Here is a 110,280-nt window from a genome sequence, read left to right as displayed (position 1 = left end):
GTCACGGGCCGGAGCACGGATTCGGTCACGGTGACGGCCGCGACTTCGGTCACGGACCGGAGCACGGATTCGGTTCGGATTCCGAGCACGGCTTCGGACCGGATGCTGAGCACGGCTGCCGCCACGGCGAAGCAGGTGCCGGGTACCGCGGTCACGGCCGCGGGCACGGACACCCCGGCCACGATGACCGGGGCCACGACGCCCGGGGACACGGCGAGCACGGACACGGTGCCCACGGCCACCGCGGACACGGTCCGCACCGTGCCGCGCGGCTCGCCCAGCACGCCTTCGAGCGCGGCTTCGACGCGGGCTTCACCCGCGGTCGCGACGCCTGACGCCCGCTCCGCCCCGAGCGGAATGGGGTCGAACCACCCTGTTCCGTGCGAGCCACCCCCTTGAGTGCGATCTCAAGGGGGTGGCTCGTACGTAGAGGGGTGGTTCGGCGGCGGGATGGTTGGGTGCTGGGGCAGGGAGCAGGGGTGGGCCGGGGCGACTTCGGAAGTCAGCGCGAAGCGCGACGCACCAGCGGGAGCAGGGCGGCGGTCGCGACGACCGCGGCCGCCACGAGCACCGCCGCGACGAACCCGCCCGTCACCAGCACCGCGGCGATGGTGCCGAACACCGCGATGCCGAGCCCGCCTCCGAGCGCGAAGCCCACCTCCTGGATCGCGCCGACCTGGCCGGCCTGATCCTCGGTCGTCACCTCGAACAGTGCCGTCGCGGCGAGCGTCGCACCGACGCCGAACCCGAGTCCGACGAGCACGAGCGGGACCGCCACGATCGCCGGGTCGAACGCGAGCCAGACGAGCCCGACGGCCTGCAGCACGAGTGCCAGCACTGTCAGCGCGTTCGTCGACAGCCAGCGCAGGGCCAGGGGCGCCACGACGCCGCCGATCGCGATGGCCACCGCCTGCGGGAGCAGTGCGATGCCCGCCTCAGCCGCGCTCTGCCCGCGCGAGTCCTGCAGATGCAGACTCACCAGCAGGACCGATGCCGCTGACGCCCCGCTGCTCACCACGATCCGGATGATCGCGGGGCTGAACCCTGACACCCGGAACAGCCGCATGTCGATGAGCGGATCGCGGAGCCGGCCCTGCCTGCGCACGAAGAACACCAGGGTCAGGGCTGCGATCACCGCCGCGACCAGGGCCGGCACCGGCGCCACGAGTGCCTCGTGCAGCGCGAAGACGAGGGCACCGAGCGCGACGATCGAGGAGAGGATGCTGAGCACATCCCACGACGGCGGCTGCGAGCTGCGCGAGTCGGGCACGAGCCACACGGCCAGCACCCCGGCGATCAACGCGAGCGGAACACTGCCCAGCATCAGCCAGCGCCACCCCGGCCCCTCGGCCAGCAGACCACCGAGCACCGGTCCGAGTGCGCTTCCGGTGCCGAAGGTCGCCGTCCACAGCCCATAGGCGAGCACGCGCTCGCGCGCCTGGAACTTGGCGCCGATCGTCGCGACGACGCCCGCGATGACGAACGCCTCGGCGACGCCCAACAGGGCGCGCACGACGATGAGCACCAGGCCACTGGAAGCGAGCCCGCCGACCGCGTTGAGAACAGCGAACCCGGCCAGGCCGATGAGGACGATGGTCTTTCGCCCGAATGCATCGCCGATCCTCGCCGCCACGATCAGCGTCGCGGCCAACGACAGCGCGTAGACATCGACGAGCCAGAGCCCCTCGGTGTCGGTCAGATCCAACTCGCCGCGGATCGCGGGGAGGGCGGTCGAGACGCTGCTGATCGCGAGGGCGCCGATGAGCACGCCGAGCAGAAGCGGAACCATCGCGAACCAGAGGCGGAGGGATGAGCGGGTGCCGTCGAGAGTGGGGGTGGAAGTCACGGTCTCAGTCTGTAAAGTACAGACAGAAGCCACAAGTACGGTCATTTCTGATACGTACTGACACTTCGGATAGCAAGGGGGCCGTGCCATGCGGGAGAAGACCGAGCGGATCATCCGCGACTGGACCGAAACCTGCGACGCCGAAGTGTCGATCGCGGTGCTCGGCGGGGCCTGGAAGCCCAGCATCCTGACCCTGCTCGGCGAGCACGAGGTCCTCCGCTTCGGCGAGCTCGGACGCCTCCTGGAGAACCCGACCGCGCGCGTGCTCACCCGCCAGCTGCGTGAACTCGAGGAAGACGGCCTCATCACCCGCACCGTGTATCGCGAGGTGCCGCCCAAGGTCGAGTACCGGCTCAGCGAACTCGGCGCGAGCTCCGGGCCGCTGCTGACGGAGCTGACCCGCTGGGGCACGCTCTATGCCGGGCGGCAGCGGGTGAGCGTCGACGAGCAGACCTAGACCGCGCAGACCCGATCCGTCCCGCCCTCAGATCCGACGCGGCCCCGGCCCATCGGTGCCGAGAGCATCCTCGGGGTTCAGCAGACGGCACGCCTTCATCGACAGGCAGCCGCAGCCGATGCATCCGGTGAGCTCGCGCCGCAGGTGCTCGAGCTGCGTGCGGCGGAGGTCGAGCTGCTCCCGCCACAGCTTCGCCACCCGCTGCCAGTCGTGCTGCGACGGCGGCTCGTCCGTCGGCAGGCTCTGGAACACCTCGTGCACGTCGGTGAGCGGGATGCCGAGACGCTTCGCGACCACGATCAGTGAGATCCGCCGCAGCATGTGCCGCCGATAGCGGCGCTGGTTGCCCGCGGTGCGCGTCGACACGATGAGTCCGAGCTGCTCGTAGAAGTGCAGTGCCGTCGCCGGCACACCGCTGCGGCGGACGACCTCGCCGATCGGCAGCAGATCATCGGGTTCCAAAGACATCTGCACCCCCTCTTGACCTCGAGTTTACTCGAGGTATTAGCGTGACGATCGGCCGCCGAGGAACGGCGCCGCCGGGCGGATGACCGCCTGCTCCGACGTCACGAAGGGCACCCCATGACGCACACCCCCGAGCGCACCGCCACCGTAGGGAGCTGGCGCGAACTCCTCGGCAGCCGCTACGCCCCGATCGCCTCGGTCCTTGCAGGCGGCGTGCTGCTCGAGGCGAGCAACGTGTATCTCACCACCAGCCTGCTCCCCACGATCGTCGGCGACATCGGCGGCGCGGAGTTCTACGCGTGGACGATGATGACGTTCCTGCTGGCATCGGTCGTCAGCTCGATGATGGTGAGCCGGGTCCTCACACAACAGGGCGCCGTGCGCGCCTACCTGCTCGCACTCGGCCTGTTCGCCCTCGGCTCGCTGCTGTGCGCCGCGAGCCCGTGGATGTGGGCGCTGCTCTCCGGCCGCGCCGTGCAGGGGCTCGGCGGCGGGCTGCTCGCGGGCCTCGGGTACGCGCTCATCCAGCGCGCGCTTCCCGAGCGGCTCTGGGCTCGAGGAGCGGCACTCGTCTCGGCGATGTGGGGTGTGGGCAACATCGTCGGCCCGGTCGTGGGCGGCGTGTTCGCGCAACTGGACGCCTGGCGGGTGACGTTCGTCGGCCTCGCCGTCGTCTCCGCGCTGATCGGCATCGTCGTAGTGCGTGCGCTGCCGAGGACCGCCCGAGCCCGCTCGAGCGAATCGGTGCCGTGGGGATCCCTCGTGCTCCTCTCCGGCGGCGTCGCCGCGGTCGGCATCGCGAGCGTCGTCCCCAGCGGCCTCGGCACCGGGGTCGCCATCGTGGTCGGCGTCGTCCTGGGCGCATGGTTCCTGCGTCACGAGCGCCGCGGGCGCACCGGCATCCTCCCTCGGGTCACGTTCGCCCCCGGCTCCTCGCTCGGCTGGGTCTACGTCACGGTCGCCGTGCTGGCCTTCGCGATCGGCACCGAGGCGTTCATCCCGCTGTTCGGGCAGGAGATCGGTGGCCTGATGCCGTTCGTCGCCGGGCTGCTCGGTGCCGCTCTGTCCCTCGGCTGGTCGATCACCCAGGTGTTCACAGCCAATGCCACCGGCATCCGCTCCCGCCGCGTGCTCATCACCCTCGGCCCCGTCGTCGTCGCCGTCGGTCTCGCCGCGTACGGCCTGCTCCAGCACGAGGGCCCCTCCCCGCTCGTCATCGCACTGTGGTTCGCCACCCTGTTCCTCGCCGGCGCCGGCATCGGCCTGGGCTTCCCGCACCTGACCGTCGCCGCACTCGGCAGCACGTCGGGCGAAGAGGAAGGCGCCAAGGCGGCCGCGGCCGTGAACACCGTCTTCATCATCGCGAGCGCGTTCAGCTCGGCGATGGCCGGGGTGCTGGTCAACCTCGCGATGCCCGACGTCGTGGATGCCGCCCGCCTGCTGATGCTCGTATTCGCGGGCGTCACCGTTCTCGGCGCGTTCGTCGCGCGCGGCGCGAGCTGGGGCATCGGGCTGTCCCGCGACGACGAGCAGCCAGCCACTCCGGCGTCCGACTGACGGAAGGGAACCTCACCATGGAAACGAAAACCCGGGTCACCTTGATCGGCCTCGGCGAGATGGGCTCCGCGATCGCGAAGGCCCTTCTCGACCGCGGTCACTCCACGACCGTCTGGAACCGCACCGCGAGCAAGGCGGCGCCGCTGGCCGCGATGGGCGCCAACGTCGCCCCGACGGCGGGGGACGCCGTGTCGGCGAGCCGGCTCGTCATCGTCTGCCTGCTCGACAGCGCCGCGGTGGATGCAGTGCTCGCAACACTCGACGCGGCGGTGGAAGGGAAAGTCATCGTGAACGTCACCAGCGGCTCTCCCGCACATGCACGGACCTCTGCGGAGTGGGCGCGCACGCGCGGTGCGACGTACGTGGACGGGGGGATCATGGGAGACCCGTCGAATGTCGGCTCGCCGAGCGTCCTTGTCTCCTTCAGCGGCGATCGCGACGGCTTCGACGCTCACCGCGACGTGTTGGAAGACCTCGGCACCCTCACCTACTACGGCGAGGATGCGGGGCTCGCTGCCGTCGAGTTCCTGGCCCAGGTGGCCGTCGGCTACGAGTTCCTCCTCGGCCTGCTGCACACGTTCGCGCTCGTCCAGGCGGAGGGCGCCGACGTCGCGGGGTTCGCCGACCGCGTGGCCGGGTCGGTCGGCGGCTACGTGCCGCTGGTGACGGCCTTCGGCACCGCCGTCGCGAGCGGGGAGTACGGCCCCGACCTCGGATCGCTCACCGTCCAGGCCGCGCTGATGGACGACCTGATCAGCCACCGCGAGTCCCTCGGCGTCGACACCCTGCGCATGCGCGAGGTCAAGCGTCTGATGGACCGCCGGATCGCGGACGGTCACGGCGACCAGGGGTTCTCGAGCCTGTTCGAACTGCTCGGCCGCGCGTGAGCAAAAGGATGCCGCGGCTCTGACACGACGTCAGGGACGCGGCATCCGGGACGCGTCCGCGTGGTCGACGAGGGCGATCTCCTCGCGGAGGATGCGCTCGCGACCCCAGTCGCCGAGGGGTTCGAGCGCGGCGCTGAGCGCGGCACCCGCGTCGGTCAGCGAGTACTCCACCCGCGGCGGCACCTCGGCATACACCCGCCTGTGGACCAGACCGTCCTGCTCCATCTCGCGAAGATGCTGGGTCAGCATCTTCTCGCTCACCCCGGGCAGGCCCCGACGCAGCTGCGCGAACCGCAGGGTTCCGTGCTCGACCAGCTCCCAGAGGATCAGGCCCTTCCACTTGCCGCTCACCACGTCGAGCGCGGCGTCGATGCCGCAGACGTAGGGTCCGCATCTGACGGTGTCCGACATGATCCGCATTCCACTTACCAAAAGGTAAGTACCACAGTAAATAGTGGGTACTTCCCCGATCCGGGGAACCGTCCCAGTATGAGGGACGTGCTCTCCGAGGAGAAGAGCCGGATGCGAGGAGACGATGGATCAGACGATGGCGACCCCGACGACACGCGCCGGGGCGAAGGAGTGGCTGGGCCTCGCGGTGCTGGCCCTGCCCACCCTGCTGCTGGCGCTCGACATCACCGTGCTGCACCTCGGAGTCCCCCGGTTGAGCGAAGACCTGCGGCCGACGTCGACGCAGCTGCTCTGGATCATCGACATCTACGGATTCATGATCGCCGGGTTCCTGGTCACGATGGGCTCGCTCGGAGACCGCATCGGGCGCAGACGCCTTCTCGTCCTCGGCGCGGCGGCGTTCGGGGTCGCTTCGGCGGCCGCCGCCTTCTCCGCCACTGCCGAGATGCTCATCGCCAGTCGAGCGGTCATGGGCATCGCCGGAGCGACACTCATGCCGTCGACCCTCGCGCTCATCAGCAACATGTTCCGCGACCCGCATCAGCGCGGACTCGCGATCGGCATCTGGGCGACGATGTTCTCCGCGGGGATCGCGCTCGGCCCGATCGTGGGCGGTGCGCTGCTCGAGCGCTTCTGGTGGGGCTCTGTGTTCCTCCTCGGACTCCCTGTCATGCTGCTTCTGCTGATCGCCGCTCCGCTGCTCCTCCCCGAGTACCGCGACCGCACGGCGGGACGCCCCGACCTCGTGAGCGTCGGTCTGATCATCGCCGCCATGCTGACTCTCACGTTCGGGATCAAGGAGTCGGCCGTGCACGGCATCAGTCCACTCGCCACCGCGTCCGGTCTCATCGGCCTGCTGCTCGGCTCCCTCTTCGTCCGACGGCAGGGCCGGCTTGCGGATCCTCTGCTCGACCTGCGACTCTTCGCGAACCCCGCGGTGCGCGCCGGGCTTGTCGCACTCCTGATCAGCACCCTGGCCATCGGCGGCATCTACCTCTTCCTGACGCAGCACCTGCAACTGGTGGCGGGGCATCCACCCCTCGTCAGCGGTCTGCTGCTGCTGCCGGGAGCCGCGGCCCTGATCGTCGCCTCGGTCCTCGCGCCGATCCTCGCTCGCCGCGTCCGCCCGGTACTGATCGTCGCCGTCTCGCTGGCCGTCTCCGCCGCGGGCTTCGTGGTCCTCGCGCGCGCGGCGGTGGAGGCGCACACCGTGCTCGTGCTGGTCGGGTTCGCGATCGCCTACGCCGGGATCGGCCCGGTGACGGCCCTCGCCACCGACCTCGCGGTGGGGTCGGCTCCTCCCGAGCGGGCGGGCTCGGCGTCGGCGCTCAGCGAGACGAGCACCGAGATCGGGGTCTCCCTCGGCATCGCCGTCATGGGCAGCGTCGGAGTGGCGATCTATCGCGCCGGCATCCCCCTGGGATCGGATGCCGAGGGGACCACCGACGCATTTGGGAGCGCGGCCGAGACGCTGGCCGCGGCATTGCAGGCGTCGGACACCCTTCCCGCCGCCCAGGGCGACGCGCTCCGGGCACTCGCCACCGACGCCTTCGCCGCAGGATTCGAGGTCTCGGCCTGGCTGGGGGCTGCACTGCTGATCGCCGCGAGCGCGGTGACGCTCACAGCGCTGCGTCGCGCACGGGTCGAGTGATCAGGCAGACGCCGTGGCCCCGACGCGTCGGAGCAGGTCAAGGAAGACGACGCGCTCCTCGTCGGCCAGCGGAGCGAGGAATTGCTCCTGCGCCCGGTCGACGACGGCATCGAGCCGGGTGAGCTCGCCGCGGCCGGAGGCGGTGAGGGTGACGAGGTTGCGGCGCCGGTCGGACGGATGCGGCGAGCGCGCGACGAACCCGCCCTCTTCGAGAACGTTCAGCGCGACGGAGACATCACTGCGGTCGATCTCGGTCGCGCGCCCGAGATCGGCCTGACTGATCGGACCCCACTCCTCGACCGCCGCGAGGAGCCGGTAGTGGTACGCGCGGGCGCCTGCCTCGGTGAACAGTTCCTGCAGGAGCGCATGGCCGCGCAACTGCGCCCGGCTGACCCACCAGGTCGCTCTGCCTTCGAGTCGTCGCATGACCCGATGTTACTCGTTGGTGCCACCTACGACCTGATATCGTTGGCGGCACCAACGATATGGAGAAGTCATGATCCCCTTCGGTCCTCAACTCATCGGCCAGACGGAGAAAGCACTGAACGCCCTGCTCCAGAGCGTCCTCGTCGGCCGCGACCTCACCGAGCGCGAGTGGGTCGCACTGAGACTCGCCTCGCAGTTCGACGGCCCGGGCGAGCTCGATGGCTTCGTCGCCGAGCGGCTCTACGATCCGGATGCCGACCGCCTGACCGCCGCTCTGCGCGACCGCAGGCTCCTCGCCGACACTGCGCTCACTCCCACGGGCAGCGCCCTGGTCGCCGAGATCGGTCAGGAGATCGCCGCCCTCACCGCACCCCTGTGGCTCGGTATCGAGGAGGAGGATGCCGACGCCGCGACCCGCGTGCTGAACGTCGTCCTCGAACGGAGCCTGACGCTCCTGCGCACGTCGCACGCGTAGCACCTCGGCTTCGGCCCGGTGGCCGTCGGACGTAGGCTGGATCGGTGGCGGATTCCCAGGGACGAGTGTGGACCGGAGTCCTGCGCGTCGGACCGCACCGCGGCGACCACCGCGTGGCGCTCCGGGCCGCGATCAGCGTCGCCGTCCCCCTCCTCGCGCTGTGGATGCTGGGGCGCCTCGACCTGAGCATCTACGCCAGCTTCGGCGCCTTCGCCGCGCTCTACGGCCGGCACGACGTGTTCCGCGACCGCATCCGGATGCAGGCGAGCGCCGGCGGAGTCCTGCTCGCCGCGATGCTCATCGGCACCGCACTCTCGGTGGTGTCCGCTCCCGCCGCCGTCAGCATCCTCGTGCTCGCCGTCATCGCATCGGCCGTCACCCTGCTCGCCTACACGATGCGCTGGCACCCGCCCGGGCCGCTGTTCCCGGTGTTCGCGGTCGGCGCCTGCGCGACCATCCCCGCGACCGCCGCCTCCTTCGGCGACGTGCTCCTGGTCGGCGGTGCGAGCGTGCTGTTCGGGCTCGCCGTCAGCGCGATCATCGGCCTGTTCACGCGTCGCACGCAGGATGCGCCGCCTCTGTCCCGGCAGTCCGTGGGACCGATCGCGTGGGAGATGGCCGCCACCGTGGCCGTCGCTATCGTGGGTGCGGGCTTCGCGGGATTCCTGATCATGGATTCGCACTGGTACTGGGCGGCGGTCGGCGCGGTCGCCGCGGTCAGCGGCCCCCAGCTCAACGCCCGTGTGATCCGCGGCATCCAGCGCCTCGTCGGCACCCTGCTCGGCATCCTCGTCGCGGCGGGGGTGCTCGCGATCGATCTGCCGCCGCTCGCCGTCATCGCGCTCGTCGTGCTGCTGCAGGCCGCGGCCGAGCTGTTCGTCGGCCGCAACTACGGCATCGCGATGGTGTTCATCACCCCGCTCGCGCTGCTCATGGTGCACCTCGCCGCACCCACGCCCGTCGACGTGCTCCTGCAGGACCGGGCGATCGAGACCGTGATCGGCGTCGCCGTCGGCACCGTGGTCGCCGTGGCGTCGGCAGCACTCCGGCGGCGGCAGACGAAGGCCTGACGCGGCATCAGCCCGGACGCGGCGTCAGTGGGCGCGTCAGACCGGCAGCGCGAGGTTGGACGGCGTCACGATGACTCCGCCCGCGAAGGGCAGCCCGACCGTGTTCAGCAGCACCACGATCAGCACGATCGCGGCGACGAGCAGCAGGAGCAGGAAGGCGAAGATCACGGCGACGAGACCGCCGTAGCCGCCCGACGTCGGGACCTCGGGCGCGACCGACGGCTGCGCCCAGTCGTCGGCCACCGCGGCCGGCGCCTCACCCTCGAGGATGCGGGGCGTGGGGCGCACCCGGTCGGAGCGGCGCAGCGTGTCGGGCGGAGGTGGCGGGATCACCACATCCGCATCGGGGATGTCGGCCGACGGCGGCGGCGTGAGCAGCCCCGCAGGGATCGGGATCTCGGGCGGAGGCGGCGGGATGACGGCGTCGGCGGGCGGGATCAGCGCCTCCTCGGGGGCCAGCGCCTCCTCGGGGACCGCCGTCTCCTCGGGGGTGACCGGCTGTTCCGGGGTGCTGCCGCTGCCGTCCGTCATGTCAGCCTCCGACTGCTCCGACGTCGGTCACGCCGACATCCGTCCGATGGAAGTTCTGGAACGACCGCGAGGCCGTCGGTCCGCGCTGCCCCTGGTACCGGTTGCCGTAGGGGCCGGAGCCGTAGGGGTTCTCGGCGGGCGAGGTGAGCCGGAAGAAGCAGAGCTGCCCGATCTTCATCCCGGGCCACAGCTTGATCGGCAGCGTCGCGACGTTCGCGAGCTCCAGCGTCACATGCCCGGTGAACCCGGGGTCGATGAAGCCGGCCGTCGAGTGGGTGATGAGTCCGAGGCGTCCCAGTGACGACTTGCCCTCGAGGCGGGCGGCGATGTCGTCCGGCAGCGTGACCTGCTCGTAGGTGGCACCGAGCGCGAACTCGCCCGGGTGCAGGATGAACGGCTCCTCCGGGTCGACCTCGATCAGACGCGTCAGCTCCGGCTGATCGACCGACGGGTCGATGAACGGATACTTGTGGTTGTCGAACAGCCGGAAGTAGCGGTCCAGGCGCACATCGATGCTCGACGGCTGGACCATCTCCTGCTCGTGCGGTTCGAGGCCGACGCGGCCGGATGCGAGTTCTGCCTTGATGTCGCGATCACTGAGAAGCACGGCACCAGCCTAGTTGCCGATGCGGATCCCCGCCGTGTGGCTTTGGCCATCGCGCGCGGTGCAGGTAGGCTTGCCCACACCTGCTCTCGGGCGGGTTCGGGACTGTAGTTCAATGGTAGAACTTCTGCTTCCCAAGCAGATAGCGCGGGTTCGATTCCCGTCAGTCCCTCCACGCGTGAGAGCTCGGCCTCCCTCCGGTCATCCCGCAGGAGGGACGTCCGACGCCGGGACCCATCGAGCGCCGTGAGCGTGGGAGTCAGGAGCGCAGCGCGACCGCGAAGCCGGTGCGCATCTTACCGATCTCCCAGCCGTCGAGTCTTACGCCGTCGGTTGAGAGCAGCTTCGCCGGCTCGGGAACCGCCTCACTGACGCGGCTGCAGAAGTGCCGCAACTCCTCCACTACCGAAGGCGAGCTCGCGGGCGTCAGCGCACGTTTCGGTCGATCCTCGAAAACACGCGCGAGCGGGTCCGGAAAACCTGCGATCCCGCCATCCTCGAGCTGAACGGATCGCATCTCCACGCCTATCTCATCGGGCCAGCGCAAGCGTGCCACCGGCAACTCGCGGATGTCCTCGAATACGGGCAGAAGCTTCGCGGCGATGATGAGCCCGCGGTACTCGTCGTCGCTCCACTCCGACTCGAGGACGTGCTCGCTGGGAGGATCTTCGAGATAGCTCTTCCAGATCGGGTGCTTCGTCCCCTTCTGCATCTTGTCGAAGTAGGCATAAGAGATCACCCGGAGCGGGTTGGGCCCGAGAAGTCCTGCCAGCTGTTGAAGGTTCGCATTCGCGGGTGTTCCGTAGGCGGGCTTGATCTGGGCTCGTGCCTCGGCGATCGTCTTGTTCTTCCTCCCGCCGGTGGTCCCCTTGGCTTCGACGAGGATGCGCGCCGGCGGGGGTGGCCCCGAGAACGCGGGGCCCAGGTGCGGCTTCATGTAACCGATGAGGTCGGGACGCTTCTCCTTCTCCAGCGTGCCGAACAGACGAAGGACCGCATCCACGTGAACGAGCGCGAGAGCGCCGAGGATGTGCTCGGCCATCACCGAGGCCTGCGTCATGCCGAGCAGGTACCCCATGAAGCCCTTCTCGCTGCTGTCGAGGTGCTCCACCTGAGGCGCCCGCACCCATCGGTCGTTCGACGTGGCCAGGCACGCCGACACGGCAGCAGCGCGCCAGCGGACGTCGAGTGCGCGACGGGTGGGCGAGCCCGTCAGCACCGAGATGTCGCCGACCGTCGCCGCGTGCGCGACCAGCGCTGCCCGCGTCGCGCGGGCAGCGGGGTTCGACCTCGGCCCCTTGGGTGCCCAGGTCGGGACAACCCAGGGAAACCTTGCAGCTTCATACGCGATCTCCGGCACGGCAGCACTCCCTGCATCTGAACCTCGTCCCGGGCGGCAGCCCGTGGTCCGGGCGGAACACCCGTGGCTCCCGGTTCATTTTTCCATCATGGACGAGATGCCCCGGGGCCGCCGACTGCACGTTCGGGCGGGCGTCTTCGGGGTGCCGACATACCCCCACCCCCTATGGGTATAGGCTACACCACGACCCGGACATCCCGGCGCAGCTCCCAGGAGGAACGAACATGTTTACAACCCGACCCCTGTCACCCGCGAAGCGGTGGCTCGGCCTCGTGCTGATAGCCACCGCGCAGTTCGTCGTGATTATGGACACCTCGATCATCGGCGTCGCCCTACCCGACATCCAACGCGCTCTCGGATTCACCCCGGAGTCCCTGTCGTGGGTGTTCAACGCCTACGTGGTCGCTTTCGGCGGACTGCTGCTCTTGGGCGGACGCCTCTCCGACGCGTTCGGCGCCCGCAAGATCTTCGTGCTCGGCTGGATCATCCTCATCGTCGGCTCGATCATGGCCGGGGCCGCCGGTGACATCGGCGTCGAGATCGCCGGCCGCGCCATCCAGGGTGCCGGATCCGCGATGATCGCCCCCGCAGCCCTGACCCTGCTCATGATGCTGTTCGGCGGAACGCCCGACCTCCCCAAGGCGTTCGCCGTCTACGGCGCCGCGGCACCCATCGGCGGCACGGCCGGCGTCTTCCTCGGCGGAGTCCTGACCGAGTACGTGAGCTGGCCGTGGGTGTTCTACGTCACCGTGCCGATCGCGCTGTTCGTACTCGCATTCACTGCGAGCGCCCTCCCCCGCACCGTCCGCAAGGCATCGGGCTCCATCGACATCGGCGGTGCCGTCACGGTGACCCTCGGACTCGCCGCCGTCGTCTACGCCGTCGTCAACGCACCCGAGGTCGGCTGGCTCACCTGGTCCACGCTGGGGATGCTGGCAGCCGGCATCGTTCTGCTGCTCATCTTCTTCCTCATCCAGGCCCGCAGCCGCAACCCTCTACTCCGCCTCGGCCTGCTGCGCGCACCGCTCCTCGGAGCCGCGAACGTCGCCCAGCTGATGCTCGGCGCCGCCTGGGTGTCGATGTGGTTCTTCCTGAACCTGTATCTGCAGCAGGTGCTCGGTGCGAGCGCGTTCGCCGCCGGAGCCGCGCTGCTGCCGATGACCGGACTGGTCGTGCTCGTCATGATCGCACTGGCACCCCGGCTTCAGGAGCGGTTCGGCGCCAAGGCGCTGATCGTCAGCGGACTCCTCCTGCTGGCCGGCGGACTGGCGTGGCTCGCCTTCGTCCGACCGGACGGCACCTACGCCGTCGACGTCCTGCCCGCCTCGCTGCTCGCCGCTCTCGGCATGTCGCTGGCGTTCGTCCCCTCGCTCGGCACCGCCATCAACGCGGCGCCTCCGGCGGAGACCGGCGTCGCCTCAGGACTGGTCAGCACCAGCTACCAGATCGGATCCGCGCTCGGACTGGCCGTGCTCACGGCGATCGTCTACGGCATCGCCGGCCACGACTCGAACACGGCCGAGCTCACCCAGGGGTACTCCGCCGCCTTCATCGGCGCGGCGATCCTCGCCCTGCTGGGAGCGGTCATCACCGCGACCGCCATGAGGAAGCCCCGCGCAGCGGCCTTCGTCTCCGAGGAGTCAATATCGGCCTGATCTACGACTTTCCGACGACGACCAGTGACCCCTGACCGCCGCGGCGATCGTGGATGCTGCCGAGGAGCGCCGAACCGGCCGGGTCCGCGCGACGGATCCGGCCGGTTGAGGAATACCCCTCATGGGTATACCGTTGTCACTAATACCCAGTAGGGGTACCAATCGAGAAGAGGATACGCGATGAGCACGAACGAATTCCAGGTGACCGGGATGACCTGCGGACACTGCGAGATGTCGGTCCGCGAAGAGGTCGCCGAGATTCCGGGCGTCGAAGACATCCAGGTGAGCGCACAGACGGGCCTGCTCGTCGTCTCCGGCTCCGACTCCCTCGATGACGCGCAGATCCTGGCCGCCGTCGCAGAGGCCGGGTACTCGGCGGTGCGAAAGGCATGAACGCCGGGGCGCGGCTCGCCCTCTATGGGGCTGGGGTGGTGGTGGCGTTCGGTGCGGCATTCGGTCTCGCCCAGGTCATCATCCCCCCGAGCGTTGTCAGTGAGTGGACGAAAGGTACGGAGATGGAAGAGCACAGCGCACACGGCGGGGCCGCGACCACCGACGAGGCGGCGAGCGCGGCAGCGGACACCCTCAAGGGACTCTCGCTGAGCCTCGAAGGATACGCACTGTCGCCCGTCGCGGCACCGGCGGGAGTGGACGAGCCCGGCGAGCTGAGCTTCGAGATCCGCGACGCGCACGGCACCCCGGTCACGGAGTACACGACCGCGCACGACAAGGACCTGCACCTGATCGTGGTGCGCTCCGACGGAAGTCGGTTCCGGCACATGCACCCCACACTGGACGAGGCCACGGGCACGTGGTCGCTGCCGTGGGAATGGGATGCCGCCGGCACCTACCGCGTCTTCGCCGACTTCACACCGGCCGGCCCGGACGCACCGTCGCTCACCCTCACGCAGTCCGTGCAGGTCGCCGGCGAGTTCACGCCCGTGACCCCCGCGCCGACGCAGGTCGCCCAGGTCGCCGGCTACACCGTGACACTCGACGGGACACTCGAAGCCGGATCGGCGAGCGACCTGACCTTCACCCTCACGAAGGACGGCACCCCGGTGACCGGCCTGGAACCGTATCTCGGCGCCTTCGGCCACCTGGTCGCGCTGCGCGAGGGCGACCTCGCCTACCTGCACGTGCACGCCGCGGGTGACGAGCCGAAGGCGGGAGAGACCTCCGGTCCGGAGATCGCCTTCGCCGCCGAGGCCCCGACCGCGGGCCGCTACCTCCTGTACCTGGACTTCCAGGTCGACGGCGAGGTGCACACCGCCGAGTTCGTGCTCGATGCCGCAGCCCCCGCCGGGGATGCACCGGCATCCGACGACGATTCACACGACGACGGCCACTGAGCCTCGCACGCCGCCCGGCCACCCGCCGCAGCCGTCCGCAACAGTCAGAGCAGAAAGAGAAGGACATGACCACATCAGCACCCTCGAGCGTGGGGTCCGGCGTCGAGTTGGAGATCGGCGGGATGACCTGCGCCTCCTGCGCGATGCGGATAGAGAAGAAGCTCAATAAGCTCGAGGGTGTCGTGGCGACCGTCAACTACGCGACCGAGAAGGCGAAGGTCACCGTTCCCGACGGCTACGACCCGGCGCTGCTGATCGCCGAGGTCGAGAAGACCGGCTACTCGGCCGCGCTCCCGGCGCCGAAGACGAAGCGCGCCGACGACGGGGCGAACGGTGACGACGAGGATCCGGAGCTGCGCTCTCTGCGCAACCGGCTGATCGGCTCCGTCGTGCTGACGGTGCCCGTGATCGCGATGGCGATGATCCCTGCGCTGCAGTTCATGTACTGGCAGTGGGCGTCCCTCGCCCTGGCCGCGCCCGTGATCGTCTGGGCGGCCTGGCCGTTCCACAAAGCCGCGTGGACGAACCTCCGCCACGGTGCCGCGACCATGGACACGCTCATCTCGATGGGCACCTCGGCTGCGTTCCTGTGGTCGCTGTACGCGCTGTTCTTCGGGACAGCGGGCACACCGGGCATGACGCACCCCTTCGAGTTCGCGCTGGCACCCTCCGACGGAGCGGCCAACATCTACCTCGAGGTGGGCGCCGGGGTGACGATGTTCATCCTCGCCGGGCGCTACTTCGAGAAGCGGTCCAAGAAGCAGGCGGGTGCCGCCCTGCGCGCTCTCCTCGAACTCGGAGCGAAGGAGGTCGCGGTCCTCCGCGGCGGCGTGGAGACGAAGATCCCCGTCGAGGATCTGCAGGTGGGCGACGAGTTCATCGTGCGCCCGGGCGAGAAGATCGCCACCGACGGCATCGTCGTCTCCGGGACCTCCGCTGTGGATGCATCCATGCTCACGGGCGAGGCCGTGCCGGTCGAGGTGGCCGAGGGCGACTCCGTCACCGGCGCCACGACGAACGTCGGCGGTCGACTTGTCGTCCGGGCGACCCGCATCGGCTCGGACACGCAGCTGGCGCAGATGGCGCAGCTCGTCGAAGACGCGCAGACCGGGAAGGCCGAGGTGCAGCGTCTCGCCGACCGCATCTCCGGCGTGTTCGTGCCCATCGTCATCGTGATCGCTGTCGTGACGCTCGGCGGCTGGCTCGGGGCCGGATTCCCGGTGACCGCGGCGTTCACGGCGGCCGTCGCCGTGCTCGTGATCGCCTGCCCGTGCGCGCTCGGTCTCGCCACCCCCACCGCTCTGCTGGTCGGAACCGGACGCGGCGCGCAGATGGGAGTGCTCATCAAGGGCCCGGAGGTTCTGGAATCCACCCGCAAGATCGACACGGTCGTGCTGGACAAGACCGGAACGGTCACCACCGGCCGGATGACCCTCGTCGACGTGTTCGTCGAGGACGGCACCGATCGCGCGGAGCTGCTCCGGCTCGCCGGCACACTGGAGGATGCCTCCGAGCACCCCATCGCGCAGGCCATCGCCAAGGGTGCGACCCAGGAGGTCGGTGCACTGCCGACACCCGAGGACTTCGCGAACATCGAAGGCCAGGGCGTGCAGGGCGTCGTCGACGGTCACGCCGTGCTGGTGGGCCGTGATTCGCTCCTCGCCGAGTGGTCGCAGAAGCTCAGCCGCGAGCTCGCCTCGACCAAGGCGCGCGCCGAGGGCGAGGGCAAGACCGTCGTCGCGGTCGGCTGGGACGGGCAGGCACGAGGCATCCTCGTCGTGGCCGACACCGTCAAGCCGAGCAGCGCCGAGGCGATCGCCCGGTTCAAGGCGATCGGCTTGACCCCCATCCTGCTCACCGGCGACAACGAGGCGGTCGCCCGCCGGATCGCCGCCGAGGTGGGCATCGAAGAGGTCATCGCCGAGGTCCTCCCGAAGGACAAGGTCGATGTCGTCACCCGGCTGCAGCGCGAGGGCAAGACCGTGGCGATGATCGGTGACGGCGTGAACGACGCCCCCGCCCTCGCGCAGGCCGACCTCGGCCTCGCCATGGGCACGGGGGCGGATGTCGCGATCGAAGCATCCGACATCACCCTGGTGCGGGGCGACCTGCGCAGCGCCGTGGACGCGATCCGCCTGTCCCGCAAGACCCTCGGAACGATCAAGACCAACCTGTTCTGGGCCTTCGCCTACAACGTCGCGGCGATCCCCGTCGCGGCGCTCGGGATGCTGAACCCGATGCTCGCCGGTGCGGCGATGGCGCTCTCGAGCGTCTTCGTCGTCGGCAACAGCCTGCGCCTGCGCGGCTTCCAGAGCATCGCCAAGCAGTGACCACCTGAACCCCTCCGAAGAACGAGAGGATGACCCCATGACCGCTCCGTACGCCCACCACCACGCACCCGCGCCTTCCGGGGAGACCCCGGACGCCCCGGATGCGCACGCCGGGCACGAGAACCACGGCGGGCACGAGAACCACGGCGGGCACGAGGGTCACGCTGGGCACGCTGGCCACGGCGGGCACGGCGACCATGTCGGCCAGTTCCGTCGCCTGTTCTGGATCAACCTCGTCATCGCCGTGCCGGTGGTGGCGTTCTCGCCGATGTTCGCGATGATCTTCGGCTACGACGTCCCCGGGTGGGCGCGGTTCATCGCGCCGGTGCTGGGAACGGTCATGTACGTCTGGGGCGGCTGGCCCTTCCTCACCGGCGCCGTCAGCGAGCTCAAGACGCGCCAGCCGGGCATGATGCTACTCATCGGCCTCGCCATCACGGTGGCATTCGTCGCGTCGTGGGGCGCGACGCTCGGGCTCCTCCATCACGAGCTCGAGTTCTGGTGGGAGCTCGCACTGCTCATCGTCATCATGCTGCTCGGCCACTGGATCGAGATGCGGTCGCTCGCGCAGACCACGTCGGCACTCGACTCGCTCGCCGCCCTGCTGCCGGATGAGGCCGAGCGCGTCGAGGGCGACATCGTCGTCACGGTCTCGCCCGCCGATCTCGTCGTCGGAGATGTCGTGGTCGTCCGTCCCGGCGGGAGCATCCCGGCCGACGGCCGCATCATCGACGGCACGGCGGCGATGGACGAGTCCATGGTCACCGGGGAGTCGCGCCCGGTCACCCGCACCTCGGGCGACACCGTCACGGCGGGAACCGTCGCCACCGACTCGGGCCTGCGCGTCGAGATCACGGCCACCGGCGACGACACGGCCCTGGCCGGCATCCAGCGTCTCGTGACCGAGGCGCAGAACTCCTCCTCGCGCGCCCAGCGCATCGCCGACCGCGCCGCCGCGCTGCTGTTCTGGTTCGCCCTGCTCTCGGCCGCCCTCACCGCCGTGGTCTGGACCCTGGTCGGCAACCCGGATGCGGCCGTGGTGCGCAGCATCACCGTCCTCGTCATCGCCTGCCCGCACGCCTTGGGCCTCGCGATCCCGCTGGTCGTGTCGATCGCGACCGAGCGTGCCGCCCGCGGAGGCGTCCTCATCAAGGACCGCCTCGCGCTGGAGAGCATGCGCACGGTCGACGCCGTGCTCTTCGACAAGACCGGCACGCTCACCAAGGGAGCACCGACCGTGACCGCCGTCGAGCCGACCGGCGACATCGACGCCGACCGCCTGCTCACCCTGGCCGCATCCGCCGAGGCCGACAGTGAGCATCCGCTCGCCCGCGCCATCGTGCGCGCCGCCCAGGAGAAGGGCATGTCTCTCGCGAAGGCGTCGGGGTTCACCTCCTCGCCCGCGGTCGGCGTGACGGCGACGGTCGACGGCCGCGAGGTGCGCGTCGGCGGCCCGAAGCTCCTCGACGAGGTCGGCGGGCACGAGATCGCGGCGGCGGACGAGTGGCGGGGCGAGGGCGCCATCATCCTGCACGTGGTGGTCGACGGACAGGTCGTGGGCGGGCTGAAGCTCGCCGACGAGGTGCGCCCCGAATCGCAGCAGGCCGTGGACGCCCTGCACAAGCTCGGCGTCGAGGTCGTCATGATCACCGGCGACGCCCAGGCCGTCGCCGAGTCGGTCGCCGCCGAGCTCGGCATCGACCGCGTCTTCGCCGGCGTGCGGCCCGAAGACAAGTCCGCCAAGGTCAAGGAGCTGCAGGCCGAGGGCAAGAAGGTGGCGATGGTCGGCGACGGCGTCAACGACGCTCCCGCCCTCGCCCAGGCTGACGTGGGCATCGCGATCGGCGCGGGGACGGATGTCGCCATCGCCTCGGCCGGAGTGATCCTCGCGAGCTCCGACCCGAGGTCGGTGGTCTCCGTGATCGAGCTGTCCCGCGCCGCGTACCGCAAGATGAAGCAGAACCTGTGGTGGGCGGCCGGCTATAACCTGCTCTCGGTCCCCCTCGCCGCCGGCGTCCTGGCGCCCATCGGATTCGTCCTGCCCATGTCGGTCGGGGCTATCCTGATGTCCCTGTCGACCGTCGTCGTCGCACTGAACGCGCAGTTGCTGAGACGCATCGACATCACCCCCGAAGCGAGCACGCGCGCCGTCCTCGGCCGCTGAGAACCCGATCATGCGACGAAGGAAGCAGAGATGACCCCCGAAGCGACGGCCGACGAGCACACCCACGGCTACATCACCGACAAGACCAAGTACCTGAACCGGATGCGCCGCATCGAGGGTCAGGCGCGCGGGATCACGAAGATGGTCGACGACGAGAAGTACTGCATCGACATCCTCACCCAGATCAGCGCACTCACCAGCGCACTGCAGGCGGTGGCGGTCGGGCTCCTCGACGACCACCTCAAGCACTGTGTCGTGGACGCCGCTCGCATGGGCGGCGACGACGCCGACGCGAAGATCAAGGAAGCGTCGGACGCAATCGCGCGGCTCGTTCGGTCCTGACGGGACCCGCGGCCGGGCCGGGATCGGCGACTACAGCGAGAAGATCCGCCAAGACGCTGCGTGCGTCGCCCCGGGGTCCAGTGTCACGAGATCCACGCCGGAGTTGAACGCGTCGGGCGGGCACGTCATCGGCTCGACCGCGAGGCCGATGCGATGCGTCTCCGGCACCGCGGGGGTGTCGGCGGTGTGCACCTGCACCCACGGGCAGCGCTCGTCCCACGCCATGCCGACGCCATGACCATCGGCGGCCGTCAGCCGCACCTCGGCCAGGCCGCCTGTGCGCGTCAAGCCGGTGAAGGCGTGATCGATGAAGACATCGCCGATGGGGCGCTCCGAGCGGAAGTCCCACTCCGGATGCTGCGACACCGGCTCGACCGCGATCGGGCTCAGCCGATCGGGCGTGACCGTGAGCACCTCGGATGCCGGGAGCAGCAGGGTCCAGTCGTCGACGCTCCCCTGCCCCGCCACGAGATACGGGTGCGGGCCGGTGCCCCAGGGCGCGGCATCCGCCCCGACGTTGTGCGCGGTCACCGTCTGCTGCAGTCCCTCGGCGTCGAGATGGTACTCGACCTCGACCTCGACGCGGAAGGGATACCCGGTCTGCGGCGGGATCACGGCGGCCAGCACGACCCGGTCGTCGAGCACCAGACGGTCCTCGAACTCGACCCAGGCGAGCAGCCCGTGCAGAGCGTGGCCGCGTTCCGGCTCGGTGAGCGCCAACTGCTGCTCCGCCCCGCCGAACGAGTAGCGCCCGTCGACGATGCGGTTCGGCCACGGGGCCAGCGTCGCACCGCGGTATCCGGGGCGCACGGCATCCGCGTCGAACGGCACCACCAGGTCGCGGTCCTCGAACGTGAGCGTTCGCAGCGTCGCACCGATGCTGGCGATCACGGCCTCATACCCGTGCGCGGCGATCCGCAGCTGACGGCCGGAGCGCGGCATCGTCGTCACAGGCCCTGCGCCAGACGGTAGTAGGCCTGGTTCCAGCGCACCTGCTTCTGGAACTCGGGCAGCGTGGTGCTGTCGTCGATCACGAGCAGCTCGACCTCGGCCATCTCGGCGAAGTCGCGGAACGCCTCGATCCCGACCGCGGTCGACATGACGGTGTGGTGGGCGGCGCCGGCGGTGAGCCAGGCGGCGGCGCTCGTCGTGAAGTCGGGCTGCGGCTTCCACACCGCGCGTCCGACCGGGAGCTTCGGCAGCGCGGCCCGGGGCGGCACGTTCTCGACCACGTTCGCGGTGAGGCGGAACCGGTCGCGCATATCGCTGAGCGCCACCACGACGGCGGGGCCGGGGTCGGCCGTGAAGACCAGGCGCACCGGGTCGTCCTTGCCGCCGATGCCGAGCGGGTGGATCTCGAGCGTGGGCTTCGCAGAAGTGAGCGACGGCGACACCTCGAGCATGTGCGCGCCGAGGATCAGCTCATCGCCGGGGGTCATGTCGTAGGTGTAGTCCTCCATCAGGCTCGCACCACCCGGCAGGCCCGCGCCCATGACGTTCGCGATGCGCACGAGCACGGCCGTCTTCCAGTCGCCCTCGGCGCCGAAGCCGTAGCCCTCGGCCATCAGCCGCTGCACCGCGAGACCCGGCAACTGCTTCAGCTCACCGAGATCTTCGAAAGACGTCGTGAACGCGCCGAAGCCGCCCTCCTCGAGGAACGACCGCAGCCCGATCTCGATCGCCGCGCCGTCACGCAGCGACTCGTGCCGCTCGCCACCCTTCCGCAGCTCGGGCGCGACCTCGTACAACTCCTCGTACTCGGCGACGAGCGCGTCGATGTCGGCGGCGGATGCCGCGGCCACCGCCTCCGCCAGTTCGTTCACGCCCCAGGTGTTCACCTGCACGCCGAACCGCAGCTCGGCCTCGGTCTTGTCGCCCTCGGTCACCGCGACGAAGCGCATGTTGTCGCCGAAGCGGGCGAGCTTCAGGTCGCGGGAGGCCGCGAGACCCGCCGCCGCCCGCTGCCAGGTGCCCAGCTCACGACGCAGCCTCGGGTCGGAGGCATGCCCGACGATGGTCTTGCGCGGCACGCCCAGGCGCGTCTGGATGTACCCGAACTCGCGGTCGCCGTGTGCCGCCTGGTTCAGGTTCATGAAGTCGAAGTCGATGTCGGCCCAGGGCAGCTCCACGTTCGCCTGAGTGTGCAGGTGCGCGAGCGGCTTCTGCAGCGCGTCGAGTCCGGCGATCCACATCTTCGCCGGGCTGAACGTGTGCATCCACGCGACGAGGCCGATGACCCGGTCGTCGGCGTTGGCCTCCAGCGCGGTGCGCTTGATGACGGCGGCATCCGTCAGCACCGGCTTCCAGACGATGGTCACCGGAACCTCGGGCGACTCGTCGAGCAGCCGCGCGATCTCCTGCGACTGCGCCGCGACCTGCGCGAGCGTCTCGGGACCGTAGAGGTGCTGACTGCCGGTGAGGAACCAGACCTCATAGCCGTCGAGGGAGGTGGTGAGCGGGGTGCGGGTCATGAACGGTCCTTACAGGGATGCGACGGCGGCGGCCTCGACGGCCAGGCCCGCCCGGTAGCGGTCGAGGTAGGCGGAGAACCCGGCGACATCGGCCGGGTCAGGGTCGGCGGTGGTGAGGGATGCGGTGGCGAACACGCGCTGGTCGAGGTAGTCCGCCAGCGAGAGCTCTTCGGCATGGGAAAGGTAGGAGGCGAGCACGGCGATGCCCCAGGCGCCACCCTCCGCGGCGAGCTCGCCCACGGCGACCGGAGCATCGAGTGCACCGGCGAGGAAGCGCTGCGCGACGCCGGCGGTGCGGAACATGCCTCCGTGCGCGAACATCCGGTCGAGCTGCACACCCTCCGCCGCGAGCACCTGCATGCCGAGCGCGAGCGTGCCGAACACGCCGTAGACCTGGGACCGCATGAAGTTCGCGAGCGTGAGGGCACTGTCGGGGGTGCGCACGAACAGCGGACGACCCTCGACCAGACCCGCGATCGGCTCGCCCGCGAGGTGGTTGTAGGCGAGGAGCCCGCCGGCATCGGCTTCGCCCTCGAGCGCCTCGCGGAACAGGACGTCGAAGGCCGCATCGTCGTCGATCGGCTGACCAGCGGCCTCGGCGAAGCGCGTGAACAGCCCTGCCCACGCCGCGAGCTCGCTGGCGCCGTTGTTGCAGTGCACCATGGCCACCGCATCGCCCGCCGGGGTGGTCACGAGATCGAGCTCGTGGTGCACCTCGGCCAGCGGATGCTCCAGCACGACCATCGCAAAGATGCTCGTGCCCGCGCTCACGTTGCCGGTGCGCGGCGCGACCGAGTTCGTCGCGACCATGCCGGTGCCCGCGTCACCCTCCGGCGGACAGAGCGGGATACCGGGGCGCAGCGCGCCGCTCGGGTCGAGGAGGGCGGCACCGTCGGCGGTGAGCGTGCCGGCCGCGGCCCCCGCGGGAAGGACGCTCGGCAGGAGCTGTGCGGCCGGCGCGGGCAGACGCGCGCCGGCGAGGGTGTCGTAGTCGCGCAGCATCCGCTCGTCGTAATCACCGGTCGCCGCGTCGATCGGGAACATGCCCGAGGCGTCGCCGACCCCGAGCACCCGCTCGCCGGTGAGGCGGTGGTGCACGTAGCCGGCGAGGGTGTTCACGCTCGCGACCCGGGCGAGATGCGGCTCGGCGTCGAGCACGGCCTGGTGCAGGTGCGCGATCGACCAGCGCAGCGGGATGTTCACCCCGAACAGCTCCCCCAACTCGGCGGATGCCGCGCCCGTGCTGGTGTTGCGCCAGGTGCGGAACGGCACGAGCAGCTCACCGGACTCGTCGAACGCCAGGTAGCCGTGCATCATCGCCGAGACCCCGATGGCGCCGAACGTGTCGGGGCGGATGCCGTGGCGCTCCTGCGCATCGTCGATCAGAGCCGCATATGCCGCTTGGAGGCCGCCCCACACCTCGTCGATCGCGTAGGTCCAGCGGCCGTCTTCGAGCCGGTTCTCCCACGAGAAGGAGCCGGTGGCGAGCACCTCGGTCGCATCGGAGCCGATCAGGCAGGCCTTGATGCGTGTCGACCCCAGCTCGATGCCGAGGCTCGTGCGCCCCTCGCGGATCTCGTCGAGCGCGCTCATCGGCGGGTGTCCTCGGTCTGGCCGTACACGTTCTGGTAGCGGTCGAACAGGCTGTCGATCGCGGCCTGCGGAATCGGGATGAGCGGCCCGGCCTCGCGGGCGAGATGCACAGTGCGGGCGACGTCCTCGACCATGACCGCGGCCTTCACGGCATCCTCCGCATCCGCGCCGATCGTGAACGGACCGTGGTTCTGCATGAGCACCGCCCGGGAGCGGTGCCCGCTGAGGGTCTCGACGATGCCGCGGCCGATCGAGTCGTCGCCGATGATCGCGAAGGGGCCGATCGGGACGGGACCACCGAACTCGTCGGCCATCGCGGTGATGACGCAGGGGATCTCCTCGCCGCGCGCGGCCCAGGCGACGGCGTAGGTCGAGTGCGTGTGCACGACCCCGCCGACGGTCGGCATGTGCCGGTAGACGTAGGCGTGCGCCGCGGTGTCGCTCGACGGGGAGCGGTCGCTGCCGGGAGTGCCGGGGATCACGTTCCCGTCGAGGTCGCACAGGATCATGTTCGAGGCGGTGAGGTCGTCGTAGCTCACCCCGCTCGGCTTGATCACGAAGAGGTCGGCGCCGGGCACGCGGCCCGAGATGTTGCCGCCGGTCCAGACGACCAGCCCGTAGCGGACCAGTTCGCCGTGCAGACGGGCGACATCCGCGCGGACGGCCGCGATCGCGTGCTCGATGTCGGGTTCGAAGGTGGGGGCGTCGTCGCTCACAGCTGCCTCAGGGTTCGCATCCGGCCACTGTGACCGGTCACGGAAGTCTGTCACGTGAGCCTCGCGGGCGTCAACCCTCCCCCCTCTCCCGCCCCCTCTCTCGCTCCCTCTCCCCGAGTGGGGGGCGCGGCGGCGGACGCGAGAGTCAGCGGGGCGGGGCGACGGACGCGCGGGAGACCAGCACCGGCGCCACCGGGGTGAGGGTGGACGCGGCGGCACCGGTTCCGCCGATCACCGCGCCGACCGCCCGACGCGCGAGCTCCTCGAAGTCCTGCCGCACGGTCGTGAGCGGGGGCCAGTAGTACGCGGCATCCGGGGCGTCGTCGAACCCGACCACGCTGACGTCACCCGGAACCGTGAGCCCCGCTTCGTGCAGAGCGCTGAGCAGACCGAGCGCCATCTGGTCGTTCGCCGCGAACACCGCCGTGACCCCGGAACTGCGAACAGCATCGACCGCCGCATACCCGGACCCTGCCGACCAGTCCCCGGCGATCACCGGCCCCGGCGTCAGCCCGCGGGCCTCGAGCTCGGCGGCGAACCCCTCGGCCCGTGACTCGGCCTCGAGCCAATCCGCCGGCCCCGCGAGGTGCGCGATGCGGGTGTGCCCGGCGTCGGCGAGCGCGGCGACCGCCAACCGCGCACCCGCCGCCTGATCCACCGACAGCCCGGTCGCCCCGAGTCCGGCGGAGTGCAGCGTCACGACCGGCACGTCGATGCGCAGCGCGGCGAGCGCCTCCAGCGTCTGGGCGTGCGGGGCGACGACCACGATCCCGTCCACCCCCTGCACGACGAGGTGGTCGACCGCCGCGACGACGGCTCCGACATCCGCCGCATCCGCGAAGGCCGCGCTCACCCAGTACCCGGCCTCGCGCGCCGAAGCCTCCAGCGCGGCGAGACTGCGCGAGGGGCCGTACTGCAGCGCATCCGAGGCCAGCACGCCGAGCGTCCGCGAGCGACGGGTGCCGAGCGCGCGGGCGGCGTTGTTCATGCGGTAGCCGAGCTCGGCCATCGCGGCGACGACGCGCTCCTTGGTCTCGGTGGCGACGTCGGGGTGGTCGTTCAGCACCCGCGACACGGTCTGCCGGGACACCCCTGCGCGGGCGGCGACGTCGCGGACGCCGATGGATCGGCTGCGGCCGCTGCTCGTGTCACTCACGCCGACGAGTGTACGACGACCGATGCCGTCGGCCCGCCGCCGTGCCACTCTGGTGACATGCGCATCGCTCTCACCGGCTCCTCCGGCAAACTCGGCCGCGTCGTCGCCCGCGAACTCCGCGCGAACGGCTACGACGTCATCGGCATGGACCTCACCGGCACCCGCGGCCCCGACTTCGTGCAGGTAGATCTGACCGACTACGGCCAGGTCGTCGACGCGTTCACCGCCGTCGGCGACAGGCACGACGGCATCGACGCGGTCGTGCACCTCGGGGCGATCCCGGCCCCCGGCATCCGCACCGACGTGGCGACCTTCCACAACAACATGCCGGCCACGTTCAACGTGTTCTGGGCGGCTGTGCGCCTCGGCATCCGTCGTATCGTGTACGCGTCGAGCGAGACGGTGCTCGGGCTGCCGTTCGACGTGCCTCCGCCCTACGTCCCGGTCGACGAGGACTATCCCGCGCGCCCGGAATCCGTGTACTCGCTGGTGAAGACGCTCGAGGAGCAGCTCGCGACCGAGCTCGTGCGCTGGCATCCCGACCTGTCGATCACGGCGCTGCGGTTCTCGAACGTGATGGTCCCCGAGGACTACGCGGAGTTCCCCTCGTTCGACGCCGACGCCCTGCGGCGCAAGTGGAACCTGTGGGGCTACATCGACGCCCGCGACGGCGCCCAGGCGGTGCAGCGTGCGCTCGAGGTCGCAGCCCCGGGATTCGACCGGTTCATCATCGCGGCGGCCGACACCGTGATGTCACGACCCAACGACGAGCTGCTGGCCGAGGTCTTCCCCGACGTGCCGAAGCGCCGGGAGTTCGGCCCGAACGAGACGCTGCTGTCGATCGACAAGGCGCGCCGGGTCCTCGGCTTCGACCCGCAGCACTCCTGGCGCGACCACGTGTGACGGCGGGGCCGGGGCACCGAGCCTGCCGGAGCATCTCGAACGGCTCAGCGCCGAGCGATGGTCGAGCCGCGGATCACCAGGCGCACGGGCAGATGGTGCGAGCCCTCGCCGATGTCGACGCCGTCGATCGCGTCGAACACGCGCTGCGCCGCCTGACGTCCGAGCTGCTGCAGATTCGCGTCGATGCTCGTGAGTTCCGGGCGGGCGTTGGTCGCGAGCACCTCCCAGTTGTCATAACCGATGACGGCGAGATCGTCAGGGACCGAGCGCCCGAGATCCCGCGCCGAGTCGAGCACGCCGCGCGCGATCTGATCGGACCCACAGAACACCGCGTCGATATCCGGATGCCGCTGCAGCAGCAGTGCTCCGGCATCCCGGCCCCAGTGCTCGGTCCATTCCGAGAGCATCGGGGCGCCGACGAACTCGAGCCCGGCTTCGGCCAGCGCGGCCCTGGCCCCGGCGAGGCGATCCTGCGCCGCGGCGTAGGAGGGTTCGCCCGAGATGTGCGCGATGCGTCGGCGCCCGCACGAGAGCAGATGCTCGATCGCGAGGCGGCCTCCCGCATAGTTGTCGGGCGTGAGGGACAGGTCACGCGGATCGTCGGACGGGGCGTACGCGTACACCACCGGAACCGGGATGTCCTGCCCGAGCGAGGGACGCGGGTCGGTCTGCCGTCCGACGACGATGATGCCGTCGACGCGTCGGCTCAACAGCTCTTTCAGGTGATGCTGCTCACGGATCGCGTCGCCGCGCGCGTCGCAGAGGAACACGTTGATGCGCCCGGCACCGAAGGCGTCTTCCGCTCCCATCAGGATCGGGATCATGAAGCGACCTTCGAGGTCGCTGGTGAGCAGTCCTACCGTGCCGGTGCGTCCGGCGAGCAGACCTCGGGCCATCGCGTTCGGGGTGAACGCGAGCTCTGCGGCGGCGGCCACGACGCGAGCCTTGGTGGCCGCTGCGACATCACCGCGGTCGTTGAGCGCCTTCGACGCCGTGGCGATCGAGACGCCGGCATGCCGTGCCACGTCGCTGAGCGTCGCCGCCTTGCCCGCTATGTCGCCGCTGCTGACCATCTCGCCCCCTGAACGTTTCTGAAAGGTTATCGGAGCGATGCTTGACCGCCGCGCTTCATTCACGATATACCTTTCGAAAGCGGTTTCGGAGTTTTCGAAATTGCACCTCAGCTCGACACTGCCGTCGCTCGCCGACCGCATCCACTCACCGAAGAGTCCTGGAGGCAATCCCATGCACACCCCCCGACGCCGTGCGTTCCGCCGCACGGCTACAGCCCTCGCCGCCGTCGCCCTGCTGGCCGGGCCCCTCGCCGCGTGCGCAGCGGGCGACGACACCGCCGGCCCCAGCGAGGAGATCCCCGCCGAGGGCGTCGACGACGGTTCGACGTTGACCCTCTGGACCCGTGCGCCCATCGAGCGCCAGGCCAAGCTGCTCGTCGACGCGTACAACGACTCGCACGAGAACCAGGTCGAGCTCACGGTCGTCCCGAACGACGACTACGTCGCCAAAGTCGGCGCCGCCGCCGGATCCGGGGGACTCCCCGACCTCTTCGCGGCTGACATCGTCTACGTGCCCAACTGGGCGCAGCAGGGCCTCTTCGCCGACCTCTCGACCCAGATCGACGGCCTCGACTTCAAGGATGACATCAACCAGGGCCATCTCGACGCCGGCACCGTCGACGACAAGGAGTACGTGCTGCCGTTCGCACTCGACCTCTCGATGCTGTTCTGGAACAAGGAGCTGTTCGCCGAGGCCGGCCTCGACCCTGAGAAGGCGCCGTCCACGCTCGAGGAGTTCTCCGAGGCGGCCCAGGCGGTGCAAGCTCTGAACAAGCCCGACACCTACGGCACCGCGACGGGCCTGAACTGCGGCGGCTGCCTGGTGTTCACCTGGTTCCCCTCGGTCTGGGCCTCCGGCGAAGAGGTCATGAGCGACGACGGCACCGAGTCGCTGCTGAACGGCGACGCGGCGCAGGCCGTGTACGACACGTGGGCCGAGCTGGAAGAGGCGGGCGCGGTGCTTCCGAGCTCCACCGATGAGACCGGCCCGACGTGGACCGCGGCCTTCAGCGAGGGCAAGGTCGGCGTGATGCCGTTCCCAGCGACGCTCCTCCCCTCGCTGGAGTTCGACGCGGGTGTGGCCGGCATCCCTGGTGTCGACGGCGGCGTCTCGACGTTCGTCGGCGGCGACGGCATCGGCATCTCGAAGGATTCGAAGCAGTCCGCGCAGGCCTGGAACTTCCTCGACTGGATGATGTCCGAGGAGGCGCAGGTCGAGGTACTGGCAAAGGACGGCAACGCGGTCTCGCGCGGCGACCTCGCCGACAACGAGTACGCGGCGGCCGATCCGCGTCTGGTCACGATCAACGAGGTCGCAGCGCAGGGCAGCACCCCCGTGGCGCTGAACTTCCAGCAGGCCTTCAACGCGCCGGGCAGCCCGTGGCTCACGCTCGTGCGCAACCGGGTCCTGAACGGCGAGGACTCCGTCGACGCCGACAACGACGAGATCACCGCCATCCTCGGGCAGTGATATCCGGTGGGCGGCGCGCCATCACGCGCCGCCCGCCACTCCCCTCGACCGCAGCGTCAGCATCCGACAAAGCGACAGCCTCCGACGAAAGAGAACCCGATGACCTCGACCGCACCCCCGCTGCGCCGCCGACGCGCGCGCACCGGATTCGGCGGCCCCGTGCAGGGGTGGTTGTACGCCGCCCCCACCGCGATCTTCGTCGCGCTGCTCTTCGTCGTCCCGCTGATCCTCGTGCTGCAGATGTCGGCATCCGACTGGCCGCTGCTCAGCGGGAACCAGGGGCCGAACTTCCCCGAGAACTACGTGGATGCCGTCAATCACCGTCTCTTCTGGGATAGCATCCGCTTCACGCTGCTGTACACGGTCATCACGACCGTGCTCCTGATCGGCCTGGGTCTCGGGCTCGCGCTGCTCGTGCAGGAGTCGACCCGCTGGAAGGGCCTCCTGCGCACGGCGTTCCTGATTCCGAGCGCCCTGGGCCTGGCATCCGCCTCGCTGCTCTTCTACGTGCTGTACTCCCCCATCGCCGGGCCCTTCGCCGGACTCATGAAGTCCTGGGGCATCACGTTCCTCGGCACCCCCGACGGCGCACTGTGGTCGACGATCTTCCTGATCGTGTGGCGCTTCGCCGGCTTCTACATGCTGCTGATGCTCGTGGGCCTGCAGGGCATCCCCGACGACATCTACGAGGCCGCGCGCATCGACGGGTCGAGCCGCTGGCAGACCTTCCGCTACATCACGGTGCCCCTGCTGAAGCCGACGTTCGCGCTCACGACCGTGATGTGCGTGACCGGGTCCCTGCTCGCCTTCGAGCAGTTCTACATCCTCACCAAGGGCGGCCCCGACAACAGCACGATGACGGTCGTGCAGCTGATTTACAACGTGGCCTTCCAGGGGCAGAACAGCCTCGGCATCGCCGGCGCCCTCTCGGTGATCGTGCTTCTCGCGCTCATCGTCATCAACGTCTTCCAGTTGCGCGCCTTCCGGCGTCCGGATGAGAGCTGACCCGAATGTCTCAGACACTGACCCGCACCATCGTCGCGCCGGACCATCAGCCGACAGCGCCCCGATACCGCTCGAAGGCGGCCCGCATCGTCTACGGCATCCCGTACTGGGTGTTCACGACGGCCCTCGCGGTGATCTTCCTCTACCCGCTCATCTGGACCGGCGTCTCGTCGGTCAGCCCGATGGCGGGCACGAGCCAGACCGACGGCTGGGGCTTCGGCAACTACGCCGCTCTCGGCGAGTACCAGGCCGGCATCTGGGTGTATCTCGGCAACTCGCTGTTCGTCTCGGTGCTCACGGTCACCCTGACCCTGTTCATCTCGCTGCTCGGCGGCTACGCCTTCGCCCGGTTCTCGTTCCCGGGCAAGAACGCGCTGTTCCTGCTGACGCTCGCGATCCTGATGGTGCCGTACGCGACTCTGCTCATCCCGCTGTACGTGATCCTCAACGCGGTCGGGCTGCAGAACTCGCTCGTCGGGGTCGCACTCGTGATCACCATGTTCCAGCTGCCGTTTTCGATGTTCATGATGCGCATCTCGTTCGAATCGATCCCGCGCGAGATGGACGAGGCGGCGATGGTCGACGGATGCTCCAGCTGGGGCGCCCTGTGGCGCGTGCTGCTCCCGGCGGTCAAGCCAGGACTCGTCACCGTGGGGCTGTTCGCATTCCTCACCGCGTGGAACGACTTCATGGCGCCACTGATCCTCATCAACGACTCGAACCGCATGACCCTGCCGCTCGCCGTCGCGAACCTCCGCGGGCAGGTGCAGGGTGTCGTCGACTACGGCGCCACGGAAGCGGGCGTCGTCGTGCTGGCGCTCCCCTGCATCGTGCTGTTCCTGATCCTCCAACGACACTACGTGCGCGGCTTCATGTCTGGCGCCTTCAAGGGATGACGATGTTCGACACCACTGCACCGGCTGCTCCGGTGGTTCCCACGCGCGGGCGCCTGCGCCCCCTCGGCCTCGACGACGTGCGCATCACGGGCGGATTCTGGGGCGAACGCCAGGCCGTCAACGGCACTGCGACCCTCGACCACATCGAATCGCGCCTGGAGTCGGAGGGCTGGCTGCCCAACTTCGATCTCGCCGCCGCGGGCACACTGCCCGAGGGGCGCCGCGGCCGGGAGTTCGCGGATTCCGAGATCTACAAGTACCTCGAGGCCCTCGCCTGGGAGATCGGACGGACGGATGCCGCGTCCGACTCCCCGCTGGAGCAGCGTCTCCGCGCCGTGGTGTCTCGGGTGGCCGCCGCGCAGGAGCCGGACGGCTACCTGAACACGCAGTTCGGCCGCCCGGGTCAGGGCGGGCGCTGGTCGGATCTGGAGTGGGGCCACGAGCTGTACTGCCTCGGACACCTCTTCCAGGCGGCGGTCGCTCGGCACCGTACCCGGCCGGATGCCGATGACGGACTCGTCGCGGTCGCCCGACGCGCTGCCGAGCTCGTCTGCGGCGAGTTCGGTGCCGACGGCCGCGACGCGATCTGCGGTCACGCCGAGGTCGAGGTCGGACTCGCCGAGCTGGGACGGGCGCTCTGCGAACAGCGCTTCATCGATCAGGCGGCCCTGTTCGTCGAACGGCACGGCCGCGGATCGCTCGCCGAGATCGAATGGGGCCGGGAGTACTTCCAGGACGACGTGCCGGTGCGTGCAGCCGAGGCGCTGCGCGGGCACGCCGTGCGTGCGAACTACCTGGCCTCCGGTGCCACCGACGTCGCGGTCGAGCTCTCCGACGATGCACTGCTCGACGCACTGCGCGGGCAGTGGGACCGCACGGTCGAGCGCCGCACCTACGTGACCGGCGGCCAGGGGTCGCACCACCAGGACGAGGCGTTCGGCGCCGACTGGGAGCTGCCGTCGGATCGCGCGTACTCCGAGACGTGTGCCGGAGTGGGGTCGATCATGTTCTCGTGGCGGCTGCTGCTCGCGACCGGCGACACCCGGCACGCCGACCTCATCGAGCGCACACTCTTCAACGTCGTCGCGACGTCTCCCGCGCCCGACGGTCGGGCGTTCTATTACGCGAACACCCTGCACCAGCGCCTTCCGGGGGCGCCGGCCGATCCGGAGGGAACGTCCAAGCGCGCGTCCTCGTCACTGCGGGCGCCGTGGTTCGAGGTCTCGTGCTGCCCACCCAATGTGGCGCGCACCTTCGCCAGCCTCGCGGCCTATGTCGCCACGGCCGACGAAGAGGGCGTGCAGCTGCATCAGTACGCGCCGGCAGCCGTGCGCACGACGCTGCCCGACGGACGCGTGATCGCACTCGACATCGAGACCGGGTACCCGGCCGACGGCGGCATCCGCGTGACGATCGAGCAGGACGCCGAGTTCACGCTCTCCCTGCGGGTGCCGGCGTGGGCAGCGGGCGCGACGGTGCGTGTGAACGCGGGAGGCGAGGTCGCCGAGCATCCGGCCGAACCCGGCGTGGTCGAGGTGCATCGCGCCTTCCGCGCGGGTGATGTCGTCGAGCTGATGCTGCCGCTGGCGGCCCGCGTGACGAGCCCCGACCCTCGCGTCGACGCCGTGCGCGGCTCGGTCGTGGTCGAGCGCGGCCCCGAGGTGCTCGCGCTGGAGTCTCTCGATTTCGGCGCCGATGTGGTCGACGCGGTGGTCGCCGGCGAGCCCGTCGAATCCGGCGGTCACGTGCGGATGCCATTGCGGAACCGCGCCTCCGGGGAGGTCGCAGGGGCCCTGCTCGTTCCGTACCACGACTGGGCGCAGCGCGGTCCGTCGACGATGCGGGTCTGGATCCCGACGAGCTGAGTCACCCCCCGCTTCGAGTCGCGCAAATGGTCCCTTTTCCGACGGGAAAGGGACCATTTGCGCGACTCGAAAGGAGCTCGGGACTACTCCCGTTTCCGGGTGACCGCGCGCTGCAGCAGCACGAAGACCAACAGGATGCCGCCCGTGATGATGGTGGTCATCTCGGGAGGGATGCCGCCGTCGCGGGTGATCAGCACATTCATCAGCCCGAGCACCAGTGCCCCGACGACCGAGCCGAGCACGTATCCGTAGGCACCGGTCAGCACGGTGCCGCCAATCACGGCCGCCGCGATCGCGTCGAGCTCCCAGCCGATGCCGGTGATGTTCTGGGCAGTGCCGAGCCGCGCGGTGTAGAGCACGGCCGCGAGGCCGGCGAGCGAACCGCTGATCACGTAGACGAGCACCTTGGTCCGGTGCACCGGCAGCCCCATCAGGAGCGCCGAGCTCTCCGAGCCGCCGATCGCGTACACCGTGCGGCCGGTGCGGGTGCGGTGCAGCACGAAGAACGCCACCGCCACGACGAGCACCGCGATGAGCACCGCCGGGGTGATGACCAGGTCGTTCACCTTGGGCCCATCGACCACCTTGAGCTGCACGCCGATCCAGCGGATGGGCGACTCCTCGCCGAGTCGCTCCGGTTTGGTGCTCAGCAGCGAGGCGAGCCCGCGGCCGAGGAACATCATCGCCAGCGTCGCGATGAACGGCTGCACGTTGAAGTATCGGATCAGGACGCCGGACACCACGCCGAACATCGCCCCGATTCCGATCATGGCGATGATCACGGCGAGCGCGTTCCAGCCGGCGTTCGAGAGCATCACCCCGGCCACCGAGGAGAGCGCGATGATCGACCCGACCGACAGGTCGATTCCGCCGGTGAGGATGACGAAGGTCAGCGCGACCGCCAGCACGATCAGGTGCGCGTTGTTGATGAGCAGGTTCGACAGCGTGTTGGCCTGCACGATGCGGCCGTACGCGATCTCGCCGAACACGACCATGCCGACGAAGATGACCACCGAGGCGATGGTCGGCAGCACCGACGGGTTCGCGGTGATCACTCGTCGCATCCGGTCGAGGAGCGTCTCGGTCTCCTTCAGGGCGGGGGCCTCCGTCACCACGCTCATGCGGACACCTCCTCTTTCTGCGCGACCGGTTCGACCGGCGCGGAACGGCGTCTTCTGCGGAACCAGCTGCGCACGCGTTCGGACTGCAGCAGGCACAGCGCGACGATCACGATGGCCTTGAACGCCGGCGTGGCCGACGACGAGATACCGAGGTAGAGGACGGTCTTGTCGAGGGTCGCGATGAGCAGCGCCCCGACGAAGGCCCCGCTCAGCGAGAACTTACCTCCGGCGAGCGATGCCCCACCGATGACGACGGCGAGGATGGCATCGAGCTCGAGCTGGTAGCCGGTGCGGGAGATGTCGACCGTCATGACGCTGCCGACCGACATGAGGCCGGCGACACCGGCCAGCACACCGCTGAGGATGTAGGTGGTCAGCAGGAGCCCCTTGGGCTTGATGCCGGCCATGCGGCTGGCCCGCGGGTTGATACCGATCGCCTCGATCATGAGGCCGAGGGCGCTGCGCCGCACGACCCAGCCGACCGCGAGCACCAGCAGCACCGCCAGGATGAACACGACGGGGATCCCGAACACGAAGCCGTTCGAGATCCAGCGGAACGCATCGTTGGACGCCGTGGTGTTCTGGCCGCCCGTGATCACCTTCGCGATACCGCGACCGGCGAGCATCAGCACGAGCGTGGCGATGAACGGCTGCAGCCCGACGTAGGCGACGAGCACCCCGTTGACCGCCCCCAGGATGCCGGTGATCAGCAGCGCGAGACCGACGGCCCCGAGCGCTCCCCCCACCCCGGCCGACGGGTCGGCAGCGCTGAGGAACTCCATCGACACGGCCCCCGCGACGGCCATGAGCGACCCGACCGAGAGGTCGATGCCACCGGTGGCGATCACGAGCGACATCCCGATGGCGATCATCATGATCGGCGCCGCCTGGCGCAGGATGTCGATGACGTTGCCGACCAGGTTGCCGTTGTTGGGGTTGATGGAAACAGCGAGGTAGGTCGGGTCCTTGAGCACGTTCAGGGCGAGCAGTGCGGCGATGGCGACGATCCCCCAGAAGAAGGGCTTGTGGATCAGGTCGCGCCAGATGGTCGAGCCGGGTGCGGCGGTCATCGCGCTGCCTCCTTGTCAGTGGTGTGAGCGATGCTATCCGGCAGCGCGCCGTCGGCTTCGTCGAGGGTCTCCGCCGCCGCTTCCACGCCGTGCGCGGCGATCACGTCGACCACCACCTGGGCGGTGACGTCGGGCCCGTTCTGGATCTCGCCGATCTTGCGGTGGTCCTTCAGCACGACGATCCGCTCGGACAGCCGGACCACTTCCTCCAGTTCGGACGAGATGAAGACCACGGCGACGCCCTCTTCCGCGAGCTCGGCCACCGCCTCTTGGATCTCGGCCTTGGCGCCCACGTCGATGCCGCGGGTGGGCTCGTCGAGGATGAGGAGTTCGGGACGCGTCGCCAGCCAGCGACCGAGCAGCACCTTCTGCTGGTTGCCGCCCGAGAGGTTCTTGATCATCCGGTCGGGATCGGCGGGTCGCACGTTCAGCTGCGCGATGTACTTCTCGACGATCGCCTCCTGCTCCTTGCGGGGCATGGGCCGCGCCCAGCCGCGCTCGGCCTGCACGGCGAGGATGATGTTCTCGCGCACGGTCAGGTCTCCGACGATGCCCTCGTCTCGGCGGTTCTCCGTCGAGAACGCGATGCGCAGCGCGAGCGCCTCGGCGGGCGACTTGAGTTCGACACGGCGGCCGTGCAGCTCGACCGTCCCGCCGTCTGTACGGTCTGCTCCGTAGAGCAGCCGGGCGAGCTCGGTGCGTCCGGAGCCGAGCAGGCCCGCGACGCCGATCACCTCGCCGGAGCGGATGTCGAGGTCGGTGGGCTCGACCGCACCACGACGCGTGATGCCGGATGCCGACAGCAGCGGCTTCTCCTCGGCATCACGGGGTGCACGTCGACGGTTGCCCCCGAGCGACTTCAGCGCGTCGAGATCCTTGCCGATCATGGTCGAGATGAGCGCGTGCCGGTCGAGATCGCGGGTGAGGTACTCGCCTTGGTAGCGGCCGTTGCGCAGCACCGTGAGGCGGTCGCTGATCGCATAGACCTGATCGAGGAAGTGCGAGACGAAGAGGATCGCGACGCCCTGGTCGCGCAGCGAGCGGATCACGGTGAAGAGACCGTCGACCTCGGCGGCATCCAGGCTCGATGTGGGCTCGTCGAGGATGAGGACCTTGGCCTTGATCGCCATGGCCCGGCTGATCGCGACGAGCTGCTGCAGCGCGATCGAGAGCGTCGAGAGCGGTCGGCGGGTGTCGAGGTGTCCGAGCCCGAGCCGGGTGAGGGCCGCGGTGGCCGCGCGATGGGTGGCCGACCAGTTGATGCCGAACGGCCCGCGCCGCTCGTGCCCGAGCATGACGTTCTCGCCGATGGAGAGGTTGGGCGCCAGGTTGACCTCTTGGTACACGGTCGAGATTCCCGCGTCCTGGGCATCTCCGGCGCCGGTGAAGCTGCGCTCCTGGCCGGTCACCACGATCGACCCGGAGTCGATGCGGTAGACACCGGTGAGGGCCTTGATCAGTGTCGACTTGCCGGCGCCGTTCTCCCCCATGAGCGCGTGCACCTCACCGGGGAACAGGCGGAAATCGACCCCGTCGAGCGCCTTCACACCGGGGAAGCCGATCGAGATCCCGCGCATCTCGACGATGGGTGGTTCTTCGTTCATCACTGTCTCTCCGTCCGGGTGCCCGGGTGGCGCGCTGTCGGGCGCCACCCGGGCAGGGTGCCGGATCACTCCGGCGTGGGGTTCAGTACTTGCGGTCCGCCAGCACGGCCTGCGCGGCTTCGGCGGAGTCGAACGCCTGGCTCGGGACGACGATGTACGACTCGACCTCTTCGCCGGCGAGCGCCTTCTCGACGACCTCCATCGCGGTCTCGCCGAACAGCGGGTTGTACTCGTGCACGTAGCTGAGCTGACCGTCGGCGAGCGCCTGCATGGCGTTCTTGGTGCCGTCGATCGTGGCGATCTTCACGTCTTCGCCGACGACGAGACCTGCCTCCTCGGCGGCCTGCGCGGCTCCGAGACCCATCTCGTCGTTCTGCGCGAACACGAGCTGAATGTCGTTGTTCGCCGACTTCAGCATCGTCTCGAAGACGCTCTTGCCCTCTTCGGCAGACCAGTTCGCGGTCTGCGCGTCGAGCTTCGTCAGCGCGGCGTCGCCGAGGCCTTCGTCGAAGCCCTCGTTGCGCTCGTTCACGACGCCGACGCCGGCCGGCCCCTCGAGCACGACGTAGTTGCCGCCATCGGGGAAGGTGGCGGCTGCCCACGTTCCGACCTCCTTCGCGACCTCGACGTTGTCGGGGGCGATGCGGGTGACGTAGAGGCTGTCGTCGTCGGGCTCGATGCCGCGGTCGAGCAGGATCACCGGGATCTCGGCCTCCTGCGCCCGCTTGAGGGAGTCCTCCCAGCCGGAGGCCTCGGTCGCCGACAGCAGGATCACGTCGACGCCCTCGTCGACGAACGACGTGAATGCGTCGATCTGCGACTTCTGGTCGAGGTTGGTGGCGGGGGCGTACTTGAGCTCGTATCCGGCCTCCTCCGTGAAGGTGTCCTGGATGTTCTGCTCGTTGGCCTCGCGCCACGCGCCTTCGGGGCCGACGGCGACGAAACCGACCGTGGTCAGCTCGTCGGAGCCGCCATCGCCACCGGCGTCGCCGTCGGTTCCTCCGGACGAGCAGGCGGCCAGGCCAATGGTGAGTGCGCCGGCTGCGACCAGACCGAGCGCGATGCGGATGCGCTTCTTCGCGGACATGTTCTCCTCCTTGAGACGCCGGTAGTCAGCCCGGCAATGGTGGACCTGACGTGGTCCCTTTCGTGAGTGCAGGACAGCGGCACTGCCTATCCTGCGGCGATGTTACCGGGAACAATTTCTGGAACACAAGGATTGTTCCAAAAATCAGGAATGTTCCACGGGACGGTTCTTGTTACCGATCACAGTTCCGCGTCAGGACCGGGATCCGCGGCGATCATCTCCACCACGGTGTCGACCGTGACACCCGGTCCGTTGCTGAGTTCGCCGATCTTCTCGCGGTCCTTCAGCACGATGATGCGGTCGCTCAGGCGCACGACCTCCTCGAGTTCCGAGGAGATGAAGACCACGGCCACCCCGTCGCCCGCGAGCTGACTGATCCGGCGCTGGACGTCGAGCTTGGCCGCGATGTCGATCCCCCGCGTCGGCTCGTCGAGGATGAGCACGTGCGGGCGCACGGCGAGCGCCCGCGCCAGCAGCACCTTCTGCTGGGTCCCCCCGGAGAGCATCTTGACCGGTCGATCGAGGTCGGCGGGCGACAGGTGCAGCGCCTCGACATAGGTGTCGACGATCGCCGCCTCCTCGGCCGCCGACAGCGGGCGCGCCCAACCGCGCAGCGCCTGCAGCGACAGGATCATGTTCTCGCGGGCGGTCAGGTCGCCGATGATGCCCTGCGTGCGTCTACTCTCGGCCGACAGGGCGATGCGGTGGCGCAGCGCGGCCGACGGACTGCGCAGTTCCACGCGTTCGCCGTCCACCCACAGCTCACCGCTGTCGGCGCGCGTCGTGCCGCTGAGCAGTGCCGCGAGCTCCGAGCGTCCCGATCCGCGGAGGCCGGCCAGACCGACGATCTCGCCCCGCTGCACCTCGAAGTCGGTCCGTTCGAACTCGCCTCGACGCCCGACATCCGTGGCGCGCATCGCGGGTTCGCCATCCGAGGCGTAGTGGTGCGCCTTGCGCTCCGAGCTCAGGGCACGCAGCCCGTCGAGATCCTTCCCCAGCATCTTCGAGATGAGGTCCGCCCGCTCGAGATCCCGTGTGGCGTACTCGCCGATCCGCCGACCGCCGCGCAGCACCGTCATCCGGTCGCTGATCGCGAAGGCCTGCTCGAGGAAGTGCGTGATGAAGAGGATGGCCACCCCGCGCTCCCGCAGACCGCGGATCACCCGCATGAGCGTGGCGACCTCCTCCTGGTCGAGACTCGAGGTCGGCTCGTCGAGCACCAGGACCCGCGGGTCGTCCACGACGGCGCGGGCGAGGGCGACGAGCTGCTTCTGCGCCGGCGTCAGCATCGACAGCGGCGTCTTCGGGTCGAGGTCGTCGAGCCCCAGTCGCGCCAGGGCGCGGGCGGCATCCGCTCGCGTCCGCTTCCAGTCGATGCCGAAGTAGCCTCGGCGCTCGCGGCCCAGCATGACGTTCTCGGCGACGCTGAGGTTCGGGCTCAGCTGTGTCTCCTGGAAGACGGTGGCGATGCCGGCAGCCCGGCTGTCGGCGACACCGCCGAAGCGTCGGGGTTCCCCGTCGACGAAGACGGTTCCGGCGTCGGGCGCCCGCGTTCCCGTCAGTACCGAGACGAGCGTCGACTTGCCGGCGGCGTTCTCTCCCATCACGGCATGCACCTCGCCGGGGAAGAGGCGGAAGTCGACGTCGTCGAGCGCTCGCGCCCCCGGGAAGTCGACCGTGATCCCCTGCAGCCGCACGAGCGACTCCGGGGCGGGCTCGGCGATCACCGCCCCTCCCGCGGGGCGGCCGACGAGGCACGCGGCACCAGCTCGGTCGGGATGCGGGTGAGCGCCGGGATCTCCCGGCCCTCGATCGCGGCGCGGAGCATCTCGACGACGGCGATGCCCAGTGCACCGAAGTCCTGGCGGACGGTGGTCAGCGGCGGCACGAAGTGGCGGGCGAGCGGCACGTCGTCGAAGCCGACGACGCTGATGTCGTTCGGCACGTCGAAACCCTTGTCGTGCAGGCCGTGGATGAGCCCGATCGCCATGTCGTCGTTGGCCGCGAAGACGGCCGTGTAGTCGGGGAGACGCGTGAGCCCCATCGCGAAGTCGTAGGCGAAGTCGGCGGACCAGTCCCCCACCACGATCGGCCGCTCGCGGATGCCCCAGGACTTGGCCCGAGAGTGGAAGGCCCGCTCCCTGGCACGCGCGTCCAGCCAGTCCAGCGGTCCGGAGATGTGCAGGATGTCGCGGTGCCCGAGCGCAACCAGGTGATCGACCACGAGTGTCGTCCCGGCATGCTGATCGATCGACACCGTGAGGAACGTCGGATCCGCGTCGGCCTTGACGACGAGCATCGGCACGTTGATCGCGATCCTGCGCAGGACGGCGACGGACGACGAGCGCGGAGCGATCACGCAGAGGGCGTCAACGCCCTGCGTGACGAGGTGGTCCACCGCCTCCTGCGGGGTGAGCGTGTCGCCTTCGTGGAGCGCGATCGGCGTGACCGAGTAGCCGGCCGCGCGCGACGACATCTCCACCGCGCGCAGGATGCTCGTGGGGCCGTACGCCACCGCGCTCTCGACGATCACGCCGATGCGCTGCGTGCGCTGGGTGGCCAGAGCTCTGGCGACGAGGTTGGGGCGGTAGTCGAGCTCTTCGATCGCCTCGAGCACGCGCCGCCGGGTGTCGGGCTTGATGTTCGGGTGGTCGTTCAGCACCCGGGAGACGGTCATGTGCGAGACCCCGGCGATCGTCGCGACCTGCCGGATGTTGGGCTTGTCCGAGCCGACGTTCACCATGCGCACCTCCGTCGGCTGCTCCGGTGAATGTTACCGAGAACAACCCAACCGGTGCAACGACCTCCGCTACAGTCCGAGGCGCTCCAGGTACGGGTTCACCAGCCGGCGCTCCGGGTCGTAGCGGGCGGCGAGCGCGGCGAAGTCGCCCCACCGCGTGTACCGCGAGCGCGTCTCGGCACCGTCGAGCGTGAACACCTTGCCCCAGTGCGGGCGGGCCGTCTCGGGCAGCGCGGCCTCGATCGTCGGCAGCAGGGCGCGCACCGCGGCCTCGTCCGGCTTCCACGTGAAGTGCAGGCCCACGGCATCCGTCCCGTGCGACGAGCTGAGCCACAGGTCGTCCGCGCGCACCGTGCGGATCTCGTTCACCAGCAGCAGCGGGGCGATCTGCCCGGCGAGCGTGCGCACGGCCTGGATCGCGGCAACCGCATCCGCACGGGGAACCAGGTACTCGCTCTGGATCTCGGCACCGGCCGACGGCGTGAACTCGAGCTTGAAGTGCGCCAGCCGCTCGAACCACGGCCCCGGCACCGCGAGCTGCTCGGTGCACGCGGCCGGGTCGACGCCGAGGATCGGATGCCGCTTGCTCACGGCCGGCGTGGCGCCGAGCTTCGCGAACAGCGACTCCCGCGCGGCCTCGCGCGCCTCGGGCTGACGCTGCTTCACCCAGATCTGGTCGACGAAGTCGGTACGCTCCCAGGTCGAGAACAGGCTCACACTGGTGCCGATCGAGGTCACTTCGTCGAAGTCCGCGAGCACCGCGTCCCAATCGGGCCGTTCGAACACGTGCTGGGCGACCGCGTAGGTCGGCTCGACGTCGAGCGTCACGTCGAGCACCGCGCCGAGCGCGCCGAGGCTCACGACCGCACCGTCGAAGTCGGCGTCGCCACGCGCGAGCGTGCGGGTCTCACCCGACGGCGTGAGGATCGTGAGGCCGCGGACCGCACTCGCGAGCGAGCCGATCGCGTCACCGGAGCCATGGGTGCCGGTGGCGATCGCACCCGCGATCGAGATGTGCGGCAACGAGGCGAGGTTGGCGAGCGCGAGCCCCTCGGCCTCGAGGAGCGGCGCGATGTCGCCGTAGCGTGCAGCTCCGGACACCCGGACCGCATCCCGCGCGGGAGCGACCTCGAACACCGCGGGCAGCCGGTCGAGCGCGATGAGCACGCCGTCGGTGTCGGCGACGTCGTTGAAGCAGTGCCGCGAGCCGAGGAAGCGCACCGGTCCGCCCTGCGCGAGCAGAGCGCCGAGCTCGTCGACCGATTCGGGGTGCGCGATCGTCGAGGCCCGGTACGTGAGGTTGCCTGCCCAGTTGCGTTCGGTGGTCATGGCGCCATGATAGCCAGGGCATCCCCGACTACATCGATGTACTGCTCGCGCTCCGACCTCGCCGATAGGCTGACCGGATGACAGCGCAGCCGCCGCCCCGCGCCACGATGAAGGACGTCGCGGCCCTCGCCGGGGTGTCGCCGAAGACGGTCTCGAACGTGGTCACCGGCACGGTTCCCGTCAATGAGAGCACGCGGGCGAAGGTCGAGTCCGCCATGGCGCAGCTCGACTTCGTGCCCAACCTCAGCGCGAGGGGACTGCGCAAGGGACGCTCCGGGATCATCGCCGTCGCGCTCCCGGATCTGGCCACCGCGTTCTCCGCCGAGCTCGTGCACCGCATCGTCGAAGCCGCGCACGAACGGGGCCTCGCCGTGCAGATCGAGGAGACGGCGTCCGAGCCAGAGCGCGAGAAGGAACTCGTCTCCCGCGCGCGGGCGCATCTGGTCGACGGCCTCATCCTCAACCCGATCCGCCTCGAGGACAGCGTGCTCAAGTACGCCGACCGCCTCCCCCCGCTCGTCGTGATCGGCGAGGTCGAGCAGAACCGCGCGGATCACGTGCGCATCGACAGCCGACAGGCCGCCGCCGACGCCACGCGCCATGTGCTGTCCCGCGGCGCGACGCGGATCGCGGTGGTCGGCGCCGACGACGATCCGTCGATCGCCACGGCCACCAGCCGCCTGCGCCTCGAGGGCGTGCACGATGCCCTGCGCGAGGCGGGCATCCCCCGGGATCCGGCGCTCGAGATCAACCGGCTGCCGTGGTCGATGGACGGTGGGGCGGATGCAGTGCGCACGCTGCTCGACCGTCGCGTTCCCTTCGACGCGATCGTCGCGTTCACGGACTCACTCGCGCTCGGGGCCCTGCACACCCTGCACGACAACGGCATCCGCGTGCCCGACGATGTGATCGTGACCGGGTTCGACGACGTCGAGTTCTCGCGATACACCTCGCCCGCCCTGACCTCGGTGGCGTTCGATCGGCAGGCGTTCGCGATCGCGGCTCTCGGTCTGCTCGAGTCGCGCATGGATGATCGCGCCGCCCCTCCGCGCGCCCTCACCCTCCCGCATCACCTCCTCGAGCGCGCGAGCACGCAGGGCCGCCCACGCGGCTACCGCCCCTGACACCCGCCCACTCTTCCCTCCGCATCTCACGCTTGCGCAGCTGATTACATCGATGTAATGATGGGCCGACCCCCGCACAGTCACGAAGGAGTGACGATGACACCCCCACTCGATCTGTCCCGCCGGCAGTTCCTCACTGCCGCCTCGCTCGCCGCCGGCACGGCACTGCTCGCCGGGTGCGCGCCCGGCACGACCCCCGCGTCCGGTCCGCAGACCCTGCAGTTCTGGCATCTGCTCTCGGGCGGCGACGGCGTCACGATGTCGTCCCTGCTCGATGAGGTCAACGCCGCGCAGTCCGCGTTCCGCATCCGCCCCACCGTCCTCGCCTGGGGCACCCCGTACTACACGAAGCTCGCGATGGCGGGTGCCGGCGGCCGTGCCCCCGACGTCGCCATCATGCACGCGACGCGCACCGTCGGCTGGGCACCCGGCGGGTTGCTCGATCGTTGGGACGTGGACCGGCTCGCCGAGCTCGGTGTCGACAGCTCGACCTTCCCGAAGCCGATCTGGGAGAAGGGCTTCGTGGGCGAGGGCATGTACAGCATCGCGCTCGACGCCCACCCCTTCGTGATGATGTTCAACACGGACATCTGCGACGCCGCCGGAGTCCTCGACTCGGACGGAAAGCTGGCCGAGACATCTTCCCCCGAGGAGTTCCTCGACCAGCTGCGCACCGTCGGCGGCAAGGCCGAGAGCCACGCCCTCTCGTACGGCTACCTCGGCGACGGCGCACAGATGTGGCGCCTGTTCTACACCTTCTACTCGCAGCACGGCGGCGCGATGGAGCTGCCCGCCGGCGGCCCGGCCGTGATCGACAAGGACGTCGCGGTCGAGTCGCTCACGCTCATGCAGACACTGCTCGACGGCGAGATCGCGGCCGCGCAGAACGACTACGGCAGCGCCATAGCCGAGTTCGCCACCGGTAAGAGCGGCATGCTCTTCACCGGAGTCTGGGAGCTGCGCACCATGCAGGCCGCCGGCATCCCGTTCGACGCGACCATGATCCCGACGCTCTACGGCACCCCCGCCGTCTACGCCGACTCCCACTCCTTCGTCCTCCCGCACCAGTCCAACGCCGACCCGGTGCGGCGCGACCTCACCTACGAGTTCGTCGCCGACATGCTGAAGAACTCCTTCGGCTGGGCAGAGGCCGGCCACATCCCCGCGTTCCTCCCCGTGACCGAATCCCCGGAGTACGCCGACCTCATCCCCCAGGCGAACTACGCCGAGGCCGCGCAGCACGTCGTGTACGACCCGACCGCCTGGTTCACCGGCTCGGGATCCAACTTCCAGGCCGAGTTCGGCGCGGCCGTGCAGGGTGCACTGCTCTCGGGCGACGACCCGGCAGCCGCGATCGACCGCTTCGAAGCACGGGTGAACGCCCTGCTCCGACAGCCCAACCCGGCAGACCCCGAAGGGACGTTCGGATCATGACCTCCGCCACCGACTCCACCCGCACGATCGTCACCGGGTCGCGCACCACTCCGCGCGGTCGCCGCGCCGGCTCCCGCAACCGCGAGCAGCTCATCAGCTGGGCCTTCCTCGCGCCGTTCCTCGTGGCCTTCGTCCTGTTCCTCGTCTGGCCGATCATCCACGGGATCATCCTCAGCTTCACCGACCAGTCCCTCACCGGCGCCGGCGGCTCCTTCATCGGATTCGCCAACTACGCGGAGGCGTTCGTCGACCCGAAGATGTGGCAGTCGATGGGCAACACCGTCTGGTTCACGCTGCTCTCCACCGTGCCCCTCGTCGTGATCGCCCTCGCGATGGCGGCGCTCGTCGACCGCGGCATCCCCGGCCAGTGGCTGTGGCGGCTGTCGTTCTTCATGCCGTTCCTGCTCGCCTCCACCGTGATCTCGCAGATCTGGGTCTGGATCTTCAACCCGCAGGTGGGCGCGGCCAACAACATCCTGAAGTTCTTCGGCCTGGAGCCGCTCGCATGGCTGCAGAACCCCGACACCAACATGCTGTCCATCGTGATCGCCACGGTGTGGTGGACGGTCGGCTTCAACTTCCTGCTGTACCTCGCTGCCATGCAGAACATCCCGCCGCAGCAGTATGAGGCCGCCTCGCTCGACGGCGCCGGCGCGTGGCGACAGTTCTGGTCGATCACGCTCCCGCAGCTGGGACCGGCGACGGTGCTCATCCTGATCCTGCAGATCCTCGCCTCGCTCAAGCTGTTCGACCAGGCGTATCAGATGCTCGGCGGGGTCGCGAGCGACACCACCCGCTCCATCGTGCAGTACATCTACGAAGCCGGGTTCGTCAGCTACCGGTTCGGCTACTCGGCCGCCATCTCCTACGTCTTCTTCGCCCTCATCGTCATCCTCGGCGTCGCGCAGGCCCTGATCACGCGCCGCCGGAAGGAGCAGTTCTGATGTCCACCGCCACCGCATCCCCCCTCGTCCCCACCGCCACCGAGACGATCACGACGGCGTCGTCGCGTCGTCCCCGGCGCTCGCACCTGCCCGGTCAGAAGCCGTTCGGACCGCTCCGCATCACCGCGTTCGTCGTCCTCCTGCTCCTCGCGATCGGCTGGCTGCTGCCGTTCCTCTGGGCTGTCGCGACCGCGTTCAAGACCGAGACGGATGCCGCATCCGGCGACCCCGGCTGGATCGGCGCGAGCGGCCCCACCATCGAGGCGTTCACCGCGATCCTCTCGCAGGGCAACGTCTACACCTGGGCGCTGAACAGCCTGTTGACCTCCGCGGCGATCACCGTGATCACGCTGGCGATCTCGGCACTCGCGGCCTACGCCTTCTCACGCCTGGACTTCACCGGCCGCAAGTGGCTGTTCGTGGTGATCATCGCTTCGATCGTCGTGCCGCCACAGGTGCTGATCATCCCCCTGTTCTACGAGATGCTCGCCTTCAACATGGTCGACACCTACTGGGGTCTGATCCTGCCGCAGGTCGTGGCTCCGGCGATGGTGTTCATCCTCAAGCGGTTCTTCGACGCCATCCCGATCGAGCTGGAGGACGCGGCGCGCGTCGACGGCGCCGGACGGTTCCGGATCTTCTGGTCGATCGTGTTGCCGCTCTCCCGCCCGATCATGGCCTCGGTCGCGATCTTCGTGTTCATCAGCGCGTGGAACAACTTCCTTTGGCCGTTCCTCGTCATCAACGACACGACGCTGATGACACTGCCGGTCGGACTCCAGACCGTGATCAGCGCCTACGGCGTGCAGTATGCCCAGGTCATGGCCCAGGCCGTGCTCGCAGCGCTGCCGCTCATCATCGTGTTCATGATCTTCCAGAAGCAGATCGTCAAGGGAGTCGCGACGAGCGGCTTCGGCGGTCAGTAGTCACCCACCCGGCTCGAGAGCCAGAAATCTAGGAGAGCAATGTCTCAGGCCCGCATCACCATCGACCGCGACTTCACGATCGCCGACGTCCCCCGGAGGCTCTTCGGGTCGTTCGTCGAGCACATGGGGCGCTGCGTCTACACCGGCATCTACGAGCCGGGGCACCCGCAGGCCGACGAGCGCGGCTTCCGGCAGGACGTGCTGGCGCTGGTGAAGGAGATGGGGCCGACCGTGGTCCGCTATCCCGGCGGCAACTTCGTCTCGGGCTACCGCTGGGAAGACGGCGTGGGCCCGGTCGAAGACCGGCCGGTGCGCATCGACGGCGCCTGGCACACGATCGAGACGAACGCGTTCGGCCTGCACGAGTTCATGGACTGGGCGAAGGAGGCGGATGTCGAGGTGATGGAGGCCGTCAACCTCGGCACCCGCGGCGTCGAGGAGGCGCGGGCACTCGTCGAGTACGCGAACCACCCCGGCGGCACGTACTGGTCGGACCTGCGGCGCAAGAACGGAGCCGAGCAGCCCTTCGACATCAAACTGTGGTGCCTGGGCAACGAGCTCGACGGCCCGTGGCAGATCGGCGGCAAGACCGCGACCGAGTACGGTCGGCTCGCCCAGGAGTCCGCCAAGGCGATGCGCCTGGTCGACCCCTCGATCGAGCTCGTCGCGGTCGGGTCGTCCGGGCGGACGATGCCGACGTTCGGCACCTGGGAGCACACGGTGCTCACGCGCGCCTACGACGAGGTCGACTTCATCTCGATGCACGCGTACTACCAGGAGCACGACGGCGACGCCGAGTCGTTCCTCGCCGAGTCCGTCGACATGGACGCGTTCATCGAGGGCGTCATCGCCACGATCGATGCCGTCAAGGCGTCCGGCAAGCACACGAAGCAGGTCGACATCTCGTTCGACGAGTGGAACGTGTGGGACCAGGTGAGGTACAACGACGTCGAGGCCGGCGAGATCGAGAAGGCGGGCTGGCGGCAGCATCCGCGGCTCATCGAAGACACCTACTCGGTGACGGATGCCGTCGTCGTCGGCACGCTGCTCAACAGCCTGCTGCGGCACGGCGACCGCGTGAAGATCGCCAACCAGGCACAGCTCGTGAACGTGATCGCCCCGATCCGCTCGGAGGAGAACGGTCCAGCCTGGCGGCAGACGAGCTTCTGGCCGTTCGAGCGGATGGCGCGGCTGGCCAAGGGCCGCATCCTGCGCCTCGCGGTCTCGGCTCCGCAGATCGAGACGAAGCGCTACGGCGGGGTCGACGCGGTCGACGCGGCGGCGACCTGGGACGAGGCGACCGGTCGTGTGGTCGTGTTCGTCGCGAACCGCTCCCTCGACGAGTCGAGTGACCTGACGATCGACCTGCACGGGCTCGGCGACCTGCGCGTGGTCACCGCCGAGACGCTGACGATTCCCGAGGGCGGCGACCGTCACACGTCGAACCTCGAGACCGCCCCCGACAGCGTGCACATGGTGCCGCTCGGCGCGGTCGAGGTCGTGGACGGCGCCGTGCGCGCGACCCTGCCACTGCTGTCGTGGTCGGTCATCGAACTCGACGCCGCTCGGGCCTGACGCCCCTTCGGGCTCAGCGGCCCCGGCGTCGCTGAGCCCGCGGGACGCACGCAGAATCTAGAATTTTACATGTCCCCCATTTGGCCTACAGACAAGCGCCCCGCGGCTCCGTAACGTGACGACCAGAAGAGTGTTCGCGAGTCCCGGGAGCTGAGAATCGATGCGAAATGCGGCGGCCGCACCCGGGGATATCGAGGACATCGAGTGAATTCCTCTCGACGCGGTAAGTCCGGCATGGTCGCAGCGATTGCGGGGGCGACGACCGTGCTCGTGATCGCACTGTTCTGCATGTATGCCGAGGCGTTTTCGTGGGCGACAAGCCGCGGGACACTTCTTGACTTCTCTCTCACTCCCGTGGCCTACCCCACGCCCATGGTGTCCTGGACGTTTGTCCTCGCAGAGGGACTCGCATGCGCCTCGTGCGCGATCTGGCTGGTGCGCGACACAGTGGCCGCGCACAGGCGTGCCCGGCTGAAATCAGCGATCGTGACAGGCGCGATCATCCTGCTTCTCGCGATCCTCTCCCAGGTCACGACCCCCGCTGGTTGGCCTCTAGATGCGCTCCCGGTCTGGCAGCGCGGCGGACACTTCATCGCAACCTCGAGCGCTTTCGTCATGTTCACAGCGTCCCTCTTCATGTGGAGCCTCTCAAAGACGCCGAGCAGGTCGCAGTCGAGCGAATCAGCCGAGGAACATCTTCTGGTTCGCGGGTGACGACCGAAAAGAACGCTTTTCGTCGTCATCATCATCACGCTCGCTTCAGGTGACGAAGCGACTAATGCAACCCAGATGGCCGCTGCAGGCTTCACGGCTGCCGGAATCGTCGTGACGACGATGTTCTCCATTGCGCTGGGCCGTGCGCAACGCCCCGACTAGGTCCCGCCTCGTGACCTTGTGAGTAGCCGTCAGGCCGCGACGTACTCCTGTCTCACGCGCCCTTCGGTCGCAAGCTCGATGTACCCGAAATCGCGGTCGGAGTTGAGGATCACGGCGTCGTTGACCTGCGCGTAGGCGGCGATGAGACAGTCGAACGCCGCGGCGGCGCGCACGAGTCCGCCGTCCCAGAGCGCCTGCTGGATGTCGAGAGCATGCCGTTCGTCCGGATGCTCCCACGCCGGCAGCAGACCCGCCATGTCCTCGCGCAGCTCTGCGTACTCGCGAGGATCCCGTGCCGAATGACAGTACTCGAGGACCTGCGGCGGACAGGTGATGATGAGATGGTTCGGGGAAAGCGACCGCAGCGTGTCAGCGATTCTCGTGCTGGTGCCGGCCTTCTGCCAGATGCTGTTGTCGACGAGATACGTCGTCACGCGGTCGCGCTCGCAGCCGGGGCGATCGTCGACGCATCGATCTGATCGGGCGTGAAGCGACGACCGATGATGCGCTCGACGGCTGCAGGCTGACGACGAACCGCGATGAGAGTGCGCAGCGCGAGGTCCACGGTTTCACGATTGGATGTCGTGCCCGCCAGCTCCTTCGCCTGCTTCAGCTCGTGAGGGTCGATGTCGATGGACGTGACGGTCATGATTCCTCCTTCGCGATGTTTATATAAGGCAGTATATACCGCGCGAGGGCAGGCGTCGTGGTCTCATCCCTCGGCATTGTGGAGGGCCGCGGTGGTCGCCCGCACCACCAGTCTCGTCGGCAGGGTCACATGCATCTCCTCCACGGGCTGCCCGGCGAGGAGGGCGAAGACCATCTCGGCCGCCACCGCACCCAGGCGACGCATCGGCTGCTGGATCGTGGTGAGCGGCAGGGCCCGGCGGGAGGCCTCCGGCACGTCGTCGAACCCGACCACCGAGAGGTCTTCCGGCACCCGCAGCCCCAGCTCGTGCGCGACCTCGATCACGGCGATGGCCGAGAGGTCGTTCGCGGCGAACACGGCCGTGGGCCGGGACGGCCCGGCCAGCAGGATTCGCGCCGAATCCCGCGTGGTCTCCAGCTCGTAGCGTCCGGAACGGATCAGGTCGGGATCCACCGGGATGCCGGCGTCGCTCAGTGCGCGTCGATACCCGGCATCGCGCAGGCCGGCTGACCGCAGGTCGGGGCGGCCGCCCAGAAAGCTGATGCGGCGGTGGCCGAGCTCGAGCAGGTGCCGGGTCGCCGTCAGCGCACCGCCGAAGCTGTCCGACTCGACCGTGGGCAGGTCGGCGCGGCCGGTGTGCGGGTCGATCGCGACGACAGGGATCTCAGTCGAGGCCCCGACGACCGTGGGGGTGACCATGATCGCAGCGTCGATGAGGGTGCCGGAGAGTCGACTGAGCGACCGCCGCTCCCACCCTTCGCCCTGGCCGTGCCGCGATCCGCTGTACGCCAGCAGGTCGAAGGCCGTGTCGTGCACGGCCGCACCGACGCCCTTGAGGATCTCGGCGCTGAACGGCTCGAAGTCGGCCAGGAGCACGCCGATCACCCCGGTGCGTCTGGCCCGCATGCTGCTCGCCACCAGGCTCGACTCGTAGCCGAGCTCCTGCACCACATCGAGCACGCGACGGACCGTCGCATCCGCGATGCCGTACCGCCCGTTGACTGCCTTCGAGACGGTCGACACCGAGACGCCCGCAGCCTTCGCGACGTCGTGGATCGTGGTTCTCCCGCTCATGATCGCCCAGCGTATCCGCCCGGCGGGCCTCGATGGAAACTGTTTTCGAAAACGTTTGACGGCCCTGGAGAACGACAGCAGACTGCAACGCGACGCGGTCACACCCCCTGCTGCCGCGGCGCCGCAGTGACGCGGCGCAACTCTCGATGAGGAGAAGCATCACATGAACAGCACACGGCGTTCCTTGATCTCCGCGGCGGCGATAGCCGCCGTCGGAACTCTCGCACTCAGCGGGTGCACGGCCAGCACCCCCGACGGCGGAGGCGGTGGCGATGCCGCCATGACCCTCTGGCACAACTCGACCACCGGTCCGGGCGTCGAGTTCTGGGAGCAGACCGTCGCCGACTTCGAGGAGGAGAATCCCGGGGTCACGATCGAGATCCAGTCCATCCAGAACGAAGACCTCGACGGCAAGCTCCAGACCGCCCTGAACTCCGGTGACGCTCCCGACATCTTCCTGCAGCGCGGCGGCGGCAAGATGGCCGCGATGGTGAAGGCCGGCCAGCTCAAGGACCTGACCGACTCGATCGAGGGCGGTGCCGCGGAGGAGATCTCCGACGCCGCCTACTCGGCCAGCAGCCTGGACGACAAGATCTACGCGATGCCCGTGGCCGTGCTCCCCGGCGGCCTGTTCTACAGCCAGGACCTGTTCGACGAGGCCGGCATCACCGAGAACCCGACCACGATGGACGAACTCGAGGCTGCGACCGAGAAGCTCAAGGCCGCCGGCATCGACCCGGTCGCCCTCGGCGCGAAGGATGCCTGGCCCGCGGCCCACTGGTATTACTGGCTCGCGCTGCGCGAGTGCAGTGCCGAGACGCTGGCGAAGGCCGCCGATGAGATGAACTTCGACGACGACTGCTGGGTGCGCGCGGGCGAAGACCTGCAGGCGTTCGCGGCGACCGAACCGTTCAACTCCGGCTTCCTCACCACCACGGCCCAGCAGGGTGCCGGCAGCTCGGCCGGACTCATCGCCAACCACCAGGCCGGCATGGAGCTGATGGGCGCGTGGAACCCCGGCGTGATCGGATCGCTGACGCCCGACCAGAAGCCGCTGCCCGACCTGTCGTGGTTCCCGTTCCCCGAGGTCGAGGGCGGCGACGGCGAGGCCGGCTCGATGATGGGCGGCGTCGACGGATACTCGTGCTCGGTCGATGCGCCCGACGCCTGCGTCGACTTCCTCAACTACCTCGGCACCTCCGACGTGCAGACCGCCTACTACAAGGCGTTCAACGCCCCGCCGGTGAACACCGTGGCGCAGGAGGCCGTGACCGAGCAGTACCTGAAGGACATCCTCGCGGCCTACAACGCGGCGCCGTACGCGACGCAGTGGCTCGACACGGTCTACGGACAGAACGTCGGCAACGCGCTCAACGTCGCGGTCGTCAACATGCTCGCCGGTCAGGGAACCCCGGAGGACATCGTCAAGGCCGTCCAGGATGCCGCAGCCAAGGCATAGGGCGGCTGCCCGGCTGGAAGTGATCCTTCTGGCCGGGCCCGCCCTCCTGGTCTTCCTCGCCTTCGTCATCTTCCCGGTGTTGATGGCGGGCTACTACGGCTTCTTCAGCTGGCAGGGCTACGGCCCGCCCACCGACTTCGTCGGGTTGAAGAACTATCTGACGATCCTGCAGGATCCGCTGTTCCACGACGCGCTGGCCCACAACGGGTTCATCCTCGTGTTCTCGCTCATCCTGCAGGGACCGGCGGCGATCCTCCTCGCGCTCCTGCTCAACCGGCGGATGCGCGGTCAGTCGCTGATCCGCGTGCTGATCTTCATCCCCTACGTGATCTCCGAGGTCGTGGTGGGCACGGGCTGGAGCCTGATGCTGCAGACCAGCGGCGCGTTCAACGATCTGCTGGAGAAGATGGGCCTGGGATTCCTCGCGAACGACTGGCTCTCGAATCCGGAGATCGCGATCTGGACGCTGATGGTGATCATCACCTGGAAGTACGTCGGGTTCGCGGTGATCCTCTTCCTCGCTGGGCTCCAGGGGATTCCCGAGGAGCTGCACGAGGCCGCCTCGATCGACGGCGCGTCCTACTGGCAGATCCAGTGGCGCATCACGCTGCCGCTGCTCGCGCCGACCCTGCGCATCTGGGCGTTCCTGTCGATCATCGGCTCGCTGCAGCTGTTCGACCTGGTCTACATCATCTGGGGGCAGTACATCGCCTCCACCGCCGGCACCTCGACCATGGCGACCTACATGGTCTCCGAGGGACGCAACGCCGGCAACTTCGGGTACGGCAACGCGGTCGCGGTCGTCCTGTTCCTGATCTCGCTCGTCGTCGCGCTGATCTACCAGCGCGCGGTGCTGCGACGCGACACGGACGGCGCCTTGACCGGCGCCCCTGCACGGAAGAAGAGGACCACGCGATGACCGCCACCTCGGTACTCGTCACCCAGCGGCCCGGTCGCGCCGGGCGCCCAGGTCGCACCCCGCGCCCGCGCCCGCCCTGGGCCAACCCGACCGTCTACTTCGTCGCGCTCATCGTCGTCGGGCTCATGCTCGCCCCGATCGCGTACATCATCATCGGCGGCTTCCGCACGAACGCGCAGATCACGACCGACCCCTCGGGCCTGCCGCAGCCATGGGTGTTCTCGAACTACCTCGACGTGATCACCGGCGGCGTGTTCTGGCGGCAGGTGCTCAACTCCACCATCGTCGCCCTCGCCACCACGATCGGCGTCGTCGCGCTCGGACTGATGGCCGCGTACGTGCTCGCCCGGTACCGGTTCGCCGGCCGGGGCGTCCTCTATGCGTTCTTCGCCGCCGGCCTCATGTTCCCGCTGACGGTCGCGATCACCCCGCTGTACATCGTCGTGCGCAGCCTCGGGCTGATGAACTCCCTCGGCGGGGTCATCCTGCCGCAGATCGCCTTCGCTCTGCCGACGACGATCATCATCCTGGTGCCGTTCCTGCGCGCCATCCCCGACGAGATCCAGGAGGCGGCGTTCATCGACGGATGCAGCCGGATCGGCTTCTTCTGGCGAATGGTGCTCCCGCTCTCGATCCCCGGCGTCATCACCACCGGCATCCTCGCGTTCATCGGCAGCTGGAACGGATACCTCCTCCCACTGTTCGTACTCAACGACGCGGCGGCGTTCACCCTCCCGCTCGGCGTGCAGTCGTTCGCGTCGCAGTATTCGGTCGACACCGCGAAGGTGCTGGCCTTCACGTCGCTGTCGATGATCCCCGCCCTGATCTTCTTCAGCCTGTTCGAGCGCCGCATCGTCGGCGGGCTGACCGGCGCGGTCAAGGGCTGACCATGTCGACGCACACCCCACAGAAAGAGACGCACGTGCTCGCTCCCACACCCCGCCCCCGATTCTCCGCGCGCGTCGAGGGCCTCCTCGAGCAGATGACGCTCGAGGAGAAGCAGGCGCAGCTCGTCGGCTTCTGGGTGGATCAGGGAGACGAGCTCGTCGCCCCGATGGCCGGCGAGAAGAAGACCTCGACCCGCTACGAGGATGCGACGGCGCACGGCATCGGCCACCTGACGCGTGTGTACGGCACACGCCCGGTCGACCCGATCGAGCGCGCGCACTGGCTGTGGGGCGAGCAGGCGCGGCTGCAGCGCGAGACCCGGCTCGGCATCCCCGCCCTGGTGCACGAGGAGTGCCTGACCGGACTGGCCGCCTGGCAGGCGGCGACCTTCCCGACGCCGCTGGCGTGGGGAGCATCCTTCGACGCGGAACTGGTCGAGCAGGTGGGGCAGGCGATCGGATCGTCGATGCGGGCGCTCGGCATCCACCAGGGGCTCGCCCCCGTGCTCGACGTCATCCGCGATCCACGGTGGGGTCGCGTCGACGAGTGCATCGCCGAGGACCCGCTGCTGGTGGGAACCGTCGGCACCGCCTATGTCCGCGGCATGCAGTCGGCGGGGGTGCACGCCACCCTCAAGCACTTCGTCGGCTACTCGGCGTCGACCGCGGGCCGCAACCACGCGCCGGTGCACGCCGGGCGCCGCGAGATCGAAGACGTGCTGCTCCCGCCGTTCGAGATGGCCGTGCGCGAGGGCGGGGTGCGCAGCGTGATGAACTCGTACACCGACATCGACGGGGTGCCGGTGGCCGCCGACCCGTACTACCTCGACGAGGTGCTGCGCGGACGCTGGGGGTTCGACGGGGTGGTCGTGTCGGACTACTTCGCCGTGGACTTCCTGCGGAGCATGCACCACGTGGCCGCCGACTCGGCGCAGGCCGCAGCTCTCGCGATCACCGCCGGGATCGACGTGGAGCTCCCCTCCCCCGACGCGTATACGACGCTCGCCGCGCAGGTGCGCGATGGATCGCTCGAGCAGAGCATCCTGGACCGGGCGGTCGGACGCGTGCTCGCGCAGAAGGAGGAGCTGGGGCTGCTGGATGCCGACTTCACGGTCGCTCCCGACGCGATCGACCTGGATTCCGCGGAGCATCGTGCACTCGCCCGCCGCCTCGCGGAGGAGTCGATCGTGCTGCTGAGCAACGACGGCGTGCTGCCGCTCGAGGCGTCGGGTGCGCCACGGATCGCGGTCATCGGACCGAACGCCGACAGCGCGGAGGCGCTCATGGGGTGCTACTCGTTCGTGAACCACGTGCTCGCGCACCACCCCGAGGTGCCCGCCGGCATCGCCCTGCCGAGCGTGCTCGACGGACTCCGGGCCGAGCTCCCCGCCGCGACCATCACGTCCGTCGCCGGCTGCGAGGTCGGGGGGGATGACCGCAGCGGATTCCCGAGCGCGATCGCCGCCGCCGACGACGCGGACCTGGCGATCGTCGTGGTCGGCGACCGGGCCGGCCTGTTCGGACGCGGCACGGTCGGCGAAGGCAACGACGTCGACTCCCTGGAACTCCCCGGCGTGCAGCGCGCGCTGGTCGAGGCCGTCGTTGCGACCGGCACTCCCGTGGTGGTCATCGCGCTCACCGGTCGGCCGTACGCGCTGGACTGGGCGCTACCGCACCGCGGGTCTCGGGCCGGGCTGACCGCCGGTCTCGGATCGGTGAACTCCCCCGCGGCCACCGGCGCCTCCACCGACGAGGAGCGTGTGCTCCCGGCGGCCGTGCTGCAGGCGTTCTTCCCCGGCGAAGAGGGTGGACCTGCCGTCGCCGCCGTGCTCAGCGGGGCCGTCTCCCCCTCCGGGCGACTGCCGGTGTCGCTCCCGCGCTCTGCCGGCGTGCAGCCGTACTCGTACCTGCATCCCGCGCTCGGCGGGCGCACGGATGTGTCGAGCGTCGATCCGTCGCCGGCGCGGCCGTTCGGGTTCGGCCTCGGCTACACGACCTTCACGCACGAGCAGCTGACGGCGGATGCGACGGTCAGTGCGGGCGAGGAGTTCCGGGCCTCTGTGCTCGTGCGCAACTCCGGCGCGCGGAAGGGAACCGACGTCGTGCAGCTGTACGGGCACGACGAGGTCGCCAGCGTGGCCCGCCCGGTCGCGCAGCTGATCGGGTTCCAGCGGGTGACGTTGGATGCGGGCGCGGAGCGTCGTGTGGAGTTCACTGTGCCGATCGACCGCCTCGCGTTCACGGGCGTCGACGGCGAGCGGAGGGTGGAACCGGGGCGGATCCGGTTGTGGGTCGGGGCGGCTTGCGACGACGAGGAGACCTCGACCGCGATCGAGATCGTCGGCTGAGCCGCCTCAGTACATCTCTCCGACGGGGACGGGCACCGGGAGCACGTTGCCCGGCTGCGCGAGAGGGCACGCCCACGCCGGGTCGTATGCGCAGGAAGGGTTGTAGGCGAAGTTGAAGTCGAGCACGATCGTGCCGCGCGCGGCGTCCGATCCCAGGTCGGCGCCCTTGATGGTGTCGATCAGGTAGCGGCCGCCGCCGTACGTTCCACCCTCGCGCCCGGCGAGCGCGTCGCGCACCGGGATGAACAGGCCGCCGCCGTAGGTGGTGAGCCGCCAGACGTCGAGCGATCCGGCATCGGGGATCTCGACCCGGCCGATGCGCTCGAACGGCACGACACCGTCGGTCCCGGTAGCGAAGTCGAAGCCCCCGGGATCGGCGGGCAGGATCGGCAGCTCGAAGCGCCAGCCCGGATCGTACGACGCGATGGGCAGTCCCTCGAACAGCGGCCGGTCCTCCGGCAGCAGCGGGGTCGCGGGGTGATGGAGCATCAGTTCGTCGCGCTCCATCCGCCACAGCTCGTGGGCGTCATCGGGAGAGTCGGCGAGACGCACGGCGTCGTACAGGGCGAAGACCCGGCGGCGCCAGTCGGCGACTTCGAGGGCGGTGCGGGCGCTCGTGCTGGTGCTCGTCATGCGTCCAGGCTACGGGCCGGGTTACGGATGCGAGGCGGATCCGGCGATCATCTCCGCGTAGCCCGCTTCGTAGGTGGGGTAGTCGAGGCGCCCGAGCAGCGACCGCAGCAGCGACCCGTCGTACACGAGTCCTCGCGGGCCGTCGGATGCCTCGTGCGGAGGCACCGCGACGCCCAGCTCCCCGGCGATGAACCGGACGACGTCGCTGAGAGGCGCGGGCCCCTCATCCACCGCGTGCACCAGCCGCGGCGGATCGTCGGTTCGCAGCAGCAGATCGAGCGTGCGCACGAGGTCGGTCTCGTGGATGCGGTTCGTGAGACGGGAGTGATCGACCGCCGCGCCCTCGCGGACCTTGCGCAGCAGGAACTCGCGACCGGGACCGTAGATCCCCGCCGGGCGCACGACCACCGCATCGAACAGCCCGGTCGCCGCCCGCTCGCCGTCACGGAGACCCCGCGAACGCGCCGTCTCGGCCGCGGGCTCGTCCTGCTCGGTGAGAGGACGGTCGGCTTTGAAGACGGTCCCCTCGAAGACACCGGTGGACGACACGAACACGGTGCTCGCGGGCATCGCCGGCAGGGCGTCCCGAAGGTGGGCGAGCGCCGTGCGGTAGGCGCCCTCTGAAGCGCCAGGCGGCAGTGTGATCACGACGGCATCGACCGCGGGCAGCGTCGTCGTGAGCGGCAGGGAGAGATCACCGCGGATGCCGACCACGCCGGCGGGCAGCTCCCCGTCACTCCGCCGCAGCGCGAAGACCTCACCGCCGTCGTTGAGAAGCCGGGGCGCGAGGCGCGCGCCGAGCTTGCCGAATCCGACCAGGAGTGTGCGCCGCGGCGCCGGGGTGGTGTCCATCGATCCCAGGCTCCCACAGGTCCAGGACACGCAGAAGCGCCGCACCCTCCGGAGAGGATGCGGCGCTCCGGCCATGCAGGGGAAGTTACTCCGCTGCGGCGATCTTCTTGGCGTCGTCCGTGTTGAGCACGCGGAACAGGATCGCGGCGATCACGGCGCCCACGACCGGGGCGACGATGTAGAGCCACAGCGAGCTCCAGTCGAAGTGACCGCTGACCGAGAGACCGAGCGCGACGGCCGGGTTGAAGCCGCCACCCGAGATCGAGCCGACCGTGGCCGCGCCGACGAAGACGGTCGCACCGATCGCGAGGCCGTAGAACGAGTTGCCGGCGGTGTCCTTGGAGGTGGCGGTGTTGAGCACGACCCACACGAGGATGAGCGTGAACAGCGCCTCGACGAGGAACGCCGGACCGACCTCGATGACCATCGCCTCTTCGCCGAACGGCCACACGGCCAGGCTGACGAGTGCGGCCACCGCGCCACCGACGAACTGGGCGATGAGGTAGGCGATGAAGTCGGCGACGCTGAGGCCGCCGCGCAGGAACACGCCGACCGAGACGGCCGGGTTGAGGTGGGCGCCCGAGATGTGCCCCGTGGAGAACACGAGCACCATCAGGGTGAAGCCGATCGCGAGGGGCGTCAGCGGGCTGTCGCTGTTCACCGCCGCGATGATCGCGAGAACGAAGAGGAAGGTGGCGACCGCTTCTGCGAGCGCCTTGCGTGCCGTACCAGTCATGAGAGAGCCCTTTGCTTGGGGATTCAGGAGAGGAGTAGGTCACCCGTCTGCCCGCGCACCCCGGCCGACGCACCCCTCGTGCGGCACCGACGCTATCGGTGCGTGCGACGGAATATCGGGATGCCGCGCGGTGATTCTGTGAATCCGCTGAGCGACGAGGCGCGCCCGCGATTGGCGGAACCAGCAGGTCGATGTCAACCCCGTGGCCCGCACTCCCCCCTCCCCCGTAGCGTGCGAGGATGACCACCGACACTGCCTCCGGCGCCGAGGCCCCCACGCGCCTGCGGCGAGCGATCACCGGCCCCCTGCTGTTCGCCTTCATCCTCGGAGATGTGCTGGGCGCGGGCATCTACGCGCTGATGGGCGTGCTCTCCGAGAAGGTCGGCGGCATGCTGTGGGCGCCGCTGCTCCTGGCGCTGTTGCTCGCCATGCTCACCGCCGGCTCGTACGCGGAGCTCGTGACCAAGTACCCTCGTGCTGGCGGTGCTGCGGTCTTCGCCGAGCGCGCGTTCCACAGCCCGCTGGTCTCCTTCCTCGTCGGCTTCAGCATGCTCGCGGCGGGAGTGACCAGCGCGGCGGGGCTCGCCATCGCGTTCGCCGGCGACTACCTCGGCACCTTCCTCGACCTGCCGACCATCCCGGTCGCCATCGCCTTCCTCGCCCTGGTCGGCCTGCTCAACGCCCGCGGCATCCGCGAGTCCCTGGGCGCCAATCTCGTGATGACCGCGATCGAGCTCAGCGGACTCGTGATCGTGATCGCCGTCGTCGCGATCTTCCTCGGCGGCGGAGGCGGCGACGTGTCCCGCGTGACCCAGGCTCCCGAGGGCACGAGCGTCGCCATGGCCGTGCTCTCCGGCGCCGTCATCGCGTACTACTCCTTCGTCGGCTTCGAGACGTCGGCCAACATGATCGAAGAGGTGAAGGATCCGCGGCGCACCTACCCGCGCGCCCTGTTCGGAGCGCTCATCACCGCCGGCGCGGTCTACGTCCTGGTCGGCCTCGCGAGCTCGATCGCCCTCCCGCCCGCCGAACTGCAGGAGTCGAGCGGACCGCTGCTCGCGGTGGTCGAGGCCACCGGCGTCAGCGTCCCCTCCTGGCTGTTCAGCCTCATCGCCCTCGTCGCGGTCGCGAACGGCGCCCTGCTGACGATGATCATGGTCAGCCGCCTGACCTACGGGATGGCCGAGCAGGGTCTGCTGCCCGGTGCGCTCGGTCGCGTGCTGCCGAAACGGAAGACCCCGTGGGTCGCGATCCTCACCACCACCCTCGTCGCGATGGGGCTGACGCTCGTCGGCGATCTGGCCACCCTGGCCGAGACTGTGGTCCTCCTGCTCCTGGTCGTCTTCCTCAGCGTGAACATCTCGGTGCTGGTCCTCCGGCGCGATCACGTCGAGAACGATCACTTCCGGGTGTGGACCTTCGTCCCCGTGCTCGGCATCGCCTCCTGCATCCTGCTGCTCACCCAGCAGCGCCCCGTCGTCTGGCTCTTCGGTGCGATCCTGCTCGCCGTCGGCGGCATCCTGTACCTGTTGGCCCGTTGGAGCCGGAAGCGCAGCGGTGGGGCGCCGCTCGGAACCGCCCTGAACCCAGACACCACGACCGACCCGAAGGAGAACCATGAGCACGCCTGAGAACAGCGCCGACGACATGACGAGCGCCGAGAAGCGCCACGATCAGCTCACCTCCGCACCGGATGCCACCGAGGCCGACGCCGCCCCGCGCATCGAGGTCAGCGAGCACGACGGCAACACCCGGATCGACATCGCCCCCGACGCTCCGGTGCGACCGGGCCCGGGACCGGGGGTCGACGTCGACGAGGACTGATCCGCGGTTCAGACGGCCGCGGTCGCGCCGATCCGCTCTCGCGTGCTCGTGACGGTCGCGAACCCCCGGGCCGAGAGGATGCTCTCGGTGCGGCGCATGATGTCGTCCCCCGAGACCGCGGCGAGCGCGCCGGCGGCGGGGATGGCGGAGGTGGTCGTCGCATCCGTGACGAACTCGACCTCGAAGCCGAGGTCGGCGGCGACGCGGGTGGTCGTCTCGCAGCACTGCTCCGTGCGGATGCCGCAGATCACGACGTGGCGGATGCCGGCGCTCCGCAGTCTCTCCTCGAGGTCGGTGGAGCCGAACGCGTTGACGGTCGTCTTCGTGAGGGCGTCCTCGGATTCCCGGGGCTCGAGCTCCTCGATCACGCGCACGAATCCGTTGGCGGGATCGAACACGCCCCCGGTGCCCGGTTCGGAGTGGGTGATCCACACGACCGGGTCGCCCACCTCGCGGGCGTGCGCCACGAGGAGAGCGATGTTGTCGAGCACCGCCGGATTCGCCGTGGCCGTCCAGTCGTCGGCGCGCTGGCGGAACGACTCCTGAGCGTCGACGATGAGCAGGGCGGTGTCGGAAGAAGTCGTCATGGACTCATCGTCGTCGCCGTCGTGGAGCCGGGCAAGATCCGATCCGGCCAACGTCCGTGCGGTTCCGGCCAGCGTCAGAGCCAACCCTTGCGCTTGAACACCGCGTACAGGCCGAAACCCAGCGCGACCATCATGGCGATCGCCATCGGATAGCCGAGCAGCCAGTGCAGTTCGGGCATGTGGTCGAAGTTCATGCCGTAGATCGTGCCGACCAGCGTCGGGGCGAACAGGATCGCCGCCCATCCGGAGATCTTCTTGACCTCGTCGTTCTGACGGATGCTGAGTTCCGTCATCCGTCGCATCTCCTCGTTCTGACGGCGGGCGACGATGGTCGACTCGACGGTGAGGGCGTTGTCGAGGACGGTGCGGAAGGTCGTCGCGCGGTCGCTCACCCGGAGCGTGTGGTCGAGCACGTCGCGCAGGTAGCGTCGCAGCTCTTCCTCCACCTGGTACTTGTCCGAGCCGCGCAGCAGCGCCTCCAGCATCCCGGAGAGCGGCTGCGTCGCACGCTGGAAGTCGATGACCTCCCTGCCGAGCTCGTAGATGCGCTGCGTGGCATCCGAGTCCTCTTCGAAGAGCTGGCTCTCGATCTCGTCGATGTCGTTCTCGAGCCCCGCGAGCACCGGCGCGTACTCGTCGACCACCTCGTCGAGGATGGCGTACAGCACGGCTTCGGGGCCATGGGCGAGCAGCGCGGGGTCGTTCTCCAGTCGATGCCGCACGCGTCCGAGGTCGGGCGATTCGGCATGCCGGATCGTCACGACGAAGTCGGGTCCGACCAGCACGTGCACCTCGCCGAACTCCACCTCCTCGGCCTCGTCGAGGTAGCGGGCCGGGCGCAGCACCATGAACAGCACGTCGCCGTAGCGTTCCAGCTTGGCGCGCTGGTGCCCCGAGAGCGCGTCCTCGACGACGAGGGCGTGGATGCCGAACTCGTCGGCGACCTCGCGGATCTCCTCCTCGCTGGGCCGGTACAGCCCGATCCAGCTCATGCCGCCGCGTTCCCGCATGCGCTCGAACGTCTCACTCAGGCTCTGCGGATTCTCGGTGCGCACACCGTCCACGTAGATCGCGTTGTCGATGATCGCCATCGTCGCCCTTCCCTTCCGCTCCGAGGTCGGGCGGGTGATCACTCCGCAGCGGGGGGCACGCAGACGAGCGCGGACTTCGTGATCGCCTGGTGGTACTGCTCCGCGGTGAAGGGGAGACCGAACTCCGGCGCGGTCTGACCCGACGCCGCGGGGGCCTTCGATGCGATGGCCGCGAGCTCCCACGACAGCTGCTGGGCGAATCGCGAGCCGCCGGTCGAGTCGTTCAGAACGACCGCGACGGTGAACCCGGTCGCCGGATCCGAGTAGGCCGAGGTCGCGTAGCCGGGAACCCAACCATGCTGACCGACCATCGACCCCGCGAGATAAGCGCCACCGGTGGCCTGATACCAGGACGGGCCCTTCTCGCTGACAGGGAGCGGTTCACCGAAACGGTCGGGCTTCTCCTTCGTGCGCAGCACCTGCTTCGCCTCCGCCTGGGCGTAACGGCCGAGGTCGGTGATGTTCGAGACCACGCCGGAGTCCGTGTAGCCGGAGCTGGCGGAGAGCGTGCTGATGTCGACCGGGGCGGCGCAGTTGAAACCGCCTTCGACGGCCGACATGTAGTGCCCCGTCAGCGGAGCGTCGCCCGGCGCGGACGGCGTCGATCCGGGAAGTGCCGTGGCGGAGAGCTCGAGCGGCTCCGTGACGTACTCGGCGATCAGTTCGGATGCCGACATCCCCGTGGCCCGCTCGAGCGCGAGGCCGAGCAGCAGGTATCCCGCATCGGAGTCGCGGTAGCTCGTCGCCGGTGCCACCCTCTCGCGCCCCAGCCCGTAGCCGGCGAGCTCCAGGGGAGCCCAGATCCGCTCCGGGGTGTTCAGCAGCGCGCCCTTGATGGTGGCCTCGGACGATCCGGCCCCGCTCGTACCGTTGCAGAGCTGGAGGAGGGTGACGTCGGTCATGTCGGCGACCCCGGAGACGTACTTGGTCACCTTTGCGTCGAGCTTGAGGGTCCCCTCGTCCGCAAGGGCGTAGAGCACATCGCACGTCATGAGCCGGGTCACGTCCGCGATGCGGAACGTCATGTCGGTGGACAGTTCGCCACCGTCACGGTTCTGCGTGCCCGATGCGGCGACCCAGCTGCCGCTCCACGGCACCCAGACACCCACGATCGCCCCGGAGGCGCCGGATGCGGTGATCGCGTTGTCGATCGCCGCCTGCATGGCCTCGACCGTCGCGTCGGGCAGATCAGCGTCGACCTGAGCCGGTGGAGTGTAGGTGAAGGAGCCTTCGGAGGAGCATCCGGTGAGGACGAGAGCGAGCACGGCCGCACTGGCCGCTGCGGCACGCCAACGGCGCGACGAGAGAAGCTGCATGTAGAACCCCCGAGGATGTGTCTCCCGAGTCTAGAACGCCGATCCTGAAAGACGGCATCGAGCCGAGCGTTCCCGGCGCGCGCGTAAGGTGAGAATCGTGCCCCACCTCTTCGATGCCGACGTGATCACCGCGGTTCTCCGCCACATGAACGGCGACCACACCGACGACAATCTGCTCATCGCCCGCGCCTTCGCCGAGACCGATGCCGAGATCACCGAGTCCGTCATGACGAGTTTCGACGGCGATGGCGGAGTGTGGGAGATCACCGCGGGTGGCTCCAACTCCGATCTGCGCGTGCCGTGGCCCGGCGGACCGATCGCCGACCGCCCGTCGGTGCGTCGCGAGGTCGTGGCGCTCTACGACCAGGCCTGCGCCCGCCTCGGCGTCGAGCCCCGCCCGCACGCCTGAGCGCCACGGTGACGCGTCGCCGACCCGACTTCCGTCGACTCCGGGCTTTCCTCTGAGGTAAGGCTCCCCTTACACTGAGGTCATGCCCGAGATCCTCTCCTTCTCCGCCGCCCTGCGCGAGCGCTCGTCCGGATCGCACTCCCGCAGCGAGACCGCCGGCTTCATGTCCGACCTCCTGAAGGGCGAGGGCTCACGCGAGGACTACATCTCGCTCGTCGCTCAGCACTATTTCATCTACGAGGCGCTCGAGAGCGCCGGCGACCGCATGCGCCAGGACCCGATCGCCTCGGTCTTCATCAGCGACAAGCTCACCCGCCTTCCCGCGCTCGAGGCCGACCTGGAGTTCCTCCTCGGCGCCGACTGGCGCGAGCAGATCGTGCCGCTGCCGACCACGCAGCGCTACGTCGACCGCATCCGTCAGGTCGGGGCGACCTGGGCCGGCGGCTTCGTGGCGCATCACTACACGCGCTACCTCGGCGACCTCTCCGGCGGGATCTTCATCGGTCGCGTGATGGCCCGCCGCTTCGGCTTCGAGACCAACGGCATCGGCTTCTACCTGTTCGACGACATCGCCGACCCCTCGGCCTTCAAGGACGTGTATCGCGAGCAGCTGGATGCGGCGCCGTGGGACGACGCCGAGCGCGAGCGCGTGATCGACGAGGTACTCCTCGCCTACCGCTTCAACACCGAGCTCTTCGAAGACCTCGACCGGGCGCGCGCCGCGGCCTGAGCCGGGGATCAGCCCTTCGGCAGCTCCGGCGTGGATGCCGCGAGCCAGGCGTCGCGCATGAACCGGCGCACGTCCTCATCCACCCGGATGTCGCGGGGTCGCAGCGGGCGCGAGAGATACAGCCCCTCGAGCGAGGTCAGCCGGCTCAGCGCGACATAGGTCTGCCCCGGCGCGAACGCCCCGGAACCGAGGTCGATGATCGCACGCTCATAGGTCTTGCCCTGCGACTTGTGGATCGTGACCGCCCACGCCAGCCGCAGCGGGAACTGGGTGAACTCGGCCACCACGTCACGTGACAGCTTCTTGGTGTTCTGGTCGTACGCGTACCGGAACCGCTCCCAGACGGCGGGCTCGACGTCGACCTCCTCACCGTCGATGTCGACGCGCACGGCACTGCCGATGATGCGCGTGACCGTGCCGATCGTGCCGTTCACCCAGCGCGGCGGCTCTCCGGACATCGCCGTGTCGTTGCGGAGGAACATCACCTGCGCCCCGACCTTGAGCTTGAGCTCCGACTCCGCCGGCAGCGACGCCTCGCCGCGACCGAAGTCGCCGCTGACCTCTGCCCGCGCCGTCTGCTCCTTGCCGGGCAGCGCCGCGAGGTGCCTGCTGTTGATGCTGTTCACGATGTCGTTGCGCGTGGCGAGGGTGATCATCGGCACCTCGCCCGGCTCCGGCTCCGGAGGTGTGCGGGCGCCCTGCGTGTTCAGCACCCCGGCGATCTCGGCGGTCACGCGCCCGTAGCGCACGGCGTTGAGCATCGCCTTGAATCCATCGTCGGACTGCCGATGGATCTGCACCAGCTCCCGCACGTGCAGTCGGGCGCGGGTGTCGACCTCGAACAGGCCCTCCTGATCGGACGACCCGAATCCGTGGGTCCCTGAGCCCGTCGAAGGGCCGGCCCAGACCTTCGCGTCGAAGAACCAGAACGAGCGGTAGTGGTCCTGCACGTAGCGGGCCTCGTCGCCGCGAGGAGGAACGGGCGCCAGCTGATAGGGGTCACCGAACATGACGACCTGCACGCCGCCGAACGGCTCCCCCCTGCGCCCTCTGGCCTGGCGCAGAGAGCGGTCGATCGCATCCATCAGATCGGCGTTGACCATCGAGATCTCATCGATCACAAGCGTCTCGATGGCATTGAGGATGCGACGCGTGGCATCGTTCTGATCGATGTCGGCATCGCCGATCAGACCGATCGGAAGCCGGAAGAGGGAGTGGATGGTCTGACCCTCGACGTTCAACGCCGCGACGCCGGTGGGCGCGCAGATCGCGATCTGCTTCTTGGTGTTCCAGGCGAAGTGCTGCAGCAGCGTGGACTTGCCGGTGCCGGCGCGCCCGGTGATGAAGACGTGCTCGCCGGTGTCCTCGATGAGCCGGAACAGCTCTTGCTGCTCCTCGGACAGGGCGGGAAGGGACACGGCACTCACAGGGGAAGCGGGCGGAAACGGGGCGCCACCCATGCTACGTCCCGGCATCCGCCTGCGGCCGCCGACGCTCGGCGTCCCCCCAGGACGCCCTCCTAGACTGACGCCATGGGACGGGCCGGCACGCGCGCGCCCCGGCGATCGCGCCTGGGCGTCGATCTGGCGATGCTCGCCGTCGTGGGCCTCATGCTCGTGGCCGCACTGGGCGCCGGCGGGGCGACCCTGTACCAGCAGTTCTACGGCCCGTCCGCTTTCGTGGTCCGCTATCTCGACCTGCTCTCCTCCGGCAGCGCTGCCGACGCGCTGCGCATTCCCGGGGTCGCGATCGACCGCGAGACCCTCGAGAAGGCGGGCATCGATCCGTCGGCGTCGGAGGCGATGCTCCGACGCTCGGCGCTCGCGCCCCTGACGGACGTGAAAGTGGAGTCGGAGAAGCCCGCAGACGGCGGCACCGCGGTCACCGTGAGCTACCAGGCGAGCGGTCACGCCGGCACCAGCACGTTCCTCATCGAGCAGGACGGCTGGGCGGGCGTGACCCCGAACTGGCGCTTCACCACCAGCCCGCTGGCCGTGATCGACCTCACCGTGCGGGGCGCAGACCAGTTCGCGGTGAACGGCTTCGAGGTCGACCGTCGACAGGTGTCGGTCCTCGGCCCGGAGGCGGGCGCGCTCGACCCGCTGCCGCTGCTGGTGTTCACCCCGGGGCTGTACTCGGTCACGGTCGACACCCCCATCGCGACCGCATCCGGTCACGGCGTGCTGGCCGATACGCCCCTCGCCGTCACGCCGCTCGACGTGCAGACCGAGCCGACCGAGGAGTTCGTCGAGGTCGTGCAGCAGCAGGTCGAGCAGTTCCTCACCGAGTGCACGACGCAGGAGGTGCTGCTGCCGACCGCCTGCCCGTTCGGCCTGCGGGTCACCAACCGGATCACCGCCCCGCCGAAGTGGTCCATCGCCCGCCAGCCCGAGGTCACGGTCGTCCCCGACGGAGGGCAGTGGCGGATCCCGACCACCGAGGCCGTGGCGCACGTCGACGTCGAGATCCAGTCGCTGTTCGACGGGTCGATCGCACCGCTCTCCGAGGACGTGCCCTTCCAGCTCAACGGCACGATCGTGATCCTGCCGAACGGCTCGGCGTCGATCAGGGTCGGTGCACCGGGCGAGGTCCCGGTCGACTGAGTCCCGGTCGACGGACCACCCCCGCGACGGGTCTCAGCGTCCTTCGCGCTCCACGCGGCGCTGATCGCGCTCGGCGAGGGCCGCGAGCTTGGCGTTGTACTCCTCGAGCTCGGCGTCGCCGGTGCGATCCGCGTGCCGGTCGGCCCGACGCTGCAGCTTGGTGTCGCTGCGGCTCCACTGGATGGCGACCGTGATCGCGAGGATGAGCGTCGGGATCTCGCCGATCGACCACGCGATGCCGCCGCCGACGTACTGGTCCTGCATCGGGCTCACACCCCAGTCGCGGCCCATCGCCCCGAACCAGTCCGCGACCATCAGCCCCTCCTGCATCATGATCGCGATGCCGAAGAACGCATGCATCGCCATGACGGCGATCAGCGTGATCAGGCGTCCGGGATACGGCAGCCGGTACGGAACCGGGTCGGCCCCGATGAGGCTCATCACGAACAGGTAGCCGGAGATCAGGAAGTGGATGACCATCCACTCGTGGCCGAGGTGCTCGAACATCGACCAGCGCACGAGATCGGTGAAGTAGAAGGCCCACAACGACAGGATGAAGATCGCCGCCGCGACGAACGGATGCGTGATCACGCGGGCGAAGGGAGAGTGCACCGCCCACATGATCCACTCGCGGCCACCGCGGGTGCCGTCGTCGCGCTTGTGGATCGCGCGCAGCGCGAGCGTGATCGGGGCACCGGAGACCAGCAGCAGCGGGATCGCCATCGACAGCATCATGTGCCCGAGCATGTGGATACTGAACAGGTACTCCTGGTAAGCGTTGATCGGACCGCCGGTGACCCAGACGAGCAGCAGCATCCCCAGCACCCAGAAGACAGTGCGATGGATGGGCCAGCGGTCGCCGCGCACGTGCAGGCGCCGCACGCCGGCCAAGTAGAAGAACAGTCCCAGACCCGCGGCGATCAGCCAGAGCACGTCGATGTCCCACGCCGTGAACCAGCGCTCGAGGGTGAGCTCCGGCGGCAGTTCCGACCCGGTGAGGATCTGGGCGGGCGTCTGCAGGAACGCGGTCTCGCCGGTGGGCGGAGGCGTGCGGGCCAGAGCGGCCGCGGCGCCGGAGGCCAGGCCCATCAACGCGACCTCGCACAGCACGAGCAGCCAGAACCAGCCGGCGGCGCGGGCTCCGCTGAGCTTCGGGATGAGGCGGGCACGGTACCAGGCGCCGAGCAGGCCCATGCCGCCCAGCAGCGCGACCTTGGCGAGCACGATCCAGCCGTAGGGCGTGGTCCACAGCGCGTTCCAGTCGCCGACGGCCACGATCGATCGCGTGACCCCCGAGACGGCGACCACGGCGAAGGCGGCGATCGCGAGCGACGAGTAGCGCCCGACGAGCCGCGCGGTGTCGACGTCGGCACGTCCGCGCAGCAGGATCAGCAGCAGCAGGCCGCCGAGCCAGACGGCAGCGCCGATCGTGTGCAGCAGGATCGAGTTGACCGCCATGTTGTGCCCGGCGAGATCGCCCGCATGACCCTGCGTCGCGAGCGGGAGGAAGGATGCCGCGGCGAGCAGGGCCGTGATGAGCGTGGGCGTCCACGAGCGCCAGGCGAAGGCGAGCACCGTGATGATCGCGCCGAAGAGCGTCGTGATGAGCCAGGACTGGCCGAGCGGCAGCTCCAGCAGGAAGCGCCCCAGCTGCGTGCCGAACTCGCGCTCGATGCTGAGCTTCGGGTTGAAGGCCGCCATGAAGGCGAGGAATCCGGCGAGACCCGCGGAGATCGTGAAGACCGCGGCGCCGACCGAGGCGATGTTCAGGGCGGCGTCGAACGAGCGCTCCCCCGCGCGAAGGCCGAACAGCGCCAGCACCAGCGAGCCGAGCATCACCGCGCCGGACATGTTCATCACGAGCTTGGCGATCGGCGTGCCCCAGAGCACGAACGGGCCCGGATCCTGCAGGAGCGGCGGCTTCGCGCCTCCGCCGACGAGAAGCGCGAGCGTCAGGGCGACCAGAGCCGCGACGAGGAGGATGACGATCCCGGCGATGCGATACGCCGAGATCCGACTCGTCGACTCGCTGCGGGAACTCACCCCTCCAGCCTAGGCGCGCCCGGAGGGAGGAAAGCACGAAGGCCGCCCCCGTCGGAACGGGAGCGGCCTTCGATGAGGTGCGGTCGATTACTTGACGGCAGCCTTGAGCTTGGAGCCAGCGGTCACCTTGACGCGCTTGCCGGCCGGGATCTTGATCTCGGCGCCGGTCTGCGGGTTGCGGCCCGTGCGAGCAGCGGTGTCGACCTGCTCGAAGGAGATCCAGCCCGGGATGGAGACCTTGCTGCCCTTGGCAACAGCGTCGGAGACCGTGGCGAACAGCGAGTCGAGGACACCGGAGACGGTGGCCTGGCTCTGGCCCGTGGCGCTTGCGATGCTCGCGACGAGCTCGGTCTTGGTGATGGACTTGTCAGCCATGTCATCCTCCAGCGACGAGATCCCGTCGCATCGTTGTGGGTATCGGAGCGGATGCTCCTGGTCTAGTGACCGCCTTGAATGTATCAACCACCACCCTCATTTCCGCGTCATTTCGCGGGTTTTGGGCAATTACTTGGCGTGTCGCACCACTTTTGTCACTCCAGTCACAGATTCCGGGGTCGTCAGTGCGCCCGGTGAGCGTCGATCACGGCGCCCGCCGTGCGCTCGAAGGCGGGCGCCACGCGGTTCTCCCCGTCGAGATACCCGCCGACGAGCGCGGCGTCGCGGAGCAGCACGAGCGACGCGGCGACCTCGTCCGGACGCTCGAGACCGGCCGCCGCGGCCACCTGCTGCAGCGTCGAGCGGAACCACTCCCGGTGCTCGTCGATGAGCTGCCGCACGGCTCCCTCGGCATCCCGATACTCCGCGGCCGCGTTGATGAAGGGGCAGCCCCGCGTGTGGTGTTCGCGGATGTCGGCGGCGATGCCCTGGACCACCGCATCCAGCAGCGCGTCGGGGTCGGAGACGGCCGCTCCCGCCTCGGTGAACATCGCGCGGAGCATCTCGTCCTCGTGGCCGAGGTACGCGAGCACGAGGTTCTCCTTGCCGCCGAACTGCTTGTAGAGGGTGGCGCGAGTGACCCCGGCCTCCTCGATCACGCGGTCGACGCCGACCGCGTGGATGCCCTGCTCATAGAAGAGGCGGGTGGCGGCATCGATCAGCCGGGCGCGGGCGGGGCTGGGGCGCTTCGTCGTGGTGTCCATGGTCTTCCTCTCATCGTGTCATCCGAACCCCGGCATCCGAATCCGATTTGCCGATTTCAGGGAATAGGGTGCGGTAGATAGAACGTTCGGTCTACTATCAGCGTAACGCACTTCCGATCAGCGGGAGCCGAACAGAGAGAAGAAGATCATGAACACCGCCGACAAGACCCCCATCGTCCTGATCCACGGCCTGTGGATGACCCCCGCCAGCTGGAACACCTGGGCCGAGCGCTTCCGCGCCCAGGGCCACGAGGTCATCGTCCCGGGATGGCCGGGCATCGACGACCGCTCCGTCGAGGACGTCCGCCGCGACCCGTCCGCCCTGAAGGGCATCGGCCTGAAGCAGATCGTCGACCACTACGAGCGCATCATCCGCGCGCTCCCCGTGAAGCCGATCGTCATGGGCCACTCCTTCGGCGGGGTCATCACGCAGATGCTCGCCGACCGCGGAGTCGGAGCGGCGTACGTGGGGGTTGCCCCCGGACAGCCCGCCGGCATCACCACCCTGCCGTTGTCGACGCTGTGGACCGGCACCCCGATCCTCGCGAACCCCTTCGGCCGCAACGGCGCCAAGCCCCTGTCGAAGCGCCACTTCCACTTCACGTTCGGCAACGACCTGAGCCGCGCCGAGTCCGACCGCCTCTGGGAGGATTCCGCCGTGAACTCCTACAACCGGGTCTTCTTCGAGGGCGTCGCCTCCGCGTTCAACGAGAAGGGCGGCGTCACCCACGTCGACTATGCGCGCACCGACCGGGCTCCGCTATACGTGATCACGGGCGAGATCGACCACGTCGTGCCGCCGGCCATCGGTCGCGCGATCGTGCAGAAGTACCGCTCCACGGGCAGCCCCGCCGTCGTCGACTACAAGGAGTACCCCGGACGCACCCACCGCCTCGTCAGCCAGGACGGCTGGGAGGAGATCGCCGACGAGGCCCTCGCCTGGGCCGTCGCGCACACCACCACACCTGTCGCATGACGCCGGGTTGTGCCGGCGCTGGGGGCTGGGGAGGTGCTGGGGGGCTGGGTCATGGCGCCTCGTGCAGCGTCAGCAACTGCCCGCACAGAATGAAGGAGATCTCACGGAATGAAGGAGTGGATACTGCATCCGCTCCTTCATTCCGTGAGATCTCCTTCGCGTCGTGCGTGGGGATGCGCAGGCGAGTGGATGGTCAGGCCTGGTGGATGCTCAGGTGAGGAGGATGCTCAGGCTGGGGTGCTCAGGCGAGGTGCGCGCCCTGAGCGACGGCCTCCATGATCACCGACTGCACCTCGGACCAACGCTGCATGACCTGCTCATAGCTGAAACGAAGCACGCGGTAGCCGCGAATCATCAGCTGCGCGTCATGCGCGATGTCCTTGGTCCGCTGCTCGCCCGCGTGCGTCGCCCCGTCGATCTGGATGACCAGCCGATCCCCGATGAGCAGGTCCACCCGCCGGTCGATGCACCAGGCCTGGGGCAGCATCCGAAGCCCCAGCCAGCGAAGCCGGTGGATGACGATGGTCTCCAGTCCCGAGTCGGCGAACGGTCGCGCCCGTTCGAGGACCGCTCGGGCCGGCGGTGGAAGGTCGAGACCACGAAGCTGCTCGCGGTCGACGACCCCCTTGTTCATGGCCGACTCCCAGACGACGAGCGCCGTCTCGAACGGCTGGCACTGAGCGACCAGGGCGAGGGCGTTCAGCAGCTCATCCACCGTCGCGTCGAGTGGCCGCCGGACGACCGGCCTCGACCAGTGCACGACGACGTGTGCCGGCACTCGGATCCGCGCGGCATTCGGTCGGGCAACGACATGCAGTGCGGGCTTCTCGGGAACCCAGAGCCCCAGTCGGGCGGCAGCGGTCACACAGCTCAGCACCACGCCGTGCGCGACCGCGCCGACCACTTTCGGATCGGCTTCCGGGAGCGCCACCCATCCCTGCCGCACTGTCGAGATCTCGCGCCGCTCCTTCGACCGCCGAAGCGCGTGCGCGCTGACCCCGGCTGCTCGGAGAGCCCGCACCGGCGCGACTCCCCCACGACGCCTCAGTTCATCCACGGGATCCATCGAACGATCCTGCCGCCGAAGAGCAGCCGCATGTCGCCGCGGTCCCGGCATGCGGTCAGACTTTCCCCAGCGCAGGGCCCGGTGCAGGAGAACAGCGCCGGCATCCGCAGGTCTGCTCGCCTCCTCGTCTGCTCGCATCCCCCACCCCTCTCGAAACGAAGGAGATCTCACGGAATGAAGGAGTGGATGCGGCATCCGCTCCTTCATTTCGTGAGATCTCCTTCAGAACGTGAGGGACCCGGGAACAGAGCAAGCCCAGGAACACAGAAAGCCCGGGAACGCGAAAGGGGCGAGGATCCGAAGATCCTCGCCCCTTCTGTCTGCTGAGTCTTACCAGCTGGACTTGGTCACGCCGGGCAGCTCGCCACGGTGTGCCATGTCACGGAAGCGGACACGCGAGATGCCGAACTTCGTGAGGACACCGCGGGGGCGGCCGTCGATGACGTCGCGCGAACGCACGCGAGCCGGCGACGCGTTGCGCGGCAGCTTCTGCAGGCCGACGCGTGCGGCCTCGCGGGCCTCGTCGGTGGCGTTCGGGTCGACCAGGGTCTTCTTCAGCTCGGCGCGACGCTCGGCGTAACGCTCGACGATGACCTTGCGCTGCTCGTTGCGAGCGATCTTGCTCTTCTTAGCCATTGATCAACGCTCCTCTCGGAATTCGACGTGCTGACGGATGACCGGGTCGTACTTCTTGAGCACGAGGCGGTCGGGGGTGTTGCGGCGGTTCTTCTTGGTCACGTACGTGTATCCCGTACCTGCCGTCGAACGCAGCTTGATGATCGGACGTACGTCCTGAGCCTTCTTGGCCATTAGAGCTTCACACCCTTCGCCTGGAGGTCCTTGACCACGTTCTCGATGCCACGGACGTCGATCACCTTGATGCCCTTGGCGGACACGTTGAGCGTGATCTTACGACCGAGCGACGGAACGAAATACGTCTTCTTCTGCACGTTCGGGTCGAAGCGGCGCTTCGTCCGGCGGTGCGAGTGCGAGACATTGTGTCCGAAGCCGGGAACAGCTCCGGTCACCTGGCACACTGCTGCCATGATGTGACTCCTTCTATACCGTGAGGCCGGACGGCCTCACCCAAGATCCCTTGTCTGCACGCCACGGGCCCTTCGACAAGCTCTGGGACCTCGCGGCACGCGAACTGCGCACAGGAGTGTGCGCAGACAAAGAGTCAGTTTAGCACGGGCGGAGTGCCAGGAACGGCCGCAGCCTCGGCGGCACCGCGACCCCAGCGGAACGGCGACACCGTGGGGTCGCCGTCGATCCAGAAACGCCAGGGGAACGCATGCGTACCGGCGACTCCCGCGACACCGACCCGCGGCCCGCTCACCACGTCGTCCCGCGGTTCGCCCAGCCACAGCTCCGCCCGCGCCCCGTGCAGCCGCTCCCCCGTCACCGCATCGATCCCGTCGTGCAGAGGATGCCGCAACCCGACGGCCTGACCGAGACGCCCCGGCCCCCGGGCGAGGTCGCGAAGAGCGATACGCCCGAGAGGCAGCGCCGCACCCCGCCGCCCCGCCGCGGCATCCGCTCCGGACACGACCTCACCGGCACGCAGCAGCACGCCGTCACCCTGCCCCTCGGGCCCGCACACGACGTTGACGCACGAGTGGATGCCGTGGCTCAGGTACACGTACAGGTGCCCGGGCTCGCCCCACATCGTGGCATTGCGGGCGGTCGGCCCCATCCGCGCATGCGACCCCGGGTCCGCGATCTCCCCGGTACCCCGACCGTGATAGGCCTCGACCTCGGTGATGCGCAGCCGCACCTCGACCGGTTCCGTGTCATCGGGGCCGTCGACGAACGTGCGCAGTTCCGCCCCGAGGAGTCGCGGTGCCACGTCGACCGCGGAGCCCCTCAGATCGGCGCGGTCGGCACGGCGCAGACCATCGCGCGTCGACATGTCAGAACCGCGGAGCCGTCTGGCACCAGGAGACGTCGAAGCCGGTGAGGGCGACCATCTCCTTGCCCGACTCCATGTCGATCAGGTGCGTCTCGACGTTCTCGGGCAGCGGGAGCAGCATCCCGTCGTACGGGTTGCTCGCCAGTTCGGGCGCGATCACGACGGCCGCGTACTGGCCGCTCGGCGACGCGCACGCCTGCAGGATCGAATCCGCCGAGCTGACCTCGACCAGCGGAGTCGCCTTGCCGTCGTCGTCGACGCGGATCACCGCCTGCCCGACCGGAAGCCCCGCATCGTCGCGCGAGACCACGTGCCGCAGCGTGCCGCCCGGGTAGGGCGTGATCGACGAGGCCGTGCCGTAGTCGGGATCGGATGCCGCGAGCGGCTCCTCGGATCCGTCGGCGAGGTTGAGTTCCACCACCGTGGCGTCGAGCCGCTCGACGATCGCCGTGTACGTGCCCCGGGAAATGCCCTGGATGGTCGCGGCGAGCCCGAGGGACTGCACCCCCGCGTCGGTGGAGCGGTCGACGAGCGAGAGCGCTCCGTCGAAGTCGATGAACAGCACGGCGGCGCTGTCGGGCACGAACTGCCAGACGAACACGCTCGCCTCTTTGCCCGCGACCTCGATGATCTGAGGGTCGTCCTTGCCGTTCAGCGACTGCGTGACCAGCACGCTCGCTCGCCCCTCGTCGTCGCTCAGCTCACGGTCGGAGTAGCTGTAGCCGACGAGGCCGCCGCGCTCGGAGACCTGGATCGCGCCCACGTAGCCGTCGCCCGGGAGTTTCAGCTCGCGCTGGTTCTCCCCATCACGATCCATCACGAGCAGCCGGGACCCCTCGTCCTCCTCGACCGCGACGACGAGCTGGTTCGAGGTCGCGCGGAAGTCGTTGATCTTGTCGTGCTCGTAGACCGCCACCCCGTCGCCCTTGAGGTCGGTGAGGAAGATCTTGTCCTTGCCGTCGACGTCGCGGCGCAGGATGAAGATGTGGGACGCCGGGGTCTCGAAACTCGTCGTCAGCGTCGTCGACGGACCTCCGCCGGCACCGGTGACATCGGCGACACGGACCGTGTACTTCGTGGAGTCGTCGAGCGGAACCGTGAAGCGGACGCCGACGCCGCGCCCCGATGCGTCGACCGTGAACGGCACGGCCGGCTCGACGGAGACCTGCTCGGGATCGATCGGCGCGAGGGCCTGATTCGCCGTGAGGATGACCCTGCTTCCGGACGACTCGATCGCCTGCGCGGCATCCACCTGCACCTCGCTGACCCGTGGCCCCTGCAGGAGACTCACGATGCCGAAGCCGGTGCCCACGAGCACCAGGACGCCGAGGACCGCACCGATAGTGAGGAGGAAACCGCGTGACGTCGCGGGAGTGCGTGCGGGCTCCTCTGCGGACGGACCACGGGAGTCGGTCGGAGCGGATGCTTCTTCGCGCGCGGCCTCGGCCTCGAGCTCGGCCTCGGGCTCTCCGGCGACGGGAACCGAACCGGCGGGAGTGGCGCCGATGACGACGGGCGCCGTGGGGACGGGCACGGAGGGGAGTGCCGTCGCCTCAGCGTCTTCCCGCGCAGCGGCCTCGAAGGCGGCCATCTTGCGGGCAGCGGCTTCCTGCTCGGCGACCTCGCGATCACCCGCCTCGCGGACCGCGGCTTCGCGAGCGGCGGCCTCCCGAGCGGCGGCTTCGCGAGCGGCGGCCTCACGCGCAGACGTCTCGCCCGCATCGGCACGCGGCTCGTCGACGCTCGGCTCGGTCTCATGGTGCGTCGCGAGCGCGCGGTCGATCCGTTCGGCCTCGGCCGCCTCGGCTGCTTCTCTGGCCGCGCGCATCTCCGCACGGGTCTGCGGAACGGCGGGCACCTCGGGGCGATCGTCGTCAGTACTCATACGGATCCCCCGGCTCGTCGATCGCGACGACATCGGTCGGCTCGATGCGGAGCTTTCCGTCGGCGTCCGCCCGCACGGTGCCGGTGATCTCGACCCACTGGCCGGTCGCATAGTCTTCCGGGTCGACGTCGACGGGCAGCGCAGCGGTCTGCGCGTCGATCACGCAGTGCGTGATGACCAGTCGCGTGAGGTTCACGCCGTCATCGCCCGATGAGTCGGGCGTCACGAAGCCCGTGAGCGTCACGGGTGCACCGTCATAGGCGGCGGTGTTCGTGGACGCGGCGAAGACGCTCGCCCAGTCGCCCACGCCGAAAGTGGACGTGTCGGCGACCCCGAGCGCGACCGTGTCGGCCCCTGCGAACAGGGCGCTCTGCTCCCCCGCGCGCGACATCGCGAGCTCGACCGACAGCGAGGCGGGCGGCAGCACGAGGGCGGCTGCCACGACACCCGTGGCGATCACACCGCCCGCGACGGCTCCGACACCCGCGAGCGAGCGTCGACGGGATGCGGTGGGCGAGCCATGATCCGTGTCATCGACGGCATCCGACGTTTCCGGAGCAGGCCCGTGGTCGTGTCCGTGGTCGCCCTCCTCGCCCAATGGGAGGGTGCAGGACCAGATCGCCCCGGCGAGCGTGACGACCGCGGCGGTGCACGCGAACCACACCGACTCGGGGCTGATGTAGAGGTTGAGGCGCCCGGTGAGGCCGAGTCCGAGTGTGACGACAGAGATCACGGCCGCGAGGCCCACACCCAGCCAGCGGGTGCCGAGCGCGCGCGCACGGGCGAGGGTCTGCTCAGACAAGGACGTTCACCCCGATTCCGATGGCGAAAGCCGAGGCGAGGACGATGCCGACGATGCCGACGAGAGTACGACCGGTGAAGGTGGTGCGCATGAGCGCGAGCATCTTGATGTCGACGAGCGGGCCGACCAGGAGGAAGGCGACGATGGCACCGGACGAGAACGTCGACGCGAACGACAGCGCGAAGAAGGCGTCGACGTTCGAGCAGATCGCGACGGTCATCGCCAGGATCATCATCGCGACGATCGACAGCACCGGGTTCGACCCGATCGCCAGCAGCCACTCGCGCGGGATGAGCACCTGCACGGCTCCCGCGAGCGCCGAGCCGATCACCAGCGCCGGCATCACGGCACGCAGCTCGACGAGGAACTGCGTGAGACTGCGCCGCACCGGCGTGCCGGGCTCGTGCGTCACGCGGTCGCACGTGTCGACGAAGCGCTGCGTGAGCATGCCGTCGGGGTCGGGGTGGCGGCTGTAGATCCAGCCGATCAGGTTCGCGATCAGGTAGCCGCCGACGAGACGGGCGACCAGGATGCCGCCGTCCCAGCCGAACGCCGCATGCGTGGTGAGGATCACGATCGGGTTCACGATGGGCGCCGCGATGAGGAAGGTCATCGCCTCGGCAGGAGCGAGCCCGCGCATCATCAGCCCGCGGGCGAAGGGCACGTTGCCGCACTCGCACACCGGGATCAGCATGCCGAGCAGCGACAGCACGGCACGGCGAGCCCATGCCCGCCGGGGCAGCCAGCGGTGGATGACGTCGGCCGGCAGCCACACCTGCACCACGATCGACAGCAGCACGCCGAGGATCACGAACGGCAGCGCCTCGATCAGGACGCTCAGCGCGAGGGTGAGGCCGTCCTGCGCGCGGGTCGGGAGAGCTGCGGGGAAGAGCTTCGGAAGGAAGGCGTCGATCAGGAACAGCGCCGCGATGATGACGGCGCCGAGGCCGACGCCGATCCATGCCGATCGGGGCGAGGGTGCCGGGCGATGGGAGTGGCCGTGACGGGTCGCCGTTGCTGCGGAGGGGCTCACGCGGACGCGGCCCTCTCGGCGTCGCGCTTGTTCGTGCACGGCGTGCACAGCCCGAAGATGTCGACCACGTGCGCGGCATCCGTGAATCCGTGCAGCGCCGCGGTGCGGTGCGCCCACTGCTCGACGTCCTTGGCCTCGATCTCGACCGTCAGGCCGCAGGACCGGCAGATGAGGTGGTGGTGGTGACCCTGTGTCGTGCAGGCACGGTAGAGCGCCTCGCCCTCAGGACTCTGCAGCGAATCGGCGTCGCCGGATGCGGCGAGGCCGGCGAGCGCGCGGTACACCGTGGCCAGGCCGATACCCGTGTTGTCGTCGCGCAGCGAGGCGTGCAGGTTCTGCGCGCTCACGAAACCGCGCGCGTCGGCGAGTGCTTCGCGCACGCGTTCGCGCTGCCAGGTGTTCCGCTGAGCCATACGAAGAGTCTAGGCCGCGGGGGTTGGCGACGGCTGGGAGTGGATTTCAGGCTGCGACACGCCGCACCCTGGCGCGCGACTTCTGCACGATCCAGCACACGACGTAGATGGTGAACGACAGCGTCGTGATGTATGGGCTGACCGGCAGCGTGCCGGCGAGGGCGAGCAGGATGCCGCCGACGGCCGAGACGAATCCGAACAGCGCCGACAGCAGCGGCACGGCGATGGGGCCGGCTGTGACCCGCATCGCGGCGGCGGCGGGTGTGACCAGCAGCGCCATCACCAGCAGCGCGCCGATGATGTGCACGCTCACCGCGACGATGAGACCCAGCAGCACCATGAACAGCAGGCTCACGGCGCGGGTGGGCACTCCGCGGGCGGCCGCCGATTCCGGGTCGAGCGAGTCGAAGCGCAGCGGGTTCCACATCACGAGCAGCCCGATCAGCACGACCATGCTGATGCCGATGAGCCAGCCGAGGTCGGGGCTCGACACCGAGACGATCTGCCCGGTCAGCAGGCTGAACCGGTTGGCGCTGCGGCCGTCGTAGAGGGAGAGGAACAGGATGCCGAGGCCCAGGCCGAACGGCATCAGCACTCCGACGATCGAGTTCCGGTCCCTGGCCTTGGCGCCGAGGATGCCGATCAGGATCGCCGCGACGAGGGCGCCCGCCAACGAGCCGAACACCACGCTGCCGCCGAACAGCAGGGCAGCTGCGGCACCCGCGAACGACAGCTCGCTCACGCCGTGCACCGCGAAGGCCAGGTCACGCTGCATCACGAAGACGCCGATCAGACCGCCGACGATGCCCAGGACGGCGCCCGCGATGATCGAGTTCGAGAGCAGGGCGACGAGCTCGCCGTAGTCCTGGAAGGAGAAGACGTCGCTCCAGTCGACCATCGGCACCAGGGCCGCGGAGACGCTCATGCCGCTCCTCCGTGCTCGTGGTGGTCGCCGTGGTCGTGGTGCGGCTCGGCATCCGGCACACCGACGACGACCAGCCGGTCGCCCGCGCGGAGCACGAACACCGGGGTGCCGTAGAGGTCGCTGAGCACGCGGGTCTGCAGCACCTCATCCGGAGTACCCAGGAGGAACCGGCCGCCGGCGATGTAGAGGATGCGGTCGACGCGGCCGAGGATCGGGTTGATGTCGTGCGTGACGAACAGCACCGCCGCCTCGCGCTCACGGCGCTGGCGGTCGATGATGTCGGTCACGGCGAGCTGGTTGGCGAGGTCGAGGTTCGACAGCGGCTCGTCGCACAGCAGCAGCGCCGGCTCGTCGGCGAGAGCCTGTCCCACCCGCAACCGCTGCTGCTCGCCACCGGAGAGCAGGCCGACACGACGATCGGCGAAGTGCGAGGCGCCCACCGCTTCGAGCAGCCGGTCGACCTTGGCGCGGTCACCGCGGTGCGGGACCGGGAACCCGAATCGGCTCCCGCTGACGCCGAGACCCACCAGATCCCGAGCTCGCATGCTGGTGTCGGGAGCGAGGTTGCGCTGCTGCGGGATGTACCCGATGCGGGAGTTGCCGCGGTGCACAGGCTCCCCCGCGACGCGGATCGACCCGGAGGACAGCGGCTGCAGGCCGAGGATGCTGCGCAGCAGCGTGGTCTTGCCCGACCCGGACGGGCCGAGCACCGCGATGAACTCGCCGGGCTGCACCGTCAGGTCGAGCCCTGACCAGAGTTCGCGATCCCCGCGGTGGAGTGCGGCGTCGGAGATCTCGAGGACCGGAGCGCCCCCGCTCACGGCTGGACGGCGGCGGCGAGGCTCTGGATCGCGTCACTCATCCACTCAGAGTACGACGATCCGTCCTCGAGCAGCTCCGTGAAGGCGACGACGGGGATGCCGGCATCCTTCGCGGCAGCCTCCACCCGCTCGGTCTCCGCCCCGCCGGTCTGCGCGTTGGTCAGCAGAGCCGTGGCCTTACCGTCTTCGATCACCGTGAGCGCCTCGAGCAGCACAGCGGGCGCGACATCACTGCCCTCCTCGACCGACTCGGCGAATCCCTCGGGGGTGACGTCGGTCAGGCCGGCGGCGGCGGCGAGGTAGCCGGGCAGCGGTTCGGTCATGAAGACCGTGCCCCCTGCGGCATCCGTCTTGATGGTCTCGAGGTCGGCCTCGAAGCCCTCCAGGTCGGCGATGAGGTCGTCGGCGTTGGCGGCGAACTCCTTCGCCCCGTCGGGGTCGAGCTCGGACAGCTCGTCGGAGATCGCCTCGACGACATGGATCATGGTGTGCGGGTCGAACCAGACGTGCTCGTTGAAGCCCTCGATGTGGTTGTGGCCCTCGTGACCCTCTTCGCCCTCGGCATGGTCGTGGTCGTGGGACTCGTCCTCGGCATGGTCGTGCTCGGCCTCGCCCTCGTGCCCCTCGTTGCCGGGGAAGTCGTGCGAGAACTCGACCGCCGTGACGACGTGCGGGTCGTTCGCGTCCTGCAGCAGGGTGTCGATGAAGGCGTCGTACCCGCCGCCGTTCTCGATCACCAGATCGGCCTTCTGCACCGTGAGGCGGTCGCGCGCAGTCGCCTCGTAGGAGTGCGGGTCCTGCGACGCCGAGGTGATGAGCGACTCGACGTCGACGCGGTCCCCGCCGATCGTCGCGGCGATGTCGCCGTAGACGTTGGTGCTCGCGACGACCGTGATGGTGCCGTCGTCGCCCTCTCCCGCTGCCGGGGTGGTGGAGCATCCGGCCAGCGTGAGAGCGGCGACGGATGCGAGGGCGAGGGCGACGACGGGCTTCTTCATGGGTCTCACTCTAAACGCTAATGAGAACCATTATCAAATCGCCTGGTTCAGCTCAATCGAGCAGCCCTGCCGGGGCGACCCACGCGGTGGCCTCGGCAGGAAGAGCGGAGCCGGTGAGCGGAGCGCTCGACAGCACGACGCCCGCGGCATCCGCACCGAGGTCGAACGACTCGGTGCCGAAGTTCGTCACGATCTGCCATCCGTTCGGGCGGGCGAAGCGCAGCACGTCGGCGCGTCCGGTGTCGATCCACTCCAGCGTCTCGCCGGTCTGCAGCAGGTGCCTCAGGCGCAGCGCCTCGCGGTACAGCGACAGTGTCGACGACGGGTCGGCGGCCTCGACGTCGACGGCGTACTCGGCGAACCAGGCCGGCTGCGGCAGGTGCGCGCCCTCCGCGCCGAAGCCGTACGAGGAACCGCCGGCGGTCCAGGGCAGCGGCACGCGGCATCCGTCCCGGCCGAGACCGTCGAAGTCGGCGCCGCGGAAGAATCCGGGATCCTGACGCTGCTCCGGTGTGATCTCGGCCACCTCGTGCAGACCGAGCTCCTCTCCCTGGTACAGGTATGTGCTGCCGGGCAGGCCGAGCAGCAGCAGGGTCGCGGCGTGCGCCCTGCGGAGTCCGCCCTCGCGATCGAGGCCTTCTGCCGGACCGCCCGCCTTGACCCACTCGGTGCCCTGCTTCACCGCGCGCCCGTGCAGCGGAGCGAGCCCGTAGCGCGTGGCGTGACGGGTGACATCGTGGTTCGAGAGCACCCAGGTCGTCGAAGACCCGGTGGCCTGCGCCTGCTCGAGGTTGTCGACGATGATCTCGCGGAACTGCGTCGCATCGAAGTCGGCGACCAGCAGATCGAAGTTGAACGCCTGCCCCAGCCCCTCGGCGGAGGCGTAGCGCGCGCGGCGCTCCGGGGTGTCGACCCAGGCCTCGGCGACGGCCGTGCGCGGCGGGTCGTACTCGTCGAAGACCCGGCGCCACTCGGCGTAGATCTCGTGCACGTCGTCGCGGTCGATCATCGGATGGGTCCCCGAGGTGCGGTCCATCGCGTCGAGCTCGACCCGGCTCGGCAGCGGATCCCTCAGATCCTTCGTGAGCATGTGGGCGACGTCGATGCGGAACCCGTCGACTCCGCGATCGGACCAGAAGCGCAGGGTCTTCAGGAAGTCCTCGCGCACCTCCGGGTTGTCCCAATCGAGGTCGGGCTGCTCCTTCGCGAAGTTGTGCAGGTACCACTGGCCGTCCTCGACCCGCTCCCATGCGCTGCCGCCGAACACCGACACCCAGTCGGTGGGAGGCTCGGACCCGTCGGGGCCGGTGCCCTCGCGGAAGATGTACCGTCCGCGCGCAGCCGAGCCGCGACCGGCGGCCAGCGCCTCCTGGAACCACGCGTGCTGGTCCGAGGTGTGATTCGGCACGATGTCGACGACGACGTGGATGCCGCGCGCGTGCAGCGCCTCGACCATCGCATCGAAGTCGGCGAGGGTCCCCAGGCGCGGGTCGACGTCGCGGTAGTCGGCGACGTCGTAGCCACCGTCGGCGAGCTCCGAGGGATAGAACGGGCTCAGCCAGACCGCGTCGATGCCCAGCTCGGCGAGGTAGTCGACACGGGAGACGATGCCCGGGATGTCGCCGATCCCGTCGCCGTTCGCGTCGGCGAAGCTGCGGGGGTAGATCTGGTACACGGCGGCCTGGCGCCACCATGCAGCCGTCCTGTCGTCCTCGCGGGTCTCGGTGAGAAGCGAATCGGTCATGAGGGGTGGGTACTCCTTCTTCTTTCTTTCGGATGGTTCTGAGGTGTCGCTGCTCAGCCCTTGACTGCGCCTTGTGTGACGCCCTCCATGACGAAGCGCTGCGTGAACAGGTACGCCAGGATCGCCGGGGCCATCGCCATCAGGTACGAGGCGAAGGACACGTTGTAGTTGTTGCTGAACTGGTTCTGGAACAGGTTCTGCCGCACGGGCAGGGTCTGCATCGCCGGATCGGAGATGATCAGCGACGGCATCATGAAGTCGTTCCAGGCGTAGAGGAAGGCGAAGATGCCCACCGTCGCACTCATCGGAGCGAGCAGCGGGAAGATCAGCCTCCAGAACGTCTGCCACGTGGTGGCTCCGTCGATGCGGGCGCTCTCCTCGAGCTCGATCGGGATCGAGCGCAGGAACGCGGTGAACAGCAGCACGCTGAAACTGAGCTGGAACATCGTCGCCAGGATGATCACACCGAGCGGATTGTCGAGCCCGACACGTCCGGTGAGCTGGATCTGCGGCAGGGCGACGACGGGGAACGGGATGAACATCGCCGCGAGCAGGTAGAAGAACGAGTAGCGGAACAGGCGCCGGTCCCAGTTGCGCACGATCGCGTACGACGCGAAGGCCGCGAGCACGATCGTCGCGACCACGGTCCCGGCGGTGACCAGCAGGGAGATGCCCGCTCCGACCGGGAACTTCGTGAGGTTCCAGGCCTCCACGAAGCCGTCGATGCTGAACGGCGCGGGAAGCGAGAACGCATTGCCGTCGACCGCCTGCCCCGTCGTCTTGAAGGCCATCGAGATCGTGACGTACAGCGGCAGCAGCACCGTGACGGCGCACAGGATGAGGATGATCGTGCCCGACCAGTTCACGCGCTCCATGCGGGTGCGCGGCTTCCTGCCGGAGGCGGTCTGGGTGGTGATCGTCTGCGTCGACATCAGAGGGCGTTCCTTCCGCGCGTCAGCGACAGCTGGAGGAGGGAGATGAGCACGGCGACGATGAAGAAGATGGTCGCGTTGGCCATCTGGTAGGCGTAGTCGCCGCCGTTGAAGCCCGCGATGATCGTCATCGCGACGCTGCGGGTGGAAGTGCCGGGGCCGCCGTTGGTGAGACCGACGATGATGTCGTAGGCGTTGAGGAAGCCCTTGAACCCGAGGATCACGTTGATCACGACGTAGCCCGCGACCAGCGGAATCGTGATGCGGGTCAGCTGCTGCGTCCTGCTGGCACCGTCGATGCTGGCCGCCTCGTAGACCTCGCCGGGCACCGACAGCAGTCCCGCGATGTAGATGAGCAGGGTGCCGGGCACCGCCTGCCAGGCGGTGACGATCACGATGGCTACCCAGGCCAGGTCGGGGTTGGCGAGCAGGCTCGTCTCCAGCCACGGGATGCCCGCCGCCGCGCCCGCCGCGGGGATCGAGTTCGAGAAGAGGAAGTTGAAGACGTACGCGATGATGATGCCCGAGATCACCATCGGGATCACGAAGATCGTGCGCAGCCCCGTCTTGAAGCGGATGCGGGAGGTGAGGCCGACCGCGAGCAGGAACGCGATCACGTTGACCACGATGACCGTGGCGATCGAGAAGCCGAACGTGAACAGGTAGCTCTGCAGGATCGCCGGATCGCTGAACAGGGCGATGTAGTTCGTGAAGCCGTTGAAGCTCCACGCGCCGATGCCGATCGAGTCGGTGAAGCTGAAGAAGATGCCGATGACACCCGGGACCGTGATCGCGAGGGTGAAGATCACGAGGGTCGGCAGCAGGAACAGGTAGTAGATGGGCTCGACCCGGCGGCTGCGCCGACGGAGCGTGCGTGCGCCACCGCCGGTGACGATCGCGGTCGTGTCGGTCGGGGCCGTCGTGGTGGTCATGGCGCGGACTCCTCTGTCTCGCCGGGTGCGGAAGCGTCGCCGGACGAGGTTTCGCCGGTCGACGGGATGGGGGCGCGGAAGGCGATGCGCGCCCAGTCCGCGTCCATGGTGCGAAGGATGCCAGCCGGGGAGGCCCCGAGCACCATCGCCTGTGCGTAGTTGAAGATCGGGAGGGTCTTGGGCACCAGCACAGAGGGCCCCTGATAGATCCGCCCCTCCTCGTAGTAGGGGATCATCCCCTCGATTCGAGGGTCTTCCGGAGCCGGAGCATCCTTCGTCGGGGTGAAGCCGAGCTGCGAGGCGTTGTACTCCTCGATGTGCTCGGGCAGGTACAGGTACTCGAGGAAGTCGCGGGCGGCCTCCTGGTGCTGCGACTCCTCCGGGATCATCACGGCGAGGTCCATGTTGACCCGCACCTCGAGGTCGGCGGGGTCGTCGGTCATCGGGAGCGGGAAGGTGCCGAGAGCGAGGTCGGGCGCGGTCTTCGCGATCTCGCTGAACGCCCACGGCCCCTGCAGGTACATGGCCGCCTCGCCCTTCCCGAAGGCCAGGTTCCCATCGCCGTACGCGCGGCTCGCGGCATCCGCGTTCGTGTAGTCGTTCGCGAGCTGCAGCATCCGGTCCATGGGCTCGGCGAAGTCCTTCTCGAACGAGACCTCGGAATCCGGGCCGACCGCGGTGCCCTCCTCGGCGAGCGCGTCGAAGAACTCGATGACGTCGACCGAGCCTCCCGCCGTGTAGTCGTACCAGCCCTGACCGACTGTCCAGTCGTCCTTGAAGGTGCCGTAGAACGGGTCGATGCCCGCGGCTTTCAGCTGGTCGCAGACGGCGAGCAGCTCATCCCAGGTCTGCGGGATCTCGAGGCCCTGCTCTTCGAAGATGTCTTTGTTGTAGATGACGGACGCGGCCATCACCGAGTAGGGCAGGGCGCTCTGCCGCCCCTCGCACGAGCCGTACTGGTCCATGAGTGGCTGCAGGTCGTCGCGGATGCTCGCCGCCGCATCGGTCTCGGAGAGGTCGGTGAGTGCGCAGCGCTGCACGAACCTCGCGACCTCGTAGTTGTAGTTCGCCAGCATGATGTCGGGCGGGTTGCCGCGCACGAAGCTGGCGGAGACGACGTCGACGCCCGAAGTGTCGATCTCGACCTTCACGTCGCTCTGCGAGGAGTTGTAGTCGGCGACGAGGGCGGTCATGAACTCGATCGCCTCGCGCTTGCTGAAGGTGAAGCGGATGGTCTCCGCCCCCGAGTCGGCGGAGCAGCCCGCGAGGGCGGTGCCGATCAGCGTCGCGCCGAGGGCTGCGGCTACGAGCCGCGTCGCGCGTGTTCGTTCAACAGACACCGTCGTCCTTTCGATGGGGTAGATCCGCAAAGTAAATCTAGTGAGCGAATTTACTCTGATGAACGGTACTCTCTCATTCGGGCGACAGGAAGGCAAGGGGCGTGACAGAAGTCTCCGCGGGACTCGGCACCGGGCGCGCGAGCGTCGGCGCCATCCTCGGCTTCGCGTGGGATGCCGGCGAGTTCACCGCCACCGACGTCATGGCGAGCACCTCGCTGACCCGCTCGACCGCGATCGACGCGATCGACACCCTGGTCGGCGCGGAGGTTCTCCGTGAGCTTCCGAACGCCCGCGTCGCCGGAAGCTACCGCTCGGGGCGACCCGCCCGCCGGTTCGCGCTGTCCCCCGACCTCGGCGTCGTGGTCGGCATCGACGCCGGCGACACCCACATCGCGGTCACCGTGGCCGATCCGCTCGACCGGACCCTCGTTCATCACCGCGTCGCGGCCGACCAGACGCAGTCCGCGGCCGCACGGCGCGCGCTGATCGTCGAATCCCTCGGCGCCGCACTCGACGAGGCGGGAGTCGCCCGCGACCGCGTGCTGGCCGTGTGCGTGGGTGTCGCGGCACCCGTCGATCGTGACGGCATCTCACCCCCGCACCCCGACGGCTTCTGGGAGCGCACCAACCCCGGCCTCGCCGAGGCGCTGGGCGCATGGGCACCCGTCGTCGAGATCAAGAACGATGCACAGCTCGCCGCTGTCGCCGAGGGAGCACTCGGCGCGGCCATCGGATGCCGGGACTACGTCGCCCTGCTCTCGAGCGAGCGCTACGGCGGCGGGGTCGTCGTCGACGGGCACGTGCTCCACGGGGCCCACGGCGGCGTGGGCGAGGGCGTCGTGTTCGACCACATCGTCGGAGTCGGCTCCGCCAACGGACTGCCGTACTCCCTGCAGGAGGCGGCGCGAGCGGCTGTGGCCTCCGGCGCAGTTCCGGCCGACGGCGCGCTCGGCCGCCTGGTGGATGCGGAGCGCATCGACCCGCGCCTCGTGCTGACTCTCGCCGCGTCCGGTGACCCCGACGCCCTGCTCGTCGCCGAACGCGTGGGCGCAGTGGTCGCTCGTATCGTCGGCGTGCTCGGCAGCATGTACGACCCGGCACGCGTGGTCGTGTGCGGTGCGGTGGCCGAGAGCATCGAGCCCGTGCTCGCTGCCGCCCGACGCATCCTCCCGGAAGAGCTGCACCTCCCCGCGCCCGAGATCCTCGCCTCGACGCTCGGCGCCGAGGTCGTCTCGGTCGGCGCGGTCGCCACCGCGCGGCGCGCCGCCCGCGAACGCACCGTGCCGCTCCTCGCCGAGCAACGCCTGCGCGCGACCGCGTAGCGCAGGGTCAGTCCGCGGCACCTCGTCCCGCACAACGCGAAGGAGATCTCGCGTTGTGAAGGAGCATCCTTGGGATGGGGTCCTTCAGAACGCGAGATCTCCTTCGTTCCGGATGCTGCGACGGGCGCGACGCCTCGCCTCACTCGACCAGCAGCGCAGGCTCCTCGAGCACGGATGCCACGTCGGCGATGAAGCGGCTCATGCCGTCGCCGTCGATCACGCGGTGGTCGAAGGATCCGGCGACCGTGGTCACCCAGCGCGGACGCACCTCGCCGTCGACGACCCACGGCTTCTGGCTGATGGTGCCCATCGCCACGATGCCGGCCTCGCCGGGGTTGATGATCGGGGTGCCGGCATCCATCCCGAACACGCCGATGTTCGTGATCGTGATCGTGCCGCCCTGCTGATCGGCCGGCGGCGTCTTGCCCTCGCGCGCCGTGAGTGTCAGACGGTTCAGCGCCCGCGCCAGGTCCTTCATGCTCAGGTCCTGCGCGTCCTTGATGTTCGGCACGAGCAGGCCGCGCGGGGTGGCGGCGGCGATCCCGAGGTTCACGTAGTGGCGCACGGCGATCTCGGCGCCGGCGTCCGTCTCGATCCAGGCCGCGTTCACCATCGGCGTGCGACGGGCCGCCCAGATCACGGCCCTGGCCACGATGAGCAGCGGCGACACCTTGATGTCGGCGTAGTCGGGCGAGGCCTTGAGTCGCTTCACGAGCTCCATCGTGCGGCTGGCGTCGACCTCCTTCCACACCGTCACGTGCGGGGCCGAGTACGCGCTCTGCACCATGGCCGAGGACGTGGCCTTGCGCACGCCCTTCACCGGGATGGACTCGGTGCGGTCGTCACCGGCGGCGGAGGGACGCGTCGCGGTGAGACCGCGCGCGAGTCCGGCCGGAGCGGCCTGCGGCGCGGGCACGGTCTCCTCGCGGACATCGCCCCACTCGGGCGTCTCGATGTTGCGGAAGACGCTGGCCTGGGATGCGTGCTTGACGACGTCGTCGCGGGTGACCTCGCCGTCGGCGCCGGTCGCGGCGACCGCGGTGAGGTCGACGCCGAGGTCACGGGCGAGCTTGCGGATCGGCGGCTTGGCGATCACGCCCACCGAGGAGCGGACCGGGCGTTCGGCCGGACGCTTGCGGCGCGAGGTCGCACCGCCGCCCGTGCCGTACCCGACGAGCACCGAGCCGCCGCCCTCTTCCGGCGCGGGGGCCTCGGCCGTGGTGACGACCCCGGGCCCTGCATCGTCACGAGCATCGGTCACGAAGGTGATGATCGGCGACCCGACCTCGACCGTCGCGCCCTCCTCGGCGAGCAGCTCGCCGACGACGCCCGCGTGCGGCGACGGCAGCTCGACGAGCGACTTGGCCGTCTCGATCTCGCAGATGACGTCGTTGATCGCGACCGTGTCACCGGGGGCGACCTTCCAGGCGACGATCTCCGCCTCGGTCAGGCCCTCCCCGACGTCGGGGAGGTTGAAGTTCTGCGTGCTCATGACGAGTCCTTTCGGCCGAGCGGGGATGTCAGTAGGCCAGGGAACGGTCGACGGCTTCGAGGATGCGGTCGGCATCCGGGAGATATGCGCCCTCGAGCTTCGCCGGCGGGAACGGGGTGTCGTAGCCGGAGACGCGCAGCACCGGAGCCTCGAGCGCGTAGAACGCGCGCTCCATGACGGTGGCCGCGATCTCGCCGCCGATGCTCCCGAAGCCCTGGGCCTCCTGCGCGTAGACCATGCGTCCGGTCTTGCGGATGGAGTCGAGGATGGGCTCGTAGTCGACCGGAGAGAGGGAGCGCACGTCGACGACCTCGCAGCTCGTGCCCTCGGCCTCGGCGAGCGCGGCCGCCTGCAGCAGCGTGGTGACCATGGCCCCGTGCCCGACGAGGGTCACGTCGCTCCCGGTGCGGACGACGCGGGAGGAGTGCAGCGGGACGGCGGAGGCGTCGAGCTCGACCTCGCCCTTCTGCCAGTAGCGGCTCTTCGGCTCCATGAAGATCACGGGGTCGTTCGAGGCGATCGCCTCTTGGATCATCCAGTAGGCGTCGTTGGGCGTCGACGGCGAGACCACGCGCAGGCCGGGAGTGTGCGCGAAGTACGCCTCCGGGCTCTCCTGGTGATGCTCGACCGCCCCGATGTGCCCGCCGTACGGGATGCGGATCACGATCGGCATGCTGAGCGCGCCCTCGTGCCGGTTGGTGAGCTTCGCGAGCTGCGTGGTGATCTGGTCGAACGCCGGGAACACGAAACCGTCGAACTGGATCTCGATGACCGGGCGGTATCCGACCATCGCCATGCCGATCGCGGTGCCGACGATCCCGGACTCGGCGAGCGGGGTGTCGAGCACCCGGCGGTCGCCGAAGTCCCGCTGCAGGTGCTCGGTCACGCGGAAGACGCCGCCGAGCTTGCCGATGTCCTCGCCCATGAGCAGGACCTTCGGGTCGTTCTCCATCGCCTTGCGCATGCCCGCGTTCAGGGCCTTGCTGAGCGGCATCGTCTCGAGGGTCATCGGGCTTCTCCTTCGAAAGACGCCTCGTACTGCGCGTGCCAGGCCTTCTGCTGGTCGATCAGCGGATGCGGTTCGCTGTACACGTGGTCGAACATCTTGTCGGCGCTGGGCGGTCCGAGCTCGACGCTGCGGGCGCGAAGGTCCTCCGCGGCATCCGCCGCCTCGGCCTCGACGTCGGCGAACAGCTGCTCCGATGCTCCACGCCCCTCGAGGAAGGCGCGCATCCGGACGATCGGATCGCGGCCGGCCCAGTACTGCTCCTCGTCGCTGCCGCGGTACTTCGTCGGGTCGTCGCTCGTGGTGTGCGCGCCGAGTCGGTAGGTCACGGCCTCGATCGCCTGCGGGCCCTTGCCGCTGCGCGCCTCGTCGAGCGCGACCCGGGAGACGGCGTAGCTGGCGAGCACGTCGTTGCCGTCGACCCGGACGCTCGGGATGCCGTAGCCGGCGCTGCGCTGCACGAGCGGGACGCGCGACTGCGTGGACACCGGCACCGAGATCGCCCAGTGGTTGTTCTGGAGGAAGAAGACGGTCGGCGCCTGGTAGCTCGCGGCGAAGACCATCGCCTCGTGCACGTCGCCCTGGCTGGACGCGCCGTCGCCGTAGTAGACGATCACGGCCTCGTCGCGGTCCGCATCACCGGTGCCCGTGCGACCGTCGAACGCGAGCCCCATCCCGTAGCCGGCGGCGTGCAGCACCTGCGATCCGAGCACGAGCGTGTAGAGACGCGTGTTGCCGTTCTTGGGGTCGGTCGGGTCCCATCCGCCGTGCGAGACGCCGCGCATCAGCTTGATGATGTCGACCGGGTCGACGCCGCGGATGCGGGTCACCGCGTGCTCGCGGTACGAGGGGAAGATCGTGTCCTGCGCGCGAGCGGCACGACCGGAGCCGACCTGCGCGGCCTCCTGTCCACGGCTCGGCGGCCACAGGGCGAGCTGCCCCTGCCGCTGCAGGTTCGTGGCCTGGGTGTCGATCGCGCGGATGACGACCATGTCGCGGTAGAACTGCTCGAGCTCCGCATCGCCGATCGCCTCGATCAGGGGAAGATATCGCTCGGCGGCGGCGGACGGCGCGAACCGTCCGGTCTCATCCAGAACGCTCACAAGGGGGGTCTCGGGGGTGGTCACGCTCTCACGCTACCCGCGTCGGCATGCCCGGTCACGCATACCTAGGGGCCCCTTGTAACTGCCCGGAAGCCGGAGAAAACCGCGGAAAGCCGCGGCGAGCGCGGATCAGCGAACCGAGGCGGCGACCTCGAGCACGCGGTCGAGGGAGGCTTCCTCGCCGACGGAGATGCGGATGCCGTCGCCCGAGAACGGACGCACGATGAGGTCGTTCCCGACGAAGGCAGCAGCCACCTCGTCGGTGCGCTCGCCGGTCGGCAGCCACACGAAGTTCGACTGGGAGTCCGGGACGTCCCAGCCCTGCGCGCGAAGCCCCTCCACCAGACGGCCGCGCCGCTCGACGATGACGGCCACCCGCTCGAGGAGTTCGGGCTCGGCGTCGAGGCTCGCGATGGCGGCGTTCTCGGCGGCGGACGTGACCGAGAGCGGGATGCCCGTGGTGCGCGCGGCATCCAGGACCTTCTCGTGGCCGATCGCGTACCCGACTCGGAGGCCGGCGAGACCGTAGGCCTTCGAGAAGGTGCGCAGCACCACCACGTTCGGGTGCTGCTCGAACACGCGCTCGGCGAGGCCGTCGATGGCATCCGGCGCCGTCACGAACTCGGCGTACGCCTCGTCCAGGATGATCAGGATGTCGCTCGGGACGCGCTCGACGAAGGCAGCGAACTCCGCCGAGGTGATGATCGGCCCGGTCGGGTTGTTCGGGGTGCAGAGGATGATCGCGCGGGTGCGCTCGGTGACGGCATCCGCCATCGCGTCGAGGTCGTGGCGGGAATCGGCGGTGAGCGGTACTTGCACCCCGGTCGCGCCGGCGACGAGCGGCAGGCTCGGGTATGCCTCGAAGGAGCGCCAGGCGTAGATGACCTCATCGCCGACGGACGCGGTCGCGAGGATCAGCTGGTGCAGGATCGAGACGCTGCCGGAGGCGACGTGCACCTGCTCGGGGTCGACGCCGTAGCGCGCACCGAGGCGCTCGCGCAGACGGCCGGCGGTGGCGTCGGGGTAGCGGTTGATCGGCGTGGTGCTCTGCAGAGCTTCGAGCACCGACGGCAGCGGGTCGAACGGGTTCTCGTTGCTGGAGAGCTTGAACGCGTCGGGTCCTGCCTGCTTGCCTTGCCGGTACGGCGCGAGGGCGGCGATGGCGGGTCGGATACGGGGCAGGATCGGCTCGGTCACGGGTCGAGTCTACGAGGGGGGCGGAGGCGGGGATGGCCCTGTTCACGCGACATCGGCGGTGGTACCATTTTGGTATGGCGATGACGGTACGGCTTCCGGCAGAACTCGATGCACAGCTCGAGGCGATCGCGCGTGCGCGGCACATGTCGAAGCACGCGGTGATCATCGAGGCGGCGACGCGGTTCGCGAATGACACGAGCCGCTCGGCTCTAGTGGATTCCGCCGTTGACTTCGTGCTCGACAATGACAAAGCCCTGCTCGAGCGCCTCGAAGACGCATGACCGAGTACCTCACCCTGGAAGACGGTCTCCAGATCGTCGAAAGGCTCGGATTTCACGTTCGGGATGCAGGCCTGCTCGCTTCGGCCCTCGCGAGACCCGCGGCTTCACTGTTCGGCGACGACGCCTACGAAACGATCGATCGAAAGGCCGCAGCACTCCTCGAATCTCTCGCACGCAACCACCCGCTGTTCGACGGCAACAAGCGGACAGCGTGGACGAGCTTCGTGGCGTTTCTGTGGATCAACGGATGGAAGCACCGCTTCACGACAGATGACGCATTCGATCTGGTCATCAGCATCGCCTCCGGCACGATCGATCTCGACGAGTCGGAGCAGCGCATCCGCGCGAACCGAATTCCCGTGAGCGACACCGCAGGCTGACACCTCCCGGCGTCCGTGCGACACTGGTCGGACTATGCGCTTCATCATCCGTGTCGTCGTCAACGCGTTCGCCATCTGGGTCGTCACACTGATCCCCGCCCTCCAGGTCACGATCAGGGCGTTCCCGCCCGGCGAGACCCTGCAGGTCGTCCTGACGCTGCTGGCGGTGGCCGCGATCTTCGCCATCGTCAACACGATCATCGGCACGGTCGTGAAGATCGTCGCGTTCCCGCTCTACATCATCACGTTCGGCCTGATCGGATTCCTGATCAACGGGTTCCTGCTGTGGCTGACCGCCTGGATCACGAGCGGCTTCGGCTGGGGTCTCACGGTCGGCGACTTCTGGTGGGGCGTGCTCGCTGCGCTCATCATCTCGGTGATCAACGGCATCTTCGGCTTCATCCTCCGCCCGCAGAAGAATCGCTCGCGCCGCGACTGAGCCCGGCGACTACGCCTCGACGTCGAGTCGGAGCGGACTGATCTCGGCGAGGAACTCGAAGTCCCTGTCAGCGTGCAGGAGCGGGATGTCGCGGCGTATCGCGACGGCGGCGATCAGGCAGTCGACCATGCTGCGGATAGGGCGCCCGTTCGCCGCCGAGGCTCGGTAGAGCTCTGCCGCATCTCGGAAGTCGGTGACCGCGCGCAGCGGCGCGAGCGGCAGCCCGTTCGCGAGCGCCTCCACCCTCGCGAGCTCCGGCGGTCGCCGCGCCCCGGCAAGCAGTTCCATGATCACCGGCTCGGTGATCGCGATGTCCGCGCCCGCGCCGATCAGGGCGTCGAGTCGCTCGACGACCGGCACGTCGAGGCCACGAAGGTAGGCGATCCACGCGGAGGAATCGACGAGGATCACGCGTCGCCCCACGGGGACGGCGGATCGTCGCGCATCGCGTCGAGGTCTCCGCTCCATCCCGTGCCTTTCAGCCCGAGGAGGAAGTCCTTCGTCAGGGGCACGCCGACCAGCCTGCGGAGCGCGAGATCGACCGCCTCCTTCTTGGTGGAGAGGTCGTATCTGCGCATGACCTCACGGACGAGATCGTCGTCGATGTCGATGTTCGTGCGAGCCATACACGCACGATACACCTCCGATACACCACCACCCAGGGTCATGGCTCGCGCACCCGCTCGGCATGGAACTCGGTGCGTTCGATCTCGACGGCATCGCCGAGCTCCCGCCAGTAGGCGTCCAGGGCCTCGGCACGCGGATCGGAGGAGGCGTCCACCAGCTGCGCGGTCTCGATGTAGGCCTCGAGCGCGTGCGGCTGCAGCGACAGGTCGTACAGGCCGTCCTGCGGGTCGACCTCCCGTGACGCGGTGAAGCTGTCGGGCGATCCGGTTCCCTCGGCCGATCCTCCCGCGGCGAGCCTGGCGACGACGTCGTCCGAGTGCGAGAGCTGGATGAGAGTCTGGCCGTCGTCGAGCGACGACTCCTGCGGGCTCCCCGCGGTCAGCTGCATCGCCACGTCGTAGTCGCTCTCCATCGCGAGGTGCGCCGCGATCATCCCGCCCTGCGAGTACCCGACCACATCCACCCGATCTCCGGGCTCTGCGCCCGCGGCGGCCAGGGCGTCGACGGTCGCCTGATACGACGCCGACCGCTGCCCCTGATAGAGCTCCAGGTTCGACTTCATGTCCCACGGATCCTCCTCGCCGGCCTTCCACGGCACGGAGTTCTGCGTGCCTTTGACGTAGGTCACATACCGGGTCGCGCCGTCGGCCATCGTGTACTTCTCGACCGCCACCTGCGCACTCGTCGACGGCATGCGCGTGAGCGCGCCGGCCACTCCCTTGGGCGCACCGGCCGGGGTCGACCTGGCGGTGGGCGTCACGCGCACGGGGTCGGCCACCCCCTTCAGGACGGTCCCGGCGGGCACCTTCCCGAGCAAGGAGGTGATGCCGGCGAACCCGCCGGCCAGGAGCAGCGACGGCAGCATCCCGAAGACTCCCATCGGCTCGGGCAGACCTCCGTGGCGGCGCCCCACCCAGTCGGCCACCAGCCAATCGGCCATCACTCCGACGCGCGCGTCGCCGTCGATGAGCCGATCGATTCGCGCCTGGATCGTCTTCGCAGCTGCATCGTCCGCGAGAGCGAGGGCGTCGGCCTGCGCGCGGAGCTCCACCACCTCGAACGCGTCCGCCATCAGGAGCGTGCCCGCACAGGCGTCCTCCAGCTCCGCCCGCAGCACGCCGACGCCTTCCCCGGTGCGATGCAACGCGCCGATATCGACCTGCGGGGCGACCTCGGTTTCAGTGGCCAGCAGCGCGCCGGCGCGGACGATCGCGGCCCGAGCCTCCTCGCACTGCATCGCCACCGCCCGCATCCGGCGCCCGACATCGCGCAGCTGCTCGGTGTCGACGGCGATCACCCCGCCGTGCTCGATCTCCACCCCGCTCATTCCGCTCCTCCGGCGTTCAGCTCCCACTGACGCACCTGAAGATGCCCGATCTCGGCGCCGCAGTCTTCGCGCAGTCGCGCCAGCCGCTCATGCAGGGCGCGGAACCCCTCGGACTGCCAATCCGACGCATCGACGAGCGACACCAGCACGGCTCCGACGTCTTCGAGTTCCGAGATCGCCGTGCCGATCTCGGAACTGGTCAGCATCCAGACCCAGCTGGCGTCGGAGGCGATGGCGTGATTGTGCGCGAGGGAGTACATGCGCTCAGCCTCGGCGTTCGGCGGGACCGCGACCGGCCGGATTCCCGCGGTCGGTGGAGAGAGGAAAGCCGGATTTCAGTGTGCAGAGGAAGCGCGCCTGACCACTTCCGCTGTGCACGATCGGCGGAGGCGGGCAGAATGTATGTGTGACATCCCCGGATCCCTTCCGCGTGATCTTCGTCTGCACGGGGAACATCTGCCGCTCTCCCATGGCCGAGGTCGTCTTCCGCGACCTCGCGGAGCGGCAGGGACTCGGCTCTCGCATCGTCTCGCGCAGCGCCGGCACCGGCGACTGGCATCTGGGCGAGCGCGCCGACGACCGCACGATCGACTCCCTCGCCCGGCGCGGCTACGACGGCTCGCGGCATCGGGCCCGCCAGTTCACCGCCGCGGCCTTCGCCGACAACGACCTCGTGGTCGCCCTCGACCGCACCCACGAGCGCATCCTGCGGGAGTGGGCGCACGACGAGGACGAGGAGGGCAAGGTCACGCTCCTCTTGGCGTTCGATCCGAACGCCTCCACGCACGACGTCCCCGACCCGTACTACGCGGGGGCGGCGATGTTCGATTCGGTGCTCGGTATGATTGAGGCCGCGACTCAGGGCCTGTTCCGCCAGCTCGAACCTGCTCTTCGTCTCCCCCGCTCGCCCCGAACCTTCGGGGCCCCATCAGGAGGACTCCCCTGACTTTCCAGCCTTCGCTCCCGCCGCAGCCCCTGAGCCCCCTCGACGGTCGCTACCGCGGCGCCGTCACCGGTCTCGCCGACTTCCTCTCCGAGGCAGGGCTCAACCGCGCACGGGTCGAGGTCGAGGTGGAGTGGCTGATCGCCCTCACCGACCGCTCGCTGTTCGAGACGAGCCCCCTGTCGGATGCCGACAAGGAGCGCCTGCGTGCGCTGTACCGCGACTTCGGGCAGGACGAGATCGACTGGCTCGCCGAGAAGGAAGCCGTCACCCAGCACGATGTGAAGGCCATCGAATACCTCGTGCGCGATCGGCTCTCGACGCTCGGGCTCGACGGCATCGCCGAACTCACGCACTTCGCCGCCACCAGCGAGGACATCAACTCCGCCTCCTACGCGCTCACCGTGAAGCGCGCCGTGGAGGAGGTCTGGCTGCCGGCCCTCGACACCGTCATCGCGAAGCTGCGCGAACTCGCGGTCGAGCACGCCGACGCCGCGATGCTCTCCCGCACGCACGGCCAGCCCGCGACGCCCTCGACCATGGGCAAGGAGCTCGCGGTCTTCGCCTGGCGCCTGGAGCGCGTGCGCGGCCAGATCTCCGCATCCGACTACCTCGCGAAGTTCTCGGGCGCGACCGGTACCTGGTCGGCGCACCTCGCCGCCGACCCGGATGCCGACTGGCCGACCATCGCCCGCGAGTACATCGAAGGCCTCGGACTCGGCTTCAACATCCTCACCACCCAGATCGAGTCGCACGACTGGCAGGTCGAGCTCTACGACCGCGTGCGTCACGCCGGCGGCATCCTGCACAACCTCGCGACCGACATCTGGACCTACATCTCGCTCGGCTACTTCGCGCAGATCCCGGTCGCCGGCGCCACCGGTTCGTCGACGATGCCGCACAAGATCAACCCGATCCGCTTCGAGAACGCCGAGGCCAACCTCGAGATCTCGGGCGCCCTGCTCGCCTCGCTCGGTCAGACCCTCGTCACCAGCCGCCTGCAGCGCGACCTCACCGACTCGACCACGCAGCGCAACATCGGCGTGGCGTTCGGGCACTCGCTGCTCGCGCTCGACAACCTGCGCCGCGGCCTGAACGCCATCTCGCTCTCGCGTGACGTGCTGCTGGCCGACCTCGACGTGAACTGGGAGGTTCTCGCCGAGGCGATCCAGACCGTGATCCGGGCCGAGGTCGTCGCCGGTCGGTCCACGATCACCGACCCGTACGCGCTGCTCAAGGAGCTCACGCGCGGTCACCGGGTGGGCGCCGCAGACCTCGCGGAGTTCGTGCAGGGTCTCGAGATCGGCGATGCCGCCAAGCAGCGCCTCCTCGCGCTGACCCCCGCCACGTACACCGGTATCGCCGAGCGCCTCGCCCGCTAGCCCCGCTCTCCCCCTCCCTCTCCCGCATCGCACAGGGCCGCCGAGCGCACGGGTTGTTGCCGAGCGGACGGCGTATTCACGCGAACTCCCCGTGCGCTCGACACGAACCCGTACACTCGGCGACCGCGGCATGGGACGGGCGCGGGATGGGCAGGATGAGCAGGGGCTAGGGCGCGGGCTCTCCGGAGTGGTCCTCGACCTTGTCCCTCGGCATGAACGCGGCGGCGAGCAGGGTGAGCAGGGCGGTCACGGCGACCGCGACGAACACCCAGACCGACGCGTGGATGATCGTGTCCGGATCGTCTGGCCCGGCGCCCTGGGCGATGGCCGCGTTCGAGATCGCCCCGAACACCGCGACTCCCACGGCGCTGCCCGCTGACCGCGCGAACGCGTTCATGCCGGTCACGGCTCCGCGCTCGCCCCAGCCCACCGAGGACTGGGCCGCGATCAGGGTCGGCGCGGCGCTCCACCCCAGTCCGAACCCGAGGACGAACGCGATGAGCGACAGCACCCAGGGGTTCGGCCACGACGACACCGACGCGAGGACGATCGCGGCGACCGAGGCGATGCTCATCCCGATCAGAGTGGTGCGGCGGAACCCGATGCGCAGATACAGGCGTCCGACGTTGGCTGCGGCGATCGGCCACCCGAGCGTCAACGCCGCGACCGCGAGGCCCGACAGCAGCGGCGCGATGCCCAGTGAGCCCTCGAGGTAGGCGGGCGCGAAGCTCGTGACGCCGATCATGAGCGCCCCCACCCCGAGCGAGACGAGGGTCGTGGTCAGGATCAGCGGTCTGGCCGCGAGGCGGAGGTCGACGATGGGCTCGGCGACGCGGCGCTCGACCATCGCGAACAGCGTGAGCGCCACGATGCCGATCCCGAAGCACAGCGCGCTCTGCACGGAGATCCACGCCCAGGCGTTGCCGCCCTCCAGCATCCCGAGGATCAGACCGGTCAACCCGACGGTGAGCAGCACGGCTCCCGCGTAGTCGATCCGGTGGCGCTCGGTCTGCCTCTGCTCCTTGTACTTGAGCTGCAGCATCCAGGCCGCGATCAGGCACAGCGGGATGTTGACCCAGAAGATCCAGCGCCACGCGTCGAGCTGCGCGAAGACACCGCCGAGCGCCGGTCCGACGACGGACGAGATCGCCCACACGCTCGCGATGTAACCCTGCACCTTGGCGCGCTCGGCGACCGTGTAGATGTCACCGACGATCGTCATGGCCATCGGTGCGACCGCGCCCGCGCCGAGACCCTGGATGATGCGGAACACGATCAGCGCGGGCATGCTCCACGCGAAGCCGCAGAGGATCGACCCGAGCAGGAACAGCGCGATGCCGAGCAGGATGATCGGTTTGCGGCCGACCGTGTCGGCGAACCGCGAGTAGATGGGGACGCTCACGGCCTGCGCCAGCAGATACACCGAGAAGAGCCACGGGAATTGCTGATAGCTGCCGAGATCGCGGACGACGCTGGGTACCGCGGTCGCGAGGATCGTGGCGTCGATCGCGATCAGCCCGGTCGCGAGCATCAGCGCACCGAGGATGGGCCCTCGCGGCGACCGGAGTCCGATGGAGGCGCGGTCGACGGAGGCAGTCACTTCAGGGACAAGCCCCGTGGCGCCGGGACTATTCCGGACTCAGCCGAACGGAACCAGGACGAACCTCCCCCAGGCGACGAACGCGAAGGCCAGGAGGAAGGTCACGTCGCCGACCATGTACCCCCACTCACTCCGTCGGAATCGCGTCGTGGCCGCTCCGGACATCAGCAGCATGAGACCGCATGCCGCGAGCGGCGACAGGAACGGGGCCACACCGACGAGAGGCGGGACGACCAGACCGATGACGCCGATCAGCTTGATCGTGCCGATCACCTTGATCTTCCCCGCGCTGAAATCGTCTACCCAGTGCTGGCTCGGGCCGAGAGAGCGGTACCGTTCCTTCGGGAGCAGCAGCTGTCCGGCCGCACCGCTCGCGAAGGCGACTGCCAGCACCCCGGTGATGATCGACAATGCGATGTTCACGATCGCGTCCTTTCGTCGTTACGTTTGCCCGGGCGGGCTCGTCACAGTGATGACGGATGGACGAGCACGGAGGTAACAGCGATGGACACGGACTCCCTCACCGCGGGATTCGAGGAGAACCGGCCGCGGATGCTGGCACTGGCGACCCGCATGCTCTCCTCACGCGCCGACGCCGAGGACGCCGTTCAGGAGGCGTGGCTCCGCCTGGACCGTCAGACGGAGCACATCGACAACCTCGGCGGGTGGCTCACCCGAGTCGTGGGCCGGATCTGCATCGACATCCTGCGCAGCCGCTCGGCGCGCTCCGAGTCCGCGCTAGAGGTCTGGGAGACCGAACTCGTCGTCACCGAAGACGACGACGGCCCGGAGGATGCCGCGGTCGTCGCCGACGCGCTCGGCCTCGCCCTGGTGGTCGTGCTCGAGTCGCTGCGACCCGACGAGCGGCTCGCCTTCGTGCTGCACGACCTGTTCGCGGTGCCGTTCGCCGAGGTGGGGTCGATCGTCGGATGCTCGACGGATGCCGCGAAGATGCTCGCGAGTCGCGCGCGCCGCAAGGTGCAGGGGGTCCCGCTGCCCAACGGCGGTCGACAGCAGCGCCGCGACGTGGTCGATGCATTCCTCGCGGCCGCACGCGGCGGCGACTTCGATGCCCTGCTCCGCGTGCTCGACCCGGAGATGACCTGGCACGTGCACATGCCACGCGGACGATCCATCCAGGTCGGCGCGAACGAGGTGCTCCGTGCCGTACGCCGGGGCGACCCCGCCCGCGTCGAAGCCCGCCGAGTCAGTGTGAACGGCGAGCCCGGCATCCTCGCCTGGGGCCCGAGCGGTCGGCCGATCGCACTGATGTCCTGCACGATCGTCTACGGAAGGATGGTCGATGTCGTGTCGATCCTCGATCCGGCGCGCCTCGCCGACCTGGATCTGCCCGCCCGCTGAGTCGCTGCGACCGCCCGTCAGGCCTGATGCGGCGGAGTTCTCACGAAGACGAGGTGCGGCCGGGCTCGTCGCCCTCCGCCTCGCCCTCGGGCTCCGGGTCGTACAGCACCGGACGGTCGATGGTCTTGGTGACGTCGGCGGGGTCGACCGCGAGGATCAGCATCGCCAGGATCAGCAGCGTGACGATGAACGCCCCTCCGCCGACGACGAGCCCCAGCGCGACGGGAGTCAGACCGTCGTAGGTGCCGTTCGCGATCGCCGTGTTCACACGCGAGGTGAAAGCGCCGGTGGAGACGAGCGTGACCACCATGGCGAAGACGCCGCAGCCCAGCGCGATCAGCAGCAGGTGCAGCGGGCGCAGGATGTCCCGACGGGTGGGCTTCTCGTCGCTCATCGCTCTCCTCCGTGCTCCGCGGGGGCGGCACTGTCATTCGATTCGGTGGCCGTGGCGGCGGCATCCACCCGCTTCGGGGTGAGTCCGGCGATGCCGAGGAAGACCGCGACGATCGCCGCGTAGCCGCCGAGCATGCCGACGCCGAGGATGATGCCGGACAGCACGAACGTGCCGGCCTTGTCGATCGTGTACTCCTGGAGGAAGTCGGCCGGGATCAGCAGCAAGACGATTCCCAGCAGGACGCCCAGCGCGCCCACCGTGATCGCGTCGCGTGACAGCGGATCAGCGGTACGACGCGAGCGGATGCCGGCGAGGATCTCGATGCCGCCGCTCACGATCGCCCAGGAGGACACGACGATGAAGAACAGGTCGTCGGATCGCCAGGCCGGGATGCCGCTCACACCGCCGGCGACGATGCCGAGCGCGGCGAGCAGGATGTACGACCAGCGCGAACCCGCCGGGAGCACCAGCCACGCCGCGAGCAGTTGGACGAGAGCAGTGGTGAAGACGAAGCCGCTGAAGACCGAGAGGCCGACGGGGGCGGAGTGGTCCGATGAGAACGTGATCATCAGTGCGGCGACGGCGGCGAACAGCGCGCGCAGCAATTGCACGTGGCGCATGGTGAATGCGCGAGCAGGGGCAGACATGACGGTCCAGAGTCCTCCGGGGTGTTCCTCCCAGTCTACGCGGGGGCGCGCAGCCGCGACGCCGACGGGCGTGCCGAGGGGGATTCGTGAAGCCCGGCGGATCTCCCCAGATCGACTGCCGGGCTTCACGACGTACGCAGCACGGGGGCATCACTGCGTCAGGCCGGTCTCGCAGGGTCGGGCACCCTGCCTGCGATGACGACCAAGTGACCCCACATGCCCACCCGGTCCCCTGAGGTGTGCGCGTGCGGTCGTATGCTCACTTTAGGACGGTGGTATTCACATACCGGACGGGGGCTGTGATGAGTTACGAGTATGACGAACGCAGGTCCGGCTCCGATGCTTTCGCGGCGACTCTGCGCGACGCGATCAACGCGAGGCACGTGACGCTGTCGTGGCTGCATCAGCAGCTCAACATGCGCGGGAACCGGGTGTCGATGGCGACGCTGAGCTATTGGCGTTCGGGGGCGCGCCGCCCGGAAGGTGCGCAGTCGCTCGCTGCGCTGGTCGACATCGAGGATCTCCTCTGTCTCGACGCCGGTGCGCTGCGCCGACACCTCGGCCCCACGAACAGGACCGGTCCGCTCGGACCGAATCGGTTCCCCCTGGACGAGGAGGAGCTCGAGCGCGCTGTCATGATGGCCTTCAGCGCGCTGGGCGCGTCGTACCCCGACACCTCGCGCGAGCTGACCACCCACTCCGTGACCGACGTCGACGCCGACGGGAACGTCGCCTACAGCATCACGCGCAGCATCCTGCAGTCCACGATCGGCACGATCACGGCCATTCCGTTCCTCGAGATCACGCCGGGCGTCAGCACCCCCGCGCCGATTCTGAGCGCAGTGTCGGGCGGACGCATCACCGCCCGATACTCGCACCCCGACGGCGAGGTGCACGGGGTGCTCTTCGAACTCGACGTGCCGCTGACCGCACCGGACACCGCGATGGTCGAGTGGTCGGTGACGTATCCGCCCGACTATCCGCCGATGCGCGACACCGGCCATGCGCTGGCGCAGAAGGCCAGAGAGTTGCTGGTGTGGACGCGCTTCCACCCGGATGCCGTGCCGGACTGGTGCGAGGAACGGGTCGAGACTCCGGACGGCGTCACCGTCACCGACGTGCCACTCACCCGAGGGACGTCGGTGCACCTGGTGCGTCGCGCGTTCGGCCCCGGCGCGCTCGGGCTGCACTGGGGCTACGGCCCGCGGGAGGATCAGCCGGGCTGATCGCCAGTGGCGACCGGGCGGCCCGGCGTGTTGGACCACTGGCTCCACGAGCCCGGGAAGACCCGGGCGTCGATGCCCACCTCGTGCAGGACGAGTGCCGTGTGCGCGGCCGTGACGCCGGATCCGCAGTAGGCGGCGACCGGAGTGCCGGGCGTCACCCCGATCTCGGCGAAGGACGCGAGGATCGTCTCGCGGTCGAGGATCCGCCCCGCAGCATCGAAGTGCACGGGTTCGGGGAGGTTCCGTGCGCCGGGGATGTGTCCGGCGACCGGGTCGTACGGCTCCGAGTCGCCGCGGTACCGGTCTGCCGCTCGCGCGTCGATCAGCACGCCCGACTGCGGGAACGCGGCCGTCTCGTCGATCGACAGCGCGTCGCCGCCGATCTCGTCGAGCACGACGTCGCCCTGCTCGGGCACCACGTCGTCGGTCGCGACCTCGAAGCCTTCGGCCTGCCAACCGCGGATGCCGCCGTCGAGCACCCGCACATCGACCCCGCCCTGGCGCAGCAGCCACCAGGCGCGCGCCGCGGAGATGCCCTTGAAGTCGTCGTAGGCCACGACGGTGTCGCCGGCGCGGACTCCCCAGCGACGGGCCGCGGCCTGGAGCGTGGCGGTCGACGGCAGCGGATGCCGCCCCTCCGACGGTTCGCCGTGGGTGGCGAGCTCGGTGTCGAGGGAGACGAACACGGCACCGGGGATGTGGCCCGTCAGGTAGTCGTCGTGCCCGGCCTCGGGTCGATCGAGCCGCCACCGCACGTCGATCACGCGCACGGGCGCACCTCCGCTCAGCAGGTCGTTCAGCTCGGATGCACTCACGAAGTCGCTCATCCTGCGAGGCTACCGAGTCCGCAGCGGCATCCGGTCCGTGGCCGTCTTCCGGTGTCACTTTCGAATCGCGCAGACGGTCCGATCCGACGGCCGAATCGAACCGTCTGCGCGATTCGAAGGGTGGGGGTGGGCGACTATGCTCGATCCGGCCACGTCGAGAAAGGGGCTGCGAATGCCCCTTCGGTGGATGCGGTTCCGCCCGCAGGAGGCCGCGCTCATCGCGATCACCGCGGTGTGGGGCGGCACGTTCCTGCTCGTGCACTGGGCGATGGAGCACTCGGGGCCCTGGTTCTTCGTCGGCATCCGGTTCCTGATCGCCGGGCTGATCAGCGTGGTGATCTTCCGCCGGGTGCTGCGCGGCATCCGCTGGCGCGACGTCGGCGCCGGCGTCGCGATCGGCATCATGATCTATCTCGGCTACGGACTGCAGACTCTCGGACTGCAGACCATCGACAGCAGCACCTCGGCGTTCATCACGGCGATGTACGTGCCGCTGGTGCCGCTCGCGCAGTGGGCCGTGTTCCGCAAACGCCCGCCGGCGATGGCCTTCGTGGGCGCGGGGTTGGCTTTCGTGGGGCTGCTGCTGATCGCGGGACCCGACGCCTTCGCGCTCACCCTCGGCAGGGGCGAGATCGTCACCATGATCAGCACTCTGCCCATCGCGGCCGAGATCATCCTGATCAGCCTGTTCGCCGGGAAGATCGACCTCGGCCGCATCACCGTCATCCAGCTGCTGACCGCCGGGGTGCTGGGACTGCTCACGATGCCGGTGGTGGGTGAGAACGTGCCGGAGTTCTCGTGGATCTGGGTCGGCTGCGCGGTGGGGCTGGGTGCGGCGAGCTGCCTGATCCAGCTGACCATGAACTGGGCCCAGAAGTCGGTCTCCCCCACGCGCGCGACCATCATCTACGCCGGGGAGCCGGTGTGGGCAGGGGTCATCGGCCGTGTCGCCGGAGAACGCCTGCCCGCGACCGCCCTAATCGGCGGCGCGCTCGTCGTGCTCGGCATCCTGGCCAGCGAGCTGAAGCTCGTTCGTCGGCGGCGGCGGGCGGCGCAGGCGGGCACCGAGACGACCGCACCTTCCGACGGCCAATCGCAGTTCTGACGGCCGAATCTGGCGGATCCGGCCGTCAGAACTGGATTTCACCGCACGAAGCGCGGGGTGAAGCGCGGAGCGAGGGTCGCGGACGCGCGGATGCCCGCGATGTCAGAGCGTGAGCAGCACCTTGGTGGCGCGACGCTCGTCCATGGCGCGATAGCCCTCCGCGGCATCCTCGAGCGGGAGGGTGAGGTCGAACACCTTGCCGGGGTCGATCTTCCGGTCCCAGATGAGCTGGATCAGCTCGGGGAGGAAGCGACGCACCGGAGCCGGGCCGCCGTGCAGGTGCACGCCGGAGAAGAACAGTTCCTCGCCGGGCAGTGCCACCTCGTGCGAGACACCGACGTAGCCGACATGTCCGCCGGGGCGGGTCGAGCGGATGGCCTGCATCATCGACTCCTGCGTACCGACCGCCTCGATGACCGAGTGCGCGCCGAGCCCGTTCGTGAGCTCCTTGATGCGCGCCACCCCCTCGTCTCCGCGCTCCTCGACGATGTCGGTGGCGCCGAACTCGCGCGCGAGTGCCTGCCGGTCGGCGTGCCGGCTCATCGCGATGATCCGTTCGGCGCCGAGTTCGCGGGCAGCGAGGATGCCGAGCAGGCCCACCGCTCCGTCGCCGACGACGGCGACCGTCTTGCCGGGTCCCGCCTCAGCGGCGACCGCCGCGAACCACCCCGTGCCGAGAACGTCGGATGCCGCGAGCAGCGAGGGGATCAGGTCGGCGTCGGGCTGCCCGGGCGTGACGACGAGCGTGCCGTCGGCGTGCGGGATCAGCGAGTACTCGGCCTGCGTGCCGTACCTGCCCATCGGGACGACGTGCACGCAGCGGGACTGGTAGCCGGCCTGACAGATCTCGCAGGTGTTGTCCGAGGCCATGAAGGAGCCGACCACGAAGTCGCCGACCTTCAGGGTCTGCACCTCGTCGCCGATCTCCTCGACGACGCCGACGTACTCGTGACCCATCGGCGTGTGGTCGACGTCGTCGTCACCGCGGTACGGCCACAGGTCCGACCCGCAGATGCAGGTCGCGGCGAGCCGGATGACGGCATCCGTCGGCCGGGTGATCGTCGGCTTCTCGCGCTCCTCCACCCGGACGTCGCCGGGGGCGTACATGACTACTCCACGCATTCGTGCTGCTCCTTCTGTCGTGTGGATCCAGTCAACGCCCATTCCGTCCCGGGTGGGAGGCCCTGTCGGGGCACCCCTCGGATCGCGGTCCACGGGAATAGTTCGTCGAGCGGCGCGTTGCACCCGACATGATTGAAACTTCAACCGTCGCTCCGGTCGCCACGGAACGCACCCGCGTCCGCGTGCCGCTGCGCTTCGGCGACGGCTTCTCCACCACCGCAGACGTCGTCACCTTCGACGGCCTGGTCGACGGCCGCGAGCACCTGCTGCTCGGCCTCGGCGACTGGCGCGCGGCACTCGAACGCGCCGTCGACGGCGGGGATGCACCGCTCGTCCGCCCGCACAGCGAGTGCCTGACCGGCGACGTCTTCGGCTCGGAGCGCTGCGACTGCGGCCCCCAGCTGCGCGAGGCCGTCGAGCGCATCGCCGACGAAGGCGGCTTCCTGCTGTACCTGCGCCAGGAGGGTCGCGGCATCGGCCTGTACGCCAAGCTCGACGCCTACGCGCTGCAGGATGCCGGACTCGACACCTATGAGGCGAACGTCGCCCTGGGGCACGGCGAGGACGAGCGCGACTACACCGTCGCCGCGCAGATGCTGAACGCGATCGGCGTCGACGGCATCCGTCTGCTGAGCAACAACCCCGACAAGGCCGTGCAGCTCGAGTCACTCGGCATCCGCGTGACCGAGCGGGTGCGCACCGAGGTGCACCTGTCGGAGGCCAACTCCCGCTACCTGCAGGCCAAGCGGGACCACACCGCGCACACGCTCGACCTGTCGGCGGCGTGACACAGGAGTGACACGCGAGGAGGGCACCATGACCGCGGAGCCGCAGCATCCGCGTCGACTCGACGACGGCGAGATGGCGACCTGGCTCCCCGTCATCCGGTTCGTCCAACTGCTCCCGCAGGTGCTCGACCGCACCCTGAAAGAAGAGGTCGGGCTGAATCACGCCCGCTACGCGATCCTCATCACCCTTGCCGGGCAGGGTGAGGGCACGGTCACGATGACGGAGCTCGCCCGTATCGCCGGACTCAGTCGCTCACGGCTGAGCCATGCCCTGGACTCGCTCGAGGAGCGCGGCTGGGTGGAACGCACCTCGTGCAGCTCCGACAAGCGCACGCTCTCGGCCACCCTGACCGCCGAGGGTCGCGAGATGCTGCGCACGGCCGCGCCGGTGCACGTCGGGCAGGTGCGCGAGCTGGTGCTGGACCCGCTCACGGATGAGGAGCGCGAGCAGCTCGGGGCGATCCTCGGCAAGCTCCTGCCCGGCGTGACCGCGGCACTGTAGCTCCCTCCCTGCCCGGTACCGCCAGTACCTCCCTCGTCCGAGCCGGAAGGCGTAGCGTCGGAGCATGGACACCCGCAGCGAGGTGCGCGAATTCCTCTCGACGAGGCGCGCCCGCATCACCCCCGACCAGGCGGGCCTGCCCGTATTCGGCGGCAACCGCCGCGTTCCGGGACTGCGCCGCGAAGAGGTCTCGCTGCTCGCGGGCGTCAGCGTCGACTACTACACGCGCCTCGAACGCGGCGACCTGTCCGGGGCTTCCGACAGCGTGCTCGACGCCCTCGCCAGGGCGCTGCAGCTCGACGAAGCCGAGACGGCGCACCTGTTCGACCTCGCCCGCGCCGCGAACGCCTCACCGATCGTGCGGACTCCGCGGAAGAAGCCCGGTGAGCTGCGCGCCAGCATCCTCCGTCTGCTCGATGCGATGATCGAGGCCCCGGCGGTGGTGCGCAACAACTACTTCGACTACCTCGCCGCCAATGCGCTGGGCCGTGCCCTCTACGCTCCGGTGTTCGCTCAGCCGAAGCCGAACAGTGCACGCTTCGCCTTCCTCGACCCGGCCGCGCAGGACTTCTACCCCGAGTGGGATCGCAACACCCGGGAGCTGGTCGCGGCGATGCGGGGCGAGGCGGGACGTGACCCGTTCGACCGGAAGCTGACCGACCTCGTCGGCGAGCTCTCGACGAGGAGCGAGCGGTTCCGCACGCTGTGGGCCGCCCACGATGTGCGCTTCCATCGGACGGGCGTGAAACGCATCGCGCATCCGGTGGTCGGCGAGATCGAGTTGACCTACGAGGCGTTCGCGCTGCCCGCAGACCCCGGGCTGCACCTGTCGACGTACACGGCCGAGCCGGGGACGCCTTCGGCCGACAAGCTCCGGATGCTCGCCAGTTGGGCGGCGACCGAGGCGGCAGCATCCGAAGCAGCGGCACCCGACGCCGCTTCCGACCGCACCGCCGGCCGCGCCGACGCCTGAGCAGGCAGCGGTTCTGCTCTGAGCAGAACAGCTCGAACCCGCCGGATGCCGCGGTTTATCGTGAGGCATGGCCGACCTGATCTCGTTCCCGCGCACCCCTCGCACCGATCGCCCGAAGTCGAACGGTCCCGAGCCGCTGTGGCGTCAGCTGCTGGGCGACCAGCTGCGTCGCCGCCGACACGACCGCGACGAGACCCTCACCGAGACAGCGGAGAAGGCTGGTGTCTCGCCGCAGTACCTCTCCGAGGTCGAGCGAGGACTGAAGGAGCCGTCGAGCGAGATGATCGCGGCGATCGCCGGTGCACTCGATACGAGCCTGATCGACCTCACGAGCGCCGTGGCCGATGACCTGCGCGCGGCCGCGGAGCCGGCATCCGCTGCGGTCTCGGTCTCGGTGTCGCGCGGCTCCTTCGCCCTCGCCGCCTGACCCGCCCGAGCCGCCTGACCCGCCCCTTTCGGTACCGCCTGACCCGCCCTTTCGGTGCCACCTGTCGGGAGAATTCACGGATGTCGGGAGTAACCACGGCGTGTCTCCGGACATCCGTGCGTCCTCCCGACATCCGTCCGAGGGAAGCGTCCCCCGGAGGGGTCAGGCCCGCGGGCCGAGCACCGTGTCGATCAGTCCGTAGTCCAGCGCCGCGGATGCCGTGAACACCCGGTCGCGGTCGGTGTCGGCGCGGAGCTCTGCGACCGTGCGGCCGCTGTGCCTGGCGAGGATCTCCTCCATGTCGGAACGCACCCGCACCACCTCGTCGGCCGCGAGGATCAGGTCGGGGATCGCGCCGCGCGACTGCCCGGCCGGCTGATGCAGCACGATGCGGGCGTGGGCCAGAGCGGCACGCTGCCCCGATGCTCCGGCGGCGACGAGCAGCGCGGCCGGGCCGATCGCCTGCCCGACGCACGTCGTCGCGATGGCGGGACGGATGTGCTGCATCGTGTCGTAGATCGCCAGCGCCGCCCCCGGATCGCCGCCCTCGCTGTTGATGTAGAACTGGATGCCGCTCTCCGGACTGTCCGCGTCGAGGTGCAGCAGCTGCGCGATGAGGGCGTTCGCGACCCCCGCATCGATGCCCGTGCCGAGGTAGATGACGCGCTCGGCGAGCAGGTGGGAGTAGACGTCCATGATGCGCTCGCCCCGCGGATGCTGCGCGATGACGTTCGGGATCGAGTACGTGCTCATGCGTTCACCCCCAGTCCGACGCGCGCGCGTTGTCGCGGCATCACCTCGGCGATCGAGGCCACGACCCCGTCGATGAAGCCGTACTCCTGCGCCTGGGCCGCGGTGTACCAGCGGTCGTGCAGCGAGTCCTCGAAGATGCGGTCGAGGGGCTGGCCGGTGTCTGCCGAGATGAGACCCAGCACCGTGTCGCGCATGTGCCGCAGGTCATCGGCTTGCGTCTCGATCTCGCCCGCGGAACCGCCGATGCCGGCCGAACCCTGATGCATGAGGATGCGCGCGTGCGGAAGCGCCCGCCGCTTGCCGGGGGTGCCGGCGGAGAGCAGGAACTGCCCCGCACTGCAGGCGAGTCCGAGGGCGAGGGTGGCGACGTCGTTGGGGATCAGCCGCATGATGTCGCGGAGCGCGAGCATCGACGGCACCGAGCCGCCGGGCGAGTGGATCCAGAGGGCGATGTCGGCGACCGGGTCCTCGGCCGACAGCGCAAGCAGCTGCGTCATCAGCAGCGTGCCGTTGTCGTCGTCGAGCGCACCGTCGAGCACGAGCACCCGCTCGTGGAACAGCGCGCGCCGGGCCTCGGGGCCGAACTGCGGGATGGAGGGGTTTTCTTCGCTCATGCCCCCAGCATCCGTCGCCGCCGCACGCGATCGGCCGGATTCTGCCCTGAGCCGCTCTGCCCTGAGCGGATGCCGGTGGGACGGCATCCGCTCAGGCAGCGGTGGGAGGGGTGGGGTCAGGCGGCGAGGGCGAGGGAGCGGCGGTGGCTGACGCGGTGACCGACCCAGAAGCCGATCGCGATCAGGCCGGCGAGCGCGATGCCGAGGATCCAGGGCAGCATCGACGGGGCGACTCCGGCCGTGGCGGTGGCGAGCGTGCCCGATCCTTCCGCGATCAGGCCGTTGCCCTCGGCCAGGTCGGCGGCGCCGGCTTCGAGCTTGTCGCCGCCGGCTGCGAGGTCTCCCGAGCCCTGCGCCACGGCATCGGCTCCGGTCGCCAGCTTTCCGATGCCCTCGTCGAGGTCGCCGGCACCGGACTGGAGGGTGCCGACCCCCGTGGCGAGCGTGCTCGCGCCGTCGTTCAGCCGGGTCGCACCGGCGCTGAGGTTCGAGGTGCCGGCGTACAGCGAGGAGGCTCCGGAGGACAGCGTCTGCAGTCCCGTTGCCAGCTTGGCCGCGCCGGCCGAGAGCTGCGCGGTGCCGGATTTCAGCGTCTGCGCCCCGGTCGCGAGGGCGGGGGCCGCCTCCGGAGCGACGAGGGCGACGGTTCCGGGCCACCCCTTCGACGGGTCGCCGTTCACGATCGCCCCCACACCGGCGGTGACGCTCGTCGCACCGTCTGCGGCGCCGATGAGCCCCTGCGCGAGGGCGGGGGCCGCATACGTCGGTGCCGCCATGGCGTCCACCTGCTGATCCACGCCG

General features: G+C 69.3%; 113 protein-coding genes and 1 tRNA gene (2 of these 114 running past the window's edge). 48 read left to right on the top strand and 66 right to left on the bottom strand.

The window, feature by feature from the left end:
• Nucleotides 1-335: the end of a MarR family winged helix-turn-helix transcriptional regulator gene (locus tag AC6CHX_RS08995; RefSeq protein ID WP_498272523.1), read on the top strand. The gene continues 523 nt to the left of window position 1, outside the view; the window shows 335 of its 858 coding nt (coding positions 524-858); the start codon falls outside the window, past its left edge; its stop codon occupies nucleotides 333-335.
• Nucleotides 336-502: 167 nt separating this feature from the next.
• Here the strand turns inward: AC6CHX_RS08995 and AC6CHX_RS08990 are convergent, their stop codons facing one another.
• Nucleotides 503-1,846: an MFS transporter gene (locus AC6CHX_RS08990; protein WP_498272522.1), complete on the bottom strand. Its 1,344-nt coding sequence runs from the start codon at nucleotides 1,844-1,846 to the stop codon at nucleotides 503-505.
• An 88-nt stretch (nucleotides 1,847-1,934) separates the two neighbouring features.
• Here AC6CHX_RS08990 and AC6CHX_RS08985 point away from each other — a divergent pair, with 88 nt between their 5' ends.
• Nucleotides 1,935-2,303, top strand: a complete 369-nt coding sequence (locus tag AC6CHX_RS08985; RefSeq protein WP_498272521.1) for a winged helix-turn-helix transcriptional regulator — start codon at nucleotides 1,935-1,937, stop codon at nucleotides 2,301-2,303.
• Between the two features lie 27 nt (nucleotides 2,304-2,330).
• On the opposite strand, the gene soxR is transcribed toward AC6CHX_RS08985, so the two are convergent.
• Nucleotides 2,331-2,771 (bottom strand): redox-sensitive transcriptional activator SoxR, encoded by a 441-nt coding sequence (gene soxR, locus AC6CHX_RS08980; protein WP_498272520.1) that lies wholly within the window; start codon nucleotides 2,769-2,771, stop codon nucleotides 2,331-2,333.
• Nucleotides 2,772-2,885: 114 nt separating this feature from the next.
• On the opposite strand from soxR, the gene AC6CHX_RS08975 reads away from it, so the two are divergent.
• Entirely contained in the window at nucleotides 2,886-4,325 is a 1,440-nt protein-coding gene (locus AC6CHX_RS08975) for an MFS transporter (RefSeq protein WP_498272519.1), read from the top strand.
• 17 nt (nucleotides 4,326-4,342) lie between these two features.
• Nucleotides 4,343-5,212 (top strand): NAD(P)-dependent oxidoreductase, encoded by an 870-nt coding sequence (locus AC6CHX_RS08970; protein ID WP_498272518.1) that lies wholly within the window; start codon nucleotides 4,343-4,345, stop codon nucleotides 5,210-5,212.
• A gap of 30 nt (nucleotides 5,213-5,242) precedes the next feature.
• On the opposite strand, the gene AC6CHX_RS08965 is transcribed toward AC6CHX_RS08970, so the two are convergent.
• On the bottom strand, nucleotides 5,243-5,623 hold the full coding sequence (locus AC6CHX_RS08965) for a winged helix-turn-helix transcriptional regulator (RefSeq protein ID WP_498272517.1): 381 nt from the start codon (nucleotides 5,621-5,623) through the stop codon (nucleotides 5,243-5,245).
• 136 nt (nucleotides 5,624-5,759) lie between these two features.
• On the opposite strand from AC6CHX_RS08965, the gene AC6CHX_RS08960 reads away from it, so the two are divergent.
• A complete protein-coding gene (locus tag AC6CHX_RS08960) occupies nucleotides 5,760-7,274 on the top strand; it encodes an MFS transporter (RefSeq protein WP_498272516.1) in 1,515 nt (504 codons plus the stop codon).
• Here AC6CHX_RS08960 and AC6CHX_RS08955 read toward each other — a convergent pair whose 3' ends face one another.
• Nucleotides 7,275-7,700, bottom strand: coding sequence for a MarR family winged helix-turn-helix transcriptional regulator (locus AC6CHX_RS08955; RefSeq protein ID WP_498272515.1), 426 nt, complete (start codon nucleotides 7,698-7,700; stop codon nucleotides 7,275-7,277).
• 70 nt (nucleotides 7,701-7,770) lie between these two features.
• Here AC6CHX_RS08955 and AC6CHX_RS08950 point away from each other — a divergent pair, with 70 nt between their 5' ends.
• The gene (locus AC6CHX_RS08950) at nucleotides 7,771-8,175 is read left to right on the top strand and encodes a hypothetical protein (RefSeq protein WP_498272514.1); all 405 of its coding nucleotides are present in this window, start codon (nucleotides 7,771-7,773) and stop codon (nucleotides 8,173-8,175) included.
• 44 nt (nucleotides 8,176-8,219) lie between these two features.
• On the top strand, nucleotides 8,220-9,245 hold the full coding sequence (locus AC6CHX_RS08945) for an FUSC family protein (protein WP_498272513.1): 1,026 nt from the start codon (nucleotides 8,220-8,222) through the stop codon (nucleotides 9,243-9,245).
• Between the two features lie 36 nt (nucleotides 9,246-9,281).
• On the opposite strand, the gene AC6CHX_RS08940 is transcribed toward AC6CHX_RS08945, so the two are convergent.
• The gene (locus AC6CHX_RS08940) at nucleotides 9,282-9,776 is read right to left on the bottom strand and encodes a hypothetical protein (RefSeq protein WP_498272512.1); all 495 of its coding nucleotides are present in this window, start codon (nucleotides 9,774-9,776) and stop codon (nucleotides 9,282-9,284) included.
• Nucleotide 9,777: 1 nt separating this feature from the next.
• Entirely contained in the window at nucleotides 9,778-10,383 is a 606-nt protein-coding gene (gene dcd / locus AC6CHX_RS08935; protein ID WP_136042368.1) for a dCTP deaminase, read from the bottom strand.
• A gap of 98 nt (nucleotides 10,384-10,481) precedes the next feature.
• Between dcd and AC6CHX_RS08930 the strand changes: the two genes are divergently transcribed.
• Nucleotides 10,482-10,555, top strand: a tRNA-Gly gene (locus tag AC6CHX_RS08930).
• 84 nt (nucleotides 10,556-10,639) lie between these two features.
• On the opposite strand, the gene AC6CHX_RS08925 is transcribed toward AC6CHX_RS08930, so the two are convergent.
• A complete protein-coding gene (locus AC6CHX_RS08925) occupies nucleotides 10,640-11,740 on the bottom strand; it encodes a hypothetical protein (protein ID WP_498272511.1) in 1,101 nt (366 codons plus the stop codon).
• A gap of 224 nt (nucleotides 11,741-11,964) precedes the next feature.
• Between AC6CHX_RS08925 and AC6CHX_RS08920 the strand changes: the two genes are divergently transcribed.
• From AC6CHX_RS08920 to AC6CHX_RS08895, 6 genes are all read left to right on the top strand, one after another.
• Nucleotides 11,965-13,395, top strand: a complete 1,431-nt coding sequence (locus tag AC6CHX_RS08920; RefSeq protein WP_498272510.1) for an MFS transporter — start codon at nucleotides 11,965-11,967, stop codon at nucleotides 13,393-13,395.
• 180 nt (nucleotides 13,396-13,575) lie between these two features.
• Entirely contained in the window at nucleotides 13,576-13,788 is a 213-nt protein-coding gene (locus tag AC6CHX_RS08915) for a heavy-metal-associated domain-containing protein (RefSeq protein WP_498272509.1), read from the top strand.
• A gap of 122 nt (nucleotides 13,789-13,910) precedes the next feature.
• The gene (locus AC6CHX_RS08910; RefSeq protein ID WP_498272508.1) at nucleotides 13,911-14,747 is read left to right on the top strand and encodes a DUF8832 domain-containing protein; all 837 of its coding nucleotides are present in this window, start codon (nucleotides 13,911-13,913) and stop codon (nucleotides 14,745-14,747) included.
• Nucleotides 14,748-14,812: 65 nt separating this feature from the next.
• Nucleotides 14,813-17,077, top strand: a complete 2,265-nt coding sequence (locus AC6CHX_RS08905; RefSeq protein ID WP_498272507.1) for a heavy metal translocating P-type ATPase — start codon at nucleotides 14,813-14,815, stop codon at nucleotides 17,075-17,077.
• A 37-nt stretch (nucleotides 17,078-17,114) separates the two neighbouring features.
• Nucleotides 17,115-19,241 carry a heavy metal translocating P-type ATPase gene (locus AC6CHX_RS08900; protein WP_498272506.1) on the top strand — a complete coding sequence of 709 codons (2,127 nt, stop codon included), beginning with the start codon at nucleotides 17,115-17,117 and terminating at the stop codon, nucleotides 19,239-19,241.
• 30 nt (nucleotides 19,242-19,271) lie between these two features.
• Nucleotides 19,272-19,583, top strand: coding sequence for a metal-sensitive transcriptional regulator (locus tag AC6CHX_RS08895; RefSeq protein ID WP_029264439.1), 312 nt, complete (start codon nucleotides 19,272-19,274; stop codon nucleotides 19,581-19,583).
• Between the two features lie 30 nt (nucleotides 19,584-19,613).
• Here AC6CHX_RS08895 and AC6CHX_RS08890 read toward each other — a convergent pair whose 3' ends face one another.
• The 5 genes from AC6CHX_RS08890 to AC6CHX_RS08870 form a co-directional block, all read right to left on the bottom strand.
• Nucleotides 19,614-20,525: an aldose 1-epimerase family protein gene (locus AC6CHX_RS08890; protein WP_498272735.1), complete on the bottom strand. Its 912-nt coding sequence runs from the start codon at nucleotides 20,523-20,525 to the stop codon at nucleotides 19,614-19,616.
• Between the two features lie 5 nt (nucleotides 20,526-20,530).
• Nucleotides 20,531-22,054 (bottom strand): L-arabinose isomerase, encoded by a 1,524-nt coding sequence (araA, locus tag AC6CHX_RS08885; protein ID WP_498272505.1) that lies wholly within the window; start codon nucleotides 22,052-22,054, stop codon nucleotides 20,531-20,533.
• Nucleotides 22,055-22,063: 9 nt separating this feature from the next.
• The gene (locus AC6CHX_RS08880; protein WP_498272504.1) at nucleotides 22,064-23,647 is read right to left on the bottom strand and encodes a xylulokinase; all 1,584 of its coding nucleotides are present in this window, start codon (nucleotides 23,645-23,647) and stop codon (nucleotides 22,064-22,066) included.
• Nucleotides 23,644-24,363, bottom strand: a complete 720-nt coding sequence (locus tag AC6CHX_RS08875; protein WP_498272503.1) for an L-ribulose-5-phosphate 4-epimerase — start codon at nucleotides 24,361-24,363, stop codon at nucleotides 23,644-23,646. The genes AC6CHX_RS08880 and AC6CHX_RS08875 overlap by 4 nt, the downstream gene beginning before the upstream one ends.
• Before the next feature lie 145 nt (nucleotides 24,364-24,508).
• A complete protein-coding gene (locus AC6CHX_RS08870) occupies nucleotides 24,509-25,519 on the bottom strand; it encodes a LacI family DNA-binding transcriptional regulator (RefSeq protein WP_498272502.1) in 1,011 nt (336 codons plus the stop codon).
• A gap of 57 nt (nucleotides 25,520-25,576) precedes the next feature.
• Here AC6CHX_RS08870 and AC6CHX_RS08865 point away from each other — a divergent pair, with 57 nt between their 5' ends.
• Nucleotides 25,577-26,422, top strand: coding sequence for an NAD-dependent epimerase/dehydratase family protein (locus AC6CHX_RS08865; RefSeq protein WP_498272501.1), 846 nt, complete (start codon nucleotides 25,577-25,579; stop codon nucleotides 26,420-26,422).
• Between the two features lie 44 nt (nucleotides 26,423-26,466).
• Here the strand turns inward: AC6CHX_RS08865 and AC6CHX_RS08860 are convergent, their stop codons facing one another.
• Nucleotides 26,467-27,495 carry a LacI family DNA-binding transcriptional regulator gene (locus AC6CHX_RS08860; RefSeq protein ID WP_498272500.1) on the bottom strand — a complete coding sequence of 343 codons (1,029 nt, stop codon included), beginning with the start codon at nucleotides 27,493-27,495 and terminating at the stop codon, nucleotides 26,467-26,469.
• Between the two features lie 172 nt (nucleotides 27,496-27,667).
• Here AC6CHX_RS08860 and AC6CHX_RS08855 point away from each other — a divergent pair, with 172 nt between their 5' ends.
• The 4 genes from AC6CHX_RS08855 (at nucleotide 27,668) to AC6CHX_RS08840 (ending at nucleotide 32,732) form a co-directional block, all read left to right on the top strand.
• Nucleotides 27,668-28,966 (top strand): ABC transporter substrate-binding protein, encoded by a 1,299-nt coding sequence (locus AC6CHX_RS08855; RefSeq protein WP_498272499.1) that lies wholly within the window; start codon nucleotides 27,668-27,670, stop codon nucleotides 28,964-28,966.
• Nucleotides 28,967-29,065: 99 nt separating this feature from the next.
• Nucleotides 29,066-29,971 (top strand): carbohydrate ABC transporter permease, encoded by a 906-nt coding sequence (locus tag AC6CHX_RS08850; protein ID WP_498272498.1) that lies wholly within the window; start codon nucleotides 29,066-29,068, stop codon nucleotides 29,969-29,971.
• A gap of 5 nt (nucleotides 29,972-29,976) precedes the next feature.
• Entirely contained in the window at nucleotides 29,977-30,867 is an 891-nt protein-coding gene (locus tag AC6CHX_RS08845; RefSeq protein WP_498272497.1) for a carbohydrate ABC transporter permease, read from the top strand.
• Nucleotides 30,864-32,732, top strand: coding sequence for a glycoside hydrolase family 127 protein (locus AC6CHX_RS08840; RefSeq protein ID WP_498272496.1), 1,869 nt, complete (start codon nucleotides 30,864-30,866; stop codon nucleotides 32,730-32,732). The genes AC6CHX_RS08845 and AC6CHX_RS08840 overlap by 4 nt, the downstream gene beginning before the upstream one ends.
• Nucleotides 32,733-32,815: 83 nt before the next feature.
• Here AC6CHX_RS08840 and AC6CHX_RS08835 read toward each other — a convergent pair whose 3' ends face one another.
• The 7 genes from AC6CHX_RS08835 to AC6CHX_RS08805 form a co-directional block, all read right to left on the bottom strand.
• The gene (locus AC6CHX_RS08835) at nucleotides 32,816-33,853 is read right to left on the bottom strand and encodes an ABC transporter permease (protein ID WP_498272495.1); all 1,038 of its coding nucleotides are present in this window, start codon (nucleotides 33,851-33,853) and stop codon (nucleotides 32,816-32,818) included.
• Nucleotides 33,850-34,923 (bottom strand): ABC transporter permease, encoded by a 1,074-nt coding sequence (locus AC6CHX_RS08830; protein WP_498272494.1) that lies wholly within the window; start codon nucleotides 34,921-34,923, stop codon nucleotides 33,850-33,852. The genes AC6CHX_RS08835 and AC6CHX_RS08830 overlap by 4 nt, the downstream gene beginning before the upstream one ends.
• On the bottom strand, nucleotides 34,920-36,527 hold the full coding sequence (locus AC6CHX_RS08825; RefSeq protein WP_498272493.1) for a sugar ABC transporter ATP-binding protein: 1,608 nt from the start codon (nucleotides 36,525-36,527) through the stop codon (nucleotides 34,920-34,922). Before AC6CHX_RS08825 ends, AC6CHX_RS08830 begins: the two co-directional genes overlap by 4 nt.
• 82 nt (nucleotides 36,528-36,609) lie before the next feature.
• Nucleotides 36,610-37,614: a substrate-binding domain-containing protein gene (locus AC6CHX_RS08820; protein ID WP_498272492.1), complete on the bottom strand. Its 1,005-nt coding sequence runs from the start codon at nucleotides 37,612-37,614 to the stop codon at nucleotides 36,610-36,612.
• Nucleotides 37,615-37,793: 179 nt separating this feature from the next.
• Nucleotides 37,794-39,341, bottom strand: coding sequence for a sugar ABC transporter ATP-binding protein (locus AC6CHX_RS08815; protein ID WP_498272491.1), 1,548 nt, complete (start codon nucleotides 39,339-39,341; stop codon nucleotides 37,794-37,796).
• The gene (locus AC6CHX_RS08810; protein ID WP_498272490.1) at nucleotides 39,338-40,357 is read right to left on the bottom strand and encodes a LacI family DNA-binding transcriptional regulator; all 1,020 of its coding nucleotides are present in this window, start codon (nucleotides 40,355-40,357) and stop codon (nucleotides 39,338-39,340) included. The genes AC6CHX_RS08815 and AC6CHX_RS08810 overlap by 4 nt, the downstream gene beginning before the upstream one ends.
• A 66-nt stretch (nucleotides 40,358-40,423) precedes the next feature.
• Entirely contained in the window at nucleotides 40,424-41,683 is a 1,260-nt protein-coding gene (locus tag AC6CHX_RS08805; protein WP_498272489.1) for an FAD-binding protein, read from the bottom strand.
• A gap of 77 nt (nucleotides 41,684-41,760) precedes the next feature.
• Here AC6CHX_RS08805 and AC6CHX_RS08800 point away from each other — a divergent pair, with 77 nt between their 5' ends.
• The 6 genes from AC6CHX_RS08800 (at nucleotide 41,761) to AC6CHX_RS08775 (ending at nucleotide 48,400) form a co-directional block, all read left to right on the top strand.
• Nucleotides 41,761-42,807 (top strand): LacI family DNA-binding transcriptional regulator, encoded by a 1,047-nt coding sequence (locus tag AC6CHX_RS08800; RefSeq protein WP_498272488.1) that lies wholly within the window; start codon nucleotides 41,761-41,763, stop codon nucleotides 42,805-42,807.
• 96 nt (nucleotides 42,808-42,903) lie between these two features.
• Complete coding sequence (locus AC6CHX_RS08795; protein WP_498272487.1) at nucleotides 42,904-44,241, top strand: extracellular solute-binding protein; 1,338 nt, start codon at nucleotides 42,904-42,906, stop codon at nucleotides 44,239-44,241.
• Nucleotides 44,238-45,185, top strand: a complete 948-nt coding sequence (locus AC6CHX_RS08790) for a carbohydrate ABC transporter permease (RefSeq protein ID WP_498272486.1) — start codon at nucleotides 44,238-44,240, stop codon at nucleotides 45,183-45,185. The genes AC6CHX_RS08795 and AC6CHX_RS08790 overlap by 4 nt, the downstream gene beginning before the upstream one ends.
• Nucleotides 45,185-46,111 (top strand): carbohydrate ABC transporter permease, encoded by a 927-nt coding sequence (locus AC6CHX_RS08785; RefSeq protein WP_498272485.1) that lies wholly within the window; start codon nucleotides 45,185-45,187, stop codon nucleotides 46,109-46,111. Before AC6CHX_RS08790 ends, AC6CHX_RS08785 begins: the two co-directional genes overlap by 1 nt.
• A gap of 39 nt (nucleotides 46,112-46,150) precedes the next feature.
• Nucleotides 46,151-47,686 (top strand): arabinosylfuranosidase ArfA, encoded by a 1,536-nt coding sequence (gene arfA / locus AC6CHX_RS08780; RefSeq protein ID WP_498272484.1) that lies wholly within the window; start codon nucleotides 46,151-46,153, stop codon nucleotides 47,684-47,686.
• A gap of 234 nt (nucleotides 47,687-47,920) precedes the next feature.
• Complete coding sequence (locus tag AC6CHX_RS08775) at nucleotides 47,921-48,400, top strand: hypothetical protein (protein WP_498272483.1); 480 nt, start codon at nucleotides 47,921-47,923, stop codon at nucleotides 48,398-48,400.
• Between the two features lie 191 nt (nucleotides 48,401-48,591).
• On the opposite strand, the gene AC6CHX_RS08770 is transcribed toward AC6CHX_RS08775, so the two are convergent.
• The 3 genes from AC6CHX_RS08770 to AC6CHX_RS08760 all read right to left on the bottom strand — a co-directional run bounded on the left by AC6CHX_RS08770 (nucleotide 48,592) and on the right by AC6CHX_RS08760 (nucleotide 50,285).
• The gene (locus AC6CHX_RS08770) at nucleotides 48,592-48,996 is read right to left on the bottom strand and encodes a PIN domain-containing protein (RefSeq protein WP_136040553.1); all 405 of its coding nucleotides are present in this window, start codon (nucleotides 48,994-48,996) and stop codon (nucleotides 48,592-48,594) included.
• Nucleotides 48,993-49,211: a type II toxin-antitoxin system VapB family antitoxin gene (locus AC6CHX_RS08765; protein ID WP_498272482.1), complete on the bottom strand. Its 219-nt coding sequence runs from the start codon at nucleotides 49,209-49,211 to the stop codon at nucleotides 48,993-48,995. Before AC6CHX_RS08765 ends, AC6CHX_RS08770 begins: the two co-directional genes overlap by 4 nt.
• A 63-nt stretch (nucleotides 49,212-49,274) precedes the next feature.
• Nucleotides 49,275-50,285, bottom strand: coding sequence for a LacI family DNA-binding transcriptional regulator (locus tag AC6CHX_RS08760; RefSeq protein WP_498272481.1), 1,011 nt, complete (start codon nucleotides 50,283-50,285; stop codon nucleotides 49,275-49,277).
• 163 nt (nucleotides 50,286-50,448) lie between these two features.
• On the opposite strand from AC6CHX_RS08760, the gene AC6CHX_RS08755 reads away from it, so the two are divergent.
• From AC6CHX_RS08755 to AC6CHX_RS08740, 4 genes are read left to right on the top strand one after another with little or no spacing between them, the layout of a single operon-like run.
• Entirely contained in the window at nucleotides 50,449-51,744 is a 1,296-nt protein-coding gene (locus tag AC6CHX_RS08755) for an extracellular solute-binding protein (protein ID WP_498272480.1), read from the top strand.
• Nucleotides 51,725-52,663 carry a carbohydrate ABC transporter permease gene (locus tag AC6CHX_RS08750; RefSeq protein WP_240744958.1) on the top strand — a complete coding sequence of 313 codons (939 nt, stop codon included), beginning with the start codon at nucleotides 51,725-51,727 and terminating at the stop codon, nucleotides 52,661-52,663. The genes AC6CHX_RS08755 and AC6CHX_RS08750 overlap by 20 nt, the downstream gene beginning before the upstream one ends.
• Complete coding sequence (locus AC6CHX_RS08745) at nucleotides 52,660-53,550, top strand: carbohydrate ABC transporter permease (RefSeq protein WP_498272479.1); 891 nt, start codon at nucleotides 52,660-52,662, stop codon at nucleotides 53,548-53,550. Before AC6CHX_RS08750 ends, AC6CHX_RS08745 begins: the two co-directional genes overlap by 4 nt.
• Before the next feature lie 2 nt (nucleotides 53,551-53,552).
• On the top strand, nucleotides 53,553-55,898 hold the full coding sequence (locus AC6CHX_RS08740; protein ID WP_498272478.1) for a beta-xylosidase/alpha-l-arabinosidase: 2,346 nt from the start codon (nucleotides 53,553-53,555) through the stop codon (nucleotides 55,896-55,898).
• Nucleotides 55,899-55,904: 6 nt separating this feature from the next.
• Here AC6CHX_RS08740 and AC6CHX_RS08735 read toward each other — a convergent pair whose 3' ends face one another.
• From AC6CHX_RS08735 to AC6CHX_RS08725, 3 genes are all read right to left on the bottom strand, one after another.
• Nucleotides 55,905-56,531, bottom strand: a complete 627-nt coding sequence (locus tag AC6CHX_RS08735) for a DUF1684 domain-containing protein (protein WP_498272477.1) — start codon at nucleotides 56,529-56,531, stop codon at nucleotides 55,905-55,907.
• A gap of 21 nt (nucleotides 56,532-56,552) precedes the next feature.
• Nucleotides 56,553-57,383, bottom strand: a complete 831-nt coding sequence (locus AC6CHX_RS08730) for a Rossmann-fold NAD(P)-binding domain-containing protein (protein ID WP_498272476.1) — start codon at nucleotides 57,381-57,383, stop codon at nucleotides 56,553-56,555.
• Between the two features lie 85 nt (nucleotides 57,384-57,468).
• A complete protein-coding gene (locus AC6CHX_RS08725; RefSeq protein ID WP_498272475.1) occupies nucleotides 57,469-58,119 on the bottom strand; it encodes an MIP/aquaporin family protein in 651 nt (216 codons plus the stop codon).
• Nucleotides 58,120-58,358: 239 nt separating this feature from the next.
• On the opposite strand from AC6CHX_RS08725, the gene AC6CHX_RS08720 reads away from it, so the two are divergent.
• Nucleotides 58,359-59,750 (top strand): APC family permease, encoded by a 1,392-nt coding sequence (locus tag AC6CHX_RS08720; RefSeq protein ID WP_498272474.1) that lies wholly within the window; start codon nucleotides 58,359-58,361, stop codon nucleotides 59,748-59,750.
• Complete coding sequence (locus tag AC6CHX_RS08715) at nucleotides 59,737-59,943, top strand: multidrug transporter (RefSeq protein WP_136040543.1); 207 nt, start codon at nucleotides 59,737-59,739, stop codon at nucleotides 59,941-59,943. Before AC6CHX_RS08720 ends, AC6CHX_RS08715 begins: the two co-directional genes overlap by 14 nt.
• Nucleotides 59,944-59,951: 8 nt before the next feature.
• Here the strand turns inward: AC6CHX_RS08715 and AC6CHX_RS08710 are convergent, their stop codons facing one another.
• From AC6CHX_RS08710 to AC6CHX_RS08700, 3 genes are all read right to left on the bottom strand, one after another.
• Nucleotides 59,952-60,530, bottom strand: coding sequence for an isochorismatase family protein (locus AC6CHX_RS08710; protein ID WP_498272473.1), 579 nt, complete (start codon nucleotides 60,528-60,530; stop codon nucleotides 59,952-59,954).
• Nucleotides 60,531-60,604: 74 nt separating this feature from the next.
• A complete protein-coding gene (gene corA / locus AC6CHX_RS08705; RefSeq protein ID WP_452326325.1) occupies nucleotides 60,605-61,621 on the bottom strand; it encodes a magnesium/cobalt transporter CorA in 1,017 nt (338 codons plus the stop codon).
• A 38-nt stretch (nucleotides 61,622-61,659) separates the two neighbouring features.
• Entirely contained in the window at nucleotides 61,660-62,937 is a 1,278-nt protein-coding gene (locus tag AC6CHX_RS08700) for a serine hydrolase domain-containing protein (RefSeq protein WP_498272472.1), read from the bottom strand.
• A gap of 97 nt (nucleotides 62,938-63,034) precedes the next feature.
• On the opposite strand from AC6CHX_RS08700, the gene AC6CHX_RS08695 reads away from it, so the two are divergent.
• Entirely contained in the window at nucleotides 63,035-63,346 is a 312-nt protein-coding gene (locus AC6CHX_RS08695) for a DUF2470 domain-containing protein (RefSeq protein WP_498272471.1), read from the top strand.
• Nucleotides 63,347-63,428: 82 nt separating this feature from the next.
• The gene (locus tag AC6CHX_RS08690; protein WP_029264391.1) at nucleotides 63,429-64,076 is read left to right on the top strand and encodes a biliverdin-producing heme oxygenase; all 648 of its coding nucleotides are present in this window, start codon (nucleotides 63,429-63,431) and stop codon (nucleotides 64,074-64,076) included.
• 8 nt (nucleotides 64,077-64,084) lie between these two features.
• On the opposite strand, the gene AC6CHX_RS08685 is transcribed toward AC6CHX_RS08690, so the two are convergent.
• Nucleotides 64,085-65,494, bottom strand: a complete 1,410-nt coding sequence (locus AC6CHX_RS08685) for an ATP-dependent DNA helicase (protein WP_498272734.1) — start codon at nucleotides 65,492-65,494, stop codon at nucleotides 64,085-64,087.
• A 114-nt stretch (nucleotides 65,495-65,608) separates the two neighbouring features.
• Here AC6CHX_RS08685 and AC6CHX_RS08680 point away from each other — a divergent pair, with 114 nt between their 5' ends.
• A complete protein-coding gene (locus AC6CHX_RS08680; RefSeq protein ID WP_498272470.1) occupies nucleotides 65,609-66,679 on the top strand; it encodes a hypothetical protein in 1,071 nt (356 codons plus the stop codon).
• Nucleotides 66,680-66,712: 33 nt separating this feature from the next.
• Here AC6CHX_RS08680 and AC6CHX_RS08675 read toward each other — a convergent pair whose 3' ends face one another.
• From AC6CHX_RS08675 to AC6CHX_RS08665, 3 genes are all read right to left on the bottom strand, one after another.
• On the bottom strand, nucleotides 66,713-68,722 hold the full coding sequence (locus tag AC6CHX_RS08675; protein ID WP_498272469.1) for a bifunctional copper resistance protein CopD/cytochrome c oxidase assembly protein: 2,010 nt from the start codon (nucleotides 68,720-68,722) through the stop codon (nucleotides 66,713-66,715).
• An 87-nt stretch (nucleotides 68,723-68,809) separates the two neighbouring features.
• The gene (locus AC6CHX_RS08670) at nucleotides 68,810-69,097 is read right to left on the bottom strand and encodes an HU family DNA-binding protein (protein WP_017203554.1); all 288 of its coding nucleotides are present in this window, start codon (nucleotides 69,095-69,097) and stop codon (nucleotides 68,810-68,812) included.
• A 182-nt stretch (nucleotides 69,098-69,279) separates the two neighbouring features.
• The gene (locus AC6CHX_RS08665; RefSeq protein WP_498272468.1) at nucleotides 69,280-69,861 is read right to left on the bottom strand and encodes a TetR/AcrR family transcriptional regulator; all 582 of its coding nucleotides are present in this window, start codon (nucleotides 69,859-69,861) and stop codon (nucleotides 69,280-69,282) included.
• A 148-nt stretch (nucleotides 69,862-70,009) separates the two neighbouring features.
• On the opposite strand from AC6CHX_RS08665, the gene AC6CHX_RS08660 reads away from it, so the two are divergent.
• Complete coding sequence (locus AC6CHX_RS08660) at nucleotides 70,010-70,837, top strand: alpha/beta hydrolase (RefSeq protein ID WP_498272467.1); 828 nt, start codon at nucleotides 70,010-70,012, stop codon at nucleotides 70,835-70,837.
• Between the two features lie 241 nt (nucleotides 70,838-71,078).
• Here AC6CHX_RS08660 and AC6CHX_RS08655 read toward each other — a convergent pair whose 3' ends face one another.
• From AC6CHX_RS08655 to AC6CHX_RS08580, 16 genes are all read right to left on the bottom strand, one after another.
• On the bottom strand, nucleotides 71,079-71,903 hold the full coding sequence (locus AC6CHX_RS08655) for an endonuclease domain-containing protein (protein ID WP_498272466.1): 825 nt from the start codon (nucleotides 71,901-71,903) through the stop codon (nucleotides 71,079-71,081).
• A gap of 330 nt (nucleotides 71,904-72,233) precedes the next feature.
• Entirely contained in the window at nucleotides 72,234-72,539 is a 306-nt protein-coding gene (gene rpsN, locus AC6CHX_RS08650) for a 30S ribosomal protein S14 (protein WP_017829734.1), read from the bottom strand.
• Between the two features lie 3 nt (nucleotides 72,540-72,542).
• Nucleotides 72,543-72,713, bottom strand: a complete 171-nt coding sequence (gene rpmG, locus AC6CHX_RS08645; RefSeq protein ID WP_017203558.1) for a 50S ribosomal protein L33 — start codon at nucleotides 72,711-72,713, stop codon at nucleotides 72,543-72,545.
• Entirely contained in the window at nucleotides 72,713-72,949 is a 237-nt protein-coding gene (gene rpmB / locus AC6CHX_RS08640; protein ID WP_017203559.1) for a 50S ribosomal protein L28, read from the bottom strand. The genes rpmG and rpmB overlap by 1 nt, the downstream gene beginning before the upstream one ends.
• A gap of 134 nt (nucleotides 72,950-73,083) precedes the next feature.
• Nucleotides 73,084-73,815, bottom strand: a complete 732-nt coding sequence (locus tag AC6CHX_RS08635; RefSeq protein WP_498272465.1) for a DNA-3-methyladenine glycosylase — start codon at nucleotides 73,813-73,815, stop codon at nucleotides 73,084-73,086.
• Nucleotide 73,816: 1 nt separating this feature from the next.
• Nucleotides 73,817-75,700 carry a hypothetical protein gene (locus AC6CHX_RS08630; protein ID WP_498272464.1) on the bottom strand — a complete coding sequence of 628 codons (1,884 nt, stop codon included), beginning with the start codon at nucleotides 75,698-75,700 and terminating at the stop codon, nucleotides 73,817-73,819.
• Nucleotides 75,690-76,502: a TIGR03943 family putative permease subunit gene (locus tag AC6CHX_RS08625; protein ID WP_498272463.1), complete on the bottom strand. Its 813-nt coding sequence runs from the start codon at nucleotides 76,500-76,502 to the stop codon at nucleotides 75,690-75,692. The genes AC6CHX_RS08630 and AC6CHX_RS08625 overlap by 11 nt, the downstream gene beginning before the upstream one ends.
• Nucleotides 76,495-77,535 (bottom strand): permease, encoded by a 1,041-nt coding sequence (locus AC6CHX_RS08620; protein ID WP_498272462.1) that lies wholly within the window; start codon nucleotides 77,533-77,535, stop codon nucleotides 76,495-76,497. Before AC6CHX_RS08620 ends, AC6CHX_RS08625 begins: the two co-directional genes overlap by 8 nt.
• Nucleotides 77,532-77,948 (bottom strand): Fur family transcriptional regulator, encoded by a 417-nt coding sequence (locus tag AC6CHX_RS08615; protein WP_136041922.1) that lies wholly within the window; start codon nucleotides 77,946-77,948, stop codon nucleotides 77,532-77,534. Before AC6CHX_RS08615 ends, AC6CHX_RS08620 begins: the two co-directional genes overlap by 4 nt.
• 46 nt (nucleotides 77,949-77,994) lie before the next feature.
• Nucleotides 77,995-78,846, bottom strand: a complete 852-nt coding sequence (locus tag AC6CHX_RS08610) for a metal ABC transporter permease (RefSeq protein ID WP_498272733.1) — start codon at nucleotides 78,844-78,846, stop codon at nucleotides 77,995-77,997.
• A 23-nt stretch (nucleotides 78,847-78,869) separates the two neighbouring features.
• Entirely contained in the window at nucleotides 78,870-79,694 is an 825-nt protein-coding gene (locus tag AC6CHX_RS08605) for a metal ABC transporter ATP-binding protein (protein ID WP_498272461.1), read from the bottom strand.
• Nucleotides 79,691-80,692, bottom strand: coding sequence for a metal ABC transporter solute-binding protein, Zn/Mn family (locus AC6CHX_RS08600; protein WP_498272460.1), 1,002 nt, complete (start codon nucleotides 80,690-80,692; stop codon nucleotides 79,691-79,693). Before AC6CHX_RS08600 ends, AC6CHX_RS08605 begins: the two co-directional genes overlap by 4 nt.
• A gap of 52 nt (nucleotides 80,693-80,744) precedes the next feature.
• Nucleotides 80,745-82,436, bottom strand: coding sequence for a glycoside hydrolase family 13 protein (locus tag AC6CHX_RS08595; RefSeq protein WP_498272459.1), 1,692 nt, complete (start codon nucleotides 82,434-82,436; stop codon nucleotides 80,745-80,747).
• Between the two features lie 53 nt (nucleotides 82,437-82,489).
• Nucleotides 82,490-83,368: a carbohydrate ABC transporter permease gene (locus tag AC6CHX_RS08590; protein WP_498272458.1), complete on the bottom strand. Its 879-nt coding sequence runs from the start codon at nucleotides 83,366-83,368 to the stop codon at nucleotides 82,490-82,492.
• A complete protein-coding gene (locus tag AC6CHX_RS08585) occupies nucleotides 83,368-84,300 on the bottom strand; it encodes a carbohydrate ABC transporter permease (RefSeq protein WP_205820304.1) in 933 nt (310 codons plus the stop codon). The genes AC6CHX_RS08590 and AC6CHX_RS08585 overlap by 1 nt, the downstream gene beginning before the upstream one ends.
• Nucleotides 84,297-85,640: an ABC transporter substrate-binding protein gene (locus AC6CHX_RS08580; RefSeq protein WP_498272457.1), complete on the bottom strand. Its 1,344-nt coding sequence runs from the start codon at nucleotides 85,638-85,640 to the stop codon at nucleotides 84,297-84,299. The genes AC6CHX_RS08585 and AC6CHX_RS08580 overlap by 4 nt, the downstream gene beginning before the upstream one ends.
• Nucleotides 85,641-85,741: 101 nt before the next feature.
• On the opposite strand from AC6CHX_RS08580, the gene AC6CHX_RS08575 reads away from it, so the two are divergent.
• Nucleotides 85,742-86,962 carry an ROK family protein gene (locus AC6CHX_RS08575; protein ID WP_498272456.1) on the top strand — a complete coding sequence of 407 codons (1,221 nt, stop codon included), beginning with the start codon at nucleotides 85,742-85,744 and terminating at the stop codon, nucleotides 86,960-86,962.
• Nucleotides 86,963-87,101: 139 nt separating this feature from the next.
• Here AC6CHX_RS08575 and AC6CHX_RS08570 read toward each other — a convergent pair whose 3' ends face one another.
• From AC6CHX_RS08570 to AC6CHX_RS08555, 4 genes are all read right to left on the bottom strand, one after another.
• Nucleotides 87,102-88,454 (bottom strand): dihydrolipoamide acetyltransferase family protein, encoded by a 1,353-nt coding sequence (locus AC6CHX_RS08570; protein ID WP_452326357.1) that lies wholly within the window; start codon nucleotides 88,452-88,454, stop codon nucleotides 87,102-87,104.
• A 28-nt stretch (nucleotides 88,455-88,482) separates the two neighbouring features.
• Nucleotides 88,483-89,463, bottom strand: a complete 981-nt coding sequence (locus AC6CHX_RS08565) for an alpha-ketoacid dehydrogenase subunit beta (protein ID WP_498272455.1) — start codon at nucleotides 89,461-89,463, stop codon at nucleotides 88,483-88,485.
• The gene (locus AC6CHX_RS08560; RefSeq protein ID WP_498272454.1) at nucleotides 89,460-90,587 is read right to left on the bottom strand and encodes a thiamine pyrophosphate-dependent dehydrogenase E1 component subunit alpha; all 1,128 of its coding nucleotides are present in this window, start codon (nucleotides 90,585-90,587) and stop codon (nucleotides 89,460-89,462) included. The genes AC6CHX_RS08565 and AC6CHX_RS08560 overlap by 4 nt, the downstream gene beginning before the upstream one ends.
• Before the next feature lie 105 nt (nucleotides 90,588-90,692).
• Nucleotides 90,693-91,760: a histidinol-phosphate transaminase gene (locus AC6CHX_RS08555; RefSeq protein ID WP_498272453.1), complete on the bottom strand. Its 1,068-nt coding sequence runs from the start codon at nucleotides 91,758-91,760 to the stop codon at nucleotides 90,693-90,695.
• A gap of 32 nt (nucleotides 91,761-91,792) precedes the next feature.
• Here AC6CHX_RS08555 and AC6CHX_RS08550 point away from each other — a divergent pair, with 32 nt between their 5' ends.
• From AC6CHX_RS08550 to AC6CHX_RS08540, 3 genes are read left to right on the top strand one after another with little or no spacing between them, the layout of a single operon-like run.
• Nucleotides 91,793-92,041, top strand: a complete 249-nt coding sequence (locus AC6CHX_RS08550) for a ribbon-helix-helix protein, CopG family (RefSeq protein ID WP_498272452.1) — start codon at nucleotides 91,793-91,795, stop codon at nucleotides 92,039-92,041.
• The gene (locus tag AC6CHX_RS08545; RefSeq protein WP_498272451.1) at nucleotides 92,038-92,421 is read left to right on the top strand and encodes a type II toxin-antitoxin system death-on-curing family toxin; all 384 of its coding nucleotides are present in this window, start codon (nucleotides 92,038-92,040) and stop codon (nucleotides 92,419-92,421) included. Before AC6CHX_RS08550 ends, AC6CHX_RS08545 begins: the two co-directional genes overlap by 4 nt.
• Nucleotides 92,422-92,455: 34 nt before the next feature.
• Entirely contained in the window at nucleotides 92,456-92,860 is a 405-nt protein-coding gene (locus AC6CHX_RS08540) for a phage holin family protein (protein ID WP_136041909.1), read from the top strand.
• A 9-nt stretch (nucleotides 92,861-92,869) separates the two neighbouring features.
• Here the strand turns inward: AC6CHX_RS08540 and vapC are convergent, their stop codons facing one another.
• From vapC to AC6CHX_RS08520, 4 genes are read right to left on the bottom strand one after another with little or no spacing between them, the layout of a single operon-like run.
• The gene (vapC, locus tag AC6CHX_RS08535; RefSeq protein ID WP_498272450.1) at nucleotides 92,870-93,271 is read right to left on the bottom strand and encodes a type II toxin-antitoxin system VapC family toxin; all 402 of its coding nucleotides are present in this window, start codon (nucleotides 93,269-93,271) and stop codon (nucleotides 92,870-92,872) included.
• Complete coding sequence (locus AC6CHX_RS08530) at nucleotides 93,268-93,486, bottom strand: type II toxin-antitoxin system VapB family antitoxin (protein ID WP_136041907.1); 219 nt, start codon at nucleotides 93,484-93,486, stop codon at nucleotides 93,268-93,270. The genes vapC and AC6CHX_RS08530 overlap by 4 nt, the downstream gene beginning before the upstream one ends.
• A 38-nt stretch (nucleotides 93,487-93,524) precedes the next feature.
• On the bottom strand, nucleotides 93,525-94,814 hold the full coding sequence (locus AC6CHX_RS08525; RefSeq protein WP_498272449.1) for a hypothetical protein: 1,290 nt from the start codon (nucleotides 94,812-94,814) through the stop codon (nucleotides 93,525-93,527).
• On the bottom strand, nucleotides 94,811-95,074 hold the full coding sequence (locus AC6CHX_RS08520; RefSeq protein WP_498272448.1) for a hypothetical protein: 264 nt from the start codon (nucleotides 95,072-95,074) through the stop codon (nucleotides 94,811-94,813). Before AC6CHX_RS08520 ends, AC6CHX_RS08525 begins: the two co-directional genes overlap by 4 nt.
• A gap of 209 nt (nucleotides 95,075-95,283) precedes the next feature.
• On the opposite strand from AC6CHX_RS08520, the gene AC6CHX_RS08515 reads away from it, so the two are divergent.
• Complete coding sequence (locus AC6CHX_RS08515) at nucleotides 95,284-95,760, top strand: low molecular weight protein-tyrosine-phosphatase (RefSeq protein ID WP_498272732.1); 477 nt, start codon at nucleotides 95,284-95,286, stop codon at nucleotides 95,758-95,760.
• Nucleotides 95,757-97,139, top strand: coding sequence for an adenylosuccinate lyase (gene purB, locus AC6CHX_RS08510; RefSeq protein WP_498272731.1), 1,383 nt, complete (start codon nucleotides 95,757-95,759; stop codon nucleotides 97,137-97,139). Before AC6CHX_RS08515 ends, purB begins: the two co-directional genes overlap by 4 nt.
• A gap of 166 nt (nucleotides 97,140-97,305) precedes the next feature.
• On the opposite strand, the gene AC6CHX_RS08505 is transcribed toward purB, so the two are convergent.
• Both AC6CHX_RS08505 and AC6CHX_RS08500 read right to left on the bottom strand, forming a co-directional pair.
• Complete coding sequence (locus tag AC6CHX_RS08505) at nucleotides 97,306-98,739, bottom strand: MDR family MFS transporter (protein ID WP_498272447.1); 1,434 nt, start codon at nucleotides 98,737-98,739, stop codon at nucleotides 97,306-97,308.
• Nucleotides 98,740-98,778: 39 nt separating this feature from the next.
• Complete coding sequence (locus tag AC6CHX_RS08500) at nucleotides 98,779-99,162, bottom strand: DoxX family protein (RefSeq protein ID WP_498272446.1); 384 nt, start codon at nucleotides 99,160-99,162, stop codon at nucleotides 98,779-98,781.
• 81 nt (nucleotides 99,163-99,243) lie between these two features.
• Between AC6CHX_RS08500 and AC6CHX_RS08495 the strand changes: the two genes are divergently transcribed.
• Nucleotides 99,244-100,101, top strand: coding sequence for a sigma-70 family RNA polymerase sigma factor (locus tag AC6CHX_RS08495; RefSeq protein WP_498272445.1), 858 nt, complete (start codon nucleotides 99,244-99,246; stop codon nucleotides 100,099-100,101).
• 40 nt (nucleotides 100,102-100,141) lie between these two features.
• Here AC6CHX_RS08495 and AC6CHX_RS08490 read toward each other — a convergent pair whose 3' ends face one another.
• Nucleotides 100,142-100,495, bottom strand: coding sequence for a hypothetical protein (locus tag AC6CHX_RS08490; protein ID WP_498272444.1), 354 nt, complete (start codon nucleotides 100,493-100,495; stop codon nucleotides 100,142-100,144).
• Nucleotides 100,492-101,142, bottom strand: coding sequence for an acyl-CoA synthetase (locus AC6CHX_RS08485; RefSeq protein WP_498272443.1), 651 nt, complete (start codon nucleotides 101,140-101,142; stop codon nucleotides 100,492-100,494). Before AC6CHX_RS08485 ends, AC6CHX_RS08490 begins: the two co-directional genes overlap by 4 nt.
• Before the next feature lie 302 nt (nucleotides 101,143-101,444).
• On the opposite strand from AC6CHX_RS08485, the gene AC6CHX_RS08480 reads away from it, so the two are divergent.
• Nucleotides 101,445-102,368 (top strand): hypothetical protein, encoded by a 924-nt coding sequence (locus AC6CHX_RS08480; protein WP_498272442.1) that lies wholly within the window; start codon nucleotides 101,445-101,447, stop codon nucleotides 102,366-102,368.
• On the opposite strand, the gene AC6CHX_RS08475 is transcribed toward AC6CHX_RS08480, so the two are convergent.
• The gene (locus tag AC6CHX_RS08475) at nucleotides 102,356-103,195 is read right to left on the bottom strand and encodes a sulfurtransferase (protein WP_498272441.1); all 840 of its coding nucleotides are present in this window, start codon (nucleotides 103,193-103,195) and stop codon (nucleotides 102,356-102,358) included. The genes AC6CHX_RS08480 and AC6CHX_RS08475 overlap by 13 nt on opposite strands.
• A 172-nt stretch (nucleotides 103,196-103,367) precedes the next feature.
• Between AC6CHX_RS08475 and AC6CHX_RS08470 the strand changes: the two genes are divergently transcribed.
• Nucleotides 103,368-104,300, top strand: a complete 933-nt coding sequence (locus AC6CHX_RS08470) for a DMT family transporter (protein WP_498272440.1) — start codon at nucleotides 103,368-103,370, stop codon at nucleotides 104,298-104,300.
• Between the two features lie 102 nt (nucleotides 104,301-104,402).
• On the opposite strand, the gene AC6CHX_RS08465 is transcribed toward AC6CHX_RS08470, so the two are convergent.
• Entirely contained in the window at nucleotides 104,403-105,422 is a 1,020-nt protein-coding gene (locus tag AC6CHX_RS08465; RefSeq protein ID WP_498272439.1) for a zinc-dependent alcohol dehydrogenase family protein, read from the bottom strand.
• Between the two features lie 128 nt (nucleotides 105,423-105,550).
• Between AC6CHX_RS08465 and AC6CHX_RS08460 the strand changes: the two genes are divergently transcribed.
• The 4 genes from AC6CHX_RS08460 to AC6CHX_RS08445 all read left to right on the top strand — a co-directional run bounded on the left by AC6CHX_RS08460 (nucleotide 105,551) and on the right by AC6CHX_RS08445 (nucleotide 108,112).
• Nucleotides 105,551-106,210, top strand: a complete 660-nt coding sequence (locus AC6CHX_RS08460) for a GTP cyclohydrolase II (RefSeq protein WP_498272438.1) — start codon at nucleotides 105,551-105,553, stop codon at nucleotides 106,208-106,210.
• A 28-nt stretch (nucleotides 106,211-106,238) separates the two neighbouring features.
• The gene (locus AC6CHX_RS08455) at nucleotides 106,239-106,712 is read left to right on the top strand and encodes a MarR family winged helix-turn-helix transcriptional regulator (RefSeq protein WP_498272437.1); all 474 of its coding nucleotides are present in this window, start codon (nucleotides 106,239-106,241) and stop codon (nucleotides 106,710-106,712) included.
• Nucleotides 106,713-106,776: 64 nt separating this feature from the next.
• Entirely contained in the window at nucleotides 106,777-107,685 is a 909-nt protein-coding gene (locus AC6CHX_RS08450; RefSeq protein WP_498272436.1) for a helix-turn-helix transcriptional regulator, read from the top strand.
• Between the two features lie 67 nt (nucleotides 107,686-107,752).
• Nucleotides 107,753-108,112, top strand: a complete 360-nt coding sequence (locus tag AC6CHX_RS08445) for a helix-turn-helix domain-containing protein (protein ID WP_498272435.1) — start codon at nucleotides 107,753-107,755, stop codon at nucleotides 108,110-108,112.
• A 162-nt stretch (nucleotides 108,113-108,274) separates the two neighbouring features.
• On the opposite strand, the gene AC6CHX_RS08440 is transcribed toward AC6CHX_RS08445, so the two are convergent.
• From AC6CHX_RS08440 to AC6CHX_RS08430, 3 genes are all read right to left on the bottom strand, one after another.
• Nucleotides 108,275-108,865 carry a ClpP family protease gene (locus tag AC6CHX_RS08440; protein ID WP_498272434.1) on the bottom strand — a complete coding sequence of 197 codons (591 nt, stop codon included), beginning with the start codon at nucleotides 108,863-108,865 and terminating at the stop codon, nucleotides 108,275-108,277.
• Nucleotides 108,862-109,479, bottom strand: a complete 618-nt coding sequence (locus AC6CHX_RS08435) for a ClpP family protease (RefSeq protein ID WP_498272433.1) — start codon at nucleotides 109,477-109,479, stop codon at nucleotides 108,862-108,864. The genes AC6CHX_RS08440 and AC6CHX_RS08435 overlap by 4 nt, the downstream gene beginning before the upstream one ends.
• 116 nt (nucleotides 109,480-109,595) lie before the next feature.
• On the bottom strand, nucleotides 109,596-110,280 hold the 3' portion of the coding sequence (locus tag AC6CHX_RS08430) for a hypothetical protein (RefSeq protein ID WP_498272432.1). 743 nt of this gene lie beyond the right edge of the window; 685 of the gene's 1,428 nt are visible here — the last part of the coding sequence; the start codon falls outside the window, past its right edge; the stop codon is at nucleotides 109,596-109,598.

The organism is Microbacterium sp. GQ128 (assembly GCF_059758615.1).
Note: the sequence above shows the minus strand (reverse complement) of the source record. Positions and strands in the feature narration are given on the sequence as shown.

Coding starts and splice junctions, on each gene's coding strand:
- AC6CHX_RS08985 (WP_498272521.1), top strand. CDS start 1,935: ATGCGGGAGAAGACCGAGCGGATCATCCGCGACTGGACCGAAACCTGC.
- soxR (WP_498272520.1), bottom strand. CDS start 2,771: ATGTCTTTGGAACCCGATGATCTGCTGCCGATCGGCGAGGTCGTCCGC.
- AC6CHX_RS08975 (WP_498272519.1), top strand. CDS start 2,886: ATGACGCACACCCCCGAGCGCACCGCCACCGTAGGGAGCTGGCGCGAA.
- AC6CHX_RS08970 (WP_498272518.1), top strand. CDS start 4,343: ATGGAAACGAAAACCCGGGTCACCTTGATCGGCCTCGGCGAGATGGGC.
- AC6CHX_RS08965 (WP_498272517.1), bottom strand. CDS start 5,623: ATGTCGGACACCGTCAGATGCGGACCCTACGTCTGCGGCATCGACGCC.
- AC6CHX_RS08960 (WP_498272516.1), top strand. CDS start 5,760: ATGGCGACCCCGACGACACGCGCCGGGGCGAAGGAGTGGCTGGGCCTC.
- AC6CHX_RS08955 (WP_498272515.1), bottom strand. CDS start 7,700: ATGCGACGACTCGAAGGCAGAGCGACCTGGTGGGTCAGCCGGGCGCAG.
- AC6CHX_RS08950 (WP_498272514.1), top strand. CDS start 7,771: ATGATCCCCTTCGGTCCTCAACTCATCGGCCAGACGGAGAAAGCACTG.
- AC6CHX_RS08940 (WP_498272512.1), bottom strand. CDS start 9,776: ATGACGGACGGCAGCGGCAGCACCCCGGAACAGCCGGTCACCCCCGAG.
- AC6CHX_RS08920 (WP_498272510.1), top strand. CDS start 11,965: ATGTTTACAACCCGACCCCTGTCACCCGCGAAGCGGTGGCTCGGCCTC.
- AC6CHX_RS08915 (WP_498272509.1), top strand. CDS start 13,576: ATGAGCACGAACGAATTCCAGGTGACCGGGATGACCTGCGGACACTGC.
- AC6CHX_RS08910 (WP_498272508.1), top strand. CDS start 13,911: ATGGAAGAGCACAGCGCACACGGCGGGGCCGCGACCACCGACGAGGCG.
- AC6CHX_RS08905 (WP_498272507.1), top strand. CDS start 14,813: ATGACCACATCAGCACCCTCGAGCGTGGGGTCCGGCGTCGAGTTGGAG.
- AC6CHX_RS08900 (WP_498272506.1), top strand. CDS start 17,115: ATGACCGCTCCGTACGCCCACCACCACGCACCCGCGCCTTCCGGGGAG.
- AC6CHX_RS08895 (WP_029264439.1), top strand. CDS start 19,272: ATGACCCCCGAAGCGACGGCCGACGAGCACACCCACGGCTACATCACC.
- AC6CHX_RS08890 (WP_498272735.1), bottom strand. CDS start 20,525: ATGCCGCGCTCCGGCCGTCAGCTGCGGATCGCCGCGCACGGGTATGAG.
- araA (WP_498272505.1), bottom strand. CDS start 22,054: ATGACCCGCACCCCGCTCACCACCTCCCTCGACGGCTATGAGGTCTGG.
- AC6CHX_RS08880 (WP_498272504.1), bottom strand. CDS start 23,647: ATGAGCGCGCTCGACGAGATCCGCGAGGGGCGCACGAGCCTCGGCATC.
- AC6CHX_RS08865 (WP_498272501.1), top strand. CDS start 25,577: ATGCGCATCGCTCTCACCGGCTCCTCCGGCAAACTCGGCCGCGTCGTC.
- AC6CHX_RS08860 (WP_498272500.1), bottom strand. CDS start 27,495: ATGGTCAGCAGCGGCGACATAGCGGGCAAGGCGGCGACGCTCAGCGAC.
- AC6CHX_RS08855 (WP_498272499.1), top strand. CDS start 27,668: ATGCACACCCCCCGACGCCGTGCGTTCCGCCGCACGGCTACAGCCCTC.
- AC6CHX_RS08850 (WP_498272498.1), top strand. CDS start 29,066: ATGACCTCGACCGCACCCCCGCTGCGCCGCCGACGCGCGCGCACCGGA.
- AC6CHX_RS08845 (WP_498272497.1), top strand. CDS start 29,977: ATGTCTCAGACACTGACCCGCACCATCGTCGCGCCGGACCATCAGCCG.
- AC6CHX_RS08840 (WP_498272496.1), top strand. CDS start 30,864: ATGACGATGTTCGACACCACTGCACCGGCTGCTCCGGTGGTTCCCACG.
- AC6CHX_RS08835 (WP_498272495.1), bottom strand. CDS start 33,853: ATGAGCGTGGTGACGGAGGCCCCCGCCCTGAAGGAGACCGAGACGCTC.
- AC6CHX_RS08830 (WP_498272494.1), bottom strand. CDS start 34,923: ATGACCGCCGCACCCGGCTCGACCATCTGGCGCGACCTGATCCACAAG.
- AC6CHX_RS08825 (WP_498272493.1), bottom strand. CDS start 36,527: ATGAACGAAGAACCACCCATCGTCGAGATGCGCGGGATCTCGATCGGC.
- AC6CHX_RS08820 (WP_498272492.1), bottom strand. CDS start 37,614: ATGTCCGCGAAGAAGCGCATCCGCATCGCGCTCGGTCTGGTCGCAGCC.
- AC6CHX_RS08810 (WP_498272490.1), bottom strand. CDS start 40,357: ATGGTGAACGTCGGCTCGGACAAGCCCAACATCCGGCAGGTCGCGACG.
- AC6CHX_RS08805 (WP_498272489.1), bottom strand. CDS start 41,683: ATGACCACCGAACGCAACTGGGCAGGCAACCTCACGTACCGGGCCTCG.
- AC6CHX_RS08800 (WP_498272488.1), top strand. CDS start 41,761: ATGACAGCGCAGCCGCCGCCCCGCGCCACGATGAAGGACGTCGCGGCC.
- AC6CHX_RS08795 (WP_498272487.1), top strand. CDS start 42,904: ATGACACCCCCACTCGATCTGTCCCGCCGGCAGTTCCTCACTGCCGCC.
- AC6CHX_RS08790 (WP_498272486.1), top strand. CDS start 44,238: ATGACCTCCGCCACCGACTCCACCCGCACGATCGTCACCGGGTCGCGC.
- AC6CHX_RS08785 (WP_498272485.1), top strand. CDS start 45,185: ATGTCCACCGCCACCGCATCCCCCCTCGTCCCCACCGCCACCGAGACG.
- arfA (WP_498272484.1), top strand. CDS start 46,151: ATGTCTCAGGCCCGCATCACCATCGACCGCGACTTCACGATCGCCGAC.
- AC6CHX_RS08775 (WP_498272483.1), top strand. CDS start 47,921: ATGGTCGCAGCGATTGCGGGGGCGACGACCGTGCTCGTGATCGCACTG.
- AC6CHX_RS08765 (WP_498272482.1), bottom strand. CDS start 49,211: ATGACCGTCACGTCCATCGACATCGACCCTCACGAGCTGAAGCAGGCG.
- AC6CHX_RS08760 (WP_498272481.1), bottom strand. CDS start 50,285: ATGAGCGGGAGAACCACGATCCACGACGTCGCGAAGGCTGCGGGCGTC.
- AC6CHX_RS08755 (WP_498272480.1), top strand. CDS start 50,449: ATGAACAGCACACGGCGTTCCTTGATCTCCGCGGCGGCGATAGCCGCC.
- AC6CHX_RS08750 (WP_240744958.1), top strand. CDS start 51,725: ATGCCGCAGCCAAGGCATAGGGCGGCTGCCCGGCTGGAAGTGATCCTT.
- AC6CHX_RS08745 (WP_498272479.1), top strand. CDS start 52,660: ATGACCGCCACCTCGGTACTCGTCACCCAGCGGCCCGGTCGCGCCGGG.
- AC6CHX_RS08740 (WP_498272478.1), top strand. CDS start 53,553: ATGTCGACGCACACCCCACAGAAAGAGACGCACGTGCTCGCTCCCACA.
- AC6CHX_RS08735 (WP_498272477.1), bottom strand. CDS start 56,531: ATGACGAGCACCAGCACGAGCGCCCGCACCGCCCTCGAAGTCGCCGAC.
- AC6CHX_RS08730 (WP_498272476.1), bottom strand. CDS start 57,383: ATGGACACCACCCCGGCGCCGCGGCGCACACTCCTGGTCGGATTCGGC.
- AC6CHX_RS08725 (WP_498272475.1), bottom strand. CDS start 58,119: ATGACTGGTACGGCACGCAAGGCGCTCGCAGAAGCGGTCGCCACCTTC.
- AC6CHX_RS08720 (WP_498272474.1), top strand. CDS start 58,359: ATGACCACCGACACTGCCTCCGGCGCCGAGGCCCCCACGCGCCTGCGG.
- AC6CHX_RS08715 (WP_136040543.1), top strand. CDS start 59,737: ATGAGCACGCCTGAGAACAGCGCCGACGACATGACGAGCGCCGAGAAG.
- AC6CHX_RS08710 (WP_498272473.1), bottom strand. CDS start 60,530: ATGACGACTTCTTCCGACACCGCCCTGCTCATCGTCGACGCTCAGGAG.
- corA (WP_452326325.1), bottom strand. CDS start 61,621: ATGGCGATCATCGACAACGCGATCTACGTGGACGGTGTGCGCACCGAG.
- AC6CHX_RS08700 (WP_498272472.1), bottom strand. CDS start 62,937: ATGCAGCTTCTCTCGTCGCGCCGTTGGCGTGCCGCAGCGGCCAGTGCG.
- AC6CHX_RS08690 (WP_029264391.1), top strand. CDS start 63,429: ATGCCCGAGATCCTCTCCTTCTCCGCCGCCCTGCGCGAGCGCTCGTCC.
- AC6CHX_RS08680 (WP_498272470.1), top strand. CDS start 65,609: ATGGGACGGGCCGGCACGCGCGCGCCCCGGCGATCGCGCCTGGGCGTC.
- AC6CHX_RS08670 (WP_017203554.1), bottom strand. CDS start 69,097: ATGGCTGACAAGTCCATCACCAAGACCGAGCTCGTCGCGAGCATCGCA.
- AC6CHX_RS08665 (WP_498272468.1), bottom strand. CDS start 69,861: ATGGACACCACGACGAAGCGCCCCAGCCCCGCCCGCGCCCGGCTGATC.
- AC6CHX_RS08660 (WP_498272467.1), top strand. CDS start 70,010: ATGAACACCGCCGACAAGACCCCCATCGTCCTGATCCACGGCCTGTGG.
- AC6CHX_RS08655 (WP_498272466.1), bottom strand. CDS start 71,903: ATGGATCCCGTGGATGAACTGAGGCGTCGTGGGGGAGTCGCGCCGGTG.
- rpsN (WP_017829734.1), bottom strand. CDS start 72,539: ATGGCTAAGAAGAGCAAGATCGCTCGCAACGAGCAGCGCAAGGTCATC.
- rpmG (WP_017203558.1), bottom strand. CDS start 72,713: ATGGCCAAGAAGGCTCAGGACGTACGTCCGATCATCAAGCTGCGTTCG.
- rpmB (WP_017203559.1), bottom strand. CDS start 72,949: ATGGCAGCAGTGTGCCAGGTGACCGGAGCTGTTCCCGGCTTCGGACAC.
- AC6CHX_RS08635 (WP_498272465.1), bottom strand. CDS start 73,815: ATGTCGACGCGCGATGGTCTGCGCCGTGCCGACCGCGCCGATCTGAGG.
- AC6CHX_RS08630 (WP_498272464.1), bottom strand. CDS start 75,700: ATGAGTACTGACGACGATCGCCCCGAGGTGCCCGCCGTTCCGCAGACC.
- AC6CHX_RS08615 (WP_136041922.1), bottom strand. CDS start 77,948: ATGGCTCAGCGGAACACCTGGCAGCGCGAACGCGTGCGCGAAGCACTC.
- AC6CHX_RS08610 (WP_498272733.1), bottom strand. CDS start 78,846: ATGGTCGACTGGAGCGACGTCTTCTCCTTCCAGGACTACGGCGAGCTC.
- AC6CHX_RS08600 (WP_498272460.1), bottom strand. CDS start 80,692: ATGAAGAAGCCCGTCGTCGCCCTCGCCCTCGCATCCGTCGCCGCTCTC.
- AC6CHX_RS08595 (WP_498272459.1), bottom strand. CDS start 82,436: ATGACCGATTCGCTTCTCACCGAGACCCGCGAGGACGACAGGACGGCT.
- AC6CHX_RS08590 (WP_498272458.1), bottom strand. CDS start 83,368: ATGTCGACGCAGACGATCACCACCCAGACCGCCTCCGGCAGGAAGCCG.
- AC6CHX_RS08585 (WP_205820304.1), bottom strand. CDS start 84,300: ATGACCACCACGACGGCCCCGACCGACACGACCGCGATCGTCACCGGC.
- AC6CHX_RS08570 (WP_452326357.1), bottom strand. CDS start 88,454: ATGAGCACGCAGAACTTCAACCTCCCCGACGTCGGGGAGGGCCTGACC.
- AC6CHX_RS08565 (WP_498272455.1), bottom strand. CDS start 89,463: ATGACCCTCGAGACGATGCCGCTCAGCAAGGCCCTGAACGCGGGCATG.
- AC6CHX_RS08550 (WP_498272452.1), top strand. CDS start 91,793: ATGGCCCTGTTCACGCGACATCGGCGGTGGTACCATTTTGGTATGGCG.
- AC6CHX_RS08545 (WP_498272451.1), top strand. CDS start 92,038: ATGACCGAGTACCTCACCCTGGAAGACGGTCTCCAGATCGTCGAAAGG.
- AC6CHX_RS08540 (WP_136041909.1), top strand. CDS start 92,456: ATGCGCTTCATCATCCGTGTCGTCGTCAACGCGTTCGCCATCTGGGTC.
- AC6CHX_RS08530 (WP_136041907.1), bottom strand. CDS start 93,486: ATGGCTCGCACGAACATCGACATCGACGACGATCTCGTCCGTGAGGTC.
- AC6CHX_RS08525 (WP_498272449.1), bottom strand. CDS start 94,814: ATGAGCGGGGTGGAGATCGAGCACGGCGGGGTGATCGCCGTCGACACC.
- AC6CHX_RS08520 (WP_498272448.1), bottom strand. CDS start 95,074: ATGTACTCCCTCGCGCACAATCACGCCATCGCCTCCGACGCCAGCTGG.
- AC6CHX_RS08515 (WP_498272732.1), top strand. CDS start 95,284: ATGGCCGAGGTCGTCTTCCGCGACCTCGCGGAGCGGCAGGGACTCGGC.
- AC6CHX_RS08495 (WP_498272445.1), top strand. CDS start 99,244: ATGGACACGGACTCCCTCACCGCGGGATTCGAGGAGAACCGGCCGCGG.
- AC6CHX_RS08490 (WP_498272444.1), bottom strand. CDS start 100,495: ATGAGCGACGAGAAGCCCACCCGTCGGGACATCCTGCGCCCGCTGCAC.
- AC6CHX_RS08485 (WP_498272443.1), bottom strand. CDS start 101,142: ATGTCTGCCCCTGCTCGCGCATTCACCATGCGCCACGTGCAATTGCTG.
- AC6CHX_RS08480 (WP_498272442.1), top strand. CDS start 101,445: ATGAGTTACGAGTATGACGAACGCAGGTCCGGCTCCGATGCTTTCGCG.
- AC6CHX_RS08475 (WP_498272441.1), bottom strand. CDS start 103,195: ATGAGCGACTTCGTGAGTGCATCCGAGCTGAACGACCTGCTGAGCGGA.
- AC6CHX_RS08470 (WP_498272440.1), top strand. CDS start 103,368: ATGCCCCTTCGGTGGATGCGGTTCCGCCCGCAGGAGGCCGCGCTCATC.
- AC6CHX_RS08465 (WP_498272439.1), bottom strand. CDS start 105,422: ATGCGTGGAGTAGTCATGTACGCCCCCGGCGACGTCCGGGTGGAGGAG.
- AC6CHX_RS08460 (WP_498272438.1), top strand. CDS start 105,551: ATGATTGAAACTTCAACCGTCGCTCCGGTCGCCACGGAACGCACCCGC.
- AC6CHX_RS08455 (WP_498272437.1), top strand. CDS start 106,239: ATGACCGCGGAGCCGCAGCATCCGCGTCGACTCGACGACGGCGAGATG.
- AC6CHX_RS08450 (WP_498272436.1), top strand. CDS start 106,777: ATGGACACCCGCAGCGAGGTGCGCGAATTCCTCTCGACGAGGCGCGCC.
- AC6CHX_RS08445 (WP_498272435.1), top strand. CDS start 107,753: ATGGCCGACCTGATCTCGTTCCCGCGCACCCCTCGCACCGATCGCCCG.
- AC6CHX_RS08440 (WP_498272434.1), bottom strand. CDS start 108,865: ATGAGCACGTACTCGATCCCGAACGTCATCGCGCAGCATCCGCGGGGC.
- AC6CHX_RS08435 (WP_498272433.1), bottom strand. CDS start 109,479: ATGAGCGAAGAAAACCCCTCCATCCCGCAGTTCGGCCCCGAGGCCCGG.